126 protein-coding genes and 5 tRNA genes (2 of these 131 only partly in view) are annotated in these 108,724 nt (G+C 68.5%); 69 read left to right on the top strand and 62 right to left on the bottom strand.

Annotation, left to right across the window (positions count from 1 at the left end; all coding sequences use genetic code 11):
• Positions 1-1,231 carry the 3' portion of an alkyl sulfatase dimerization domain-containing protein gene (locus JL108_RS14570; protein ID WP_205198947.1) on the top strand. 494 nt of this gene lie to the left of the window's left edge, so 1,231 of the gene's 1,725 nt are visible here — the last part of the coding sequence; its start codon lies beyond the left edge, outside the window; the stop codon is at positions 1,229-1,231.
• Positions 1,224-2,786, top strand: a complete 1,563-nt coding sequence (locus JL108_RS14565) for an ABC transporter substrate-binding protein (protein ID WP_205198946.1) — start codon at positions 1,224-1,226, stop codon at positions 2,784-2,786. The genes JL108_RS14570 and JL108_RS14565 overlap by 8 nt, the downstream gene beginning before the upstream one ends.
• A gap of 6 nt (positions 2,787-2,792) precedes the next feature.
• Here JL108_RS14565 and JL108_RS14560 read toward each other — a convergent pair whose 3' ends face one another.
• Both JL108_RS14560 and JL108_RS14555 read right to left on the bottom strand, forming a co-directional pair.
• The gene (locus JL108_RS14560) at positions 2,793-3,647 is read right to left on the bottom strand and encodes an NAD-dependent epimerase/dehydratase family protein (protein ID WP_205198945.1); all 855 of its coding nucleotides are present in this window, start codon (positions 3,645-3,647) and stop codon (positions 2,793-2,795) included.
• Between the two features lie 29 nt (positions 3,648-3,676).
• Entirely contained in the window at positions 3,677-4,207 is a 531-nt protein-coding gene (locus JL108_RS14555) for a TetR/AcrR family transcriptional regulator (protein ID WP_205198944.1), read from the bottom strand.
• A gap of 59 nt (positions 4,208-4,266) precedes the next feature.
• On the opposite strand from JL108_RS14555, the gene JL108_RS14550 reads away from it, so the two are divergent.
• Positions 4,267-4,716, top strand: a complete 450-nt coding sequence (locus JL108_RS14550; RefSeq protein ID WP_205198943.1) for a PaaI family thioesterase — start codon at positions 4,267-4,269, stop codon at positions 4,714-4,716.
• A gap of 4 nt (positions 4,717-4,720) precedes the next feature.
• Here the strand turns inward: JL108_RS14550 and JL108_RS20530 are convergent, their stop codons facing one another.
• On the bottom strand, positions 4,721-5,815 hold the full coding sequence (locus JL108_RS20530; protein ID WP_205198942.1) for an N-acetylmuramoyl-L-alanine amidase: 1,095 nt from the start codon (positions 5,813-5,815) through the stop codon (positions 4,721-4,723).
• Between the two features lie 425 nt (positions 5,816-6,240).
• On the opposite strand from JL108_RS20530, the gene JL108_RS14540 reads away from it, so the two are divergent.
• The gene (locus JL108_RS14540) at positions 6,241-6,393 is read left to right on the top strand and encodes a hypothetical protein (RefSeq protein ID WP_205198941.1); all 153 of its coding nucleotides are present in this window, start codon (positions 6,241-6,243) and stop codon (positions 6,391-6,393) included.
• A gap of 6 nt (positions 6,394-6,399) precedes the next feature.
• Here the strand turns inward: JL108_RS14540 and JL108_RS14535 are convergent, their stop codons facing one another.
• Entirely contained in the window at positions 6,400-7,173 is a 774-nt protein-coding gene (locus JL108_RS14535) for a DeoR/GlpR family DNA-binding transcription regulator (protein WP_143913311.1), read from the bottom strand.
• 143 nt (positions 7,174-7,316) lie between these two features.
• Between JL108_RS14535 and JL108_RS14530 the strand changes: the two genes are divergently transcribed.
• The 10 genes from JL108_RS14530 (at position 7,317) to JL108_RS14485 (ending at position 15,535) form a co-directional block, all read left to right on the top strand.
• A complete protein-coding gene (locus JL108_RS14530) occupies positions 7,317-8,342 on the top strand; it encodes a zinc-binding dehydrogenase (RefSeq protein ID WP_205198940.1) in 1,026 nt (341 codons plus the stop codon).
• The gene (locus tag JL108_RS14525; RefSeq protein WP_205198939.1) at positions 8,339-8,803 is read left to right on the top strand and encodes a PTS sugar transporter subunit IIA; all 465 of its coding nucleotides are present in this window, start codon (positions 8,339-8,341) and stop codon (positions 8,801-8,803) included. The genes JL108_RS14530 and JL108_RS14525 overlap by 4 nt, the downstream gene beginning before the upstream one ends.
• Positions 8,804-8,842: 39 nt before the next feature.
• A complete protein-coding gene (locus tag JL108_RS14520) occupies positions 8,843-9,133 on the top strand; it encodes a PTS sugar transporter subunit IIB (protein ID WP_205198938.1) in 291 nt (96 codons plus the stop codon).
• An 11-nt stretch (positions 9,134-9,144) separates the two neighbouring features.
• Positions 9,145-10,518 carry a PTS galactitol transporter subunit IIC gene (locus tag JL108_RS14515; RefSeq protein ID WP_205198937.1) on the top strand — a complete coding sequence of 458 codons (1,374 nt, stop codon included), beginning with the start codon at positions 9,145-9,147 and terminating at the stop codon, positions 10,516-10,518.
• Positions 10,499-10,699 (top strand): hypothetical protein, encoded by a 201-nt coding sequence (locus JL108_RS14510; protein WP_205198936.1) that lies wholly within the window; start codon positions 10,499-10,501, stop codon positions 10,697-10,699. The genes JL108_RS14515 and JL108_RS14510 overlap by 20 nt, the downstream gene beginning before the upstream one ends.
• Positions 10,696-11,508 (top strand): rhamnulose-1-phosphate aldolase, encoded by an 813-nt coding sequence (rhaD, locus tag JL108_RS14505; RefSeq protein WP_205198935.1) that lies wholly within the window; start codon positions 10,696-10,698, stop codon positions 11,506-11,508. Before JL108_RS14510 ends, rhaD begins: the two co-directional genes overlap by 4 nt.
• Before the next feature lie 9 nt (positions 11,509-11,517).
• Positions 11,518-13,161 (top strand): dihydroxyacetone kinase subunit DhaK, encoded by a 1,644-nt coding sequence (locus JL108_RS14500; protein WP_205198934.1) that lies wholly within the window; start codon positions 11,518-11,520, stop codon positions 13,159-13,161.
• 47 nt (positions 13,162-13,208) lie between these two features.
• Entirely contained in the window at positions 13,209-13,787 is a 579-nt protein-coding gene (locus JL108_RS14495; RefSeq protein ID WP_205198933.1) for a DUF4232 domain-containing protein, read from the top strand.
• 475 nt (positions 13,788-14,262) lie between these two features.
• On the top strand, positions 14,263-15,057 hold the full coding sequence (locus JL108_RS14490) for a tyrosine-type recombinase/integrase (protein WP_205198932.1): 795 nt from the start codon (positions 14,263-14,265) through the stop codon (positions 15,055-15,057).
• Positions 15,058-15,100: 43 nt separating this feature from the next.
• Entirely contained in the window at positions 15,101-15,535 is a 435-nt protein-coding gene (locus JL108_RS14485; RefSeq protein WP_205198931.1) for a hypothetical protein, read from the top strand.
• Positions 15,536-15,662: 127 nt separating this feature from the next.
• Here JL108_RS14485 and JL108_RS14480 read toward each other — a convergent pair whose 3' ends face one another.
• Positions 15,663-16,277 (bottom strand): hypothetical protein, encoded by a 615-nt coding sequence (locus JL108_RS14480; RefSeq protein WP_205198930.1) that lies wholly within the window; start codon positions 16,275-16,277, stop codon positions 15,663-15,665.
• Positions 16,278-16,860: 583 nt separating this feature from the next.
• On the opposite strand from JL108_RS14480, the gene JL108_RS14475 reads away from it, so the two are divergent.
• The 4 genes from JL108_RS14475 (at position 16,861) to JL108_RS14460 (ending at position 19,548) form a co-directional block, all read left to right on the top strand.
• Positions 16,861-17,193 (top strand): hypothetical protein, encoded by a 333-nt coding sequence (locus JL108_RS14475; protein WP_205198929.1) that lies wholly within the window; start codon positions 16,861-16,863, stop codon positions 17,191-17,193.
• A gap of 40 nt (positions 17,194-17,233) precedes the next feature.
• On the top strand, positions 17,234-17,758 hold the full coding sequence (locus JL108_RS14470) for an HNH endonuclease (protein ID WP_205198928.1): 525 nt from the start codon (positions 17,234-17,236) through the stop codon (positions 17,756-17,758).
• A gap of 785 nt (positions 17,759-18,543) precedes the next feature.
• Positions 18,544-19,101 carry a hypothetical protein gene (locus tag JL108_RS14465; protein ID WP_205198927.1) on the top strand — a complete coding sequence of 186 codons (558 nt, stop codon included), beginning with the start codon at positions 18,544-18,546 and terminating at the stop codon, positions 19,099-19,101.
• Positions 19,102-19,548 (top strand): hypothetical protein, encoded by a 447-nt coding sequence (locus JL108_RS14460; protein ID WP_205198926.1) that lies wholly within the window; start codon positions 19,102-19,104, stop codon positions 19,546-19,548.
• A 252-nt stretch (positions 19,549-19,800) separates the two neighbouring features.
• On the opposite strand, the gene JL108_RS14455 is transcribed toward JL108_RS14460, so the two are convergent.
• The 23 genes from JL108_RS14455 to JL108_RS14345 all read right to left on the bottom strand — a co-directional run bounded on the left by JL108_RS14455 (position 19,801) and on the right by JL108_RS14345 (position 29,418).
• Positions 19,801-20,031 (bottom strand): hypothetical protein, encoded by a 231-nt coding sequence (locus JL108_RS14455; RefSeq protein WP_205198925.1) that lies wholly within the window; start codon positions 20,029-20,031, stop codon positions 19,801-19,803.
• Between the two features lie 19 nt (positions 20,032-20,050).
• Positions 20,051-20,263 (bottom strand): hypothetical protein, encoded by a 213-nt coding sequence (locus tag JL108_RS14450; protein ID WP_205198924.1) that lies wholly within the window; start codon positions 20,261-20,263, stop codon positions 20,051-20,053.
• Positions 20,263-20,427 carry a hypothetical protein gene (locus tag JL108_RS14445; RefSeq protein ID WP_205198923.1) on the bottom strand — a complete coding sequence of 55 codons (165 nt, stop codon included), beginning with the start codon at positions 20,425-20,427 and terminating at the stop codon, positions 20,263-20,265. The genes JL108_RS14450 and JL108_RS14445 overlap by 1 nt, the downstream gene beginning before the upstream one ends.
• Positions 20,424-20,813, bottom strand: coding sequence for a hypothetical protein (locus tag JL108_RS14440; protein WP_205198922.1), 390 nt, complete (start codon positions 20,811-20,813; stop codon positions 20,424-20,426). Before JL108_RS14440 ends, JL108_RS14445 begins: the two co-directional genes overlap by 4 nt.
• Positions 20,814-21,153: 340 nt before the next feature.
• Positions 21,154-21,348, bottom strand: a complete 195-nt coding sequence (locus JL108_RS14435; protein ID WP_205198921.1) for a hypothetical protein — start codon at positions 21,346-21,348, stop codon at positions 21,154-21,156.
• Positions 21,345-21,701 carry a hypothetical protein gene (locus JL108_RS14430; protein WP_205198920.1) on the bottom strand — a complete coding sequence of 119 codons (357 nt, stop codon included), beginning with the start codon at positions 21,699-21,701 and terminating at the stop codon, positions 21,345-21,347. Before JL108_RS14430 ends, JL108_RS14435 begins: the two co-directional genes overlap by 4 nt.
• Positions 21,698-21,994, bottom strand: coding sequence for a hypothetical protein (locus JL108_RS14425; RefSeq protein ID WP_205198919.1), 297 nt, complete (start codon positions 21,992-21,994; stop codon positions 21,698-21,700). Before JL108_RS14425 ends, JL108_RS14430 begins: the two co-directional genes overlap by 4 nt.
• The gene (locus JL108_RS14420) at positions 21,991-22,152 is read right to left on the bottom strand and encodes a hypothetical protein (RefSeq protein ID WP_205198918.1); all 162 of its coding nucleotides are present in this window, start codon (positions 22,150-22,152) and stop codon (positions 21,991-21,993) included. The genes JL108_RS14425 and JL108_RS14420 overlap by 4 nt, the downstream gene beginning before the upstream one ends.
• Before the next feature lie 152 nt (positions 22,153-22,304).
• Positions 22,305-22,490 carry a hypothetical protein gene (locus JL108_RS14415; RefSeq protein WP_205198917.1) on the bottom strand — a complete coding sequence of 62 codons (186 nt, stop codon included), beginning with the start codon at positions 22,488-22,490 and terminating at the stop codon, positions 22,305-22,307.
• Complete coding sequence (locus JL108_RS14410) at positions 22,487-22,903, bottom strand: helix-turn-helix domain-containing protein (RefSeq protein ID WP_205198916.1); 417 nt, start codon at positions 22,901-22,903, stop codon at positions 22,487-22,489. The genes JL108_RS14415 and JL108_RS14410 overlap by 4 nt, the downstream gene beginning before the upstream one ends.
• Positions 22,900-23,205, bottom strand: a complete 306-nt coding sequence (locus tag JL108_RS14405; protein ID WP_205198915.1) for a hypothetical protein — start codon at positions 23,203-23,205, stop codon at positions 22,900-22,902. Before JL108_RS14405 ends, JL108_RS14410 begins: the two co-directional genes overlap by 4 nt.
• A complete protein-coding gene (locus tag JL108_RS14400; protein ID WP_205198914.1) occupies positions 23,205-25,106 on the bottom strand; it encodes a DNA cytosine methyltransferase in 1,902 nt (633 codons plus the stop codon). Before JL108_RS14400 ends, JL108_RS14405 begins: the two co-directional genes overlap by 1 nt.
• Positions 25,103-25,309 carry a hypothetical protein gene (locus tag JL108_RS14395; protein WP_205198913.1) on the bottom strand — a complete coding sequence of 69 codons (207 nt, stop codon included), beginning with the start codon at positions 25,307-25,309 and terminating at the stop codon, positions 25,103-25,105. The genes JL108_RS14400 and JL108_RS14395 overlap by 4 nt, the downstream gene beginning before the upstream one ends.
• The gene (locus tag JL108_RS14390; protein ID WP_205198912.1) at positions 25,309-25,446 is read right to left on the bottom strand and encodes a hypothetical protein; all 138 of its coding nucleotides are present in this window, start codon (positions 25,444-25,446) and stop codon (positions 25,309-25,311) included. Before JL108_RS14390 ends, JL108_RS14395 begins: the two co-directional genes overlap by 1 nt.
• Positions 25,447-25,470: 24 nt before the next feature.
• Positions 25,471-25,911 carry a RusA family crossover junction endodeoxyribonuclease gene (locus JL108_RS14385; RefSeq protein ID WP_205198911.1) on the bottom strand — a complete coding sequence of 147 codons (441 nt, stop codon included), beginning with the start codon at positions 25,909-25,911 and terminating at the stop codon, positions 25,471-25,473.
• The gene (locus JL108_RS14380; RefSeq protein ID WP_205198910.1) at positions 25,908-26,132 is read right to left on the bottom strand and encodes a hypothetical protein; all 225 of its coding nucleotides are present in this window, start codon (positions 26,130-26,132) and stop codon (positions 25,908-25,910) included. Before JL108_RS14380 ends, JL108_RS14385 begins: the two co-directional genes overlap by 4 nt.
• Positions 26,129-26,452 carry a hypothetical protein gene (locus tag JL108_RS14375; RefSeq protein WP_205198909.1) on the bottom strand — a complete coding sequence of 108 codons (324 nt, stop codon included), beginning with the start codon at positions 26,450-26,452 and terminating at the stop codon, positions 26,129-26,131. Before JL108_RS14375 ends, JL108_RS14380 begins: the two co-directional genes overlap by 4 nt.
• Entirely contained in the window at positions 26,449-26,760 is a 312-nt protein-coding gene (locus tag JL108_RS14370; protein ID WP_205198908.1) for a hypothetical protein, read from the bottom strand. Before JL108_RS14370 ends, JL108_RS14375 begins: the two co-directional genes overlap by 4 nt.
• Entirely contained in the window at positions 26,760-27,077 is a 318-nt protein-coding gene (locus JL108_RS14365) for a hypothetical protein (protein ID WP_205198907.1), read from the bottom strand. The genes JL108_RS14370 and JL108_RS14365 overlap by 1 nt, the downstream gene beginning before the upstream one ends.
• The gene (locus JL108_RS14360) at positions 27,067-27,213 is read right to left on the bottom strand and encodes a hypothetical protein (protein WP_205198906.1); all 147 of its coding nucleotides are present in this window, start codon (positions 27,211-27,213) and stop codon (positions 27,067-27,069) included. Before JL108_RS14360 ends, JL108_RS14365 begins: the two co-directional genes overlap by 11 nt.
• Positions 27,214-27,293: 80 nt before the next feature.
• Positions 27,294-28,445, bottom strand: coding sequence for a hypothetical protein (locus tag JL108_RS14355; protein ID WP_205198905.1), 1,152 nt, complete (start codon positions 28,443-28,445; stop codon positions 27,294-27,296).
• Positions 28,445-29,227, bottom strand: coding sequence for a hypothetical protein (locus JL108_RS14350; protein WP_205198904.1), 783 nt, complete (start codon positions 29,225-29,227; stop codon positions 28,445-28,447). The genes JL108_RS14355 and JL108_RS14350 overlap by 1 nt, the downstream gene beginning before the upstream one ends.
• Positions 29,224-29,418 (bottom strand): helix-turn-helix domain-containing protein, encoded by a 195-nt coding sequence (locus JL108_RS14345; protein WP_205198903.1) that lies wholly within the window; start codon positions 29,416-29,418, stop codon positions 29,224-29,226. Before JL108_RS14345 ends, JL108_RS14350 begins: the two co-directional genes overlap by 4 nt.
• A 91-nt stretch (positions 29,419-29,509) precedes the next feature.
• On the opposite strand from JL108_RS14345, the gene JL108_RS20615 reads away from it, so the two are divergent.
• Entirely contained in the window at positions 29,510-29,809 is a 300-nt protein-coding gene (locus JL108_RS20615; protein WP_205198974.1) for a helix-turn-helix transcriptional regulator, read from the top strand.
• Here JL108_RS20615 and JL108_RS14335 read toward each other — a convergent pair.
• Positions 29,771-29,843, bottom strand: a tRNA-Lys gene (locus JL108_RS14335). The two genes, JL108_RS20615 and JL108_RS14335, sit on opposite strands and share 39 nt — an antisense overlap.
• Positions 29,844-29,901: 58 nt before the next feature.
• Complete coding sequence (locus JL108_RS14330; protein ID WP_307837277.1) at positions 29,902-30,768, bottom strand: alpha/beta hydrolase; 867 nt, start codon at positions 30,766-30,768, stop codon at positions 29,902-29,904.
• Positions 30,769-30,805: 37 nt separating this feature from the next.
• On the opposite strand from JL108_RS14330, the gene JL108_RS14325 reads away from it, so the two are divergent.
• The 3 genes from JL108_RS14325 (at position 30,806) to JL108_RS14315 (ending at position 34,368) form a co-directional block, all read left to right on the top strand.
• Complete coding sequence (locus tag JL108_RS14325) at positions 30,806-32,533, top strand: glycerol-3-phosphate dehydrogenase/oxidase (protein WP_205198901.1); 1,728 nt, start codon at positions 30,806-30,808, stop codon at positions 32,531-32,533.
• Positions 32,534-32,695: 162 nt separating this feature from the next.
• Entirely contained in the window at positions 32,696-33,232 is a 537-nt protein-coding gene (locus JL108_RS14320; RefSeq protein WP_205198900.1) for a nucleosidase, read from the top strand.
• A gap of 77 nt (positions 33,233-33,309) precedes the next feature.
• Positions 33,310-34,368 carry a hypothetical protein gene (locus JL108_RS14315; RefSeq protein WP_205198899.1) on the top strand — a complete coding sequence of 353 codons (1,059 nt, stop codon included), beginning with the start codon at positions 33,310-33,312 and terminating at the stop codon, positions 34,366-34,368.
• Positions 34,369-34,516: 148 nt separating this feature from the next.
• On the opposite strand, the gene JL108_RS19995 is transcribed toward JL108_RS14315, so the two are convergent.
• The 4 genes from JL108_RS19995 to JL108_RS14300 form a co-directional block, all read right to left on the bottom strand.
• Positions 34,517-34,648: a putative transporter small subunit gene (locus tag JL108_RS19995; protein WP_240191088.1), complete on the bottom strand. Its 132-nt coding sequence runs from the start codon at positions 34,646-34,648 to the stop codon at positions 34,517-34,519.
• Entirely contained in the window at positions 34,648-36,330 is a 1,683-nt protein-coding gene (locus JL108_RS14310) for a hypothetical protein (RefSeq protein ID WP_205198898.1), read from the bottom strand. The genes JL108_RS19995 and JL108_RS14310 overlap by 1 nt, the downstream gene beginning before the upstream one ends.
• Positions 36,331-36,793: 463 nt before the next feature.
• Complete coding sequence (locus tag JL108_RS14305; RefSeq protein ID WP_205198897.1) at positions 36,794-37,399, bottom strand: histidine phosphatase family protein; 606 nt, start codon at positions 37,397-37,399, stop codon at positions 36,794-36,796.
• 19 nt (positions 37,400-37,418) lie between these two features.
• Entirely contained in the window at positions 37,419-38,591 is a 1,173-nt protein-coding gene (locus JL108_RS14300; RefSeq protein ID WP_205198896.1) for a PEP/pyruvate-binding domain-containing protein, read from the bottom strand.
• Between the two features lie 56 nt (positions 38,592-38,647).
• Here JL108_RS14300 and JL108_RS14295 point away from each other — a divergent pair, with 56 nt between their 5' ends.
• Both JL108_RS14295 and JL108_RS14290 read left to right on the top strand, forming a co-directional pair.
• Complete coding sequence (locus tag JL108_RS14295; RefSeq protein WP_205198895.1) at positions 38,648-39,043, top strand: hypothetical protein; 396 nt, start codon at positions 38,648-38,650, stop codon at positions 39,041-39,043.
• 20 nt (positions 39,044-39,063) lie between these two features.
• Positions 39,064-39,678, top strand: a complete 615-nt coding sequence (locus JL108_RS14290; RefSeq protein ID WP_307837276.1) for a transcriptional regulator — start codon at positions 39,064-39,066, stop codon at positions 39,676-39,678.
• A 12-nt stretch (positions 39,679-39,690) separates the two neighbouring features.
• Here JL108_RS14290 and JL108_RS14285 read toward each other — a convergent pair whose 3' ends face one another.
• Entirely contained in the window at positions 39,691-40,455 is a 765-nt protein-coding gene (locus tag JL108_RS14285; RefSeq protein ID WP_205198893.1) for an SDR family oxidoreductase, read from the bottom strand.
• A 101-nt stretch (positions 40,456-40,556) separates the two neighbouring features.
• Here JL108_RS14285 and JL108_RS14280 point away from each other — a divergent pair, with 101 nt between their 5' ends.
• Positions 40,557-41,405, top strand: a complete 849-nt coding sequence (locus JL108_RS14280; protein WP_205198892.1) for a helix-turn-helix transcriptional regulator — start codon at positions 40,557-40,559, stop codon at positions 41,403-41,405.
• A gap of 27 nt (positions 41,406-41,432) precedes the next feature.
• Positions 41,433-41,969 carry a putative immunity protein gene (locus tag JL108_RS14275; protein WP_205198891.1) on the top strand — a complete coding sequence of 179 codons (537 nt, stop codon included), beginning with the start codon at positions 41,433-41,435 and terminating at the stop codon, positions 41,967-41,969.
• Here JL108_RS14275 and JL108_RS14270 read toward each other — a convergent pair.
• On the bottom strand, positions 41,932-42,525 hold the full coding sequence (locus JL108_RS14270) for an alpha/beta hydrolase (protein WP_205198890.1): 594 nt from the start codon (positions 42,523-42,525) through the stop codon (positions 41,932-41,934). The two genes, JL108_RS14275 and JL108_RS14270, sit on opposite strands and share 38 nt — an antisense overlap.
• 61 nt (positions 42,526-42,586) lie before the next feature.
• Here JL108_RS14270 and JL108_RS14265 point away from each other — a divergent pair, with 61 nt between their 5' ends.
• Positions 42,587-42,937, top strand: coding sequence for a MerR family transcriptional regulator (locus JL108_RS14265; RefSeq protein ID WP_205198889.1), 351 nt, complete (start codon positions 42,587-42,589; stop codon positions 42,935-42,937).
• A 9-nt stretch (positions 42,938-42,946) separates the two neighbouring features.
• On the opposite strand, the gene JL108_RS14260 is transcribed toward JL108_RS14265, so the two are convergent.
• Entirely contained in the window at positions 42,947-44,134 is a 1,188-nt protein-coding gene (locus JL108_RS14260) for an HNH endonuclease signature motif containing protein (protein ID WP_205198888.1), read from the bottom strand.
• 269 nt (positions 44,135-44,403) lie between these two features.
• On the opposite strand from JL108_RS14260, the gene JL108_RS14255 reads away from it, so the two are divergent.
• Positions 44,404-44,784 (top strand): hypothetical protein, encoded by a 381-nt coding sequence (locus JL108_RS14255; RefSeq protein WP_205198887.1) that lies wholly within the window; start codon positions 44,404-44,406, stop codon positions 44,782-44,784.
• 14 nt (positions 44,785-44,798) lie between these two features.
• Here JL108_RS14255 and JL108_RS14250 read toward each other — a convergent pair whose 3' ends face one another.
• Positions 44,799-45,473, bottom strand: coding sequence for a response regulator transcription factor (locus JL108_RS14250; RefSeq protein ID WP_205198886.1), 675 nt, complete (start codon positions 45,471-45,473; stop codon positions 44,799-44,801).
• The gene (locus JL108_RS20525) at positions 45,466-46,740 is read right to left on the bottom strand and encodes a sensor histidine kinase (protein ID WP_205198885.1); all 1,275 of its coding nucleotides are present in this window, start codon (positions 46,738-46,740) and stop codon (positions 45,466-45,468) included. Before JL108_RS20525 ends, JL108_RS14250 begins: the two co-directional genes overlap by 8 nt.
• Before the next feature lie 110 nt (positions 46,741-46,850).
• Here JL108_RS20525 and JL108_RS14240 point away from each other — a divergent pair, with 110 nt between their 5' ends.
• The 4 genes from JL108_RS14240 to JL108_RS20520 all read left to right on the top strand — a co-directional run bounded on the left by JL108_RS14240 (position 46,851) and on the right by JL108_RS20520 (position 53,025).
• On the top strand, positions 46,851-47,600 hold the full coding sequence (locus JL108_RS14240) for an ABC transporter ATP-binding protein (RefSeq protein WP_205198884.1): 750 nt from the start codon (positions 46,851-46,853) through the stop codon (positions 47,598-47,600).
• Positions 47,597-49,528: an FtsX-like permease family protein gene (locus JL108_RS14235; protein ID WP_205198883.1), complete on the top strand. Its 1,932-nt coding sequence runs from the start codon at positions 47,597-47,599 to the stop codon at positions 49,526-49,528. Before JL108_RS14240 ends, JL108_RS14235 begins: the two co-directional genes overlap by 4 nt.
• An 81-nt stretch (positions 49,529-49,609) precedes the next feature.
• Positions 49,610-50,374 carry an SDR family NAD(P)-dependent oxidoreductase gene (locus JL108_RS14230; protein WP_205198882.1) on the top strand — a complete coding sequence of 255 codons (765 nt, stop codon included), beginning with the start codon at positions 49,610-49,612 and terminating at the stop codon, positions 50,372-50,374.
• Between the two features lie 65 nt (positions 50,375-50,439).
• The gene (locus JL108_RS20520) at positions 50,440-53,025 is read left to right on the top strand and encodes a hypothetical protein (protein WP_205198881.1); all 2,586 of its coding nucleotides are present in this window, start codon (positions 50,440-50,442) and stop codon (positions 53,023-53,025) included.
• On the opposite strand, the gene JL108_RS14220 is transcribed toward JL108_RS20520, so the two are convergent.
• Positions 53,010-53,528, bottom strand: a complete 519-nt coding sequence (locus JL108_RS14220) for a hypothetical protein (RefSeq protein WP_205198880.1) — start codon at positions 53,526-53,528, stop codon at positions 53,010-53,012. The two genes, JL108_RS20520 and JL108_RS14220, sit on opposite strands and share 16 nt — an antisense overlap.
• Positions 53,529-53,742: 214 nt before the next feature.
• Between JL108_RS14220 and JL108_RS14215 the strand changes: the two genes are divergently transcribed.
• Positions 53,743-53,946 carry a hypothetical protein gene (locus JL108_RS14215; RefSeq protein WP_205198879.1) on the top strand — a complete coding sequence of 68 codons (204 nt, stop codon included), beginning with the start codon at positions 53,743-53,745 and terminating at the stop codon, positions 53,944-53,946.
• Between the two features lie 714 nt (positions 53,947-54,660).
• Here JL108_RS14215 and JL108_RS14210 read toward each other — a convergent pair.
• From JL108_RS14210 to orn, 4 genes are all read right to left on the bottom strand, one after another.
• Positions 54,661-55,773, bottom strand: a complete 1,113-nt coding sequence (locus JL108_RS14210) for a hypothetical protein (RefSeq protein WP_205198878.1) — start codon at positions 55,771-55,773, stop codon at positions 54,661-54,663.
• On the bottom strand, positions 55,770-57,533 hold the full coding sequence (locus JL108_RS14205) for a translation initiation factor IF-2 N-terminal domain-containing protein (protein ID WP_205198973.1): 1,764 nt from the start codon (positions 57,531-57,533) through the stop codon (positions 55,770-55,772). Before JL108_RS14205 ends, JL108_RS14210 begins: the two co-directional genes overlap by 4 nt.
• A 351-nt stretch (positions 57,534-57,884) precedes the next feature.
• Positions 57,885-57,960, bottom strand: a tRNA-His gene (locus JL108_RS14200).
• A 56-nt stretch (positions 57,961-58,016) separates the two neighbouring features.
• Entirely contained in the window at positions 58,017-58,634 is a 618-nt protein-coding gene (gene orn / locus JL108_RS14195; protein WP_205198877.1) for an oligoribonuclease, read from the bottom strand.
• Between the two features lie 86 nt (positions 58,635-58,720).
• Here orn and JL108_RS14190 point away from each other — a divergent pair, with 86 nt between their 5' ends.
• Together JL108_RS14190 and JL108_RS14185 are read left to right on the top strand one after the other, a co-directional pair.
• Entirely contained in the window at positions 58,721-59,479 is a 759-nt protein-coding gene (locus tag JL108_RS14190; RefSeq protein WP_205198876.1) for a thioredoxin domain-containing protein, read from the top strand.
• 103 nt (positions 59,480-59,582) lie between these two features.
• Positions 59,583-60,734 (top strand): glycoside hydrolase family 3 protein, encoded by a 1,152-nt coding sequence (locus JL108_RS14185; protein ID WP_205198875.1) that lies wholly within the window; start codon positions 59,583-59,585, stop codon positions 60,732-60,734.
• Between the two features lie 53 nt (positions 60,735-60,787).
• Here JL108_RS14185 and JL108_RS14180 read toward each other — a convergent pair whose 3' ends face one another.
• A complete protein-coding gene (locus tag JL108_RS14180) occupies positions 60,788-61,789 on the bottom strand; it encodes a hypothetical protein (protein WP_205198874.1) in 1,002 nt (333 codons plus the stop codon).
• A gap of 107 nt (positions 61,790-61,896) precedes the next feature.
• Between JL108_RS14180 and JL108_RS14175 the strand changes: the two genes are divergently transcribed.
• Together JL108_RS14175 and JL108_RS14170 are read left to right on the top strand one after the other, a co-directional pair.
• Positions 61,897-63,108: a sensor histidine kinase gene (locus JL108_RS14175; RefSeq protein ID WP_205198873.1), complete on the top strand. Its 1,212-nt coding sequence runs from the start codon at positions 61,897-61,899 to the stop codon at positions 63,106-63,108.
• Positions 63,105-63,767, top strand: a complete 663-nt coding sequence (locus JL108_RS14170) for a response regulator transcription factor (RefSeq protein ID WP_205198872.1) — start codon at positions 63,105-63,107, stop codon at positions 63,765-63,767. The genes JL108_RS14175 and JL108_RS14170 overlap by 4 nt, the downstream gene beginning before the upstream one ends.
• Positions 63,768-63,847: 80 nt before the next feature.
• Here JL108_RS14170 and JL108_RS14165 read toward each other — a convergent pair.
• Together JL108_RS14165 and JL108_RS14160 are read right to left on the bottom strand one after the other, a co-directional pair.
• Positions 63,848-63,921 (bottom strand) — tRNA-Arg (locus JL108_RS14165).
• A 142-nt stretch (positions 63,922-64,063) separates the two neighbouring features.
• Positions 64,064-64,648, bottom strand: a complete 585-nt coding sequence (locus JL108_RS14160) for a hypothetical protein (RefSeq protein WP_205198871.1) — start codon at positions 64,646-64,648, stop codon at positions 64,064-64,066.
• Positions 64,649-64,737: 89 nt separating this feature from the next.
• Here JL108_RS14160 and JL108_RS14155 point away from each other — a divergent pair, with 89 nt between their 5' ends.
• The 10 genes from JL108_RS14155 (at position 64,738) to secA (ending at position 77,632) form a co-directional block, all read left to right on the top strand.
• Positions 64,738-65,907, top strand: coding sequence for a PrsW family intramembrane metalloprotease (locus JL108_RS14155; protein ID WP_205198870.1), 1,170 nt, complete (start codon positions 64,738-64,740; stop codon positions 65,905-65,907).
• 38 nt (positions 65,908-65,945) lie between these two features.
• A complete protein-coding gene (gene ahcY, locus JL108_RS14150) occupies positions 65,946-67,376 on the top strand; it encodes an adenosylhomocysteinase (RefSeq protein ID WP_205198869.1) in 1,431 nt (476 codons plus the stop codon).
• Positions 67,377-67,378: 2 nt separating this feature from the next.
• Complete coding sequence (gene mtrA, locus JL108_RS14145; protein ID WP_205198868.1) at positions 67,379-68,095, top strand: MtrAB system response regulator MtrA; 717 nt, start codon at positions 67,379-67,381, stop codon at positions 68,093-68,095.
• A 3-nt stretch (positions 68,096-68,098) separates the two neighbouring features.
• Positions 68,099-69,637 (top strand): MtrAB system histidine kinase MtrB, encoded by a 1,539-nt coding sequence (mtrB, locus tag JL108_RS14140; RefSeq protein ID WP_205198867.1) that lies wholly within the window; start codon positions 68,099-68,101, stop codon positions 69,635-69,637.
• On the top strand, positions 69,634-71,307 hold the full coding sequence (locus tag JL108_RS14135; protein WP_205198866.1) for a GerMN domain-containing protein: 1,674 nt from the start codon (positions 69,634-69,636) through the stop codon (positions 71,305-71,307). Before mtrB ends, JL108_RS14135 begins: the two co-directional genes overlap by 4 nt.
• 194 nt (positions 71,308-71,501) lie before the next feature.
• A complete protein-coding gene (locus tag JL108_RS14130) occupies positions 71,502-72,194 on the top strand; it encodes a phosphoribosyltransferase family protein (RefSeq protein WP_205198865.1) in 693 nt (230 codons plus the stop codon).
• A 49-nt stretch (positions 72,195-72,243) separates the two neighbouring features.
• Positions 72,244-72,873 carry a ribosome hibernation-promoting factor, HPF/YfiA family gene (gene hpf, locus JL108_RS14125; RefSeq protein ID WP_205198864.1) on the top strand — a complete coding sequence of 210 codons (630 nt, stop codon included), beginning with the start codon at positions 72,244-72,246 and terminating at the stop codon, positions 72,871-72,873.
• A gap of 64 nt (positions 72,874-72,937) precedes the next feature.
• Complete coding sequence (locus JL108_RS14120; protein WP_246065147.1) at positions 72,938-73,621, top strand: response regulator transcription factor; 684 nt, start codon at positions 72,938-72,940, stop codon at positions 73,619-73,621.
• A 3-nt stretch (positions 73,622-73,624) separates the two neighbouring features.
• On the top strand, positions 73,625-74,872 hold the full coding sequence (locus JL108_RS14115) for a DNA glycosylase AlkZ-like family protein (protein ID WP_307837275.1): 1,248 nt from the start codon (positions 73,625-73,627) through the stop codon (positions 74,870-74,872).
• 21 nt (positions 74,873-74,893) lie between these two features.
• Positions 74,894-77,632 carry a preprotein translocase subunit SecA gene (secA, locus tag JL108_RS14110; protein WP_205198971.1) on the top strand — a complete coding sequence of 913 codons (2,739 nt, stop codon included), beginning with the start codon at positions 74,894-74,896 and terminating at the stop codon, positions 77,630-77,632.
• 283 nt (positions 77,633-77,915) lie between these two features.
• Here secA and JL108_RS14105 read toward each other — a convergent pair whose 3' ends face one another.
• Positions 77,916-78,365 (bottom strand): Rv3235 family protein, encoded by a 450-nt coding sequence (locus JL108_RS14105; protein WP_143913352.1) that lies wholly within the window; start codon positions 78,363-78,365, stop codon positions 77,916-77,918.
• Positions 78,362-78,922, bottom strand: coding sequence for a LysM peptidoglycan-binding domain-containing protein (locus JL108_RS14100; protein ID WP_205198863.1), 561 nt, complete (start codon positions 78,920-78,922; stop codon positions 78,362-78,364). Before JL108_RS14100 ends, JL108_RS14105 begins: the two co-directional genes overlap by 4 nt.
• An 85-nt stretch (positions 78,923-79,007) precedes the next feature.
• On the opposite strand from JL108_RS14100, the gene JL108_RS14095 reads away from it, so the two are divergent.
• Complete coding sequence (locus JL108_RS14095) at positions 79,008-79,493, top strand: hypothetical protein (RefSeq protein WP_205198862.1); 486 nt, start codon at positions 79,008-79,010, stop codon at positions 79,491-79,493.
• On the opposite strand, the gene JL108_RS14090 is transcribed toward JL108_RS14095, so the two are convergent.
• Entirely contained in the window at positions 79,453-79,689 is a 237-nt protein-coding gene (locus tag JL108_RS14090) for a helix-turn-helix domain-containing protein (RefSeq protein WP_143913355.1), read from the bottom strand. The genes JL108_RS14095 and JL108_RS14090 overlap by 41 nt on opposite strands.
• Before the next feature lie 91 nt (positions 79,690-79,780).
• On the opposite strand from JL108_RS14090, the gene JL108_RS14085 reads away from it, so the two are divergent.
• From JL108_RS14085 to JL108_RS14065, 5 genes are all read left to right on the top strand, one after another.
• Positions 79,781-80,407: a hypothetical protein gene (locus JL108_RS14085; protein ID WP_205198861.1), complete on the top strand. Its 627-nt coding sequence runs from the start codon at positions 79,781-79,783 to the stop codon at positions 80,405-80,407.
• Positions 80,404-81,519, top strand: coding sequence for a hypothetical protein (locus tag JL108_RS14080; RefSeq protein WP_205198860.1), 1,116 nt, complete (start codon positions 80,404-80,406; stop codon positions 81,517-81,519). Before JL108_RS14085 ends, JL108_RS14080 begins: the two co-directional genes overlap by 4 nt.
• A 43-nt stretch (positions 81,520-81,562) precedes the next feature.
• Complete coding sequence (locus tag JL108_RS14075) at positions 81,563-82,981, top strand: wax ester/triacylglycerol synthase family O-acyltransferase (RefSeq protein ID WP_205198859.1); 1,419 nt, start codon at positions 81,563-81,565, stop codon at positions 82,979-82,981.
• A complete protein-coding gene (locus JL108_RS14070; RefSeq protein ID WP_205198858.1) occupies positions 82,978-83,268 on the top strand; it encodes a hypothetical protein in 291 nt (96 codons plus the stop codon). Before JL108_RS14075 ends, JL108_RS14070 begins: the two co-directional genes overlap by 4 nt.
• A gap of 257 nt (positions 83,269-83,525) precedes the next feature.
• Positions 83,526-84,146: an alpha-ketoglutarate-dependent dioxygenase AlkB gene (locus tag JL108_RS14065; protein ID WP_205198857.1), complete on the top strand. Its 621-nt coding sequence runs from the start codon at positions 83,526-83,528 to the stop codon at positions 84,144-84,146.
• 150 nt (positions 84,147-84,296) lie between these two features.
• Here JL108_RS14065 and JL108_RS14060 read toward each other — a convergent pair whose 3' ends face one another.
• Both JL108_RS14060 and rpmB read right to left on the bottom strand, forming a co-directional pair.
• Entirely contained in the window at positions 84,297-85,709 is a 1,413-nt protein-coding gene (locus JL108_RS14060) for an amidase (RefSeq protein ID WP_205198856.1), read from the bottom strand.
• A gap of 76 nt (positions 85,710-85,785) precedes the next feature.
• A complete protein-coding gene (gene rpmB, locus JL108_RS14055; protein WP_087624033.1) occupies positions 85,786-85,971 on the bottom strand; it encodes a 50S ribosomal protein L28 in 186 nt (61 codons plus the stop codon).
• A 130-nt stretch (positions 85,972-86,101) separates the two neighbouring features.
• Here rpmB and JL108_RS14050 point away from each other — a divergent pair, with 130 nt between their 5' ends.
• The 4 genes from JL108_RS14050 to coaD all read left to right on the top strand — a co-directional run bounded on the left by JL108_RS14050 (position 86,102) and on the right by coaD (position 91,045).
• Positions 86,102-87,700, top strand: coding sequence for a DAK2 domain-containing protein (locus JL108_RS14050; protein ID WP_205198855.1), 1,599 nt, complete (start codon positions 86,102-86,104; stop codon positions 87,698-87,700).
• Entirely contained in the window at positions 87,700-89,847 is a 2,148-nt protein-coding gene (gene recG / locus JL108_RS14045) for an ATP-dependent DNA helicase RecG (protein WP_205198854.1), read from the top strand. Before JL108_RS14050 ends, recG begins: the two co-directional genes overlap by 1 nt.
• On the top strand, positions 89,844-90,398 hold the full coding sequence (rsmD, locus tag JL108_RS14040; protein WP_205198853.1) for a 16S rRNA (guanine(966)-N(2))-methyltransferase RsmD: 555 nt from the start codon (positions 89,844-89,846) through the stop codon (positions 90,396-90,398). The genes recG and rsmD overlap by 4 nt, the downstream gene beginning before the upstream one ends.
• A gap of 164 nt (positions 90,399-90,562) precedes the next feature.
• The gene (gene coaD / locus JL108_RS14035; protein ID WP_205198852.1) at positions 90,563-91,045 is read left to right on the top strand and encodes a pantetheine-phosphate adenylyltransferase; all 483 of its coding nucleotides are present in this window, start codon (positions 90,563-90,565) and stop codon (positions 91,043-91,045) included.
• Between the two features lie 36 nt (positions 91,046-91,081).
• On the opposite strand, the gene dinB is transcribed toward coaD, so the two are convergent.
• Complete coding sequence (gene dinB / locus JL108_RS14030) at positions 91,082-92,251, bottom strand: DNA polymerase IV (protein ID WP_205198851.1); 1,170 nt, start codon at positions 92,249-92,251, stop codon at positions 91,082-91,084.
• Between the two features lie 315 nt (positions 92,252-92,566).
• Here dinB and JL108_RS14025 point away from each other — a divergent pair, with 315 nt between their 5' ends.
• From JL108_RS14025 to mutM, 4 genes are read left to right on the top strand one after another with little or no spacing between them, the layout of a single operon-like run.
• Entirely contained in the window at positions 92,567-93,091 is a 525-nt protein-coding gene (locus JL108_RS14025; protein ID WP_143913367.1) for a DUF177 domain-containing protein, read from the top strand.
• A 2-nt stretch (positions 93,092-93,093) separates the two neighbouring features.
• Positions 93,094-93,279: a 50S ribosomal protein L32 gene (gene rpmF, locus JL108_RS14020; RefSeq protein WP_087623905.1), complete on the top strand. Its 186-nt coding sequence runs from the start codon at positions 93,094-93,096 to the stop codon at positions 93,277-93,279.
• Positions 93,280-93,289: 10 nt separating this feature from the next.
• The gene (gene rnc, locus JL108_RS14015; protein ID WP_307837274.1) at positions 93,290-93,988 is read left to right on the top strand and encodes a ribonuclease III; all 699 of its coding nucleotides are present in this window, start codon (positions 93,290-93,292) and stop codon (positions 93,986-93,988) included.
• Positions 93,972-94,823, top strand: a complete 852-nt coding sequence (gene mutM / locus JL108_RS14010) for a bifunctional DNA-formamidopyrimidine glycosylase/DNA-(apurinic or apyrimidinic site) lyase (protein WP_205198849.1) — start codon at positions 93,972-93,974, stop codon at positions 94,821-94,823. The genes rnc and mutM overlap by 17 nt, the downstream gene beginning before the upstream one ends.
• A 32-nt stretch (positions 94,824-94,855) precedes the next feature.
• Here mutM and JL108_RS14005 read toward each other — a convergent pair whose 3' ends face one another.
• A complete protein-coding gene (locus JL108_RS14005; protein ID WP_205198848.1) occupies positions 94,856-95,305 on the bottom strand; it encodes a hypothetical protein in 450 nt (149 codons plus the stop codon).
• 213 nt (positions 95,306-95,518) lie between these two features.
• On the opposite strand from JL108_RS14005, the gene JL108_RS14000 reads away from it, so the two are divergent.
• Positions 95,519-96,745: a deoxyguanosinetriphosphate triphosphohydrolase gene (locus JL108_RS14000; protein WP_205198847.1), complete on the top strand. Its 1,227-nt coding sequence runs from the start codon at positions 95,519-95,521 to the stop codon at positions 96,743-96,745.
• 180 nt (positions 96,746-96,925) lie between these two features.
• A complete protein-coding gene (dnaG, locus tag JL108_RS13995; protein WP_205198846.1) occupies positions 96,926-98,812 on the top strand; it encodes a DNA primase in 1,887 nt (628 codons plus the stop codon).
• Positions 98,813-99,049: 237 nt separating this feature from the next.
• Here dnaG and JL108_RS13990 read toward each other — a convergent pair.
• From JL108_RS13990 to JL108_RS13975, 4 genes are all read right to left on the bottom strand, one after another.
• Positions 99,050-99,125 (bottom strand) — tRNA-Asn (locus tag JL108_RS13990).
• A gap of 31 nt (positions 99,126-99,156) precedes the next feature.
• A complete protein-coding gene (locus tag JL108_RS13985; protein WP_205198845.1) occupies positions 99,157-99,738 on the bottom strand; it encodes a sigma factor in 582 nt (193 codons plus the stop codon).
• Between the two features lie 67 nt (positions 99,739-99,805).
• Complete coding sequence (locus JL108_RS13980) at positions 99,806-100,549, bottom strand: PIG-L deacetylase family protein (RefSeq protein WP_205198844.1); 744 nt, start codon at positions 100,547-100,549, stop codon at positions 99,806-99,808.
• Positions 100,550-100,614: 65 nt separating this feature from the next.
• Positions 100,615-100,688: transfer RNA gene (locus JL108_RS13975), tRNA-Met, on the bottom strand.
• Between the two features lie 99 nt (positions 100,689-100,787).
• Between JL108_RS13975 and JL108_RS13970 the strand changes: the two genes are divergently transcribed.
• Together JL108_RS13970 and JL108_RS13965 are read left to right on the top strand one after the other, a co-directional pair.
• A complete protein-coding gene (locus tag JL108_RS13970) occupies positions 100,788-100,970 on the top strand; it encodes a hypothetical protein (protein WP_143913374.1) in 183 nt (60 codons plus the stop codon).
• A gap of 3 nt (positions 100,971-100,973) precedes the next feature.
• On the top strand, positions 100,974-101,435 hold the full coding sequence (locus tag JL108_RS13965) for a hypothetical protein (RefSeq protein WP_205198843.1): 462 nt from the start codon (positions 100,974-100,976) through the stop codon (positions 101,433-101,435).
• Here the strand turns inward: JL108_RS13965 and JL108_RS13960 are convergent.
• Entirely contained in the window at positions 101,423-101,725 is a 303-nt protein-coding gene (locus JL108_RS13960) for a GNAT family N-acetyltransferase (protein ID WP_185973094.1), read from the bottom strand. The two genes, JL108_RS13965 and JL108_RS13960, sit on opposite strands and share 13 nt — an antisense overlap.
• A 98-nt stretch (positions 101,726-101,823) precedes the next feature.
• On the opposite strand from JL108_RS13960, the gene JL108_RS13955 reads away from it, so the two are divergent.
• Positions 101,824-102,342 (top strand): DUF3145 domain-containing protein, encoded by a 519-nt coding sequence (locus JL108_RS13955; RefSeq protein WP_143913377.1) that lies wholly within the window; start codon positions 101,824-101,826, stop codon positions 102,340-102,342.
• A gap of 69 nt (positions 102,343-102,411) precedes the next feature.
• On the opposite strand, the gene JL108_RS13950 is transcribed toward JL108_RS13955, so the two are convergent.
• Positions 102,412-102,936, bottom strand: coding sequence for a hypothetical protein (locus JL108_RS13950; protein ID WP_143913378.1), 525 nt, complete (start codon positions 102,934-102,936; stop codon positions 102,412-102,414).
• 92 nt (positions 102,937-103,028) lie between these two features.
• Between JL108_RS13950 and JL108_RS13945 the strand changes: the two genes are divergently transcribed.
• The gene (locus tag JL108_RS13945) at positions 103,029-103,994 is read left to right on the top strand and encodes an alpha/beta fold hydrolase (RefSeq protein WP_205198842.1); all 966 of its coding nucleotides are present in this window, start codon (positions 103,029-103,031) and stop codon (positions 103,992-103,994) included.
• On the opposite strand, the gene JL108_RS13940 is transcribed toward JL108_RS13945, so the two are convergent.
• The gene (locus tag JL108_RS13940) at positions 103,940-105,016 is read right to left on the bottom strand and encodes a phosphatase PAP2 family protein (RefSeq protein ID WP_240191087.1); all 1,077 of its coding nucleotides are present in this window, start codon (positions 105,014-105,016) and stop codon (positions 103,940-103,942) included. The genes JL108_RS13945 and JL108_RS13940 overlap by 55 nt on opposite strands.
• A 101-nt stretch (positions 105,017-105,117) precedes the next feature.
• Complete coding sequence (gene aceE / locus JL108_RS13935) at positions 105,118-107,862, bottom strand: pyruvate dehydrogenase (acetyl-transferring), homodimeric type (protein WP_205198841.1); 2,745 nt, start codon at positions 107,860-107,862, stop codon at positions 105,118-105,120.
• Between the two features lie 131 nt (positions 107,863-107,993).
• Here aceE and JL108_RS13930 point away from each other — a divergent pair, with 131 nt between their 5' ends.
• Positions 107,994-108,380, top strand: coding sequence for a DUF3052 domain-containing protein (locus JL108_RS13930; RefSeq protein WP_087623923.1), 387 nt, complete (start codon positions 107,994-107,996; stop codon positions 108,378-108,380).
• A 26-nt stretch (positions 108,381-108,406) separates the two neighbouring features.
• Positions 108,407-108,724, top strand: partial view of a peroxiredoxin gene (locus JL108_RS13925; protein ID WP_205198840.1) — the 5' portion only. The gene runs 144 nt beyond the window's last position; the window shows 318 of its 462 coding nt (coding positions 1-318); it begins with the start codon at positions 108,407-108,409; its stop codon lies beyond the right edge, outside the window.

The following is a 108,724-nucleotide window of genomic DNA, read 5'->3' as shown; positions in this document are numbered from 1 at the left end:
GGTGGGCGCCACCTATCCGGCGTTCACGCCGCGGGGCACGCTGCCGGTCACCCGGCCGGTCGACCACGGGGAGGAGCTGACGATCGCCGGGGTGCGGATGCAGTTCTTCACCGAGCAGTGGTCGGACTCCGATGACACGCTCACGCTCTGGCTGCCCGATCGGAAGGTCGTGCTCAACAACTTCCTCTGGCCGACGATCCCGAACTTCTACGCCCTGCGGGGCACCGGTTTCCGCGATCCGCGGTCGTGGCGTGACGGCATCCTGTTGATGCGGGACCTGCAGCCCGAGCATCTGCTCGGCACGCACACGCGCCCGATCAGCGGCGCCGAGGAGATCCGGGCGACCCTGGAGGGGTACGCCGACGCCATCTCCTATACCTATGACCAGTCCTTGCGCGGCATCCTGCAGGGTATGGGCCCCGATGAGCTCCGCGAGTTCGTGCAGCTGCCGGAGTATCTGGCGGCGCAGCGGCACAATAAGGACGGCTATGGCGAGACGCAGTACCAGCCGCCCTATGTCTATGAGCGGGTCTTCGGCTGGTTCGACGGACGTCCCGAGCACATCAACCCGCCCCCGCGCCGGCTGCAGGGCGAACGCATCGTCGAGGGATTCGGTGGTCCGGCCGCCGTACGCGAGGCCGTGCTCACGGCGATGGACGCGCGGGAGATGTCCTGGGCCGCGACCCTGGCCGGATTCCTCGTCGACCACGACCCCGAGGACGCCGAGGCGCGCGCGCTGAAGGCCCGCACGCTGCGGGCGCTCGGGCAGCGGGCCGGCGGCTCGATCGCGCGGCACTTCTATCTGAGCTATGCCCTCGAACTGGAGGACCGGGTGGAGATCCCGCCCGCCGTGCCGGCGACGGTCAGCTCGGTGCTGCGCGCACCCGCGAGCATGCACATCGACCACCTGCGGGTTCGGCTCGATCCCGGCAGGAGCGCCGACACCGTGCGCTTCGTCGTCATCGAGCTCACCGACGCGGACACTCGCGCCGGCTTGTACGTACGTCGCTCGGTCTGCGAGTTCGTGGCCGATGTCGACCGCCATCCCGATCGCCCCGATGCCACGGTGGCGATGCCTCGTCGGGTCTTCGCCGAGCTCATCGTGGGCGAGACCGACTGGGCCTCCGCGATCGCCGATGGACGAGCGGTCGTCGACGGCGACGGCGACGAGGTGGTCGAGTTCTTCGGGTTCTTCGACCCGCAGCAGGAGGTGCAGTATGCAGGTGTCTAAGCGGACCAGGGTGGCGGCCGTCGCCGCGCTGGGCGCCCTCGTGGTGAGTGCGTGCAGCGCCTCGGTCGTCCCCGACAGCGAGGACGCCGCCCCGCAGCACGGGGGATCGCTCGTGGTGGGACTCGAAGGCAGCTGGGTCTCGCTCGACCCGATGCGCGCGACGACGTACGTCAGCTTCAGTGTGCTACAGACGATCTACGACCCGCTCTTCGACCTGGACGAGAACGGCGACGTGGTGCCCAATCTCGCCACCGGGTACGAGATGAGCGATGACGGGCTGGTCTACACCGTGGATCTCGAACAGGGCATCTCCTTCCAGGACGGGACCCCGTTCGATGCCGATGCGGTCGTGACCAATTTCGACCGTGTCCGCGACCCGGCGAACGGCTGCTCCTGTCTCGGTGAGCTCGGTGTCCTCGACGCGGTCGAGGCGGTCGACGAGTCCACCGTGCGGTTCACGCTCAACCGTCCGCAGGCCGGCTTCCCGGTCATGGTGCTCGGCGGTGCTGCCGGCCTGATGGGATCGCCGCGTGCGATCGAGGAGACGGGCGGCGACCTGGCCAAGGATCCGGTGGGTACCGGTCCCTTCGTGCTCGACCAGGAGGTGCCGGACAACTCGGTGCGGGTCAAGGCCTGGGACGACTACCGCGATCCCGAGCGCCCTTACCTGGACTCGGTGGAGTTCCGGGTGATCGCCGACAGCGACTCGCGGTACTCGAGCCTGACCTCGACCGCGATCGATGTCGCCGACAATGTCTCGGTCACCTGGCTCAACGACGCCGAGCTGAACCCGTCCCTGGAGATCCGCCCCCAGGGCGCCTCGGGGTCGAACTTCGTGATGTTCCAGATGGGCGAGGACAGCCCCTTCCAGGACCCGCGGGCCCGCCAGGCGGCCTGCATGGCGCTCGATCCCGAGCTCATCGACGAGGCCCTGTACGGCGGTATCCGGCTGACCGGCCAGGAGTCCCCCTTCCCGACCGAGAGCCGGTGGGATCTCGGCGAGGTGGACGGCTATTCGAGCTACGACCCGGAGCAGGCCAAGGAGATCGTCGACGAGCTGGGTGGCATCTCCTTCGAGCTGAACTTCACCAACTCACCGGACAACGTCCGGGTCGGACAGGCGCTGGCGGCGCAGTGGGAGGTCGTCGGGATCGACGCGAAGATCCGGCCGATGGATCAGCCGACGCTGGTCGAGAACGCCTTCGGGCACAACTTCGATGCGATGTTCTACCGCTGGCGCGGCGCGATGGATCCCGATGGCAATGTCACCCGCTGGTTCCACAGCTCGCTGGCGACCCCGGACACGCCGAGCTCCAACTACAACCTGGTCAGCGACGAGGAGCTCGACCAGCTGATGACCTCGGCGGCCGAGACGACCGACCAGGACGAGCGCATGGACCGCTACCGGGCGGTGGCCGAGCGGCTCGCGGCGTTGACCCCCTACTGCTACGTCTGGGGCGCCGACTGGAACCGGATCATGCTCACCAATGTGCACGGGATCCCCGACCGGCCCGACAACATCATGATGCTCCGGGACGCCTACGTGGTCGAGTGATCCGCGTCAGCCGGCGCGGGTGAAGATCGGGTCCTCGACGAGGGGCGGGCGCACGGGGCTCCATCCGAGAGCCTCGCGGGTCCGCGCGGAGTCGGCGACCTGGTCGAGCAGCAGGGCATCGGCGAAGTCGGCACCCAGCCGGTCGCGGGCCGCGTCCGCGGTCTCGTGGGCGACCGTCTCGCCGAGCGCGGTGCCGAGCTCGCTCACCGTGGGGGAGCCGTCGTCGGTGCCGAGGTAGATCGCCCCCGTGGTACCGGCTTCCAGCGCGAGCCGGTACAGCTCGGCGAGGTCGTCGACGTGGACGGTGGTCCAGTGCTGCTCGCCTCCCGGGACGAGCAGCGCACCGTCATCGTCGCGGGGACCGTTCGCCAGCAGGGCGGGGATGCCCTGGCCGTGGCCGTAGACGATGCCGGGACGGATCACGATCCCGCGCGCGGCATCCTCGAGGAGCCGGTGTTCCAGGGGCACGCGCCAGCGGGTGAGGGCCGGCGGATCGTCCGCGGAGTCCTCGACGATGGCGGTGTTGTCGCCATAGGTCCAGATGCCTCCGGTGAGGACGAAGGGCTTGTCGGTGCCGGCGAAGGCCTCGACGGCGGCGTCGACGACCGATGTGTTGATCTGCGGGTCGGTGCCGTCACCGGCCGCGGCCGCGTGGACGCCGGCATCCACGCCTCGCAAGGTGGCAGCCAGCCAGGCGGCGTCGCGCAGATCGCCGATCACGCCGGTGGCGCCCTGTTCGTTGACCGCGGTCTCCGACTCCTGCGAGCGGACGATCGCGAGTACCTCGTGGTCGGCGTGACGCAGAGCGCGCAGCACCGCCGAGCCGATGAATCCCGTTCCTCCAGTGAGTAGCACACGCATACGGGGGTCAACGATCTCCCGGTGTGGCGCTATTCCGTCGCCATCAGGCGGCGCATCGCCGTCGCGACATCGCGCAGGGGAGCGGTGCTGTGTTCCAGCCGGGCCTGCATGATGGCTCCCTCGAAGGCGCTGACGAAGACGCTGGCGAGCAGCTCGGCATCCGTGACGCCGTCGAGGCGCAGGGCGGCTGCCAGATCCTCGCGCCAGGTGGCGAACACCTCCCGGGCGGCGGCGGTGCTGGCGGGGGAGCGCGGCCCGGCGAGGGCGGCGGCTGCGATCGGGCATCCGAGGGCGTAGTCGTGCTCGACGAGCGTGCGCTCCCACCAGTCGATCAGGGCCTCGACGTGACCGTGCTGGGCGACCCGGCGCACGTGCTCGCCGGCCGAACGGGTGGCGGCGGCGACCAGTTCGTCTTTGCCGGCGGGGAAATGCTGATAGATCGACTGGCGGGCGACACCGGACTCGCGCAGGACGTCGGCGATACCCGTGCCGTGCACCCCGTGGCGGCGCAGCAGATCGATGGTGCTGGACAGCAGGCGTTGGCGAGCCGGCGGGGCCATGGATCCTCCTCTAGACCGATCGGTCTATATTGAGCTCAGCCTAGCTGGGAGGACCATCCATGACCACCACCGATCCGCGCGAGATGTCCGGACTGGAGCTGCTGCGCTTTGCCACGGCGCTGCCGATGGACGAGCGCGCGCCGATCATCGGCGACCTGTTCAAGTTTTCGGTCGACGAGCTGGAGGAGGGGCGGGTGGTGTTCTCGCTGCCCTCCGATCCCGCCTTCGCGAATCCTCTGGGATCGCTGCACGGAGGCGCCTGCGCCACCCTGCTCGACTCGGTGATGGGGTGTGCGGTGCACACGACCTTGGAGGCGGGGGTCGGCTATGGGACCTTGGAGCTCAAGGTCAACTACATCCGCACGGTCCCGGTCGACGGTCAGACGCTGACGGGCACGGGGACCACCATTCACGTCGGCCGTCAGGTGGCGACGGCGGAAGGGCAGGTCGTGGACGCGAGCGGCCGGCTCGTGGCGCACGCGACCACGACCTGTTTGATCTACCGGTAGGCCGTCAGGAGAGCGCGCTGTCGATGTCGGCGCGCAGCCCGTCAGCGGCGTCGAGCCACTCCTGGCCGTACTGGCCCGGGCAGGCGGTGGCGAGCCAGTTGCGGTGACCGGAGACGCGGAACTCGGTCTGTCCGTTGAGGGTGAGGTTCTGCAGGGGCCGCAGGCCGTAGTCGTCGAGGCGCCAGCCGATCAGGCGGGTGGTGGCGTCGCGCAGCGCGTCCCACTCGGCGTTGCGGATATTCGAGGTCTCGAAGTTCCCCATCATCGCGACGCCGGTGGTGTTGTCGTTGACCTCGCGGACGCCGGCGTGGGCGCCGCGGACATGGCCGTCGAGACTGCCGGCGCGGCCCTCGAAGACCTGGCCGTATTTGTCGACGAGGAAGTTGTAGCCGAGATCGCACCAGCCGTTCGTGACGATGTGCATCGTCTGATACGAGCGGACGATGCCGGCAGACTCCTCCTTGGAGTAGGAGTTGGCACCAGCCGTGTGGTGGAGGACGACGCCCTGCATCGAGCCGGTCGTGGCGTCGCAGGATTCGGCGGGCGCGGCGCCCCATGCGCTGCGCGGGATGATGTCGGGCTGACCGGCGGCGTAGGCGGAGAACCCGGCGTCATCGGGGGATTCGCCCGGGTCGACGGTCACGACCCGCAGGCCCTCGGGCGCGGTGTCCGCCGAGTCGACGCGGACGGCGACGGCGTCGGCCTCGTCGCTGGACCAGATCGGCTCGGTCGAGCGAGGGGCATCCGCTCCCTCGGCTCCCTCGGTGCGCTCCAGTGCCTGCCACTCGCCCCATCCGGCGGCAGTCCGGACGCGCAGCTCGAGTGCCGGCGCGGGATCGGCATCGCCCTCCCAGGTCACCGCCGCCATGTGGAAGCCGGCCAGGTCGGTCTGCTCGATCTCGGTGGGCCCGCCTGCATAGGCCGTCATGCCGGAGTCCAGGTCGGTCTGCTCGACCTTCACCCGGTCGCCGAGGCGGGGATCGTCGAGAGCCTCGGCCGCGGGCGGCTCGTCGGCGGCGCTCGCAGGCGCGGCGGTGACGAAGGAGGCGGCGAGGGCCATCGCCGACGCGGCGACCGCGAAGGTCGGGCGGGAACGCACATATCGCATCCCTCCACTGCACAACGCCCGCGCCGTCTTGTCCACGCGAGGGTCGGCCCGATGCCGCGACACGCCTCCCGTCCCGGAGTGAATTCCTAGTGGTCCGGGGCCGTCCGCAGCCGAGGGGTGGCGAGACCATGTCGCCGCGGGCTTATCTGGTGAGAGAGTGTCGGCGATGAGCCAGTGCTCGTCGTCGGTGGTGGACAGGGCGGCTCTGAGGGGCGTAGCCGCGACGACTCACGGGCGGCGAACTCATACCCGACGAAAGTCAGCGATCGCGCTCTCCCGACGCACACCGAGAAGCTCAACGAGCCCGGCATCAGAGGTAGCAACGATCATGATCACAACCTATGCGAGACCACCGACATTTTCGGTGGCGTGCTTACCTTGTGCACGAGGGATGCCGGGAGGTTAGAGTCCGGCACATGATCGGAGCGGGAATCGGGGTCGGCGTCGCCCTCGGGGTGGCCCTCTGGCTCATCACGGACAGCGCCGTGTGGATCGGTGCCGGCATCGCCATCGGCATCGCGATGGGAGCCGGATTCGATCGGCGTTCCTCGAAGGACGACGAGGACTGAGGATCCTCAGAGGGGGACGACCGTGACGTTGACACCGTGGTCCTGGATGTCGCCGACGTGATCGGCGTCGACTCCCTCGTTCGTGATGACGACATCGACATCGCTCAACGGTGCGACGCGGGCGAACTCCTCGCGACCGAACTTGGAGGAGTCGGCGAGCACGACCGCCGAGCGGGCGGCCTGCATGAGCTTGGACTTGACGGCCGCCTCGGCGACATTGTGCGTCGTGATGCCGTGGCGGACGTTGACACCGTCGACGCTCAGGAAGACGGCGTCGAGGGTGAGCTTGTCGATCAGCTCCTCCGTCCACGGCCCGACGGCGGAGCGTGAATTGGCCACCACCTGACCTCCCAGCAGATGGACGCTGACGTGCGGGTGACCGGCCAGCATGCCGGCGACGACCAGCGAGTAGGTCACCACCGTCAGGTGGCGGTCGGGTCCGATCTGCTCGGCGAGCTTGATCGTGGACGTGCCCGCGTCGATGGCGATCGTGGAGTCCTCCTCGACCAGATCGAGGGCGGCGCGGGCGATGGCAGCCTTCTCGTCGGCGAAGAGATTCTGCCGTCCCGCATCGGTCACCGGCGCCGCGAAGGACGTCCGTTCGACGCGGACCGCTCCACCGTGGGTACGGCGCAGTAGGCCCCGGCGTTCCAGCTCGCTGAGGTCGCGGCGGATCGTCTCGGGGGTGACGTCGAAGGTGGTGGCGAGCTCGTGGACGGTCACGCGGTCGTGCTGCCGGACGGCAGCGGCGATCTCCCGGTGGCGCTCGGTGGCGTACATGGTCCACATCATGCCATATCGGAACCAAACACAGATCATGCTTGACTTGTTTCTGTCCGTACGTGTCTACTTGTGTCCGTTACGTTGTCACGTGCGTCACATTGCGGTCCACGACCGCAGCGCACCGAGTGAGGGTGAGGCGAATGAAACAAGCGGTCTACCACGGCATCGAGGATGTCCGGATCACCGAGGTCGAGATCCCGACGCCGGGCCCCGGCGAGGTCGTGGTGCAGAACAAGGTCACGCTGACCTGTGGCACCGACGTCAAGATGTTCATGCGCGGCTACCGGTACGACCCGCCGCACCTCATCGGACACGAGGCCGCCGGCATCGTCCACGCCGTCGGAGAGGGAGTGACCCGGTTCGCGATGGGCGACCGGGTCGTCGCGCACAACACCGCCCCGTGCCACCAGTGCTACTACTGCAAGAAGGGCAACCACTCCATGTGCGTGGACCTGCCCTCCAACCTCGGCGCCTATGCCGAGTACCAGCTCATCCCCGCCAATATCGTCCGCGAGACGATGTTCCAGCTGCCCGATGACATGCCCTACGAGCAGGCCGCGCTCACCGAGCCGCTCGCCTGTGCGGTCTACGGCACCGCGATGGTCCCGATCGAGCTCGGCGACACCGTCGTGGTCAACGGCTGTGGCCCCATCGGCCTGATGTTCGTCCGCCTCGCGCATCTGCGCGGAGCTCGCGTCATCGCCACCGATGTCAACGAGAAGCGCCTGCAGCTCGCCACCAAGCTCGGCGCACAGCACGTCGTCGCGATCACCGCGGACATCGACCAGGTGGCTGCCGTGCGCGCCTTCACCGAGGACGAGCGGGGCGTCGACATCGCCATCGAGGCGGCCGGCCTCCCGCAGGTCTGGGAGCTGGCCTTCGACATGGTGTGCCCCGGCGGCACCGTGCTGTTCTTCGGTGGCACCAAGAAGGACACGTCGGTGACGCTGGACTGCACGCGCTTCCACTACGACCAGATCACCGCCAAGGGCGTCTTCCACACCACGCCGATCCACGTGCGTGCGGCCTTCGAGCTGCTCAGCATGGGCGCCATCCGGCACGAGGACTTCGTCCAGAACTCCTACGAGCTCGACGATCTCGAGTCGGCGCTGCGCGAGCACGCACGCGGCGATGTCATCAAGAACGTCATCCGGTACGACGCATGAACGCGACCCGGCTGCTGCACCCGGACTTCGTCCGGACCGGTGTCGTCGCCTCCTCGGCCACCGACCTGCTGCGCTCGATGGCCGAGGAGCTGCGGGAGCGGGGGACCGTCAAGGACAGCTTCGCCGATGCGCTGCTGGCCCGCGAGGAGAAGTTCCCGACCGGCTTGCCGACCGCACCGATCGGCGTGGCCATCCCGCACACCGATGTCGAGCACGTCAACGAGTCCTTCGTCAGCGTCGCTCGGCTGGGCCGGCCCGTCGCCTTCCACCAGATGGGCGCCAATGAGCAGACCGTCGAGGTGTCCCTCGTCGTGATGCTCGCGCTGGCCGACAGCGCGGCGCAGCTTCCCATGCTCCAGTCGCTCATCGGCATGTTCTCCGATGCGGCGACCATGAACGCCCTCGTCGAGGCGGAGGGGAGCCGCGAGCTCCATGACGTCTTCGCCTCCACCATCTCCTGATCCGACATCTCCTGATCCGAAAGTACGAGGTTCCGACCTATGAAGACCATCATCGTGGCCTGCGGGGGAGGTATCGCCACCTCGCAGACCGTCGCCGTCAAGCTCGGCAATCTGCTCGATGACCGCGGCCTGCGCGGCCAGGTCGTCGTCGAGGCGATCAACATCAACTCGATCCCGAGCTATCTCGACACCGCCGATGCGTATGTGTCGATCGCCCAGTCCGGCGAGACCACCTACGACCTGCCGACGTTCAGCGGCATCCCCTTCCTCACCGGGATGGGCGCCGACGAGGAGTTCGACAAGATCCTGACCGCCCTCGGGCTGGCCTGAGGAGCGCCGCGATGGATGTCATTCGTTCGGTCTTCCAATGGCTGATCGACCTGGGAGCCCCGGTCTTCCTGGCGATCATCCTCACGCTCATCGGCATCGTCTTCCGCATGAAGATCACGCGGGCGATCTCCGCGGGTCTGACGCTCGGGGTGGCGCTCGCCGGCATCACGCTCGTCGTCGACTACATGCTGCAGAACGTCGGCGAGGCGTCGAAGGCCTTCGTGGAGAACACCGGCGTGAGCCTGACCGCCCTCGACATGGGGTGGCCGCCGGCGCTCGGCATGGCCTGGGGATGGCAGTTCGCCTTCCTCATGTTCCCGATCCAGATCGTCGTCAACCTGGTGATGCTGGCCTTGCGCTGGACCAGCTGCCTCAACGTCGATATGTGGAATGTCGGCAACAAGGTGCTCACGGCCTTCCTCGTCACCTATGTCTCCGACATGGTCTGGCTGGGCTTCACCGTGGCCGCCCTGCAGGCGGTCGCCGAGCTCAAGAACGCCGACGTGACGCGCTACCGGCTGCAGAAGCTCACCGGCATCCCGGGTGTCTCGATGCCGCACCCGATGTTCCTCACCGGCATCTGGCTCTACCCCTTCATCAAGGTGATGGACCGGCTGCTGCCCAGCACCTGGAATATCGACGCGCAGAAGCTCCGCGACAAGATCGGCGTCTTCGGTGAGAACCACGTCATGGGCTTCCTCATCGGCTGCGGTATCGGCGCCCTCGGCGGTTACGGGCCGAGTGCTGTGCTGACGCTGGGCATTCAGGCCGCGGCGGCGCTGACCCTGTTCCCGATGGTGGCCAAGCTGTTCACCACGGCACTGACACCGGTGAGCGAGGCGGCGACCAATTTCACCAAGCGGCGGTTCAACGACCGCGAGTTCACCATCGGGCTGGACTGGCCGATCATGGCCGGCCGCTCCGAGCACTGGCTGCTGATGATCCTCACGATCCCGGTGCTGCTGCTCTACGCGCTCATCCTGCCCGGGAACATGGTGCTGCCCTTCGGCGGTCTGATGAACATCTGCCTGGTGGTGCCGCTGTTCTTCTTCACGATGGGCAATTTCGTGAAGATGGCGATCGGCACGATCATCGGCATCCCGATGCAGCTGTACGTGGCGACCTTCTTCGCGCCGTACTTCACCTCACTGGCCGAGCGCACCGGAGGCGTGGAGCCGCCCGCGGGCCAGCAGCTGGCGTGGTTCGGCATGGACATCTCCGAGCTGCGCTACATCGTCGTCGACGCCGCCTCGGGCAGCCTGATCGGCATCGCGCTGGCCGTGGTGACCGCCGTGCTCGCCTTCTTCTACTTCCGCGGTATCAAGCGCGACGACCTGGTCTTCGAGGCAGAACTGGAGGGAACGAATGTCGCCCCGAACACGTGAGCTGAGCCTGCGAGTGGCCTTCGGCGCCGGTGTGCTGCTGAGCGTGGTGTTCCTGGTGGTCAGCGTGATCACCTGGAGCCTCCCGCTCGGCGCGTGCGCCCTGGTGCTGGCCATCCTGCTGACCAAGAACCTGGACGTTATCGGCGTCGACGTGGACCGTAGAAAGGGCACTTCCGCATGATGAACCCTCAGCTCGATCGATTCTTCGAGGCCGTCGTGGACCTGTGCGGCGATCTCTACCGACTCGGCTGGGCGGAGAATCACGCCGGCAATCTCAGCTACCGGTTGAGCGATGATGAGCGACGGCTCTTCGGGGAGGGCGACCAGCGCCGGACCGTGACGCTGGACGAGCCGCTGCCGGCCTTGGCGGGTGAGAGCTTCCTCGTCACCTCGGCCGGCAGCCCCTTCCGGCTGCTGGTCAAGGAGCCGCGCCGGCACACCGGAGTCATCGACATGGCCTCGGACGGTGGCTCCTATGACATCGTCTGGGGGCTGATCGGCGACCGGAGGCCGACCAGCGAGCTGCCCGCCCACCTGCGGGGTCACGCGGAACGTGGCGTGGTCGACCCGGAGAACCGGGTGGTGCTGCATTGCCACCCGACACATCTGGTCGCGATGACCCACGTGCACCCGCTCGACGAGGTCGCCTTCACGCGGGCACTCTGGGCGACCAACTCCGAGTCGATCCTGGCGATCCCCGAGGGGATCGGCCTGCTCCCGTGGATGGTGTGCGGCACGGACACGATCGGCATCGAGTCGGCGCGGAAGTTCCGTGAGGTGAGCGTCGTGGTCTGGCCCTATCACGGGGTGCTCGTCGGGGGGCGGTCCTTGCAGGCGGCGATGGGCATGGTCGAGAGTGTCGACAAGGCCGCCGAGACCTGGCTGCTCTCCCGAGGCCCCGAGCAGCACGCGATCGAGGAGGATCAGCTGCGCGAACTCGCCGAGGAGTTCGACATCCACCCACCCGCCCGCTTCCTCTCCCGTTCCTAAGGAGCCGACATGTCCACTCCGTTCTCCCCCGATGAGTCCCCGCACGTGGAGGCACTGCGCGGTCTCGCGCTGACCAGCGATGTCGTCGGCTACTCCGCCGATCCGGTGTTCGCCTGGAATCGCGACCGTGATCCGGCTCGCCGCGTGGTGCTCGCCAGCGGCGGCGGTGCCGGCCACGAGCCGATGCATGCGGGATTCCTCGGGCGGGGCGGTCTGGATGTGGCCGTGCCCGGGGAGGTGTTCACCTCGCCGCACAACGGGCAGATCGTCGCCGGGGTGCAGCAGGTCGCCCGATCCGGTGACGAGGTCCTGTTGATCGTCAAGAACTACACGGGCGATGTCATCAACTTCGCCATCGCGGCGGAGCGGCTGACCGCCGACGGCTGCCGGGTCGCCACGGTGCTCGTGGAGGACGATCTCGGCAGCGAGGGCGCCGCCGTCGGCCGTCGCGGCACCGGCGCGACGGTGGTGATCGAGAAGATCCTCGGTGCCGCCGCGGACGCCGGGGACGGACTGGAGGAGCTGCAGCGGCTGGGGGAGGCGGTGGCGGAACGGTCCCGGTCGCTGGCGGTGGCGCGCGCCTCCCACACGCGTCCGGGCGGGGGCGCGGGCTTCGAGGTGGGCGACGGTCTGCTCGAGTACGGCGTCGGCATCCATGGCGAGACCGCTGCCGAGACGATCGAGGATCCGGGGCTCGAGGCGCTGGTCGAGCGGATGGTGAACGAGCTGCTGGACGCTCTCGGGGAGGCCGAGCACGGCCATCTGGTGATGGTCAACGGACTCGGCGGCGTCAGCAATCTCGAGCTGGCGCACATCAGCGCTCGCGTCGCCGAGGTCATGGCCGACCGCGATGCTCCGGTGGCGAGCCTGGTGAGCGGGACGTTCATCTCGGCTCTGGACATGCGCGGCTTCTCGATCACGGTTACCGCGGTGGACGATCCCGGGTGGATCGATCACTGGCTGGCCCCGCATGCGACGGCGCTGCCGCGGCCGGTCGCGGCCGGTGTCGTCGAGCCGCATCAGGGTGCGACGGACGAGTCGGCCGGATCCCGCGAGTCCAGCGCGTGGCTGGACGATCTGGCCGAGCAGTTCGCGGCTTTGCGCGATCCGCTCAATGCACTCGATCAGCGCACGGGTGATGGGGACCTGGGAACCAATATCGCCCAGGGCCTTTCTCGCGCCGCGCGTCGGGGTGGCGGCGATCTGGGCAGCGAGCTGGCGTCGATGGCGGGCGCCTTCCTCGACGAGGTGGGCGGCTCCAGCGGACCGCTGTTCGGCCTCGTGCTGTCCGAGATCGCCCGTGCGGCCGGCGATGATGCCAGCCCGCGGGACCTCGGCCGCGGGCTGCGATCCGGGGTCGAGGCGGTCCGCCGGGTGGGCGGTGCGGAACCGGGCGATCGGACCATGATCGACGCCCTCGCCCCGGCCGCCGAGCGCGAGTCGCTCGATGCCGAGGCCGTCGCGGCGGCCGTGGAGGGTGCCGAGAGCACCCGGACGATGACGGCCCGTCGCGGCCGCGCCAGCTATCTCGGCGAACGTGTCCTCGGCACCCCCGATCCCGGTGCCGTCGCCGCCGCCCTGCTGCTGCGGAGCATCGCGGAACGGTCGGGAGCCGATCTCGGTGATCTCGACACCTCCGCTCTGCTCGACTGAGCGGGCTCGGCTCGCGGACCGCGGGCCCCGGTGGTAGTCCGGTAGACATGCGTGTCTATACGACCTGCGCCGTGCTGCTCGTCCTCCTCGTGAGCGGGTGCGGCGGCGACGGTGATGCCCCCGATCCGTCTGCGTCCTCCTCGGCACCCGGCCCGACGGCATCCTCGGCTCCGGAGTCCGACGAACCGTCGGCAGGTGACGAGGACCAGGCGGCGACCTGCGCTACCGGGGACCTCTCCGTCGCCGTGACGCCCGAGTCCGGTGGGGGAGCCGCGGGGACCCAGTACAGCGATGTCACGCTCACCAACACCGGCGGCGAACCGTGCGCGATGACCGGCTGGCCGGGGGTCTCCTATGTCACCGGGGACGATGGCGAGCAGGTCGGTGCCCCGGCCGACCGCGAAGGCGACCCGGCGGTCATCACGCTGCAGCCTGAGGGGACCGCCACGGCCCGCCTCGCCGAGACGAATGCCGGCGACTACGGCGACGTGTGCCGCACCACCGACGTGCGCGGGCTGCGCGTCTACCCGCCGAATCAGCAGGATGCGGTGTTCGTGGAACGGCCCGGGGAGGCGTGCGCGTTCACCGAGATCCACCAGCTGACGATCGATCCCGTCACGGGGTGATCGTCGCCGGCCGCCGGTCGCCATCGACTGACGATGGTCGGGTGGTCGATGGTGCACCGCGGTCCGGTCGCCACCTTCGCGGTGGCCGGGCAACCATTGCGTTCGCCGGGTCGTTGAGGGCGCACCGGCAACGGGCATGGACGGATAGCGGTGTGCAGCGAACCTTCCATCGTGGCCCTCGACCGGCTCACTGGCCGAGAATTCAGAGAAGCCCCGACCGTGGTCGGGGCTTCTCTGAGGTGGTACACCCCCAGGGACTCGAACCCTGAACCCGCTGTTTTGGAGCTTTACCCCGAGCTGGCGATGGCATCATGAGCGCCGTCACCTGCTGTGAACGCTGCGGAATGCCGACTACCCGAGACCGGTGGTCGCCCGCGCTGTGGATGCACGACCACACCGGCCTGCAGGCTTGCCGCGTCAGCGACATCGAGCACCGGATGAGTAAGCAGTGAAACGCAGCTCTAGCTTGCTTGCCATGAGCTACATCACACGTTGGGAGTCCTATCAACGCGGCGCGAACATCAGCCGCCAGACCATCGAGCTTCGCCGCTACCACATCGACCGTATCGAGCCAGATACCGAGTGCTCAGTGCTGGAGCTGTCACTCGATGACCTGCTCCTCGTCGTCGGCAACCCAGACTGGTCACCAGCCACTCGCCGCTCATACCGTGCGACGCTGCGAGCGTTCTTCTCGTGGGCAGTCGCGGGCGGTCTCGTGAGCGAGTCCCCGGCGCACAAGCTGCCGCCGGTGAGGGTGCCGCGCGGGATGCCTCGCCCTGCGACAGATGCCGAGTATGCGGCCGCGATGATGGCAGCCGATGAGCGGCAGATGCTCGAGCTACGGCTCGGGAACGACTGCGGGCTGCGGCGCGCGGAGATCGCACGAGTGAGGCCCGAGGACGTGACGGGCGATCTGACGGGATGGTCTCTGAGGGTGACCGGTAAGGGCGGTCACGTGCGGGTGGTGCCGATGCCGGACGATCTGGCGCAGCTGGTGCTTGCTGCGGGGCCGGGATGGGTGTTCCCGAGTCCGCATCGCGCCACGCACCTGACGCCGGCGCATCTCGGCAAGATCGTCTCGCGGCTGTTCCCTGATGGGGTGGCGACCCACGTGCTACGGCACCGGGCGGGGGCGCGAGCGTATGCGGGTACGCGGGACCTGCGCGCGGTCCAGGAGTTCCTCGGCCATGCGAAGCCGGAGACGACAGCGATCTATACCCAGGTGCCGGCGGCGTCGATCAGGGCAGTGATGCAGGCGGCAGCCGCGTGAAACGCCTGCGGAGCAGGTGGATAGGAAGGTAGGGTGCGGGGCCATGAGGCAACGTTGGGCGTCGCTGGACATCAAGCAGAAGGTGGCCGTGATCGTCGGTCTCGTGGCCGTGCTCGGGGTGGTCGGCCTGGTCCTCCCGGACACGGAGGACCCGGCCGACGCCGACACCCCCTCGTCGGGCGGACCGGCCGACGCTGGCCCGGGCCTGGCCGAGCAGGTCGAAGCCGCATTCGCTGAGTCCTACGACTGGCCCGACGATCCGGCGTGGTCGAATCTCGTGGGCTTCGATGACTGGGATGCGCCGCGGGTCACCGTCGTGACGGATCTCGCGGACAAGACCGAGAACGAGGAGACCGCGATGGGCTACTGCAGGGCGGTCACCTCGGTGTCCTCCAGCGTCGATGCCCGCTTCACTGGCGTGTACGTGACGGCCGGCGAGGGCGGCGCGTTCCTCGCAGAGTGCGATGCGGCGAGCTGATGGGCTGGTTCCGTGGCCGGTGTCAGGTGTGCCGGATCAAGACGCAGTACCGCAAGATGGACCGCAGCGGTGGACTGCGGTGGATCTGTCATGAGTGCAAGCGCGGCCTGGCGATCAGCTCGCATCGTCAGTAGAACGACTGAACATCGACGCGGAGCGAAGACACGAGCTGGTCCGCGATATCCTCGAATGCTTCGCCGGGCGTGAGCGCCGTGTCCTCCGGATGATTCCTGCGTGGGAGCATGGAGTAACTCATGATGACGTAGGCATATTTCAAGGTGGCCTCTTTGGCGTCACCTGCGGCTTCGGCGGCCTCGGCCTCGGCCAGCTGACGGTTAGCTTCTGCAACAGCCTCCTCGATCGCGTCTAGGTAACGTTGCAATGCGTCTCGGGTAGCTGGTGACCCGAACGTCGCAACATACCCGGGCGCTTCGGTTAGCGCGTCTACAAGACGTTCATGGACCGGAAGTTGTCTTACCCCTTCGTCGTCCATCCAGGGGCTTGTGCGACGCGCAGTAACCCGCTCGATCTCCGTGACTGCGGAGACGAGCCGCAAAAAAGGCTGGACGGCGATCTCCCTGCGAGCGTCTGCCAGCGCATAGTCCCTGTTCTCACGACGTTCTTTCGTCGCAGCCTCGTTCTGTTTCTTGATGGTCGTGACTGTTACGTACGCCGTGACGATTGAACCCACGATCGCGACGGACGTGGGAAGTGCCGCCACCGCGACCGTGTTCCAATCCATACCGTGATTAGACCATCCGTCGCGCCGCCGAGTCAGTATCGCTTGATATCGCTTGCGGCGACCCACAGACCGGGGACCTGTAGCCGCCGGTCGCCAACCTCAAGGTGGACGTGCTGGCCGCGCCAGCGATCGGCGTCGCCGTCGAGCCATGTCTCGCCGTCGCGCTCGAAGACGACGTGGAAGGTGACGGGGATGTGTCGCGGCGGGTGGGGATGCCGTTGGCGTGTTTCTTGCCGGTCAGGGGGTCGGTAAACGGCCAGGACGCGTTGGTACCTGTGCGTCGGGTGTTTCCACCGGCGCCTGGTACTCGTCTCCCTTGGCCGTGATCTCGCCCGTCGGCAGTCCTGCGTGGCTGGGGGTGTGGGGCTCCGGGGTCTGCTGGGCGATGGCGACGAGGGTGATCGAAGCAAATGTAAGAGGCAAGCCACCACTCGGGTCTCCTTCCAGGGCTGGTGAATCGGTGGTGAATAAGCTTGGCCCACTCGCCGCATGCGCATGCCGCGGTCTCAGCCGAGCCTTTGCCAGCCCGGCGCATTTCCGGAAAACCTCCACTGTCCAGCGCGTGTGCCCTTACGCTTTCGTCATGACGATGTACCGAATCGATTTCGATCATCACACCTCGATTCATCCTCGTGAGTACGGTTCCGCGCATGACGCTGCGGAGGCGGGGATCCTCCTAGGTCGCGGCCCAGGCGTGGTCGTCGAGTTGCCCGGCGGTGGTGTAGCGGCGAGCTTCGATAAGACAGTTAGCCTCGACGGCCCCCGCATAGATCCGTTCTGCGAGGAGTGCGACATGCGTGTGCCGACTGAGTGGGTGACGCTTTCTGACGGGGACGAAAGCGGGGGCCAGGCTAGGTTCCCAGAGCATCCGATCTCAAGGATCTGCGAGGCGAAGCACATTATCGAGCTGGGATGACGGGCGTCGCCGAACCAAGAACCGACTGGAGAGTGTTCTGATGGCAGATGAGCGTCCCACAATTCCTAAGCCGATAGAACGCCAGGTCAAGGTAGAGGCGGGTCATCGTTGCGCGATACCGACCTGCCGAGGCACCTCAGCACTGGAGATTGCGCACATCATCCCTTGGAGCAAGGTCAGGTCCCACACCTTTGAGAACTTGATTTTGCTGTGCGCTGTCTGTCATACCCGCTACGACAACGGCGAGATCGATCGGCTCGCGATGAAGCAGTACAAGGCGAACCTCGCGGTTCTCTCCAACCGTTACGGTGAGTACGAACGTCGTGTGCTCGAAATCTTCGCGGGCCACGACCGCACCGATGACATTGTCTTGACGCTGCCCGCTGGTAGGGACCTCGACCTCTGGTACCTGTTGGCGGACGGCATCCTGAGGAAAACATCGTTCCCCGGTTTCGATGATCGGGGAATGCAGCGCGTTGGCGACTCGGGCACGGAAGACTATGTACTCACACAGCCAGGGAGGGTGCTCGTCCGGTCGATCCGCGAGGCTGGCTCCATCGAGTGAGGCGACATGGCGCTGCATTGATGCTATTCGCCTGGTCGAGCTGATGGTCGGGTAGCCGCGAGGCAACGCACGAAACCGCCCCTCACCCAGTTCGGGTGAGGGGCGTCGTCCTCGTCCTTATCGTGTTGGCTTGGAGGCCGTGGGCTGACGGTGCCAGCGATCGAGTTGTGTCGTCGGGTCTCATTCCGCTCCTGACTCTGTTGATTGGTCAGGTCGGCAGTTCGGCTGCTTCGGAATCGTCCAACGAGCAGGCGTTGCAGCGCCGCCGGCTCGAGCTCGAGCACGAGGAGCGACGAGACGAGGCTGCCGCAATACGAGCTGAGCAACAGCGGCGCGAGGACCGAGAACGACGACAGGTTGAGGAGTCGCAAGCGGTGGTGTTGGAGGCGCTTGAGGCGACTTCTGCCCTTGCGCCGGCCCCCGCTCTGAGTCTTGCTAGTCCGACTGGTGGCATTCCTGGGGCCGAGATGGGGCGAGCGAGGGTGGCGTTGTTGAGGCTGGACCACGCGTCTCGAGGCCTTGCCGACCGAGAGCAGCTCGTGCGCGATGTCTACATGGTGCTCAACGCAATGGAGGTGGCGCTGGAGGCGCGGAGCCGGGGCACAGTCTTCTTGAAGCATTGAATGCATTCGAGCGCTATACCGTTGAGGAGACTACGAGAGTCAACCAAACAGGAGACGGCGACGACCGGGCTTGAGTGGATTTCGCCAGTTGGCTGATTGCGCCGCAACGCAAGGTGTTTCAGAGGTAGTCTCTTTTCCATCACTCGCAGGGATTGGAGCAGGATGGATTGGTCAGCGGTAATTCCGGAGGCGGTCGGAGCCTTCTTAGGTGCGAGTCTGGCGGGCGTTATCGCGTGGAGGATCGCCAGGTCACAGATTGCGGCTGAGAAGACCCGCACAATCGAGAACGAGCGACGAGCTGCTTTCGGCGCGTTTCTTGGTGCCGTCCATGCTTTCAATGACGTGATCCGCACTGATGAAGGCGACATGGAGCAGCTGCGGGCGGCACATCTTGAGATCGTGCGGGCACAGCAGGTTTGGTCAATGTACCTGCTCCCTTCCGATGGTGACCTGGGAGACTGGGTGTTTTCGATCGTCTCTCGCCTTGCGGACCTGGCGATGGAGGTCTTCCGGCGAAACGAGCATCCGGTCGACCGGCTGTTGGACTTTTTCTCAGATGGCTCTGAGTCGCTAGAGTTAGTCAACGGAATATTCACGTACGGGGTCGATCTGCATCGGGAGGGTGGCGACGTTTCGGGGGCGCGGGATTGGTTCATGAAGAAGTCGGCCGTGGCTATCGAGGATCTGAAGCCGAGCAGGCTGAAGAAAACAGGCTCATGAATGGATTTCTGTGATGAAGCGGGTGTCGGCGTGCTAGCCCTCGGGGGCGTTGTTCTAGGTGCGGTGATTGCGGGGATTTTTTCGCTGCTGAACAACCGTGCCGCAGATCGAAGATCGAACGAGCAGTGGAGAAAGAACCGTGTGCTCGAGTTTGCTCAGAGGGTAGCTGCGCTAGGCAGCGAGGGGCATGCCGCAGCTCTAACTGGTCAGATTTCGACCTATGAGTTGGGAGAGTCCCAGCTCGGCACGCTCCCCGCATCCTGGGAAGGGGACATGCAAGCAGCAATCTCTGGACTGCGAATGCTCGCGTCGCCGGAGATTGCGGCCTCCGCAGAGGTCTATCGGAGCGCGGTGGAGAACATCGTGACTGACCCGAGTCACGCTCATATGTCGACGCTGCCGGAGCTGCGAGACGAGTTTCTGGATGAGGTCTCGAAGAGCCTCTAAGCAGCGAGGCCGTGCCCTCTTCCTGCCTCGGCGGCTGGGAGCGTTCATGGCTGGTCTTTCCGGTCGATGTGGGTGAGTACGGATAGTCCTCGACGCTGACGACCCACGTGTGGCCGCCGAGCAGCCACCGCTCGTCAAGGGTCATCGTGTCAATCATGGTCGCTGTCGGGCTGGCCTCTGGGCGCATGCCGGGATAGACGAGCACGGGGGTGTCGGCTGGGAGATCGGGCCTTGGGCCGATTCCGGTGGCGCTCAACGCTCGTCACCCCGATCCGCGGCGACGAGGAAGCGGCCGACGCGCTCGCGCCAGCCGTAGCCGTTCAGGTAGCCGGCTCGGGGCGAGCTCTCCTCGGCATAGGTGTCCCTGAGCTGATCAAGCTCGTTCCTCGGCACAGCCGCCCGATCATCGGCCAGGACGTGAACCTCGCGGACGGAGTCCACCTCCTCGACCCAGCAGGCGATTCCCTGGCCGTAGGCGCTCAACCGTAGTACCCGATCACCCTCACTCCAGTAGGTGCCCAGTGCCCCCGTTCACCTCGACCGGACGTGCCTCCTCCCGCGACGACGGGATCAGGGACAGGTCCGGACCGTCGGGCTCTGAGCCCTGGTCGACAGGCCCCCATTCGCCCTCGGTGACCGTGCGAGCCGCGACGGTCGAGCCGGGGACGAACTGCTGCATCTCCTCAGCGTCGGCGGAATTCTCGCTGACGCACATCAGGCCATCGCCGTAATCGAGCGCGTACTCGATGTGGCATCGGCGGCAGCGAGCGCCGCGGCGAGCCCGTCACGGACACGCTCGCCTTCCCGTCCTTCGAGGTCGGCAACGCGCCATGCGTGCTTGAACGCTTCGATCTGCTTGGGTGTAGGTGTCGTGCTCATCGGCCCTCCTCGGCGGCCAGGGAGCGCAGCCACTCAGCGAACAGCGCACGCGCACGGTGTGTGGTGAGGCTGCCCACTGCGGCGACAACCCCTATGCGGTCTCCGACCGGGTGCGCTTGGAAGAATTCGCGCTCTGCGTCAGTTACTTCGCGGGAGGGTGTCTCCGTGATCCGGTTGATCTTCTCGAGCTCCTCGGCAGCGGCCAGCAGCGGCGAAGACACCGGCGGGGTGGGCTCGCCGGGGAGCTGGACGGCGGCCGCGGCGCGGTCGACGAGCGACTGCAGGAAATCACGGGGTCGCGCCAGGTCGGCGGGGATGCTGTCGAACCGGTCCTCCTCGAGTTCGATGTTCCGGTCGAGGTAGCCGATCTGGATACGGACGTGCATGGTGGTCTCCTTCGGTTTGGGTGGGGCAACGGGGATCCCGGGCGGCGGAGGCACTTCTATGCGCACCTGGTAGCGCGGGCCGGGCTCGCCACAACGAGCACACCGGGACCTGGACGGTCGGTCCCTGTCCGGCGCGTGGCCGAACCACCGGCAGATGAGGTTCACGGCAGATCTCCGAGCGCTTCGCGGAGCGCGGAGCGGAACCACTCTTTGCCGTCGGCAGCCTCGTCGCTCACCCCGCAGCGTTCACAGGTGCATGGGATCGGGGCACCGCGGAAGGCACAGTCGTCGCCGCTGCCGTCACAGAGACCGTCCGCGCACCATCCGCAGACCGGGCCGCTCATGAGGACGCCCCGGTAAGGGTGCTGATCAGCCAGTGCGCGGCGACTTGCTCCGCGACGGTCGGGGACCATCCCTCGCGTTCGAGGCGCTGCCTCATGCCCCGTGCCGACTCCTCGAGCACGGCGAACATCTCCTGCATCTTCGCCAGATCGGAAGCGAGCTGGACCTCAGGCTGGTCTTGCTTCTTGGTCACGACGACCGCCGATCGGGCACGGGCAGGCCGAGATCGCGGCGCGCGTCGTCGGCGACCGCCCGGATATGGCCGAGGTCGTCGTCGAGCGTGCGGAGCACGCGGGCGTTCTTCGTCGGGATCGTGATAGAGACCGAGCTGTAGAGCCCGGACAGGATCGTGTCGATGTCGTACTCGGCAAGGATGTTGAACGGCAGCACGAAGTCGTCGATGATGACCCGACCGCGCTGGTGGTCGATGGCGATGTTCTCGACCGCGAACGGGCGATGCTCGGAGGACGACGGCGGGGCGGGGATCGCCTCGAACACGACATCCCGGCGGGCGCGGCGTCGGTGGAACCAGTCGAGCGCGCTCACTGGTCTGCGCCTTCGTCATCGCCGCCCGAGCTGGCCGGCGCGGGCAGTGCATACAGGTGCCACACGAACCCATCCGGCCCCGGCGATGTCGCCAGATGCTCAGCGCCAGAGGGGATCTGCTCGCCCGCCTGGAACGCGGTCACGAGCGTCGCGACCGGCTCGGTCTCGTCGCACTCCTCGATCCACACGAGCAGGGCCCAGTTCGCGCGCTCGGTGTGGAGCACGCGGCCGGCGACCTGGATCTCGTGCTCGTGGCCGTCGATGGGGATCGACAGCTTGGTGACCGTCTTCACCGCAGTTCTCCTTCGAACGAGTAGATGGACGCTTCGAGGCCTTCGAGGATCAGGCCGGCGCCGGTGCGCGCGAGGGTTTCCATCACGCGCAGCAGGTCGGCGTCGGACGGGACTTCGACGCTGAGTGAGACTCGGCGGGGCTCGCGGTCTTCGCTCATCGGTCGACTCCCAGTACTCGGGCGGCTTCCTCGACCTGGTCCCAGGCGGTTCGGTCGCCGCCGTGGCGGTCGGGGTGCGCGGCGGCGCGGGCGGTCGTCAGCCGGCGTGCGGAAGATCGTCAGGTCATCCAACGGACGGATCGTGTACGTGATCATCGGATCAGTACCCAGAGGACGGCCAGCGCGACGGTAGCCACCAGCCAATGCAGAACCGGCAAATCTCGGCTGATGCCTGCCCGCTGAGCCGCGAGTAGCATCGTCATATTCGCCAGAGTGAACGCGCCCGACCCAACGATCAGCACGATCAGCACGTCGGGGAGGCGGTCAAGGATGGTCATCGGATTTCTCCTTCGTAGGGTTCTTCATCAGGCCCGAGCAGCCCAGGCCACTCGAGGAAGTCAGCCGGGATCGTCAGCCGGTACACATCGGCACGGCCGCGGACACGCTGCGCCGAGGTCCGCTCGATCAGACCCATATCCACCAGCCGGCGACGATTGCGGCGAATCGTTCGCGGATCGCAACGCAGGACCCGCGCCACCCGCTCATCGCCCGGCCGGACCTCGGTGCCGTCCTGGTCGGCGTAGGTTCCGAGCGTCATCGCGAGCATCCGCAGTGGCGTCGGCAGTGGGGCGCGTCGCAGCATCCGCTCCCACGTGAACCTGTCCACCACGACGTTCCCCGCGGGGGTGACTTCTCCGGTGGTCTTCGGCACGGCGGTCAGGTGTCCTCTGCTGCGAGCGGTGGCGGTCATACGGGCGTACCCTCGGGTCTCTCGCGCCAGCCGATCGTGAACGGCCCGAGCACGGCCGAGTTGGCCTCGGCCAACACCCGGGCGACCCGGACGGCCGCCTTCAGCTGGACACCCTCACGGACGAGCAGCACGAGCCCGGCGATCACCCGGACCTCATCGGTCGAGTAGACGAGACGGTGGCCGGTGCCGGCGCGGTCGTTGAGAGCGTGGACGTATCCCGCGGCGGTCCAGTAGTAGAGCTGGCTGTGGCTCGCCCCGGTCGCGTCGAGGACGTCGCCCGCAGCGATCGCGTGAGATCGCATCAGGCCGCCCCTGCCCAGGCCTCGAAGACCACCATCGTGAGGTCACGGGGCGACGGCGGCGTGACGGCGTTGCCGGCCATGCGAACCCGCTGCCGGCGCGTGCCGCGCCACCGATACCGGGCGGGAAACGCCATCCCCGCGGCGATCTCGTGCGGCTCGAACATGCGAAAGAGGCAGTCGTCGACCAGCGCCTCGGCGGCCTCGATGTCACCGGGCGTGATGAGCGACTGATGGCCCGACGTGGTGAAGGTACGCAGCGGCTCACGCACAGGGGTGGACATCTCGGCGCCGCCGTTGTTGTTCCGCATCACCAGGGCGTGCTTGTCGATCGTGGTGACGGTGCCGAGCGGTTCGCTGGTCGGCTTGGCATGCGTGCTGCCGGAGTAGTACGGAGTCACGAGACCGTATGCGTCGCGGGTGGTAAGCGAACGTAGCGCCTCGTCGGTGGGGCGGGCGTCGTCGTTCCAGGTGCCCCCGGCAGGGGTGACGAGGCCGTGGTGGTTGCCACCGGCAGTGACCGTGCTCATCGGGTCAGCGACAGGCCGGGCGTCCGAGGAGCCGCCACGGAGCTCCGCGACGAACGGCTGGACGAGAGCCTTGCCGGTGTCGTTGGCCGTGAGCGTCGACATGGGCTCGTCGATGCCACGGGTGCGGTACTCGAACCGACGATCGAGCATGAACGGGAGCGTCGTCAGCGACATGTTGCCGCCGTTGGCCGTCATCGTCCGCAGCGGCTCGTCCGGCGTGGTCGTGTGCCGTCCCGGCGCGCCGCCTTCGATGCCGTAGTGGCGGGTGATCAACGCTGTCTCCGAGCGGGTCGTCTGCGTCCGCATGGGCTCGTCGACCGACCGCGCCGTCTTCCCGTCGCGACCCTCCACCGGAACCGCGAGCGCCTTCGCCTCGGTGGTGTGCAGCGTCGTCAGGACCTCCTCGGTAGGCCGGACGCGGTAGTAGCCATCGGGGCGGCCGTGGGCAGGGTGCTTCGGGTTGGCGGCGTCGTAGGTGTTGCCGGCCGCCTCGACGACGGTGGGACGCCAGTAGCGGGCGATCCCCGCGGCGATCCGGCGGCGGGTCTTCTCCGCCAGCGGCTTCGCCCGATCCCCGATCCGGGTGCCCTTGATGGTCCAGTCGATCGCGGTCGCGGCGGGCAGCCACGCCGGCTCCACCTCGGTCCCGCACGAGCCGTGGACGTAGACGTACTGGGCGCGGTAGCGACCGACCGTGCGGCCGGGCTTGAACGCCTGAGCCGCCTCGATCACCTCGTCGCAGCGGGTGCAATAGGCGCGCGGGCGCAGTGCCTTGTCGAGGTCGGGGGCGCGGACGTCCTCGCGCCAGGCCACGATGTAGAGCCGATCGCGGGACTGGGGCGCCGGGTCGCCGCCGAGGTGCGCGTGCATGCTGTTGAGCGAGACCACGCGGAATCGATATCCGAGCTTGCGGAGATCCTGCCGCCACACGTGCCAGGCGAGCCGGTACTTGGCCTGCATCGCGATGTCGACGACGTTCTCGACGATCACGTACTCGTAGCGGTGGTGCTCGGTGAACCGCAGCACGTCGAACATCAGCAACCGCGAGCGGGTCGCAGCGTCGTCCGACAGCGGGTCCTCGAACAACCCTTCCTCGATCGCGGGAAGCTGCTTGCCGTTGCCCTGAGACCACTTCGTACATTCCGGCGACGCCCACAGCATCGTCGTGCGGGGGAAGAACCGCGGATCTTCTAGGTGGAGGTCGACGCAGGCGTGGTCGGTGTCGGGATGGTTCTCGTTGTGCGTCTCGACGGCCAGCTTCCAGTGGTTCGCGGTCATCTTCACCGTCACACCGCCGAGGTGGACCATGCCGACCGTCGCGCCCCCGGCACCGGCGAACAGATCGGTGACGGTGAACTCAGATGAGGCTTTCATGCTGGCGTGGGGAACAAAGAGCGTCGGCCGAGATCCGGCAGCGTCAACGGCGACAGCTCATCTAGCATCCGCGCGGTGGCCTCGGCGCACGCGCTCGTCGTCCGCGCCGTCGCCGCCAGGTCAGCGTCCTCGGCCACCTGCTCCACCGCGCTGTTAAACACCGCGGCGTCCGTGACGGCCCACGACTCCACCACGTCACGCATCAGCTCACGCAGATGCGCGATGTAGGGGTCGCGACCCACACGCCGCAGGCGCGGCACCCGATGATCCCGATGCGGCTCGTGGGGGAGTGGCCGTCGAACAGTGCGACGAGCTCGTCGATGCGAGCGAGAGGCTTCATGGATGGTCCTTCCGGACAGGGTGGCTATTCGGTGGTGGGGAGGGGCGCGACGCGGATCGCGGCACCCTCGGTGCGGCCGTCCGGCGCGTACCGCTTGCGGACGTTCAGGACGGCGGCCTGCGCGTCGTCGCGCCAGATGCCGGCGTCCGTGAGCGCATCACCGACAGCTCGGACGAGCTTGTCGGCGTCCGGCTTGGCGTCGCAGTAGACCGGCGGCGCGTCGCCACGGAGCTGGTCAGCGAACCGGCCGGTGCGGTAGTGCCGCTTCGGCCGCTTGAGGAAGAACGTGACGGTGAGCCGAACCGGCCCGTCGAGTGGTTCGCCCTGGTAGTGCTCGCGGGCGGTCTGGACGATCGCGGCGCGCCAGCGCCGCAGGGCGGCGGGGGCGTCGTCGATGAGACGACCCCGCGCGATCTTCTTGGAGCCCTGCGACACCGGCGTGCCGTAGACGACGAACTCGATCACGCGATCTTCTTGAGCGTGTTCAGGACGACAGCGGACAGACGCGCGATTCCGGTGCCGAGGTGGTCGATCATCTGCTTCATGCCGTCAGCGAGTTCGACGTCGTCGATCTTGTCGTCGGTCATCGCCTTCAGGAGAGTGACCTCAATGGCGCTGAGACTCTTCGACCTCTCCAACTGTTCGATCTGCTCGGCGACCTGAGACTTGGTATCCGCGGCGTTCACAGCTCGGGCTCGTCTTCCTCATCGACGTCCTCGAGCGGCAACGGCGTGCGCCCCGTCCGCTGAGTGATCGCCTTCTCCACCAGATCCCGCACACGAGGATCGGTGTCCTGGATCGGGCTCATCGGCTCGAACTTCCGCAGCCGCACGTGCGGCTGGACCAGCCCGGTGTCCGTGTTGGTGACGATCTTCGGGACGTCGTAGACCACGATCGCCGCGCGCAGCTGAGTCGGGTCTTTCAGCAGCTCGTCGTGCTCGTCATCGAGGCCGTTGAAGTCCTCATTGGCGGGCAGGGCGGCGGACAGCTTCACGGTGTTGCTCATCGGGTATGCCTTTCGGGTTGGGGTGTCTCGTACTCGAACAGGGTTGGAGGGGGCTCCGGCGGCCGCTTGTTCTTCCGGCCCCGGCGGTCGGAGAATCGACAGGTGGCGTGGTGCGGCATGTAGACGACCCACTCGTCCGGCGGCTTCTCGTTCTTGTGGAGGACGCGGCCGACGAGCTCACGGAGGTCGCTCATGGTCGCGGCGACGTTGCCGTCCTCGTCGGGCACGGCGTCGACGGGGATACGCCGGCCGGTGTCGAGATTGGTGACGAACTTGATGGGGTTGCGGCACTTCTTGCAGGCGGCCATCACTCACCGCCACGCAGCGGCGTCACCGAGTCGATGTGCGTGACGTCCTTGAGTAACACCATCCGGAAGACATGTCCGCACTCGACGCACGTGATCATCGCAGCCAGATGGCTGAGACTGGCCAGCGAAAGTTCAAGGTGCTCTTGGCAGGTGAGCAGGTCGTATCGGAAGCCGCAGCACACGTGATGCGCGACGACCCGATGGGTTGCGGGCACCTCGCAGCGATTACCGTCCTCGGCTTCGTGCTCGCAGATCGGCTCCCAGTCGAGATGCTCGATCCGCTCGAGACTGCCGCTGGTGATCGCCTCAGTAGTCATCGGGATCACCGCACTCGCACTCGTGTGGACGCTCGGCCGTCCGGTCGTCGGTGCCGAGCGCGAGCAGCAGCGCCACGATCACCGCGGCCGCGAACCCGAGGAAGACGCCGAGCAGCAGATAGACCAGCGCGCTCATCGACGGTCACCCGCCCGCCCAGCCGATCGTCACCGCGAGAGACGCGAGCACGGCCAGCAGCAGCCACGTAGCCAGCGGCGTCATCCCTCATCACCACCGGACTGCTGCTCCCGGTGAGCCTCGGCCGCCTTGAGCACGTTCTCGAGGTCCTCGCGCGACTCACACGGCACGAGCGTGTCGATCACATGCGACGCCTCGCGCTTCGTCATCTCCTTCGATGACGGCACTTCGCGGCCGATGATCTGCTGCACGATCCACAGCCGTTCGGCGCGATCCTTGACCCCGAGGCCGTTGAACTTCGCCACGAGCGAGGTCACCTGCGGATTCGTGGCCTTCGGTTCGGCGGGCGGCTCGTCCTCGTCGGGAGCGGGCTCGTCGACCTCGACCTCCGGCTCAGGCTCGGGGTCGGGTGGCGGCGCGGCAGCTTCGCCACTACCAGCACCGCCACCCCTCGGCTCAGGGGCCGGCGGTGGCTCCGGAGCCGGCGGCTCGGCGGGGGCAGCCGAGACGTTCTGGGGAGGCTTCGGGGCCTCAGGCGCGGGCGGCTCGACGGCCGCCGCAGCCTTCTTCTTCGCACGGCTCACGGTCTTCTTGGGCGTCACAGCAGACGCCTCGCCACCCTCGACAACAGGCGCCTGACCGGGCACCACCATCACGTCGTCGAACTCTTCGGTCGCGGCGAGACCGTGGATCACATCGGGGAAGATCATCCGGCACAGCTCGGCCGTCGCGCGGGCGAGCAGCATCTGTCGGGGGTACGCCTGCCAGTTGAACTTGCCGCTCAGCTTCGCCCGCTTCGCGTCATCGAGCGTCCACGTGACCGCCGACCAGATGTCCGAACCCTTGCGGCGACCAGTCACCGTGACCTTGGCCGACGTCGACTCGGGGATGCCGATGTCATGGCCGTGCTGCAGCACCAGCGCACGCATCGCCTCCGCGCTCATACCGACGCGACCCTCGACGTTGTGCAGCTGTGTGAGAGCGTTCATCGGCCCGAGCCCGACCTCACGGCCGTACAGCACCCGCGCAGCCGTCGCTGGCACGTTGCCGCGGATATCCTTCGGCACCATGTCGGACTGCGCGATGACTCCCGACAGCTCCCCGACCTCGGCCAGGACCGACGTCCACGAATCAGTGGCCGCATCCCGCAGATCCCGCCGGGTCACCAGCTCGTCGTCCACCCGCACGATCTCGTGCGACGGCTGCTCCTCATAGCGTTCGATCTCGCTCATCAGGCCACCGCCTCGAAGTCATCGAGCTGCAACGCCGCACCGAGTGCCGGCTGCTCCTTCACCTGATCCATCCACCACGCCGTCGCCTGCAGATACTGGAACTGCCGCCAGAGCTGGTCACGGTCCTCGATCACCGGCACCAAACGCACAGCGTCCGGCATGATGTGAGCGATATAGAGCGCCGAGATCTCCGGCATCGGCTGCTCCGACTCCGGCCCGTCCGGCTGCCAGATGTCACAGCGGGCATACGCCTCAAGCTGCAACGCCGCGTCGTCGTACACACCCTTGCCGGTCTTGAGGTCCAACATCACGGACTCGTCACCGATCCGCCCGATCCGTGCGATCGAGTCGAGCGTCCCGGCGTACGCCCGCGTCGTGCTCCCACAGGGCGCCTCGGTCGCGGTGACGGTGACGTCCCACTCGTCGAGGAACCGGGCATAGGCCTCGACCGGGCCGCGCAGCTCATCGGAGACCTCGACCTCCTGGCCGTGCGACAGCCTTTCGCCGAGATCGTGAATCTGGGTTCCGCGCAGCGCGGCCGCCTTCGTGGTGCTCCAGCGGGCATCCTGCAGCTCCTTGAGCCGCTTCGACGGCGGCAGGTCAGCGAGCTCCTCCCACCGGTCGACAGCGGACTCCGCAGTGACGTTGGCAGCCCAGTTCACGAGCGCCGGCTTGGGGAGCGCGTTGAGGATGCTGGTGACGCCGCGGACCTTCTGGCCGTCGATCGTGTAGCCGTGACCGCGCCCGTAATTGCGGCGCTTGAGCCGGGGCTGGGCGCTCATGCCTTGCCCGCCATTTCAACGCGGGCCCGTTCGACAGCGGCGCGTTCGAGTAGATAGGAGCCGGTGCGACCGGGGAGCTTCTGCGCGGTCGGCAGGCTTCCGTTGCTGATCCGGTGTTGCACGGCCCGTGTGCTGATGCTGAGGATCGTCGCTGCCTCGGCGACGGTCACAAGGTCGGGTGGATTGCTCATGGCGGCTAAGTTACGCGATAACGTAACTTAGACACAATCGTGCCGCGCCGACTTTCTTGCGCAACTACGAAATCTGTCGTAACTTCGACACATGACCACTTCCCTGCATGAACGCGTACCCGAGTGGACCCGGGGCGACCGACTGCGCAAGGCGCGGTCCGTCACGGGCCTGACCGTCAGAGAGTTCGCCGACGAGATCGGCATCTCGCCCAAGTCGGTCAACAACTATGAAGGCGATCACGTGGAGCCGCGGAAGGTCGTCATGAACGCGTGGGCGCTGCGCACGGGCGTGCCGGTGCAGTGGTTGGAAACAGGAACGGCCCCGGTCGATGGACCAGGGCCGGACGGAGAGTACACCCCCAGGGACTCGAACCCTGAACCCGCTGATTAAGAGTCAGCTGCTCTGCCAATTGAGCTAGGGGTGCAGTGCGCTGTGCGCGAGATAGAACATTACCGCATCGCGCCAACGCCATGCCAATCGGGTCAGCCGGTGTGAGCCTCTAGCCAGGCGAGGAGGTCGCGGGTCACCTCGTCGCGATTGGTCTCGTTCAGGATCTCGTGTCGCGCCTCGGGATAGACGATGACGGTGACATCGGTGAGCCCGGCCTCCCGGTAGCGCGAGGCGAGCAGCTCGATGAGGTCTCCGCCGCCGGCCAGCGGGTCGTCCGAGCCCGAGGCGAGGAGCAGCGGCAGGTCCGGCCGGATACGTCCGAGCACCTCGGGATCGGCGAGGCGCGGCCCGCCCGCGAAGAGCGCGGGCACCGTCGTCTCGGGGAGGTCGAAGCCGCACAGCGGGTCCGCCACGTACAGGTCGACCTCCGCGTCGTCGCGGCTCAGCCACTCATAGCCCGTGCGGTGCTCGAAGGCGGCGTTGAAGACGCTGAGGTCGGCGGCCGGGGCGTCGGCCATCCCGGCCGCGATCACGTCGATCGCGGTGGAACCGGACAGGATGACCCCGTCGTACAGGTCCGAGCGTTCGACGAGCACGTGCTGGCCGGCGAAGGACCCCATCGAATGCCCGAAGAGGAAGACCGGGAGACCCGGATACTCCGCGCGGATACCTTCGCCGAGCTGGACCACATCGCGCCACAGCCCTTCGAATCCCGCCTCGCCGAAGTCCCCGGGCACGTCCGCGATCGTGCGTCCGTGTCCGCGGTGATCGGAGCCGACCACATGGAAGCCGGCGGCAGTGAGCGCCTCGGCGAAGCGACCGTATCGGGCCACGTGCTCGGCGAGGCCGTGCGAGATCTGCACCACGCCGCGTGGCCGCTCGGCATCGGAGTTCCAGGTGGTGGTGGCGACCCGCAGGCCGTCCTGGTCGGAGAGGTAGCTGGAGGTCAACGGGCTCACACCGACAAAGTAGCCGATTCCTGGTTCACTGGAAGGCATGCGATCGGTTGCCTTGTCCCCTCAGCAGCGACGTGATGCGATCCAGGCGATGGCCGGCGAGCCGCTCGACGTCCTGGTCATCGGCGGAGGGGTCGTGGGCGGCGGTGCGGCACTCGATGCCGCCACCCGTGGACTCAGCGTCGGACTCGTCGAGGCGCGCGATTTCGCTTCCGGCACCTCGAGCCGTTCCAGCAAGCTCATCCACGGCGGCCTGCGCTACCTGGAGATGCTCGACTTCCGGCTCGTCGCCGAGGCGCTGGCCGAGCGCGGTCTGCTCATCGAGCGGCTCGCCCCCCACCTCGTCAAGCCGGTGCCCTTCATCTACCCGCTCACCCATCACGTGTGGGAACGGGTGTACGCGGGCACCGGCGTGCTCATGTACGACTCGATGGCCGCCCTGTCGGGCCGGTCGCGCGGCGTGCCGCACCATACCCATCTGACCCGCCGCGGGGCCCGCAAGCGTATGCCCGCCCTGCGCAAGGACGCCCTCGTCGGCGCCCTGCACTACTACGACGGCCAGGTCGACGACGCCCGGCACACCATGTTCCTGTCGCGCACTGCGGCGGCCTATGGGGCGCACGTCGCCAGCCGCACGCGCGTCGTCGACTTGATGCGCGAGGGCGACCGGGTCGTCGGCGCCCACATCAAGGACCTTGAGAGCGGCGATGTCCACGAGGTACGAGCCAAGCAGGTCATCAACGCGACCGGCGTGTGGACCGACGAGACCCAGGGCATGGCGGGGGAGCGAGGCCAGTTCCACGTGCGCGCCAGCAAGGGCATCCACCTCGTCGTGCCCCGCGACCGCATCCGGGGCGAGTCCGGTCTGATCCTGCGCACCGAGACCTCGGTGCTCTTCGTCATCCCGTGGGGACGGCACTGGATCATCGGCACCACCGACACGGACTGGGATCTCAGCAAGGATCACCCGGCGGCCAGTGCCAAGGACATCGACTACCTGCTCGAGCACGTCAACCGGGTGTTGGTCGAGCCGCTGACCCACGACGATGTCGAGGGCGTGTACGCGGGTCTGCGTCCGCTGCTGGCCGGCGAGTCCGATGCCACGAGCAAGCTCTCGCGGGAGCATGCGGTCTCGACCGCGACCAAGGGTCTCGTCGTCATCGCCGGCGGCAAGTACACGACCTATCGCGTCATGGCGAAGGACGCCGTCGACGCCGCGGTGGACGCCATGGCGGTCCAGCTGGATCGCAAGGTGCCCGCCAGCTGCACCGAGGACGTGCCGCTGCTCGGAGCGGACGGCTACGAGGCGATGTGGAACCAGCGCACGGCGCTGGCCGCCCGTCACGGTATCGGCGTCGGACGCATCGAGCACCTGCTGAACCGCTACGGATCGCTGTCGCTGGAGGTACTCGATCTCATCGCCGAACGCCCCGATCTCGGCGAGGCGCTGACCGGCGGTGACGACTACCTGCGTGCCGAGGTCGTCTACGGGGTCACGCACGAGGGTGCCCGGCACCTGGACGACATCATCGCGCGTCGCACCCGGCTGTCGATCGAGACCTTCGATCGTGGCACCGGGGTGGCCGAGGAGGTTGCCGAGCTGATGGGCGAGGAGCTCGGCTGGAGCGATGAGCAGCGCGAACGCGAGGTCCACCATTACGTCAAGCGGGTCGAGGCCGAGCGGGAGAGCCAGACGATGCCCGATGACGAGACCGCCGACGCCGCGCGCAAGGGAGCCCCGGACGTCGTCCCGGTCGTCGAGCGCTGATCTGAGGAGTAAACGGCTGTCGCCGCGGCGCTGCGTGTCCAGCCCGCGAGTGGTGCACATTCGCCCCGCTTCGGCCGTTTCGAGGGCGAATTCGCACCACTCGCGGATAGGCGGCGGGTAGGTGAGCGGACCGGTGGAGTCGAGAAAGGCTAGCGTGTCGGGGTGACGACTCTCGTGGTGGCCGCGCTCGCCTCCGAGGCGGCCTATGTCCCGGCAGGCATCCCGCTCGCGATCACCGGTATCGGCAAGGTGGAGGCGGCATCGGCGACGGCGCTCGCGATCTCCCGGCATGCGCCGTCCCGCATCGTCAACATCGGCACCGCGGGAGCGCTGCGCTCCGGGCTACGCGGCATCCATCTCCCGTCCCTCGCGGTCAACCACGATCTCGACGCGCCCTCGATCCGTGCCCTCGGTGCCGAGGCGATCGACGAGATCGCGATCGAGGACGGTGACGGCACCGTCCTCGCGACGGGTGATCGCTTCGTCTCCGATCCGATGGTGAGGGATGTCCTCGCGCAGCGGGCGTCGCTCGTGGACATGGAAGGATTCGCCGTCGCGCGGACCGCGGCAGTGATGGACGTCCCGGTGCGACTCGTCAAGGTCGTCAGCGACGCCGCCGATGAGAGCGCCCTGGAGTGGCCGCAGGTCGTGGACCGCTGCGCCCGGCAGCTCGGCGACTGGCTGCGCACGAATCTCTGAGACGTCGACCCAGCCCCGAAAAGCGACGGTCTAGTCCGGTAACGTGGGTGACTCGATTTCGCGACGAAGGAGCATCGGTGTCATCCTCAGCTCGACGTGTCCTGGCCGCCTCGGCGGCACTCTCCCTGTCGATCGGCCTTGCGGCCTGCGGGGATGGCGACGGCGATCCGGATGAGGATCTTCCCGTTGCCGAGGCCGATCTCGCGGGGGTCAGCAATGTCGTCCGTGGCGTGCAGACCGAACCGATCGAGGCCGACGACGACACGAGGGTGCAGGCCCCGGGGTTCGCGGTCGATATCACCGCCAGCACGATGGTCCGGACCCTCAACGTCGATGCCTACGAGGACATCACCGGCGACCGGCCGGAGGCCGAGGAGGGAGAGGAATCGCCCGAGGAGGTGCGGGCGGCCGACGGGTATGTCTTCGTCGTCGCGGACTACGAGACCTCAGATCCCCAGTGGCAGCCGCAGGACGTCGCGCCGGACAGCGAAGGCCGTCTCGTGGTCGACGGTGCCGTGGTGACGAGCGTCCTCGACAGCGAGGAGTCGGTACGCCAGAGCGGCACCATCGTGGTGAGCGTTCCCGAGGATCACGACTCCGAGTCGGCGGTGCTCGAGGTGGAGACCGATGGCGCCGTGCAGACGGTGAGCCTCGTCGACGGCACCCGGGTGGAGACCGATGTCCCGCAGGCCTATCCCGGTCCCGTGGAGGTCGAGGTGGCCGATGCCGAGCGGCTGGACGCCACCTTCGATCACTGGATCGGCGGGGAGACCGCTGTCCAGGGCGAGGTCGTCGGCGCTATTGCCACGCCGTACCTGCCCCGTGAGCACGGAGGGGACGGCTGGGCCGCGCCGGATCAGCGCTTCGTGTCGGTCGACGTGGACTGGAGCCTCAACGAGAGCGTGACCTACGACCGCACCACCATGCGCTTGGAAGCACCCGACGGCACCACGTTCCAGTTGGTCAACAAGCCGAGGACGCTCGTCGACGTCTTCGGCGATCCGGCCGTGTTCCAGGTGCCCGCCGATCTCGACGAGCTGACGGTGGTCATCGACCCCGCCTATCAGAACGGCGTGGTCAGCGATGCGCCCACGCTGGAGTTCGACACGATCACCGCCACGCTGCGGATCGGCTGAGGGTGACGCCCCCGGAGCGGTGACCTACGCACGTCTCGCTGCGGTTGAGAGGTGCGTAGGTCACCGCCCAACCGAGGGAGAGGTGCGTAAGTCACCGCCCAACCGAGGGAGAGGTGCGTAAGTCACCGCCCGGGGTGGAGCCGCGGGATCAGATGAGGTCGTGGCCGGAGCGTCGCGCCTCGCGCCATTCGGCGAAGAACGCGCGACCGATGACACCCATCACCACGAGCACGACGATGGGCCAGACCAGGACATAGACGGTGAGAGCGAGCGTGGTCATCACGCCTCCTTCGCGGGTTCGGGGGTGGGGTCGAGACGGGGGTCGTCCCCGTCATCGAAGTTGCCGGTGCGATCGCGGATCAGCGCGAAGTCGAAGCGCTCGGTCTGCCCCACCGACATCGCCCAGCAGACGACGGTGCTGACGGCGTAGGCGACGAGCGACGCGCTGAGCGTGGCGTAGTCGTGCAGGAAGCCGATGACGAACGGCGCCGACACGAGCGCGGCCACCACGCCGACGATCTTGCCGACCCGGATGCCGAAGAAGCCGAAGGACATCAGGCCCAGCACGACGCCGATGCCGATGACCGAGAGCACGTCGACGAGCAGTCCGATCCCGCCGGACATCGGGATCCACCCGAAGCGCACCGGGAGGAACAGGGCGAGCGCGGCGATGACGGCGGTCGTGAACGCCTTGTTCGTGACCTTGTCCCAGTAGAAGCTCGCGAGCACCGGGAACACCAGAGCGCCCCACAGCGCTCCGACGAAGACCAGTAGATCGAGGATGTTCAGCTGCAAGCTGGCGAACGCGACCGCCGCTGCCGTGGCGACCACCATCGTGATGCGCCCGACGAGCAGCATCGTCTTCGGATTCGCCTTCTCCTTGCCGGCGACGTTCTGGCCGTAGACATCGGCCATCATGATCGACGACAGCGCGGCGAGATCGGAATCGGCGGTCGAGGAGAGCGCGCCGATGATCATGATGAAGAACACCGCCAGGAGGATCGCCGGCAGATAGGTCGCGGCCATCTCGGGAATGAGGTTGTTGATGTCGCCGCCGGTGGGCTCGAAGCCGAGGTAGAGGGCGAGCACGCCGAGCATGCCGACGCCGATGACCATCGCGCCGTAGCCGATCGTGGCGGTGATGAAGGTGGGTTTGATGAGGTCCTCGCGCACGGCGAACAGGCGCTGAGCGATGGTCTGGTTGCCGATCGCGTAGGCGAGCACCGCGGCGATGTAGGGGGCTCCCTGCCCGAGGAAGGCCTCACTGGAGAAGAAATTGCCCTGCTGCGGGGTCAGGTTGGCCGCGCCGGTCTCGAAGGCCGCGGGGAAGCCCGCGGCGAAGAAGATGAAGGGCACGATGATGGCCACGGCACCGAGCATCGCCATCACCTGGACGAAGTCGGTGAGCACCGAGGCGCGGAAGCCCGACCAGAGCGAGTACAGCAGCACGCCGCCGGCGACCGCGACCACACCCTGGATGAAGGTGAAGGGAGAGAGCATCGCGATGAGCACGCCGCCGGCGATGAAGTTCGACATCAGGCTGATGACGCTGCCGACGACATTGGATCCCGCGAGCATGAGCTGGCTCGAGCGGCCGTGCCGGGCGTGCATGACCTCGGCGAGGGTGTGCGCCTTCGGAGCGACGGAGCGGATGCGCTTGCCGAAGGGGTAGATGAACAGGATCATCAGGGCGCCCCACAGGCCGTAGTGGATGGGTCCTGAGATGCCGTAGGTGTACCCCGAGGCCGCCGATGCGTACATCGACGAGGCCCAGATCCACGTGGCGGTCATGCTGGCCGCGGAGATCCCGAAGCCGATCTTGTTGCCAGCGGTCATGTAGCCGTCGGCATTCTCCTGCTTCTTGCCGATACGGGTCGAGATGTAGAACGTCCCTCCGTAGAAGAACACCAGCAATCCAACGATGATCACGGCGCTGAACTGCACCGAGTCGAGGTTATTCACGCGCCACCTCCTTATTCGACGAAGTCATGGAATCCGCACGGACGCAGACATGCGTGGTCGCCGGCGCCGTGCCGTGCACGTCCGGCCACGCGGGGGCGTCTCCGCGGGCTCTCAGAAGTCGACGCGCTGATGCCCTCGGTCGATGGACCACATCCCTTCCTGCGTTCGCCTCACCGTCGTGCCGATCGCCGGCCCGTGGGCAGGCTGGAGCAGGGCATGTGGGCATGCCCTCGATCGATCAGCCGGACATGGGCGGCAGCGCTGGCGCCCTCCGTCCGGGGCCCTGGCTCGACGGCGCCGGATGGCGCGGAGCGGGCCGTGCGCGCGTCGTGGCGAGTGTCCTCGCTCGGCGCGTCCCGACAGTGCCGCGGGCTCATGCCCGCGGACGGTCCATGACATTAACACAGTCGCTCGGGGGCTTGTGACGGGCGTCTCGAAGGGGTCCTCCGGAGGCCGAGCCCGCTCAGGGGCGGAGGGTGGCGGCGAAGCCCGTCCAGCGCAGGTCCGTCGGCAGATGCGCCAGGTCGTTGAAGGTGACGAGGGCCGGCGGGAGGCCGGGACGGTATTCGATGGTGGTGAGAGCGGTGTTGGCACTGTCGAGGCCGAGCCAGCGCGCCGGCGGAGCGTCGAGGGCGTGGCGCACCAGCCAGGCGATCGGGTAGGCGTGGGTGATGAGCAGCTCGTGCGTGTCGGCGTCCTGGGGCTCCGGGCTGGCCGCGAAGCGCGCGACCAGGCCCGCCGCCATCCGGGCACCCGCCTCGGCCTCCTCCCGCTGGTAGCCGTCGAAGAAGGGGATCCAGGGGTCCGGCGTCTCGTCCGGGCTGGGGACGTAGGGGACGTGGTCGATGAGCTCGGTGGCTTCGGCGACCGGTGTCGCCGCGGGCAGTCGGCGCGCGATCTCACGCGCGCTGGCCGCCGCGCGGGGCAGCGGCGAATGCCACACGGCATCGAGCGGAAGATCGGCGAGGCGCTCGCCGAGCAGCCCGGCCTGGTGCCGGCCTGTGTCGGTCAACTCGCCGAAGGGGTCGGCATCGCCGTGGCGGGCGAGATACAGGTGACGGGTGGGCACGTGTGGCCTTTCGTGAGTGTCAGCGATCTTGGACGATGGCGCCGGTCGTGCCGTCCACGGTGACCGGCACACCGTCCTTCAGCCGGCGGGTGGCCTCGGGGACACCGAGCACGGCAGGCACGCCCAGCTCGCGCGCGACGATGGCCGCGTGCGAGAGCACGCCGCCGGTCTCGGTGATGACTGCCGTGACCATCCGCAGCAGCGGCGTCCACGCGGGTGTCGTGAAGGAGCAGACGAGGACATCGCCGTGTCGCACCCGGGCGAAATCGTCGGGACCGCCGACGATCCGTGCGGGACCCGTCGCCGTGCCGTGGCTGCCGGGGGTGCCGGACCCGAGCGGGGAGCCGGGATGGGACGGCGGAGGGCTGGCCGTGATCGGCCGGGCCTGGAGGATCCAGAGGCGGTCGTCGGCCACGGCCCATTCGATGTCCTGCGGCGCGCCGAGGAGCTCGGCGATCTCGCGTCCGAGCTCGGCGAGGCGGCGAGCTGTCGGGTCGCCGATGGCGGGTCGGAGACGGTCGTCGGTGGGCACGTCGCGGGTGACCAGCCGCTGGCCGTCCCGGTCGACTCGGGTGTGCTTGTCGGCGATGGTCCGGTCGAGCGAGCCGTCGGACTCGACGTAGAACGCGTCCGGGGTGACGGTGCCGCCGACGATGCTGGAACCGAGTCCCCACGCTGCCTCGATCGTGGTGGCGGCGGTGGGATCCTCCGGAGTGAACATCACCCCGGAGGCGTCGGCATCGACGAGCCGTTGGACGAGCACGCCCATCGCCGGCGTCTCCGCTGCCTCCACCCTCGGTGAGTCCTCGCGGTAGGCGGCGGCGATGGGGGAGTGCAGGGAGTCCCAACAGGCTCGGACGGCGACGGCGACCTCGTCGATCCCCTGGACGGCGAGGAAGGTCTCGTGCTGGCCGGCGGCGGACCGGGTGGCGGTGTCCTCGTCGGTGGCCGAGGAGCGGACGGCCAGCGGTCGATCGCCGAGCTCCCGGAGCCTCCTTTCGAACTGGTCGCGAGTGTCCGTCGACGCGAACAGGGAGGGTGCGTCGACGCTGCTTGCGGCGGCTGCGCGGTAGGCGTCGGTGGTGAGAGCGATGCCGTCCGGCACGGGGAGGCCGGCGCGCAGTAGCCGGCCGAGCGTGCCTGCCTTGCCGCCCGAGCTCTCGGGTGTGGCATCGATCAGCGCCACGAACATGTGAATCCTTCAACAATATATTGACAATGTTTCGTTGATTCTGCAGGATCGACCCCATGGCACGCAACCACCACGCCGACGGCACCGCCGAAGCCGACCGAGCGCAGGCGCTCCGCGAGCAGGAGGCGCGGGAACGCCTGGTGCGTCTCGGTGCGGATCGGCTCGAGTCCCCGCCGTGGCGACCGCCGCCGGTGCCGGCCTCGGCCGTCGACCTCGCGAATTTCGCTCTGTGGCGCTCGGGCGACCTGGCGGAGGAGGAGCTGCTCAGCGCACTTGCCCTCCTGCCCGCCGCGAGGGCCGAGGTGGAAGGGCTCGAATCCGGCCTGCTGTTCATCGCACGCAGCGCCGGGCTCACCTGGGCGCAGATCGCCGAGGCCATGGGCTTCAACTCGCCGCAGGCCTGCCAGCAGCACTACCACCGGCTGGCGGCGCGCCGCGACGGCGCCGGATGAGTCACCCGTCGCCTCCGGACGTGCTCGTGCTCCACGCGGTTCGAGTGCTGGGCTTCGCCGAGGACACCGCGCTGGCGCGGCGCTTCGGCCTCGACCCGGACGAGACCACCGAGCTGCTGCTCGACGCCGAGGCGCGCGGGTGGGTACGCCACGGCGAGTTCGCCGGACACCGAGGCTGGTCGCTGACCGAGGCGGGTAAAGAGCGGAACGAGCGGCTGCTCGCGGCCGAGCTCATCGAGGCGGGAGCCGTCGAGCAGGTGCGGGACGTCTACCGCGCGTTCCTGCCGTGGAACGAGCGTCTCCAGCGAGCCTGCACGAACTGGCAGCTGAAGCCGATGTCAGGCGGCCGCTTCGAGCCCAATGATCACGCCGATCCCGCCTGGGATGACAGCGTCCTCGACGATCTCGGCGAGATCGAGGGCGCCCTCGTTGACCTGGATCACCGGCTGGCCGGCGTGCTCGCGCGGTTCGCGGGCTACCACCGGCGCTTCGGTGAGGCGTTGCAGCGAGTCCGGGACGGCGACCGTGCCTGGATCGACCGTTCCGATATCGACTCGTGTCACCGGGTGTGGTTCGAGCTGCACGAGGACCTGGTCGCCACGCTCGGCATCGACCGTGCCGCCGAGTCCTCCTGAATCAGGCGCGTGTCAGCTGGTGTGCCGATCGCGGCGATTGAGGGCGGCGACCACATCGTCGTAGTCGCCGCGAGCCTCGCCGTAGCGCAGGAACTTCACCCTCTCGACCTGGATCTCGCGTGCCTCGGGCTGGGCCTCGATCAGCGTCATGACCTCGTCGGCGAAGTCGTCGAGGGGCATGGCGGACTCGTTCTCGCGGTGCCCGGGCATCAAGTCGGTGCGGACCGCGGGCGGGACGAGTTCGACGACCTGGACGGTCGTGTCGACGAGCTGGAGACGTAACGACTCGCTGAGCTGGTGGATGGCCGCCTTGGTGGCGTTGTAGCTCGGCGTGGCTCGCAGGGGTGCGAAGGCGAGGCCGGAGGAGACGGTCATGATCGTCGCCGTCGGCCGGGTGCGGAGGTGCTCGATGAAGGCGCCGATGAGACGGATGGTGCCGAGCAGGTTCGTGGTGACCGTCTCCTCGGCGGTGGCCATGAATCCGGCGGGATCAGTCCAATCCTCGACCCGCATCACCCCGGCCATCGTGACGAGGACGTTCAGGTCCGGGTGCGCCTCGATCACCTCTGCGGAGGCGCGCCGGATGGCCGCCGGATCGGTGACGTCGATCTCGACGGTGCGGAGACCCGGGTGGGTCGCGCTGATCTCGTCGAGCCTCCCCCTGCGCCGGCCGCCGATGATGACGGTGTTGCCTTTCTCGTGCAGTCGCAGCGCGAGGGCCAGACCGATGCCGCTGGTGGCGCCGGGGATGAAGACGGTGTTCCCTGAGATGTCCATGTCTGAAGTCTTCGCTCTGCGGCCGCGCTGTTCCAGGGAGCGTTATGCGGGGGATCGCCGATCCCTGGTTCGGCGACCGGCGCTGCGGCGATACTGCTGAGGTGGACCGTGATGCTCTCGCCGCCTTCCTCCTGCGCCGCCGTGCCGCCCTCCAGCCCGCCGATGTCGGACTGAGCGCGGGTCCGCGACGGCGGACCGCGGGGTTGCGACGTGAGGAGGTCGCGCATCTTGCGGCGATGTCGACCGACTACTACACGCGGCTGGAGCAGCGGCGTGGCCCCCAGCCGAGTACGCAGATGCTCGCATCGGTCGCGCGGGCCCTCCGCCTGACAGCGGATGAGCGTGACTACTTGTACCGCGTCGCGGGCCATGACGCCCCCGATCGAGCCGCGCGTACCGATCACATCGCGCCAGGATTGCTGCGGGTGCTCGACCGTTTGACGGACACGCCGGCGCTGATCCTCTCCGCGCTCGGCGAGACCCTCGTCCAGAACGGTCCGGCACGGGCCTTGTTCGGCGACACGAGCCGGCTGACCGGATTCGAGCGCAGCAACATCTACCGCTGGTTCGCGAACCCCGACCAGGAGCGGCAGCGGTATCCCGCACACGACCACGACCGGCAGAGCCGTGCTCAGGTGGCATCGCTGAGGGTGGCCTACGGCAGGCTCGGGGCCGAGTCGCGCGCTGGAGAGCTGGTGCGCGAGCTGAGCCGCCGCAGCCCGGAGTTCGCCCGGCTGTGGGATGAGCACGAGGTCAGGCGCCGCTTCGACGACCACAAGGTGCTGGTCCATCCCGAGCTGGGGGAGATCGAGGTGGACTGTCAGGCCCTCTTCACCGAGGACGAGTCCCAGGTGCTCCTCGTCCTCACCGCGGCGCCGCGCACCGAGGCCGCGAGCAAGCTCGATCTCCTCGCGGTGCTCGGCACTCAGCGCCTCGTCGCGGAGGGGTAGGGGAGCGGTCCGTGGAAGGATGCGTGGGTGTCCTCCGCTCAGACCCTCAGTGACGCAGACCGACGGATCGCCGCTCGGTGGGCGGCGGAGTGCGCCGAGCGCGTTCTGCCGCTGTTCACCGCGGAGGCACCCGACGATGAGCGCATCCCCGATGCCATCGCCCGCACGCGCGCATTCGCCCGCGGCGAGAGCACGGCCGCCGAGGAGATCCGTCAGCGGATGATCGCCGTCAAGGCCGCCAGCGCCGCGACGTCCCCGGCTGGCGCGGCGGCGGCCCGGGCAGCGGCGCAGGCTTCCGCGGTGGCGCACATGGGGGCTCATGCGCTGGGTGCGGCGGCCTATGCGGCCAAGGCCGTCTCCCTCGCCTCTCCCGGGCAGCCCGAGGCGATGCGCGACGAGGTCCGCTGGCAGCTCGGTCGGCTGACGGAGGCCGAGCGCATGGTGCTGCGACAGCTGCCGGCGGTGGGACAGGCTTCGGGCGGACCGCTCGGTCCAGGGCTGCTGACCAGAGGCGTCCTCGGCGAGGTCATCCGCGCGATCCAGGCGGACGTGGGGTGGTCATGACGGCGTCGTAAGCCGAGGGGAGCGCGGTGATCCCGTCGGCGGCGAGGAAGTGTCCCGCGCCGGGCACGACCTGTGCTGAGGTGCCTAGGAGGCCGGCCAGCTGGTCGGTGAGGGCGGGCGGCACGAGCGGGTCGTCATCGGACCGGATGACGGTGAGATGACCGATGTGGCCGCTGAGGCCTGTCACATCGCATCCGTCACCGATGAAGGCATCGAGCTCGGGAAGTCCGGGCAGCCGGTCGACGAAGCCCGAGACGAGCACGAGGGTGCCCAGACACCAGGGAGCGGGCAGGGAACGCAGATACCGCAGCGTCGTCAGGCAGCCGAGACTGTGCGCGATGATGATCGACTGCTCGTCCGGGACTCCCAGGGTCTCGCGCACGGTCCGCTCCCATCGGTGGGGATCTGGGGCGAGCGGATCGGGGAGTGCGGGGATCGTCGTCGGTATGCCGTCCGCGCGGAGTTGTGCTGCGAGCCAGGCGAACCAGTGGTCGTGGGGGGTGGCTCCGTAGCCGTGGAAGATGGCGGCGCGCTGGCGTGTTGTCTCGGAGGTCATGTCACGGGACGGTAGGAGTTCACGCCGGCGTGAAGGTCAAGTCGAGCAGGAGGAGCGGACGATGCGGATCGGCGAACTCGCCGCACTGACGGGAGTGAGCGCACGAGCGCTGCGCCACTACGAGGATCGAGGGTTGCTGCTCCCCGCTCGCACGAGTGGCGGCTACCGCGACTATGCCGACGAGGACGTGACTCGCGTCGCGCAGATCACCGCGATGATCGCGGCGGGTGTGGGAACCGCGACCATGAAGCGTTACCTCGACTGCGTACGCGTGGGGGATCACGGCGCGTCACTGGAGATGTGTCCGGACCTGCGGGCGGAGCTCGATTCGTTGGCGTATCGGCTGGAAGTCAAGCAGGCCGAGCTCCGCGAGACGCAGCAGCGGTTGAGCGAGCTCACGTCCGCCGGCTGATGCGCCAGGTCAGCTGGCGTGGGCGAGCTGTCGTCGTCGGTGGCGTGGGTCGGCTCCGGGGAGGAGGCGGCCTTGGCGGTCGGTGAATTCGTGGGTCGTGGGGTCGATGACCAAGCTCCCAGCGTGGACCGCTCTATGGCATCTCGGACATAGTCCGATCAGGTTGGCCAGGTCGGTGGGTCCACCGCGGGACCACCAGATGATGTGATGGATATGCACCACGGGTGCCCGGCATCCAGGCGAGGCGCATTGGTGTCCTTGTCGGGCGAGGACCGCAGTCCGTTGCCTGGGCGTCGCCAACCGGCTAGACCTGCCGACGTCCAGGACTCCGTCCTTACCCCCGACCGCGACTGGGGTGATGTCGGCTTCGCAGATCATCTCCTGCAGCTGGCGGATGCCGATGGTCCCGAACCCCACCAACTCACCGGACCCGCTGTCGTTCATCAACGTCGACGCGTCGATCGTCAGGGCCAGGTGCGGACGCACCCCCTTATCGCGCGGTAGCCCGCTCTCCAACACCGAGTCCAGGAGACGTTCCAGCCCGTCGACCCGCCGTTGGGCACTCGTGCGAGGATCATCGGCGCCCTGGGGCGCGGACAGCGACTGCAACAACGTGGTGAGTTTCGCGCCGGTGGTGGAGTTGAGGAACCCGTTGATGTGAACACCGTCGGGGACGGGGTTGACCTGGATATCCTCACGGGCCATGTCATCGATCCACGCCTGATCCAGTTCATCGGGATACACCGCATCCCGCAACGCACGGACCACCTGACGCAATGCGGCAGGCTCGGCCGACGCGGCGACGTCGAGAAGTTGAGGAAGCAGGTCACGGGTGTGCCCCGGTCCGACATGCGTCACCGCATACGACAGGTGCTTCACATGCTCCAACGACACCTCGCCAGCCGAGGCGAGTTTCGCGGCCTCGGGGATCTGACGCAACGTCACACCGGACCTAACCAGTTCATTAGCGCGACGACTACTCACCCGCAACTGATCACGCAACCATGCCTTGACGGAGCTATACCCCTCGACCTCGTGCTCGAGGGTCTCGGACATCTCAGCGGTCAGTTGAGCCTGGGCCGCGTCCACCGCATTCCGCACCTCTTCGAGCGCCCGTAGCGCATCCGTCGAGGGCGCGAACGCCTCCAACAACGCTGCGGTGTCCCGCAGCCGCTGCGCCAGATCCCCCGAACTCATACACCTATAGTATCGAACAAGCGTTCGAACATCAAGAGATGGTGAGACCTTTTCCGGCGGACTGCCGGGGGTACGGAAGATGTGACTCCAGGGTCGCCCCAGCAACCGCAGAAACACATCTCCCGTCCAGTCAGTGACGGATGGTGATGCGAGGCGCGCACACGTCGTGACGTACCTCCGTGCCGCCGCCGGTGGTGGAGCTAGGTCTACCTCCAAGACTCCGGGTCGGGGGATGCCGTCGGTGCTCGATCCGGACTGGAATGGAAGGCATGAAGACACTCTCTCGCAGCAGCGCCATCGGACTGGCCCTCGTCGTCGCGATCACCTTGACGGGGTGCTCGTCCGGCGGCCATTCGGAACAGGAGTCCTTCGGGTTCGACGGCGAGACGCTCAATGTCGTCCACGACAACTCGTATATGCCCATCAATGTTGCGAGAGGTGCCGGTGACGGGGAGGTGACCGTCGAGGTGACGACGCAGACACTCGGACAAAGCCCCGAGACACCTGCCTGGTCCCTCACCGACGGCGTGCTGAACCTCGGCACGCCATGCGGGGGCAGCATCGTCGGCTACTGCGAGGCCAGTTATTCGATCCAGGTCCCGGACGGCACCGAGGTGCTCGTCAACGGACAGCCGGCCTCGCTCGGCTGAGAAGCCGGACGATGTCACGCGCTCTGCCCGCGCAGATAGGCCAGGACCGCCGCCACGCGGCGGTTCTGGTCGTCATTCGGGGGCAGATCGAGCTTCATCATGATGTTGCCGATGTGCTTGACGACGGCGGCCTCGGAGACGAACAACAGTCGGGCGATCGCGGCATTGGAGTGCCCCTCGGCCATGACCGCCAGCACCTCGCGCTCGCGCGGTGTGAGCCGTTCGAGCGGGTCACGGCGACGCGCGATCAGCTGGTTGATGACCGCCGGATCGACCGCCGTGCCACCCGCGTGGACGCGGCGCAGCGTCGCGGCGAAGTCCTTCACATCGCTGACGCGGTCCTTCAGCAGATAGCCGATGCCCGCGCCGCCGGAGCTGTCGAGCAGCTCGGCGACATAGCTCTGCTCGACGTACTGGCTCAGCACCACGACCGGCAGCGTCGGGTCCTCCTCGCGCAGGCGCACCGCCGCGGTGAGTCCCTCGCTCTGGAACTCAGGCGGCATCCGTACGTCGGTGACCACCAGGTCCGGGGCCGTGGCATGGACCGCGTCGACGAGGTCGCCGGGGGCGCCCACAGCCGCGACGACGACGAAGTCGTTGCGCTCGAGCAGCACCTGGAGCCCCTCGCGCAGCAGCGTGTTGTCCTCGGCGATCGCCACTCTGAGCGCCTCGGGGCCGGCCTCACTCATCGGGGTTCTCCTCGGGGATGGCCAGTGTGATGGTCACGGTCGTCGGGCCGCCGAGAGGCGAGTCGACGACGAGTGTGCCGTCGAACGCGGCGATACGGTCGGCGATGCCGGCGAGTCCGCCGTCGTCGTGGTGGGCTGATCCGGCGCCACCGCCGCCGTCGTCCCGCACGCTGACGCGCACCGATCCGTCCGGCATCGCCTCCAGGAGGACCTCCGCGTGATCGGCGCCGCTGTGCTTGACCACATTGGTGAGCAGCTCTGCCGCGCAGAAGTACAGGCTCGTCTCGACATCGGCGGGCAGCCGGTGTGGAAGACGGTCCTCGACGGCGATGGGCAGTGTGAGGGTGTCGGCGAGCTCCCCGACGGCGGCACCGAGGCCGTGATCGACGAGGACCTGCGGATGGATGTTGCGCACGAACCGGCGCATCGCCTCCAGCGTCCGGCGCGTCTGATCCTGAGCGCGGACCACGTCCTCGCGACCCGGGGCCCCGGCGGGCATGTCGGCAAGTGCGAGCCCGAGCGTCATGCTCACCGACATCAGCTGCGGCTGGACGCCGTCGTGCAGGTCGCGCTCGATGCGGCGGCGCTCGACGTCGAAGGCCCGTACGAGACGTGTGCGCGACCGTGCGGTCATCGCGAGGTCGAGCTGCAGGCGCTGCTCGGGGCGGGTCAGCACCTGTGCGACCAATGAGGCGTGCCACCGAGCGATGCTCGGTGACGCCAGCACGAAGGTCGTCAGCAGCGCCAGTCCGACGAGGGCCGCCAGCAGCGACTCGGGCAGCGTGTCGATCGTGAAGGGACCGATGACGATCTGGTCGCCGGTCGTGACGAGGAAGGGCCCGGCCACGGTCACCGCCGAGCCGACCACGACCAGGAAGCCCAGTACGGCGGCGGCACCGCCGAGGGTCAGCATGACCGCGGCGTACGCCATCGGACGGATGAGGGTGCGAGGCTCGGTGAGCCGGACGACGGGGACGCCGGGCACCGGACGGTTCAGCACGGCGGCCGAGCCGTGCCAGTCGGCGGTCGCGAGAGCGCCGGCGACCAGCGGGAGTCCCGCGCCGAGCAGCGCCAGGCCGGCGACGACGAGGACACCGACCCCTCCCGTCCCACGATCGCCGTCGGCCAGCGCGACCGCGATCGGCGTTCCCAGCGCGGCCACCACGGCCATGGCGACGAGGGTTCGCACACCGACGGCAGACACGTAGAACGTCCCGCGCCACCGGCCGATGGCCGGCGGCGACTCCCGCTCAGGTGTCGCTGTCACCCCGTCATCGTAGGATCGCGACGACACCCGGCGCGGTAGGGCCAGCTCTACCGTCGATCGATGATCCGGCCCCACTGCGCGCGGGGCCGCCCCCGCGATGTGCTGGATGCATGAACACATCCGCCCCGCCCAGCACCGTGCTGCACCTCCACGAGGTGACCCGCACCTATCAGTCCGGCTCCACGACGCTCACCGCCCTGGATCGCATCACCCTCGGCTGTCGGCGTGGTTCCTGGACGGCGGTCATGGGGCCGTCCGGATCGGGCAAGTCGACGCTGTTGAACTGCGCCGCCGGGCTCGACAGCCCCGACACGGGGCAGGTGCATCTCGACGGCCGCGATATCGCCGGCCTCGGCGACGATGTCCTCACCCGGATGCGGCGGACCGATATCGGCTTCGTCTTCCAGCAGTTCAATCTCGTGGCGGCGCTGACGGCGACGCAGAACGTCATGCTGCCGTTGCGCCTGGCCGGCCGCAAGGATGCCGGCGCGGTGGCCGTCGAGGCGCTCAGCACGCTGGGGCTGGGGAGCCACCTGGATCACAAGCCGCGGGAGCTCTCGGGCGGCCAGCAGCAGCGAGTCGCCATCGCCCGGGCGCTCGCGACGGAGCCGAGCATCCTCTTCGCCGACGAGCCCACCGGTGCTCTCGACAGCGCCTCGGCCGGCACGGTCCTGGACGTGCTGCGCGAGCTGGTCGACGAGCGAGCGCAGACCATCGTGATGGTCACCCACGATCCGGCGGCGGCGGCCCGCGCCGATCATGTGGCCTTCCTGCGCGACGGCCGGCTCGTCACGACCTTGAGCGGGGCGGACACGAGCCAGATCGCCGCGACCCTCGCCGACCTGGAGACTCTGCGATGATCCCGCTCGCTCTGCGCACCTTCGCCGACCGGTGGCAGCTCTTCGTCGGCACGGTCCTGGCGGTCACGGCAGGTGTCGCCATCGTGCACGCGGGCATGACGATCATCCTCGGCGTCGAGAACGCCGTCCCGCCGGACGGGTCGACCCCGGCGGAGGCCGAGGCCTTCCAGCAGGCGGCCAGCGGCGCCAGCACGCTCACCGGCATGACGGTGATGCTGGGCGCCTTCCTGACGATCTTCGTCGTCGGCTCCACCTTCAACTTCGCCGTCGACCAGCGCCGCGGCGATCTGGCGATCCTGCGTCTCGGGGGAGTCACCTCGCGTCAGGTGCGCCGGTTGTTGCTGGCCGAGGCACTCCTCACCGCCGTCATCGGAGCCGCCGTCGGTGGCCTGCTCGGCGTGGCGCTGACCGGTGTGCAGAGCAGGATCCTCGCCTCGCTCGGCACCTTCCCGGAGGAGCTGGCGACGCCCATCCGCCCGGCGATCCTGGTGCTCGACCTCGTGGTCGCGGGCGTGGTCTGTCTCGCCGGTGCCTGGGGCGGGGCGCGCCGGGCGACGGCGATCAGCCCCTTGGACGCGCTGCGCCGGACTCACGACACCCAGCGCGTGATGACCGTGCGGCGCTGGATCGTGGCCGCGGTCGCCGTCGCGCTCACCGCCGTGCAGACCTACTTCTCGGCGACGACGGGCGGCATGCTGATCCCGCTGCTGCTCGGTCTGGGCATCGTGATCACCGCGTCGGTCGCGATGAGCCGGCTGTCGCCTTTGCTCGTGCCGGCCGTGGCGCTGGTGCTCATGCCGTGGGCTCGTCGTTCACCGGTCGCGGACCTCGCCGTCGCGAACCTGCGCGACGCCATCCGCCGCACCGCGTCGTGCGCGGCGCCGATGATCGTGCTGGTCAGCCTCGTGATGGGTCTCCAGGGGATCCTCGACACTCAGACGGAGGCGTCGGCGACCGAGGCGACGCAGCTCCTGGACGCCGATCTGGTCGCCCAGGGTGAGGACCTCGACCTGGAGGCGGTCGACGCCATCGACGGGATCGCGCTCGCGGCCCCCGAGACCGTCGTGCCGCTCGCGATCCGCCTGACCTCGGGTGGCATGACCACGAACGGTCCCGGCACGGTCGTCGCGGTCGATCCCGCGGCCTTCGGTGCCACGCACCTCCAGCGGCCCGACAGCGGAGATGTCGCGGAGTTCGGACCGGACGGCGTCGTCTTCGGTCCGGGCCTGGACAGCACGATGATCCGCGGCCACTACGACGAGATCGTGCTCGATGTTGATGGCGAGACGGTGTCGCTCCGTGAGGCGGCGCGGATGGGAGAGACCCTGGCCGGCAGCGACGGCTTCTATATCGACCGCGCGATCCTGCCGCCCGAGGTGCTCGACCGGGCGACCACCGTTCTCGTCCAGTTGGAGCCCGGCGCGGACGCCGGGGTCGTCGGGCAGCGGCTCGCCGAGGCGGGAGCGACGAACGTGCTGACGCCCGCTGAGCTCTCCGCGGAGGAGGACAGCGTGTCCGCACGCGAGAACCGTGCCGTGATGGCCGCCATCGTGGGCCTCGGCAGCGTCTACGCGCTCATCAGCGTGCTGAGCACCCTCGCCATCGCGATCGGACAGCGCCGCGTGGAGCTGGCCACGCTCCGTCTCACGGGCCTGACCCGTCGGCAGGTGCAGCGCACCACGGTCGTCGAGGCGCTCGCCGCCACCGGCATCGGCCTCCTCCTCGGAGCCGTCGCCGCGGTCCTCGCACTGGTCGGGCTCTGGGCCGCGACGCAGCGCGTCTACGGCACTCCGGTGATCGCCATCCCGTGGACGCTCCTCGGTGCCATCACCGTGCTGACGACGGTGCTCACCGTGGCCACGGCGATGCTGGCCACACGAGGCGCCATGCGGATCCCGCCCGTCCAGGCGCTGGGCACCCGGGAATGAGGTGTTCGTTCGGATCGAACACCCGCCGAACGCCTTCAGGATGAGACCGGCAAAGCGCCGGGTGCCTACCGAGGAGCAGACATGGGACGTTTCGATGGCCGCACGGCAGTGGTAACGGGTGGGACGAGCGGGATCGGTCGGGCGATCGCGATCCTCCTCGGCGAGCAGGGGGTGCGCGTGTACATCGCCGGCCGAGACGAGGAGCGCGGAACATCGGTGGCACACGAGGTGACGTCGCGTGGTGGAGACGGCCGTTTCGTCCGCACCGACGTGGCAGACGATGCCCAGGTGGCATCGCTCGCGGCGACAGCCGCCGCGGACGGTCCGATCGACTATTGGTTCTCCAATGCCGGTGTCGAGGGGCCGATCGGGCCCATGGAGACGTGGGACGACGTAGCGCTGCGGAGTGTGCTCGATGTCAATCTCAAGGGAGTGCTCTCGGGGCTGCGTCATGCATCGCGACACCTGGCCCAGGGCGGCGCGATCGTCAACACCGCCTCCTTCGTCGGCACCGCGCTGCCGGTGCCGATCGCCGTGCCCTATGCCGCCGCCAAGGCGGGGGTCGTGGCGGCGGGCCGCAGCGCCGCGCCGCTGTTGGCCGAGGTGGGGATCGCCGTCTACACGCTCTGCCCGTGGGTGATCGACACGCCGATGGTCGACCGGCTTACCGGCGGAGCTCCGGACGACAAGGCCGGGTTCGCCGCCGGTTTCGCGCCCAGCGGCCGGCTCACCTCGGTCGAGGAGGTGGCGAGTGTCGCCCTCGACCTCCTCGACGGTCGCCTGTCGGCGCGCAGTGGGGATGCGTACCTCGTCGATGCCGGACCGGCGGTGACGCTGGTCGAGTAGGTCCGCGGGCCCGGGGCGAGCAGTAGGATCGGCGGAACCTCATCAGCACGAAGCGGAGCGCGGCTGTGCCACACCACCTCACCCCGGCAGAGGCTGCGCCGCGCCTGCTGCACGGCCGCGATGCTGAGCTCTCCGAGATCTCCGAGCTCGTGCTCTCCCATCCGCTCGTCAGCCTCACCGGGCCCGGCGGTGTCGGCAAGTCCAGCCTCGCCGATGTCGTCGCCGGCGGGGTGGAGGAGGCCTTCGTCGACGGGGTGGTGATGGTCCGGCTCGCGGAGGTCCGGCCCGGCGCGGTGCTGGACGCGATGTCCGCCGCTGTCGAGCTGCCTCGCACCGGCGGTGGGGATCGCATCACGGCCTTGGTCCGGTGGCTCAGGCCTCGACGGATGCTGCTGGTCATCGACAACTGCGAGCACGTGCTCGATGAAGTGGCGGCGATCCTCGTCCCGCTCCTCGACGATGCCGCAGGTGGGAGCGAGCGTCGCGCTCACGTCCTCGCCACGAGCCGTCGTCTGCTGGGGCTGGTCGGCGAGCAGGCGTTCCACGTCGCGCCGCTCGCCCTGCCCGCAGCGGGCGACCCTCCGGAGGGGATCGCCGGCTCCGCGAGCGCCGTGCTCTTCGTCGAGCGCGCCCGTGACCGGGACCGAGGGTTCGTCGTCCCGGAGGGACAGTGGTCGTCCCTCGGCGAGCTCTGCCGACGACTCGACGGGCTGCCGTTGGCCCTCGAGCTCGCCGCGGGCAAGGCCAGCGCTCTCGGCATCCCGCGCCTGCTGGCCCGCCTGGAGAAGGACCTCGATGTGGTGAGCCGGTCCTCCGAGGGCACGAGCCGCTTGCGCAGCGTCGAGGCGGTCTACGACTGGAGCGAGCAGCTGCTGTCCGAGCGTGAGCGCACCCTGTTGCGACGGCTATCGGTGTTCACGGGCAGTTTCAGCATCGAGGCGGTCGACGCCGTGCTGGGGACGTCCGGGACCCTCGGCGAGTGGGACGACGCCCTGACTGCCTTAGTCGAGTCGTCGCTGGTCGTGCGCGACCACCACCACGACCGGTACCGCCTCCTGGAGACCGTCCGCCAACTCGCCGGCGAGCGTTGGGAGGAGGGGGATGCGTCGGACGAGGTACGTCGTCGCCATGCATCGCACTACCTCACCGTCGCGATCCGTGCGGGGGACGGGTTCAAGGACGGCCCCGAGCGCGAATGGCTCGAAGGGCTCGGCCCCGATGAGCCCAATCTGCGCGCTGCCCTCGACCACGCGCTGCATCGTGACGGCACCGACCGGGAGCTCGCGGTCCAGGGCCTCGCGGCCGCCGCGAATCTGCCGCTGTACTGGTGGACGCGCAGCCAGCATCGCGAGGGCTTCGACCGATTGCGTTCCGCGCTGGAGACGGCAGGCGACGCCGCCCCGACGGAGCTGCGGGCCGCGGGCCTGTTCGGCATGGCCTTCCTCTGGGCGCACGACGGCGACGACTGGCCGACCGCGGCGATCTATCTGCGGGAGGGCATCGATCTCCTCGGCGGTGCCGTGGCGGAGCCGGGGGAGACGCCCATCCTCGGCTACCTCCTGTGTCTCCTCGGCGAGGCGCATGCCGTCGGCGGAGACACCCGCGAGGCGGTGGAGCTCACCCGACGAGGACGCGATCTGATCGCCCGGTATCGGGACCCGTGGGGGTTGGCCTTCGCCGAATGGAATGTCGGCTTCGCCGCGCAGTGTGCGGGGGATCTGGAGGGGGCGGAGCGGCACTACCGCGAGATGATCCACATCCAGTCCGCGTACGGCAGTCGGCTGGAGTTGATGATCGGCCACAACAGCCTCGGTGAGCTCGCTGAGCGTCGAGGCGACCACGAGGCGGCCCGTGAGCACTATGTCCGGGGACTCGATCTGCGACGCAATCTGGGAGCGATCCGGCTGGGGTACGCGCACGGGTCTCTGCCCTTGTCGCTGCTCGCGCTGGCCAGGGTCTCGCGCGCCCTCGGCGATGACGCCGCCGCTCGCGCCTATGCGAGCGAGAGCCAGGCCGCGGCGACGCAGATGCAGGACGGGCCGACGGCCGACGCATGCGCCCGGGAGCTGATGCTGCTCAGCGCAGGACCCGTGCGTGCCGAGCTGCGGCGTCAGGGAGCCGGCTGGGTCGTCGGAATCGGGGGAGAGTCGACGGTGCTCGCCGACTCCAAGGGATTACGGCATCTGCACCGTCTGGTGACGCGCCCTGAGACCCCGATCTCCGCGACCGTCCTGGCGGGCCTGGCGGATGGCGCGGGGCGGCTGGGTGGCGATGCCGGGACGGTGCTGGACCGTCGCGCGGTGGCCGAGTACCGGGCGAGGCTCGAGGCACTCGATGCCGAGATCGACGAGGCCGCGCAGGACGGTCACGAGACGCGATTGCGCGTGGCCCAGGACGAGCGGGACGCGTTGATCGCCGAGCTGGGGCGCGGCACAGGGCTGGGCGGGCGGCTGCGGGTGGACAAGTCCGACGCCGAGCGGGCGCGGATCAATGTGACGCGCACCGTGCGTGAGGCGATCGAGCGGATCGGTGCCGACTGTCCCAGGCTGGCCGAGCACCTTCGCGCTTCGGTCAAGACCGGCACCTGGTGTGCCTACCACCCGACGGTCGCGGTCAGCTGGAACGATGACGGGGGTCAGGAGGCGCCGTAGGCGTCCGCGGCCTGCCAGAACTCCTCGGATGGTGTGGCGACGGTCTGCTGGTCAAAGAAGGACCCGTCGGTGAAGCTCAGCCGGAGGTGACCGCGGGCGGTGCGTTTGCCGGTGTCGGCGATCGAGGTGATGTCCTCACGGGGGATGCGGGCGACGAGGTCCGGCGAGGTCTTCTTCGCGCCGAGCCCGAAGCGCCAGAGCGTCACCGAGCCTTCAGCGAGGGCCAGGACGAGCGGCTCGCTACCGCGCGGCAGCGAACCGGCGACGGTGCCCTCCTCGCCGCCGATGTGCCGATTCTCGACGAACCGATCGATGAGGTGATGGGCGCCCTTCTGTGCGAGATCGACGACATCGCGGGGTGCCTTCGACGGCCGGTCGGGCTCGGAAGCGGACGCGATCACCACGACATGAGCCAGGTACTGATCGTCACCGAGCTGCTCGCGCAGCACCGGGGAGTGGTCGGGGCCGGCGAGCGCCCCCTTGACCTTGTCGAACAATCCCATCGTTGTGCCCGCCTCTCTACGGATGACTCGCCTCGGATGAGGTTAGCAATGTCCGGCGGCAGTGGCGCCCTCTCCACGGACGGTCCTGATCTGGCCGAGGGAGATCGGATCAGAAACCCGTAGAACTACGGGGTGATAGTTCTTCCGGGCGGTGTGAGGATGAGCTCGCCGTGATCACCCTGATCACCCTCAACCACGCTGCAAGGAGACAACAATGAAGTCGAAATTCGTGGGAGTGCTCGCACCTCTCTTCGTCATCGGGGGCCTGTCGTTCGCGGGAGGGACCGTGACCTCCGCTGCCGGACCGGCGACGTCCACGGGCGGTGCCACGGTCCATGCGGCGGTATACAGCTGCGGCCCCAGCTGCTACACCGATGACCCCACCTGGAAGCCCGGTCAGAAGCGCTCCCAGTACTGACCCGCTCGACGCGACGCCGGCTTCAGGGCCCCTCGGTCGCAACGCGGTGACCCCGTCAGCATGGCGCTGGCGGGGTCTTGCCGTTCCAGGTTCGCCTCTACCGTTGTAGAGGGTTCGACAACTTTCCCCGGGAGGGAAACACTGGCTACACGATTGAATCACGGGGTTTGTCGCGAGTGCCGGAAGCCGATGGGGCACGTTCAAGGGCCTGTCGTTCGGAGAATCGAGGCGGCTCAATTTTACCCGGCGATCGAGAGGCCGATCGCTTAACAGGGACTACCTCCTAGGTGCCGGTATCGAGGAGCTGACCGACTGCTACGGAATTCACGGGCGATAGCTTTCGCGCACGTTCGTCGCCGAAACGTCACGCGGCGTCGTGCGGGACTAGGCGTTCACGAGGAGGCTGAGGCGCACAAGCTCTAACGGGACGGAATCTCGATACGGGTGATTGCCCGGCGCATGGAACTGGTCGAAAGACCGTCCGTACGGCGCTGGTCCGTGCTGATGCCGTGTCCACGGCTGAATGGTCGCCACTTCGGCCCTGGCATGGACCAGGAAGACTCGTTCGGTGGCGTTCTTGCCGCCCAAGACGGGCCCCGCACCCCGGCGTGGAAGCTTCAGCATGCGTGCCTTGCCCTCTCGCGCAGGGCATCGGGATTCGCAGGATGCGCGGCCTCGCTCGCCACGCCTCTCATCGTTTGTCTTTCAAGCGATTCAGCCGAGGGCACGTTGAACTTGCGATAGCCACATTCGCACCACTTCTCTATCACTGTGATTGAAATGTCGCATATGGGAAAGCCGATTCCGGACGGGTACCACATCCTGCTTAAACTTCATCCAGAAGATGCGTGGCTGCTCAAGATTCGCGAACTTCGCCGAGGTCACCACGTCAATTAGCTCTCCGAGAGTCAGCCATTCAATCGGATCGCGCAATCCTTTGACTGACTTAATTGCTACAGAGCCATCGTTTTGCGCCCGGCCTAAAACTCTTTCATTGAGATCTTGATTAAAAATACTTCCTCGCCACTTGGGTCCGAGATCCGATATTGCCTTCGAACGAAGAGAGCGACGAATAATACGCTCAATAGCCCATAGGTCTTCCGATATGGCAGCCAACTCCGCCTGGGGCCTAATCTGGCAGGAAAGTGTTGATGCGAGTTGCGCCTTCAGCTCCGAGAATAGAAGCGGCGTGGATAACCGATATGCCGTGCCTTCGTGATATTGGACAAGGCCGGCTCCGCGAAGTGCCTCGATCTCCCGAGCGTCGAGAATGTCGAACATAGTTGTGGCATCGAGTTGCGCGTCAAATAGTGCTCGATCGAGCGATGCGAGGACTCCCACGCCAAGCTCCGCTAGCGCAGAAGCGTACACATCCGACAGCAACTCGCCCGCGCGGACCGCTGGATACGCCGATCCGGGATCATTGCCCACGGTACTCATAAGCTCTAGGAAGAAGGGAGAGGCGTCCTGGATCAACGAACTGCCTGGCACGGGCGCAAAGGCAACGCGCGGCGCCCGCGACCAAAGACAGACCTCAATCCCGCGCTCGAGAAGCTCAGTAACAGTCGACCGCAACTCCCCTAGTGAGGGGCCAGCCTGGTGCTCGAGTGCGTATCTCTCGAGACCGGTCACATGCACACGTGTGTCGTCGTAGTTCGTCCTGAGATTCTCAAAACGAACTACGGTAGAGTTTTCGGCGTCCAGGATGAGGTCCGTCAAACCGTCATACACCGCGCCATGTTGAACAAACAACAGATTGAAACGTCGCAAACGTCCATGAAGCGCGGCTTTTACTATCGTTGCCTGCGCTCGTAGTTCGTCATTCATAGGAGCTGAAGTACGGGTGTAAGTTCGAAATGGTGATCGCGGCGCTCCACTAGGCCAAGATTTAGTAGATGTCCAAGCGCGGACGGCAGCTCATTCGCGTATGTTGCAAAGTCCTCGGGACTCGACTCCAGTACCTCAAGAAGAAAAGCTTCGTCCGGATAATATCTACGTACGTGATCTAACATCTCTTGCATGTGCCCAGCTATCACGAGTCGCCAGTCCTCCAATGTGCGCAGCACGTCGGTTCTGTCCATCTGTCGATGGAAGACCTCTATGGGGAGACTGTGTACGACGTTCGAGGCCAAGTGTCGATACAGGAAGGCGTGCCCTCCGGTCGCTTCATAGAGGGCCTCAAGCGCACTTTCCGTAATGGCGATTCCCATTCGACGCCCGACCGACCGCGCTAACTCATCAGCCTCGTGGCGCTCAAACGGCGAAACGAAGTTCGATTTCGCCCAAGAAAAGAGTGGGTTTGGCCGTCCGTATAGGCGGCCACTTTCTGTGATCGCACTTGTGAGACCGGATAGTACGAACGTGAAGTTCGAGTTCTCTTGTACTAAGCTTCGCAAAATTCCTAGAAATTGAGCGACTGGAGCCATTTCTCCCTCGCGGATATCGATCCGATCGGACGGCGTTAGGTACTCAATCTCATCGAGCATTAGAACCAGTTTTACACCGCTCTTGTTATTGCTCCGAAGAATTCTTTGAAGGGATCGCTTGAAGTCAGCCATTGTGGCATCGGCGGATAGGTCGCCCAGCTCCTTCGTTCGTAACCCGCGTGAGCGAAACTCGTCCAAAATGTCGGATCTAAGGTCTCGCAAAAGCTCCGGGATCGGGTCGTCAGGTGGGGATGGAAGGCTCTCGAGGTCGCGTAGCACCACGATAGTGGTCGGACTCTCCAGCATCTCCGACAATTGCGTCAGAACGCTGGTCTTTCCAGCCTTGCGAAGTCCGTATAGTCCGGTGACCCGCTGGTTTTGAATGTCGTCTTTCAGTGATTGCAGCAGCTTGCGCCTGCCGAAAAACCTTTCTCCGCGGACAGGGGTGGTTTCGTAGAAGAGGTCTCGCGAAAAGGTGTAATCGCGAAGGAGCGATACGAAGCTTACTGGATCATCTGGGTCCGCAAGGATGAGTGGGATGGTCAGAAACCCGCCGGTCGACCAATCGTCCACCTTCTCTCTCAGCCGCGGGTCAGGAGCCCAGAAGAATATTATGTCCGGTGTCACCTCTCGCGGAAGTTCAGCGCGGGCCTTCTGCGCCGCTTTGAATGTACGGATCTGCAGGTCTTTATGCCGACTGTAGAAAAACATCACTTCGCGCGTGAGGCCGAAGGCTGCCTCGATGGCGCCGCTGAATCGAACCAACGCCACATGACTGTCGTCGAATGACGGAACTTTGCACGGGCCGGCAAAAAATATCTGTGATCCGAGGCGCGCCAAGGCCTGCTGATGGTGCTCGGCGACCGGGAACTCACGTATGAGCTTTCCGACGTTTCGCAAGACGTCTTCATGTGACGGTGGTCTGACAGCTCCAGCGTTCCATCCGAGCACCCTGGAGGATGACGCACCTTTAAGGCGGTCTCCCACATCCCCGTATGCGAGGAGGACGCGGTCCGCGACATCGTCGCGGACCGTCGCGCTGGCACTTTGTGCGAACTCGCCAAGTTCCGCGAGCTTCTTAAGAACATCTGCCGATGGGACACCCAGTTGCTTCGCGAGCTCATGGACCCGAACACTCACTGCTTCTCCTCCCAGCCGCATGGTCACCTTCTCACGTCGGCTTGAGAATAGTCGGGCTTTCGGGATTTCGGGCTGTTTCGGCACAGCTTCATGTGACGAGCGCCCCCGCTACTTGGCCATCTCACAGCCTTGGTCGTGGCTAGCTGTCGGCACAGGCATCGCCGCGAACCGCCCTGACGGGGTTTGTCGCTGTCGAGCCCTGCAGCCGCGAACGCGCCATTCCGCCGCATACAATGGCTGACAGAAAGCCCCGGTGGACCTCTGATTTCGGTCACGTCGCCGGGGCTCAGTCATTTCTGCAGCAGGGGGCACGGCATCGCTGGCTTCTCCGAAAACGATGAACCCCAGCGTCTGCACGCTGGGGTTCATATCTGGGGTGGACGACGGGACTTGAACCCGCGACCACCGGCACCACAAGCCGGGGCTCTACCAACTGAGCTACGCCCACCATCGCTGCCTGCGCCAGAGGCGTGAACAGCGAGAGCAATCCTAGCGCAGAGTGCCTCAGGCGGTCTCGGAGGGGGTGGCCTTCTCGGTGATCTCCGCGGCGATGGCGCGGGCCGACTCCGAGTCGATCCCCGGGGAGGGCGTGAAGACGGCCTGGCGGTAGTAGCGCAGCTCGTCGATGCTCTCGCGGATATCGGCGAGAGCACGGTGGTTGCCGCCCTTCTCCGGGGCCGCGAAATAGGCCCGCGGGAACCAGTGGCGAGCCAGCTCCTTGATGCTCGACACGTCGACCACTCGGTAGTGCAGATGCTCCTCCAGCTCGTGCATGTCCCGGGCGATGAAGCCGCGGTCCGTGCCGATCGAGTTACCGGCCAGCGGCGCCTTGCGCGGCTCGGGGATGTACGCGCGCACGTACTCCAGGACCTGCTCCTCGGCCTCGCGCAGTGAGATGCCGGCATCGAGCTCGGTCAGCAGGCCCGACGTGGTGTGCATCTGCGTGACGACCTCGTTCATCTGCTCCAATGCCTCCTGAGGAGGCTTGATCACAAGATCCACGCCCTCCCCGAGCACCTCGAGGTCATAGTCGGTCACCAGGGCCGCCACCTCGATGAGAGCATCGTGCTCCAGCGATAGGCCGGTCATCTCACAGTCGATCCACACCAGTCGTTCGTTCACCCGGACACCTTACGTCGGATGATCATCCGATCGCCTCGGAGTGACTCGCTAGGCTTTCGGCGGACTTGTCGACTGAGGAGCCGAGAGTGACGAACGACCGCAAGAACCGCGCCGCACGTGCCGAACAGATGCGCAAGGAGCGTGAGAAGGCCGAACGCCGTCAGCGCAACATCATCTCCGTGGCGATCGTCGCCGTGGTCGTGGTGCTCGTCGGCATCGGCGGCTGGGCGATCATGAACGAGCGCGACAAGAACGAGCGCCAGACCGAGGTCGTCCAACCGGCCAACACCACCGACGACTACGGCATCGTGTACCAGCCCGCGGACGGCTCCGAGCCCCCCGAGGACGCGCCGGTCGTGCAGCTGTACGAGGACTTCCTCTGCCCCGCGTGCGGCCAGTTCGAGGCCGCCAACGGCCAGCAGATCCGCCAGCTCGCCGACAGCGGCGACATCCAGCTCGTCTACCAGCCCTACTCCTTCCTCGACCAGATGGGCGGCAGCACCAACGAGTACTCGCTGCGCGCCACCAATATCGCGATGTGCGCGCTCGACGAGGGCGGTCTCGAGGACTTCAACGCCGCCCACGACGCGCTGTTCGCCAACCAGCCCGGCGAAGGCGGCGCCGGTCCCTCGGATGCCGAGATCACCGGATGGCTCGAGGATGCCGGCGTGACCGTCGACGAGTCCTGCGTCCGCACGCAGAACTTCGGCGAGTGGGTCAAGGAGGCGCAGTCCTTCGGCCAGTCCGAGCACGGTGTGAGCGGTACGCCGACCATCCTCATCGACGGCGAGCCCCTCGAGGACCGCAGCATGGCGGGCATCCTCGCGGCCATCGGCAACGACTGAGCGCACTCGTCGCCTCGCATCCGACGGCGCCCCGGCTCGCCGAGCCGGGGCGCCGTCGCGCGCGGCGGTGGTGCTCAGCTGAGGCTCTGGCATGCTCGATGACATGGGGACACGCAGGTTCGTGGCGGCACTCGTCGTGCCGCTGGTGACCCTCCTGCCGCTCACCGCCTGCGATCCCGGCTCGTCCCCGGAGGCGGAGGACGAGCCGGCTCCCAGCAGCGCGCCGGAACCGTGCGGGGAGGACTACCTGGAGGGGCTGAGCGATCGCGACCGGCTCGCGCAGCTGCTGATGGTGGGCGTCCGCGGAACCGAGGACGCGGTCAGGGTGGTCAGCGACCACCATGTCGGTGGCGTCTTCATCGGCGGCTGGACCGATGTCTCCTTCCTCGACGACGAGCGCATCGGTGAGATGCAGGCCGCCAGCGACGTCCCGGTCATGGTCGCGATCGACGAGGAGGGCGGTCGCGTGTCCCGCGTCGCCGACCTGTTCGGTGCCATCCCTTCGGCTCGCGAGAGCGCGCGGACGATGGACCCCGACGAGGTGCGAGCCCTCGGTCGAGAGCGTGGCGAACAACTGGCCGGTCTCGGCATCACCGTCGACTTCGCTCCCGTCGTCGACGTCTCCGGACAGCCGGACGGGGGAGTGATCGGCGATCGCTCCTATAGCGACGATCCGGAGACTGTCACGACCTACGCCACGGCCTTCGCCGAAGGCCTCGACGATGCCGGTGTGCTCCCGGTGATCAAACACTTCCCCGGCCACGGGCGCGCGAGCGGCGACTCACACAGCGGGCTCGCCACCACGCCGCCGCTGGAGTCCCTGCGCGAGGACGAGTTCCTGCCCTACCAGCAGATGGTCGGCGCGCTGCCGCTCGGCGTCATGACGGGACATCTCGAGGTCCCCGGCCTGAGCCCGGCGGGGGAGCCCGCGAGTCTCAGTCCTCAGGTCATCGACGTGCTCCGCTCGGGCGACGGCGGACGATGGACCGGACACGACGGCGTGGTCTTCACCGACGATCTGAGCGGCATGAAGGCCATCACCGACCGCCACCCGGTGCCCGAGGCCGTCGAGCTCGCTCTCGCCGCGGGCAACGACATCGCCCTCTGGCTGTCCACGGACGAGGTGCCCGAGGTGCTCGACCATCTGGAGGCCGCCCTGGACGCCGGAGACCTCGATGCCGAGCAGGTCGACCGCTCGGTGCTCCGGGTCGCCCAGGCCAAAGGCGTCATCGACTGCGATCCGAGCGGCTCCTGACGCCGCGTACGCCAGCACCATGACGGTGCGGCGCCAGGCGGGCGACTCGACGGTCATCGGGCTTCGCCCGGTCCCCTGATCTCACCGCGGCGATCACGCGCCCTCGCCCAGTCGGCGAACAGGTGGGCGCCGGTGACCAGCAGCATCGCGCCCGCGATGGCCGCCACGGCGAAGACGGCGACCAGCCTGGCCGGTGCCTGGTCCTGCGCCACCGGTCCGGTGAGAGCGGAGGTCAGCAGCATCCACGCGCCCCAGCAGCCGACCGCCGACGACCCGATCCACGCGGCGGCCAGCGGGACCCAAGCAGCGAGCCGCCGGACACTCCGGAAGACGAGCACGAAGGCTCCCGCGAAGGCCAGCACCACGAGCCCGGCGTTCACGCCGTGGACGACGAGTGTCTGCGCATCGGTGGCGGCCTCCAGCCGGAACCAATGGGCCCCGCTCGCCCACCCAGCGTGGGTGAGGAAGGACAGCAGGCCGACCACCGCGGCGCCGATCACGGACAGCCTCGCGGCGGGGGAGGGCGCCGGCAGCTGCCGGACCGTTCCGCGCCACAGATAGCCCCATCGGCGCACGGCGTGCAGCACGAGCAGCGTCCCGAGTCCGAGCGCCTGGAGGCAGAAGCCGCCATAGACGACGGTGAAGACCCACGGCTCGAGGAAGTCCGGCGCGGCCGAGGCCTCCGACGACCCGACCAGGGACTGCAGCGGGAAGGCCACGACGATGGGAGCCAGCAGACCGGTCGCGACCCATAGGGGGCCGGCGATCAGCCAGGCGGGGATGCGGTGGCCCCACGGCCGGGCCAGCGCGAAGGCGAGGATGACGGCGGTGACGTCCATGAGGACGGTCAGTCCGTTCGCTGCGCGCATCGTGCCCTCGTGTCCCAGCAGCGCGCTGTCGGCCGGGATGCCGATGTGGCTGCCGAAGATCCAGGCAGTCTTGAGGACGAGGTACGGCAGGCAGGCGAGGACGGTCAGGACCAGTGCGCCCTCGCGTAGCGCGGTGATGCGAGCGGACGGTGGCCGCTCGGTGGATTCGGTCATCAGTGTGTTCATGCGGCCAGCCTCCTCGGAGCGAGCCCGTCCGGGCATCGTCCGCGAGTCGCGTGAGGGTCATCCTCGAGAGCGACTTCCGCGACCGGCGCGTCTCCTACGATGACCAGATGGACGAATCCCGTGGCGTCGCCTCGCTGGAGGCGTGGACCCGGCCACGGCCGTGGATCGCCGACGGCCTGCTCGCGGTCGTGCTGGCCGGTGTGCTGCTGCCCGCGAGCGTCGACGTCGTCGTCTCGTCCGAATGGCCGCCCGCCGTTCGCGCCGTGGCCATCGGGACTCTGGGTCTCGTGCATCTGTCCGTAGCGCTGCGCCGCCTCCTGCCGCGCGGCGCTTTCCTGGCCGCCTGCGGGGCGATGCTGGCACTCGTCGCCGTCCCGGACGCCGACGGGACCGCGATCCGGGCCGCGTACGGCACGGCCGTCCCGCTCGTGCTCGTCCCGAGCTCCCTCGTATTCTGCGTGCTGATGTACTCCGTCGCAGCCGCGCGGCCGGCCGTCGACGCTCTGCGCGCCCTCGCGATCGGAGCTGTAGGGGCGGTGCTGACGACGGCGCGGCTGTGGAGTGTCGAGGTGGCGTCGCTGGTCGAACTCGGGGCGGTCGTGTGGCGTTCGCTGGTGCTGCTGACGGTCGTCGCCGTCGTCGCGGTGCCCTGGCAGCTCGGACGTCTACGGTATCTGCGCGGCCAGTATCAGGCGGCGCTGGCCGACCGGGCACGTCAGGAGGAGCGGCAGCGCATCGCCCGCGAGCTGCACGACGTCGTCTCGCATTCGCTCGCGGTGATGGTCAGCCAGGCGGAGGGCGCCCGGATGATGATGGCCCGGGACCGGGAGGTCGTAGCGCCCGCGCTGGAGCGCATCGCGACCACCGGACAGGATGCGATGCGCGGCATGCGCGGGCTCCTGGACGCGCTCGATCCCGATACGGGTGAGCGCGCTCCGCAGCCGTCTCTCGCCGATCTCGGCGCATTGATCGAGAACGCGCGAGGCGCCGGGCTGGTCACGCACTATGCCGGTGAGCCGCCCCCGGAGGTCGAGCCGTCGGTCGGCTTGGTCGCCTACCGAGTCGTGCAAGAGGCGCTGACCAATGTGCTCAAGCACGTCGGCGCCGGGGCGGAGGTCGAGGTGGACCTCGTCGAGGCGGCCGGTGCGCTGGAGGTCCGGGTCCGCGACGACGGCGGACCGGGACTCGCTCCGGCGCCTGGGCGCGGACTCACCGGCATGCGTGAACGCGTCGAGGCCCTCGACGGCGATCTCGAGGCCGCGGCGGGGGAGAGGGGATTCGTCGTCATCGCACGCATCCCGACGAGGAGGGGAACATGAGTCCGATTCGTGTGATGGTCGTCGACGATCAAGATCTCGTTCGCGACGGGATCGCCATGATCATCGATTCCCAGGACGACCTGCGCGTCGTGGCACAGGCGACCGACGGCCACGATGCCGTCGAGACCGTGCGGCGCGTCCGGTGCGACGTGGTGCTGATGGACGTTCGCATGCCCGGGCTCGACGGCATCGGCGCCACCGAGCAGATCCGCGCGCTGCCCGACGGGCCCAGGGTGATCGTGCTGACGACCTTCGATCTCGACGAGCATGTCTTCTCGGCCCTGCGGGCCGGCGCCAGCGGCTTCCTGGTCAAGAGCTCACGCGCCGAGCAGGTGGCCGAAGCGGTGAGGGTCGTCCACCGTGGCGACTCGGTCATGGCGCCGAGCTCGACGCGGCGGCTGATCGATCACGTGCTGCCCTCGCTGCCGGGCTCGAGCGCCTCGCTCCCCGAACTCGCCCGGCTCACCGAGCGGGAGCGTGAGGTGCTCCTCGAGGTGGCCACCGGCGCCTCGAACGCCGAGATCGGTGCCCGGCTCTACCTCTCGGAGGCGACGGTCAAGACCCATGTCGGGCGCCTGCTCACCAAGCTCGGAGTGCGCGACCGGGTCCAGCTCGTCGTCCTGGCCTACGAACATGGCCTCGTTCGCCCGGACCGCTGATCCTCCGGCCCGGCCCGTCAGCGGGCGATGGGTGCGCAAAGGACCCTCATGGACGACAGGCGGACGCTACGGCCACTGAGCGCCCCCGGCAGGACTCGAACCTGCGACCTAGAGATTAGAAGGCTCTTGCTCTATCCAGCTGAGCTACGGAGGCCAGGCGATAACAGCGTAGCGCCGCCCCGCCTCCGGTCGACGACGCCCTGTCCCGATGACGCCGTGATGAGGGCGGCACCGCACTCGGCCGCGGTCGATGGCGCGGATCGGCCGTCGAGGCGCGAGCGCTCCCGCCTGGCGGTTCATGACCAGGCGCCGCCGATGACGAACCGTCCGCTGCCGGCGATCGGGGCGAGATTCGCCTGGACGCCGATCTCCAGGTCGCCGAACTGCGCGGACGGCGAGGAGAACACGATCCGCTCGGTCTGCTCGGGCGGTGCTTGCTTCACCTCTGCTGTGAAATCGGCGACGAGATCGGGCGAGGATCCGAGCTGATCGACGATGCTCCGCAACTGCCCGTCCAGCACCTCGGGCTCCACCGTCGCGCCGCGTATGCCGACGGTGAAGTTGTCGCCGTCGGCACCTCGGAACCGCGAGAAGGAGATGAGCGGCGCCTCGACCCGGAGCTGCTCGTCATCGGAGAATCTCAGGACGATCGTCCGCGGCTCGTCGGTGCGGTAGATCCCCGCCGAGCTCTCCGCGACGATGCCGAAGGCGGCGTCACTCGGCGGGCCACTCAGATCCCAGGTCTCCACATCTCCGTCGATCTGGCGAGCGATCGGCTCGGGTCGGTCCGGCTCGTCACCCCCGCGTTGCGTCACCGTCACACATCCGAGCAGGCACGTGAGCGAGACGAGGACCAACAGCGCCGCGGCCCGCTTGACCATGGTCATCACCCCCTGCCATCGTCCGTCTGGTGGCACTGATCGGCACGCTCGAGCCACCGGTGTCTCCCTCACACCCTAGGGTGGAGCGCGTGAGTGTCTACCCTCCCGTGACGGCGCCGCGTTCGCGCTATCGACCTCAGCGCGGACGTCTCGTCCTGGTGGTGCTCACCTGGATCACCGCCGTGCTCGGCGCGGTGGCGGCGGTGTTCTTCGCCGCGCAGGCCGGCGACGTCCCCGGAGCCACGCTCGCCGTCGTCTTCGCGCTCTTCCCGCTTCCCCTCGTTCTGTGGGCGTACTGGTGGCTCGACCGGGTCGAGCCCGAGCCCTTCCGCTACAAGGGCGCCGCCTTCGTCTGGGGTGCCGTCGTCGCGGTCGCCATCTCGCTGGCATTGGAGTCCGCCGCCTCGATCTGGCTGGACGTCTCCGACGAGGTGCTCACCGCGGTCGTCGCCCCGATCGTCGAGGAGAGCGCCAAGGGTGCGTTCCTCGTGCTGACCCTGCTGCGTGCGCGCCGGATCATCGACGGCGTGCTCGACGGTCTCATCGTGTCCGGCCTCGTCGCGATCGGCTTCGCCGCCGTCGAGAACCTCGGGTACTACGCCGTGAGCTATCTGGGGATCGGCGACGGCCCGCAGCAGCTCGCCGGGCCGGGTGGAGCCACGGCCACCTTCGTCGTGCGGGGGCTCTTCAGCCCCTTCGCGCATCCGCTGTTCACCTCGGCGATCGGTATCGCGATGGGCCTCGCCGTCGGTCGCCGCAGCCGGACCGTCCGCATCCTGCTGATGATCGGCGGCCTGCTGGCCAGCATCCTGCTGCACGCGCTGTGGAACGGATCGCTCGTCATCGGCGGCGGAGTCGGTTTCCTGCTCGTCTACCTCGTGCTCGCGGCCCTGCTGGTGGGCCTCGGCGTGCTCGCGATCGTGTTGCGGCAGGGCCAGCTGACCACGCTGTGGAAGTCGCTCTCCTACGCCGCGTCCTATCGCGGTTGGCTGCACCCGGCCGAAGTGCCCTTCCTGGTCAGCTTCAGCAGGCGCCGCGCGGCGCGCACCTACGCCAAGATCCACCGTGGCAAGCCCGGCGCGAAGACGGTCCAGGAGTATCAGCGGCTCGCCACGCGTCTCGGCTTCCTGCACGATCAGGTGATGCGGGGCAAGGCCCCGGCCGACGGCGTCGACCGGGTCTACGCGGTACTCGACGCGATGGACGCGATCCGCCCGCAGGTGCTGCTTCCCCCGGCTCTGCCCCCAGGCATGCGCTGATTGTTCTTCTGTGGGGCCCTCTCGTTACGATGGCCATCATGGATTACCGCGTTGCAGACCTGTCACTGGCCGACTACGGCCGCGCTGAGATCACCCTCGCCGAGAACGAGATGCCGGGCCTGATGGCCATGCGCGAGCGGTACGGCGCGAGCAAGCCGCTGGCCGGTGCGCGGATCGCCGGATCGCTGCACATGACGATCCAGACCGCGGTGCTCATCGAGACCCTCGTCGAGCTCGGCGCCGAGGTGCGCTGGGCCAGCTGCAATATCTTCTCCACGCAGGATCACGCCGCCGCCGCGGTCGTCGTCGGCAAGGACGGCACCCCCGAGGATCCCCAGGGCGTCCCGGTCTTCGCCTGGAAGGGCGAGACCCTCGCCGAGTACTGGGACCTCGCCGAGCAGATCCTCGTGTGGCCCGGCGACGAGCTGCCCAACATGATCCTCGACGACGGCGGCGACGCCACGCTCCTGCTGCACAAGGGCGTCGAGTTCGAGAAGGCCGGCAGCGTCCCCTCGCCGGACACCACCGACAACGCGGAGTTCAAGGAGGTCCTGCGGGTCCTCGGTCGCTCCCTCGAGGCCGACCCGGGCCGCTGGACCAAGATCGCCGCGAGCATCCAGGGGGTCACCGAGGAGACCACCACCGGCGTGCTGCGCCTGTATGAGCGTTTCAAGGACGGCACTCTGCTCTTCCCGGCCATCAACGTCAACGACTCGGTCACCAAGAGCAAGTTCGACAACAAGTACGGCTGCCGCCACTCGCTCATCGACGGCATCAACCGCGCCACCGATGTCCTCATCGGCGGCAAGGTCGCGGTCGTCTGCGGCTACGGTGATGTCGGCAAGGGCTGCGCCGAGTCGCTGCGCGGCCAGGGCGCCCGGGTCATCGTCACCGAGATCGACCCGATCTGCGCGCTGCAGGCCGCCATGGACGGCTACCAGGTCGCCACGCTCGAGTCGGTCGTCGACATCGCCGACATCTTCGTCACCACGACGGGCAACTTCGACGTCATCCGCGTCGAGCACTTCGAGAAGATGAAGCACCAGGCGATCGTCGGCAACATCGGCCACTTCGACAACGAGATCGACATGGCCGGCCTGGAGAAGGTCGACGGCATCGTCAAGAGCGAGGTCAAGCCCCAGGTGCACACCTGGACGTTCCCCGACGGCCGCGTGATCATCGTGCTGTCCGAGGGGCGCCTGCTCAACCTCGGCAACGCCACGGGTCACCCGTCCTTCGTGATGAGCAACTCCTTCACCAACCAGGTGCTGGCGCAGATCGAGCTGTTCACCAAGGCCGATCAGTACGAGCTGGGCGTCCACGTGCTGCCCAAGCACCTCGACGAGGAGGTCGCCCGCCTGCACCTCGCCGCCCTCGGCGTCGAGCTCACCGAGCTGAGCAAGGAGCAGGCCGATTACCTCGGCGTCGACGTGGCCGGTCCGTACAAGTCGGACCACTACCGCTACTGACGATGGCCACCTCGAGCGGGAGCTTCCGCCGGTCCAAGCGCGACCGGGTCCTCATCGTCGACGACGACCCCGCCCTGGCTGAGATGCTGGGCATCGTCCTCGACGGTGAGGGCCTCCGCTCGGAGGTCGTCTCGAGCGGCACCGAGGTCCTGACGGCTTTCGAGCGATTCCGTCCGGACCTCGTGCTGCTCGATCTCATGCTCCCGGGCATGGACGGCATGCGTGTGTGCCAGCAGATCCGGCAGACCTCCGAGGTGCCGATCATCATGCTGACGGCCAAGGCCGACACACCCGATGTCGTCGCCGGACTCGAGGCGGGGGCCGACGACTACATCACCAAGCCCTTCCGCAATGTCGAGCTGGTCGCGCGCATCCGTGCCCGGCTCCGGCGCATCGGTCCGGCCACTCAGCCCATCGAGTTCGGCGACATCCGCGTCGACCCCGTGTCCCACCAGGCCACGCGGGCCGGCAAGCTCCTGCCGCTCACCCCCTTGGAGTTCGACCTGCTGGCCTGCCTGCTGAGCGATCCGTCGCAGGTGTTCACGCGCGAGGTGCTGCTCGAACGGGTGTGGGGCTACCACCACCCCGGCGATACCAAGCTCGTCAATGTCCACATGACCCGGTTGCGTTCCAAGATCGAGGACGATGCGGACAACCCCCGCATCATCCGGACGGTCCGCGGCGTCGGCTACCAGGCGATCGACCCGACCGAGGGATAGGGCGTGGCTCCCCGCCCGCGGATCCTGGGGCTCTGGCGGCGATCGATCCGCTTCCGTGTCGTCGTCAGCACCTTGGTTCTCACCTCGGCGATCGTGATCCTCACCGGTTGGGCGCTGCTCGGCGCGATCGCCGAGGGCCTCGCCGAGAGCCGTAAGGACATCGCGGTCGCGGAGGCGCGGGCCGGCTTCGATCTCGCGCAGTCCGAGCTCGACGCCTCCGTCGACGCCGATGTCACGGCGCAATCGCAGACCCTCACCCAACTGGTCGACGGGCTGGCCGCGACCCGGGGCGAGAGCCGTACCTACGAGCTGGTGCTCGAAGGACCCCTCACGGCGGACGAACAGGATGCCCCGGTCAGGACATCGGGGGCCATCGCGCTGAGCGATCTCCCCGCCTCGCTCGTCGAGCGTGTCCGTTCCGCCCCCGGGATGGCCTGGCAGTACGAGGAGCTGCCGCTGTTGGGCCAGGGCCCGACGCCCACCGTCGTGGTGGGCAGCCAGCTCGCCGTCCCTGGATCCGGCGACAGCTATGCGCTGTTCTACGTCTTCTCGATGCGCGAGCAGCAGCAGACCCTCGGCCTGGTCGGGCGGGCATTGCTCGCGGGCGGCAGCGTCATGGTGCTCATGGTCGGCTTCGTGGCGTGGCTCGTCGCCCGCCAGGTGGTCGACCCGCTGCGGCTCGCGCGACGCACGGCCGAGCGATTCGCCGCCGGGCATCTCGAACAGCGCATGCACGTGCACGGCAAGGACGACATCGCCCGCCTGACCAAGTCCTTCAACCAGATGGCCGAGAGCCTGCAGAGCCAGATCCGTCGCCTGGAGAATCTCTCGCGGGTCCAGCAGCGGTTCGTCTCCGATGTCTCGCACGAGCTGCGGACACCGCTCACCACCGTGCAGATGGCCGGCGACATCCTCTACAGCGGACGCTGGCGCTTCGACGCCCAGAGCCGGCGATCCGCTGAGCTCCTGCACGCGGAGCTGGAACGATTCGAGTCCCTGCTCTCGGACCTGCTCGATCTCAGCCGCTTCGACGCCGGAGCCGCGCAACTGGAGCTGAGCCGGGTGGACCTCAGCGACTTCGCCTGGACGGCGTCGCAGGACGAGAGCTTCGCCCGGGCCGGGATAGCGGTGGCGCCACGAGGCCACGAGGTGCCCGCCATCGTCCCGGCCGACCCGCGACGCGTGGATCGCATCGTGCGCAACCTCACGGCGAACGCGGCCAAGTACAGCGGTGCCGACCGGGTCGACATCATCGTGGCGCAGAACGACGATGTCGTCTCCCTCTCGGTCCGCGACAACGGCGTCGGCCTGGACCCTGAGGGGGTGCGCCGGGTCTTCGACCGCTTCTGGCGTGCCGATCCGGCCCGCACCCAGGGCGGGACCGGTCTGGGGCTGGCGATCGCCCGCGAGGACGCCGCACTGCACGGAGGGGTCCTCGACGTGTGGTCACAGCCCGGTGAAGGGGCGGAGTTCATCCTCACGCTGCCCAAGGAGGGCTGTGTCGTCCGGGAGGCGGCGCTGACGTCGGTGTTCGACCGATGAGCCGGCGTCTTCTCGTGGCCGTGCTGCTGGGGATGGTCATCACCGCCGGCTGCGCGGGCATCCCCAGGACCGGACCGGTGCACGAGGTGGAGGGTGATCAGGGGCTCGGCGAGAGCACCGCCCGCTACATCCCGGCCGGCCCGGCGCCCGGAGGGACGCCCGAGCAGATCGTCAGCGGCTACCTGGAGGCGATGCTCGCCTACCCGGTCAGCTACGCGACCGCGAGCGAGTTCCTGACCAGCGAGGCGGCCGATGGGTGGCGGCCGTCCGAGCGGACCGTCGTCTACAGCGAGCCGCGCCTCTCGGAGTCCCGCGCGGGAACGGAGGGCACCGCCGTGGTGGCGTCGAGCTGGAAGAGCGTCGCCGACCTCGACCGGCGGGGGCACTTCGCGGCAGGGGAGGGCCGCGCCGATTTCGAGTGGCATCTCATCCTCGAGGACGGTCAATGGCGCATCACCGACCCGCCCTCGGGGACGCTGGTGACGCAACGCCACTTCGAGGACTACTTCCGGCCCTTCGACATCTACTTCCTGGACGGGTCCGGCACCCGCGTCGTGCCTGACCCGGTGTTCCGCGTGGTGGGCGATCAGCTGGCGACCGGCCTGCTGACCAGCTTGGCGCAGGGCCCTGACGACACGATCGCCGCCGAGGTCCAGTCGAGGGTCCCCGGGGTGGAACGTACACGCCGGTCCGTGCCGATCGACTCCGACAGGGTCGCCGAGGTGGAGTTCACGATCGGACTGCGCGACCTGTCGACGGAGGAGCGCGCACAGCTGGGTGCCCAACTGGCGTGGACGTTGAGCGGGGCTCCGCGAGTCGGCGCGGTGCGCATCGTCGGCTCTGACGGTGCCTTGGCGATCGGCGGAGAGGTGCGTCAGTCAACGAGCGGCTTCAGCGATTACGCCCCGGCAGCGGGCGATCCGCGGGTCGCGGTGGTCACGGACGGCCGGCTGCGACGTGTGGACGCCGACTCCCAGCGCGCGATCGCGGGCGTCAGTGATATCGGTGACGCGGTCGCGGTCGCCGCCACGAGCGAGCTCGGCGCGGTCGTCGATCCGGGGCGGACGACCATGCGGATCCTCGGCGCGGGCGACCCCCGGACGATCGCCAGCGAGGAAGGCTTCCTGTCGCCGGTGATCGACCGTGACGGTCGCGTCTGGGCCGCGGATGCCGCCGGCGTCCGGCTCGTGACCGACGACGAGGTCGAGGACGTCGCGGCCCCCGACTGGCCGCCGGACACGACCTCCTTCGCGGTATCTCCCGATGGGGCCCGCTATGCGGTGACGGTCGGTACCGGCGGCGATGCCCGGGTGCTGGTCGGTGCCGTCGTCGAGGAGGAGGGCACGAGGCTGGGGGCGCCGGAGCCCGTGGCAATGGCCGGGGTCTCGCAGATGCGGTCGATCCAGTGGGTCACCGGCACGCGCCTGGCGATGCTCGCCGACGGCGCCGCGGGCGAACAGGTGTACTCGGTGCGCATCGACGGCTCGGGGCTCACGCCCTCGCTGCCCGGGTTGCCGACGCTGCTGCCGCGGATCGAGCCGGTGGCGCTCGCGACCTCCACCGACAGCGATCCGCGGGTGTATGTCCTCGACGAGGGGGGCGATGTGCGGGTACTGACGCCTCGCGGCTGGACGAAGGTGCCCGTCGAGGAGGTCGTCGCCATCGGCTGACCGTCCCGACCCGTCTCCCGATCCCCTGGGCGGTGAGTAGGCGTCCGTTCGCGGTCACTGGCGGTGGGCGAGCGTCCGTTCGCTGGTAGGGAATGGACGCTGACGCACCGCCTCGGCCGGTCCGCGCGCGAGCTTTCGTGGGTTGTCCACAGGGACGGGTCGACAGCGCGCCGAGGTGCTCGGATGATGACCAGATGCGCGTGGGGTGGGGTGCGGCGCTCGCCGATCTGGTGATCGGCGCCGACTGCCCCGGCTGCGGGCGGGTGACGCTCGGCCTGTGCCCGTCCTGTCGCCGTCTGCTCCGCCCGCAACCCGCCGTGGTCCCTCTCGAGCCCGACACCCTGACCGTGGTCGCCTCCGCTGCCTACAGCGGCACCGCCGAGCGCGTCGTGCGGCGCTGGAAGGACATCGGTCACACGCAGACCGCGAGCTGGGCCGCGCACGCGCTCGCCGCGTCGGTCGCCTTCCACGGCGCGCCGGAGCCCTTGCTCGTGCCGGTCCCGGCCACGCGGCGCTCGCGACGGCGACGTGGAGGCTGGCTCGTCGCCGAGCTGGCGGCCGAGGCAACCGCCGTGCTCGCCGGTGTCGGGGTCCGAGCGGAGGTCGCGCCGCTGGCCCGGCTGGTCCGCCAGCCGGCCGACCAGCGCCGGCTCGGGGTCGTCGAGCGTGCCCGCAACACGCGGGGAGCGTTCGCGGCGCGCCCGGCCCCTCGCGGGCGGGAGGTGCTCGTGGTCGACGATGTCGTCACGACGGGGTCGACCCTTCGCGCGGTCGCCGCCGCGCTCGAGCGCGCGGGAGCCGACGTGGCGGGTGCGGCCGTCGTGGTGGCGACCCCGCCGCCGCATCCGCATCGTGTCCCACTGGTGGACGAGCCCGCGGGCGGCTAACGTCGAGACAGGGCGAAGATGCTCGTCCGGTCCGAACGAGGAGGCTCCCATGGAAATCGTCGTCAAGGGTCGTAACAGCGAGATCTCGGATCGTTTCCGAGACCACGTGGCCGAGAAGCTCCACAGGATCGAGAAGTTCGACCCTCGGCAACGCATCACCCGCACCGAGGTCGTGGTGACGCACGAGAAGAACCCCCGTGACCCGGCGACGGCGGCCAAGGTCGAGATCTCCGTTCACTCGCGCGGACCCATCGTCCGCGCGGAGGCCGTCTCCGGCGACCAGCACTCCGCACTCGACATGGCGATGGATCGCCTCGCACGCCAGGTGCGCAAGGCGGTGGACCGCCAGCGAGTCCACCGCGGCCAGCAGCGGCCGACCTCGCTGTCCGAGGCCACGGCCGACATCCCCGACTCGCTGCTCGACGAGCTCAGCGGGACCGACACCGCGGGCGACGGCGACCCCAGCCCCATCGAGGTCCAGGGCGATGGACCGCTCGTGGTGCGCGAGAAGACCCACGACACCGCGCCCATGACGCTCGACCAGGCGCTCTACGAGATGGAACTCGTCGGTCACGACTTCTACCTGTTCATGGAGAAGGACTCGATGCAGCCCTCGGTGGTCTACCGACGCCGCGGCTACGACTACGGCGTCATCCACCTCGACGTCAACGAAAGCTGATGTGGGCGGGGGCCGAACGCGCGTCGGCCCCCGCACCGCCCTGATGAAATGGCATGATGCGACTGTGAGCCAACCCACTGATGAGACGCCCTCGCGCTCGGATGCCATCCGGGTGCTGCTCGTCGACGACCAAGAACTGTTCCGTCGCGGAGTGACGATGGTTCTCAGCTCCGATGTGGATCTGGAGATCGAGGACGTCGACGACGGCGACGCCGCGCTCGAGCGGATCGCCGAGGAGCCCTTCGACGTCGTGCTGCTCGATGTCCGCATGCCGGGCCGCAGCGGCGTGGAGATCTGCGGGGCCATCAAGCAGATCGCGCCGTCGACCGGCATCATCATGCTCACCGCGAGCGACGAGGAGGCCGACCTCTACGAGTCGGTCAAGGCGGGTGCCTCGGGATACCTGCTGAAGGACGGGTCGACCTATGAGCAGGTCGGAGAGGCCGTCCGCGTGGTGGCCAACGGCCAGTCGCTCATCAGCCCGAGCATGGCCACCAAGCTGCTCGAGGAGTTCGTGCACATGTCGCGCGGTGCCGCCCCGGCCACCACGCTCACGCCGCGTGAGCTGGAGGTGCTGCGCCTCGTCGCCCACGGCAAGAGCAATCGCGATATCGCCCAAGAACTGTTCATCAGCGAGAACACCGTCAAGAACCACATCCGCAATATCCTGGAGAAGCTCCAGATGAAGTCGCGGATGGAGGCCGCGATGTTCGCGGTGCGCAGCAAACTCATCGACGACGTCCTCTGACGCGTGGCTCCCCGTCCGCTGCCGACGGCGCAGGCGCGGAGGATCGCGCTGGCCGCCCAGGGCTTCACCGCCCCGCGCCCGTCCGGGCCGGTGACGATGCGGCACCTGTCCGAGACGGTCCGCCGACTCGGTTTCTTCCAGATCGACTCCGTCAACGTCCTGCAGCGCGCGCACTTCATGCCCCTGTACTCCCGTAGGGGCCCCTACGACGTGGAACTGCTCGCTCGGGCCGCCGAACGGCGACCCCGCCGGGTCTTCGAGTACTGGGCCCACGTCGCGACCTATGTCGATATCGGGCTCTTTCCCGCGATGCGCCACCGCATGGTCGAGCGGCGCGGGATGTGGGGATCGATGTCGAGGGTGGCCGAGGAGCGCCCCGAACTGGTCGATCAGGTCCTGCGCGTCGTCGGCGAGAACGGTCCGATCACCGCGCGTGAGACCGAGGCACTGCTGCACGGCGCCGTCGAGCGGGACCGATCGCACTGGGGCTGGAACTGGTCGGAGACCAAGAAGGCGCTGGAGTATCTGTTCTTCATCGGCGAGATCAGCGCCGCTCGCCGCAACTCGGCCTTCGAACGGGTCTACGACCTGACCGAGCGGATCATCCCGGCCGATGTCTACGCCCGTCCCGCCCTCGATCACGCGGACGCGCATCGTGAACTGGTCGAGCACGCTGCCCGCGCGCTCGGGGTCGCGACGGAACCCTGTCTACGGGACTATTTCCGGACCGCTCCGGCGCCGACGCAGCGAGCGGTGGCGGAGCTGGTCGAGGACGGCACCCTCTCGCCGATCGCGGTGCAGGGGTGGGACCGCCCCGCCTATCTGCACGCCGAGGCCCGTCGGCCACGGCGCGTCGAGGCACGTGCCCTCCTCAGCCCCTTCGATCCGCTGGTCTTCGAACGCACCCGGGCCGAGCAGATCTTCGACTTCCGCTATCGCATCGAGATCTACGTGCCCGAGGCCAAACGGCGGTACGGCTACTACGTCCTGCCGTTCCTGCTGGGCGATCGTATCGCCGGACGCGTCGACCTGAAGGCCGACCGCGCGGCCGGCTTCCTCGACGTGATCGGTGCGTGGGCCGAGCCGGACGCGCCCGCCGATGTCGCCCTCCAGCTGGCCGAGGAACTGCGCACACTGTCCGCCTGGCTCGGTCTGGACGACATCCGCGCGCCCCGGCGCGGCGACCTCGCCGGAGCCCTCACATCGGAGCTTCGTGGCGAAAGCGTTGGGCTCACCACCGTCAACCTCTAGGATGGCCAGGTGCCGAAGATCATCGACAAGATCCTCCGCGCGGGCGAAGGCAAGATCGTCCGCCGCCTGGAGGCCATCGCCCAGCAGGTCAACGCGATCGAGGACGACTTCTCCGCGATGACCGACGACGAGCTCCGTGCGATGACCGCGGAGTTCCGCGAGCGGCTCGATGACGGTGAGACGCTCGACGACCTGCTGCCCGAGGCCTTCGCCACAGTGCGGGAGGCCTCCTCGCGGGTGCTGGGGCAACGTCACTTCGATGTCCAGGTCATGGGCGGTGCCGCGCTTCATCTCGGCAACATCGCCGAGATGAAGACCGGTGAGGGCAAGACCCTCGTCGCGACCCTTCCGTCCTATCTCAACGCGCTGTCCGGCGATGGCGTCCACGTCGTCACGGTCAACGACTATCTGGCGCGGTTCCAAGCGGAGTGGATGGGCCGCATCTACCAGTTCCTCGGGCTCACGGTCGGCGTGATCGTCGCCGGGCAGACGCCCAAGGAGCGCAAGGAGCAGTACGCCGCCGACATCACCTACGGCACCAACAACGAGTTCGGCTTCGACTACCTGCGCGACAACATGGCCGACTCGCTGGAGAACTGCGTCCAGCGGGGCCACAACTTCGCGATTGTGGACGAGGTCGACTCGATCCTCATCGACGAGGCGCGCACGCCGCTCATCATCTCCGGTCCCACCGAGGACGAGGTCAAGTGGTACGCCGAGTTCGCCCGTCTGGTCGACGGCATGCGCATCGACGAGCACTACGAGGTCGACGAGAAGAAGCGCACCGTCTCGGTGGGGGAGAAGGCCATCGACGTCGTCGAGGACAAGCTCGGCATCGACAACCTCTACGACGCCGTCAACACCCCGCTCATCAGCTTCCTGAACAACGCCATCAAGGCCAAGGAGCTGTTCCGCCGCGACAAGGACTACGTCGTCATCGAGGGTGAGGTGCTCATCGTCGACGAGCACACCGGCCGCCTGCTCGCCGGGCGCCGCTACAACGAGGGTCTGCACCAGGCCATCGAGGCCAAGGAGAACGTGCGGATCCGCGAGGAGTACCAGACCCTCGCCTCCATCACGTTGCAGAACTACTTCCGGCTCTACGACAAGCTGTCGGGCATGACCGGTACCGCCATGACGGAGGCGGCCGAGTTCGACAAGACCTATGAGCTCGGGGTCGTGCCGATCCGCACCAACAAGCCGGTACGGCGTGACGACCTCGCCGACCTGGTGTATCGCACCGAGGAGGCCAAGTTCAACGCGGTGGCCGAGGACATCGCCGAGCGCCACGCCGCCGGGCAGCCTGTGCTCATCGGCACCACCAGCGTGGCCAAGAGCGAGCGGGTCGGCGCATTGCTCACCAAGCTCAACATCCCGCACAAGGTACTGAACGCCAAGCACCACGAGAGCGAGGCCGCGGTCGTGGCTCAGGCGGGCCATCGCGGCGCGGTGACCGTGGCCACGAACATGGCCGGCCGTGGTACCGACATCATGCTGGGCGGCAACCCCGAGTTCCTCGCCGACCAGGCGCTGCGCAAGAAGGGCCTCGATCCGCTGGAGGACTCCGAGGCGTACGAGGCCGAGTGGCCGGCGATGGTCGAGCACTTCGAGGCCGAGGTCGCCAAGGAGAAGGATGCGGTGCGCGAGGCGGGTGGACTGGCCGTCATCGGCACCGAGCGTCACGAGTCCCGCCGCATCGACAACCAGCTGCGTGGCCGTTCCGGGCGTCAGGGCGACCCCGGCTCGACGCGCTTCTACCTCTCGCTCGAGGACGACCTGATGCGGCTGTTCAAGGCCGACTGGGTCAACTGGATCCTGCAGACCATGAAGATCCCCGACGACGTGCCGATCGAGAACAAGCGCGTCACCGGGGCGATCGCCTCGGCCCAGGCACAGGTCGAGTCGCAGAACTTCGAGACCCGCAAGAACATCCTCAAGTACGACGATGTCATGAGCCGCCAGCGCGAGGTCGTCTATGCCGAGCGCCGCCGGGTGCTCGATGGCGAGGACCTGCAGGCGTGGATCAGCCAGATGGTCAGCGATGTGACGGCCGCGTACGTCGACGGCGCCACCGAGGGGCCGGTCGATGACTGGGATCTCGATCAGCTCACGACGGCTCTCAAGACCCTGTACCCGGTGTCCATCGATCCGCACCGGCTGGCCGAGGAGAGCGGCGGAGCCGAGAAGCTGGACCGGGAAGCTCTCAAGGCGCGGGTGGCCGAGGATGCTCAGCGGGCCTACGCCGAGCGTGAGGCCGAGCTCGGTGAGAAGGTCATGCGCGAGCTCGAGCGGCGTGTCGTGCTCAGCGTGCTCGATCGCAAGTGGCGCGAGCATCTCTACGAGATGGACTACCTGCGCGAGGGTATCGGCTTGCGTGCCTATTCTCAGCGCGATCCGCTCATCGAGTACCAGCGCGAGGGCTTCGACCTGTTCAACGCCATGATGGACGGCATCGCCGAGGAGTCGGTGGGCTATCTGTTCAATGTCGATGTGCAGGTGGAGGCGCCGACCTCCGATTCCGAGCAGATGGCCCTGCAGGCCAAGGGCCTCGGCGTCCAGTCGGCGGCTCCCGCACAGTTGCAGTACTCGGCACCGGCCGAGGACGGCAGCGAGGTCGCGACCCGCGGTGGTACGCCGGCCGAGGCCGAGGCAGCCGCTGACGACGAGGACGCTGAGGAGAAGTCCCGCCAGGCCAAGCAGAAGGCCAAGGCCCGGCAGAAGTCCAAGCAGCAGCGGCAGTCGCGCAAGCGCAACCGCTGACCCCCGTCGGGCGGTGACTTACGCACCCCTCGTTTTGCTGGGCGGTGACTTACGCACCTCTCGTGGGCCCGGTCGGTGGGTTACGCACGTCTCGCGCGTCGGGAGGGGTGCCTATGTCACCGCTCGTGATGAGCGACTGTCTCCTCCGCTGGGCGGTGACTTACGCACGTCTCGTGGGCGCGGTCGGTGGGTTACGCACGTCTCGCGCGTCGGGAGGGGTGCGTAACCCACCGCTTCAGGGTGGCGAGAGGTGCGTAAGTCACCGCCCAGGGGTGGACGCAGCCTAGGCCCAGGTGAGGGCCGTGCAGCGCCAGATCGGCCCGTGCGGGGCGTCGCGATCGAGGTCCAGTCGGAGCGCCAGCGCGGTGGAGCGCCCGCCGTGCACCAGCCTGACCGCGATCTCCGCCGCTCGCCGATGGATCATCTCGACGTGGACGGACGCCACCCGCACGCGGTGCCGGCTGGGTGCCGCCCGCCGGCCGCGGAGGTGCAGTAGCAGCTGGTCGTAGACATCGGCGGCGAGCCACGGTCCCAGCTGGCGTGCGGGTCGATGTCCGTGCAGCACCTCGGCGACCGCCTGAGCGAATCGGGCGGCGCGCTGCCGCAGTTCTCCGCTGTCTCCCCGTTCCACGACGACCGGCAGGACCGGGGGCGCCGGAGGGATGGGGAGAGCGATCTGATCCTGTTCGAGCGGCTGGGGCCGCAGGTGCAGGGCGGTGGCCGTCAGCATCATCGGACCTCCGGGGCTCGCAGGACCTGTCCCGGCAGGATGACCCCTGGGTCATCGCCGATCGTCTGCCGGTTCTCCTCGTGCCAGCGATCGACCGATTCGCCGATGACCGCCATGTCCGCATCGGCGGGCAGATGGGCCGCGGCGATCGCCCAGAGGGTGTCGCCGGACGCCACCACGTGCTCCACTGCGGGCACGGAGGTCGGTGCATTCGTGACGGCCGGTGCCTCCGTGACCACGGCCCGGTTCGGCAGTGGCGCGCCGTCGAGCGGATGACCGCTCGCGACTGCCGTCGTGGCGACGCCTGTGCCGATGGCGAGGGTGAGCAGCCATGTGGGTGCCAGCCGCCGCGCGGTCGGCAGATGGACCACGGCGACGACGCCGACCAGTCCGATCCACGCGAGCAGCGCGCTGCCGAGAAGTGCTGCTGCCCAGGTCACGACGCCGGTCAGGTCGCCGTCGTGGATGGCCGTTGTGAGCCTGGACCACCACACGGGCCAGTGCGGGAGCCCCGCTGCGGTGGTGAGAAGTGCGCCGAGCGTGAGCCATGGACGCCTCATGTCGATCCCCCGATCACTGATGATGTCGTTTGGTGACATTTGATGACGCAAGGGTGCGTTCTGTCAAGGGCGCTACCCTGAGCCCATGCGATGGGACCGTCTGTTCGGCGATGTGGAGGAGTCGGCCGCCGATGTCATGGCCGACGAGCGGGACACGCTCGCCGAGGAGCTCGGTGCCGAGGCGTGGGCCGAGATGTCGTGGACCGATCTGCTGGCGGGAGATGTCGTGCTCACCGTCCAGGGCGGGGGAGAGGCCCGGGGCGCCGTGCTGTGGTCCGCGCCCGATCTCGTGGTGCTGTCAGCCGATGGCCGCGAGGTGGCGATCGCGCGCGACGCCGTCATGACCGCCGTCGTCTCGCAACGCGGCGCCGCGACGGTGCGAAGGGTCGGCTGGCCGGCGGTCTTCCGGGCCGCGCAGGAGGATGCCGAGGATGTTCAGGTGGTGCGACGCGACGGCGGCCTGGTGTCCGGGCCGGTCGTGGCCGTCGTCGCCGACGCCGTGGTGCTCGCCGAGGGCGGTCGCCGCAAGATCATTCCCTGGACGGCGCTCGCGTCGGTGCGTCGTCACTGACCTGCTCGGCGGTGCGCTGATACTGGCGGGCGATGTAGCGCTCGAGCTCCGCGTCCTCGATGCGCCAGACCCCGCGACCGCCGATCTGGATGCCGCGCAGTTCCCCGCTGGAGAGCAGCGACCGGACCTGGCGGACGCTGACATTGAGGACCTCGGCCACGTCGGGGATCGACAGGAAGCGCTGCTGCGAGGGCATGGCCGCATTGTCGCACGCGAACGCCCTTCCCACGTCCAGGGTGTGGATAGTCGATCTGGACTAATCCGTCCTTCTCGGTTAGGAAGGTGCCATGAGCAGTCGGGGGACGCCGCAGCCGGCGCGGCGCGTGATGATCCGGAGATGGCGGTCGCCTCGCCTGGTGGCCGGCGTGGCGCTCGTCGCGGTGGCGACGGCGATCGGCGGGTGGACGGCGATCGCCGCGGACGACGGTGAGCGCTACTGGGTGGTGCGCGAAGAAGTTCGCGCCGGAGACCCGGTGGACCCCGGGCAGCTGACCACCACCAGTGCGCGACTCGACGGCGCCGCGGCGGCGACGATCGTGCGCGCGGACGCCGCGGTGGACGAGTCGGCGGTCTGGGCGCACGACCTCCCCGAGGGCGCGCTCGTGTCCACCGGCTCCTGGGCTCCCTCGGCCGAGGCCGGGCACGAACTCCCGTTCCCCGTCGCCGACGGCGCCTTTCCGGCGGACCTCGGCCGTGGCGATCGGGTGGACGTCTGGGCCGGACCCGGACCGCAGCAAGGGCAGGCGGCGGGGGAGGCGCAGCGGGTCATAGCGTCCGTTCCCGTGCGCGCCGTCACGCCATCGGCGACGGGCGGCAGCACCACCGTGGTCGTCGACCTCGGGGATCAGACGCCCTCGGCTCAGGTCGTCGCGGCATTGAGCTCGCATCATGTGACGGTGGTGCGGCGATCGTGATCGCGACCGCCGTCGCCGCGGGAGGGGCGTCCTGGGAGGGCGAGGTGCTCGACGAGGTCGAACGATCCAGCGCGCTCACCCTCGTCCGCCGCTGCGTGGACGCCGCCGATCTCCTCGCGATAGCGAGCACGGGCCGGGTCCAGGTGGCCCTCGTTGACCCCGCCCTCGGGGGCCTGGATCTCGATGTCGTGAGCCGCGTCCGCTCCGGTGGCGTGCGGATCGTGGCCGTGGGCACCCCGGCTCCCGAGCTGGGCCTCGTCGGCGCCGTTCAGGTCGGGGACGTCGAGGCCGCCGCGCAGGAGGACGACCTGCCGCGGCCGGAGGCGCCGCGGTCGGGGCGGATCATCGCCGTCTGGGGGCCGACGGGTGCGCCGGGACGCACCAGCGTCGCACTCGCGATGGCGGCCAGCCTCGCCCGCGAGGCGCCGACCGTGCTGGTGGACGCGGACACGCACGGCGGCGCGGTCGGGCAGGCGCTGGGCCTGCTCGACGATGTCTCGGGCATCGTCGCCGCGTGCCGTGCCGCCAACGGCGGGAAGGAGATGCCCGGCTCGGCGATCTTGCGGGTGGGCGACGGCCTGGACGTCATGACGGGCGTTCCCCGGCCGGAGGACATGTGGCATCTGGTACGGCCGGCCGCGCTCACCGCCGTGCTCGACTCGCTCGCCGCGGCCCACCGGTGGGTGGTCGTCGACGCCGGGTTCGGACATGAGCCGCCGTTGGGGACCGGCCCGGCCCGCGATCAAGCCGCGATGACGGTCCTGGAGGCGGCCGACGAGGTGGTAGTGGTGGGCCGACCCGAGCCGCTCGGCCTCGCCCGCCTCGTCCGCATCCTCGGCGCGGGCGCGCCCTGGCGGGTCGAACCGCATGTGGTCGTCAATCTGTGCCGGACCTCGCTCGGCTGGAGCGAGACCGAGATCGCGGCGACGGTCCAGGAGATCTCCGGGCACCAGGTGGAGGCGTTCCTCCCCCATGACGCATCGGCGCACGATCTCGCCGCGATCAGCGGGCGCCTGACCCGGGAGGTCGCCCCGACCTCCTCCTGGGTCTCGCGACTCGATCATTTCACCGGACGTTTTCTCCGTGAGCCGGCGGCGACGCTCCGATCGTGACACCGTCGGTGGTATCTTCACTGCCACCCGACCAGGAAGTGATATGCAACGACTCAGCCCGCTCGATGCATTGTTCTTGCATCGCGACTCGCCGGACGCACCGCGGCAGATCGCCTCGCTCGTCCTGCTGGAGCCGGGCCAGCGTCCGCTCGACTACGACTCCCTGGTGCGGATCATCACCGACCGTCTCGACCTGGTGCCGCGGTACCGGCAGCTGCCCCGCCACGTCCCCGGCGGTGTCGGCCTTCCGGTCTGGGTGGACGACGAGCATTTCGACATCACCCTCCATGTCCGCCGGTCGGCCCTGCCGCGGCCGGGGACTATGGACGCCTTGCACGAGCTTGTCGGACGGCTCATCGCCCGCCGCCTCGACCACGACCGGCCGCTGTGGGAGCTGTATCTCATCGAGGGTCTCGAGGACGGCAAGTCGGCGCTGCTGTTCAAGGCGCATCAAGCGCTCGTCGACGGGTCCCACACGGTCGACCTCGCCCAGGTGCTCCTGGAGGAGACCGATGAGATCCGCGATCTTCCGCATGACGAGTGGGCTCCGCGTCCATCGCCGGCGGGTACCAAGCTGACGCTGTCCTCGCTGCTCGGTCAGGTCGAGCATCCGCGGGAGCTGATCGCCAACGCGACCTATCGCACCGAGCAGGTGTTGTCGGCGCTCCCTGTGCCGGCCGGCGACGCCGGGATGACCGGCCCACTCGCGGCGCCGCTCAGCCGGCATCGGCGCTTCGCGACGGCCTCGGCGTCCCTGGACGATCTGCGGCGTGTCCGCGACGAGCACGGCGGCACGGTCAACGACGTCATCCTCGCGGTCGTCGCGGGCGGCCTCCGTGGTTGGCTGCTCACCCGGGCCGAGCCGGTGTCGGCCGCCACGAGCTTCCGCGCGCTCGTCCCGATGTCGGTCAAGCTCAAGGGAGCCGAGGACGATTCGCTGCCCACCTCCCTCGGCTCGCGGGTGCGCGGCAATCTGCTGTCCCTGCCGGTGGGGGAGACGAACGCTGTGGTGCGCCTGCACCAGGTGTCCTACGCGCTGAAGGGGCACCGCGAGACCGGTGATGCGGTCTCGGCGCAGACGCTGGCCGATCTCCCCGGTTTCGCGACATCGACCTTCCACGCGGTGGGCGCGCGCGTCGCCGAGCACGAGGCATCGCGGCAGTACCAGCTGGTCGTCACCAATGTGCCCGGACCGCAGGAGTCGGTCTACATGGCCGGCCAGCGACTGGCGCAGGTGTTCCCGGCGATCCCGCTGACCGGGCGGCGGACGGTCGCGATCGGCATCACCACCTACCGTGGGCGCGCCTATGTCGGGATCGTCGCGGATCGTGAGGCGGTGCCCGATGTCGACGTGCTCGCCCAGTGCATCGAGGAGGCGGTCGACGAGCTCGTCGAGACCGTCTCGTCACGGCGGCGCGCCCCGCGTGGACGTCAACGACCGGAACGGAAGGCTGGCGGATGAGGATCTACATCGGTACCGATGCCGCGGGGCTCGAGGGCCTGCGCTCCGGGTCTCTGGAGGGGGCTCCGGTGCTGGCTGAGTCCGACGACGAAGAGCACGAGTACGAGGCGATGCTCGCGGCCGCCGAGGACGGCCCCGTCGTGGTGGTCGCCGAGATCGATCATGGCGAGCAGCCGGTCACCGCGCGGGAAGTGGTCTCCTTCCACACCGATATCGACGGCTCCGGCAATCTCGCCTGGTTCGCCCCCGAGGAGATCGACACGGTGCTGGAGCACCTGTCCCGCTGAGCCCTGGAGCCCGAGGCGGGTGACGTAAGCTCACCGGCTTGCGTTGCCCCGCCTCGCTTCGCTCACAGTCACTCGCTGGCGCTCGCTCCTTGGCGGGCGGGTCATTAGCTCGCCAGTGAGGGCGCCCCGCGCCCGAACGTGAGTGGCCCGAGGAACGAGGGTCACGAGGCGTGGTGAGTTTGCAGGCTTGCGTTGCCCCGCCTTGCTTTGCTTTCGGAGGCCTAGAACATATGTTCGATAGGGCGTACGCTGGCGGCATGTGGTTCCAGGGATCGCTGCTCGACGGAGCTCCTGAGGTGTCCGTCGGTGAGCTCGGGTCGTCGGTGGAGCGAGTCGAGCTCGCTCACGGGGCTTGGGTCGATCTGCGTTACGGCTGGCTCGCCGGGGCCGATGAACTCTTCGAGACCCTCCAGCGGGTCGTGCCGTGGAGGGCCGAACGGCGCGAGATGTACGAGCGTGTCGTGGACGTGCCGCGGCTGCTGTGCCACTACCGCGAGGGCGACGAACTGCCCGATCCGGCGCTGGTCACGTGCCGAGACGCGCTGAGCGACCACTATGCGACTGAGCTCGCGGAGTCCTTCGCGACCGCCGGCCTGTGTTACTACCGGGACGGCCGGGACTCGGTCGCCTGGCACGGAGATCGCATCGGGCGCGGCGCCCATGAGGACACGATGGTCGCCATCCTCTCGCTGGGCGAGCATCGCCGGCTCAGTCTCCGGCCGGCCGGGGGAGGGCCGCAGATCGGATACACGCTCGGCCACGGCGACCTCATCGTCATGGGCGGCTCGTGCCAGCGCACCTGGGAGCATGCCGTGCTCAAGACCGCGAGCGCCGGCCCGCGCATCAGCGTCCAGTACCGCCCCCGTGGCGTGCTCTGACGCGTATCGGGAGTGCCTGGCTCGGGTGGCGGTAGGCCATCAACCTCACTGAGCGCTGATGACGTTGACGAGCTACCGCCGCTGCAGGGGAAAGGTTGATGAGATACCGCCACGGGCGCAACCGCTCGCGACGGCCCGGGGGCGTGTGCCTCAGTCCTGGATGCGGGCGAAGGGCTCGGCGGCCTCGAGCTCGTAGGCGAGTTCGAGCAGGGTGCGCTCGTCGGCGTGATCGGCCGAGAAGTGGATGCCGATGGGCAGCCCCTCCGAGCTCTGGGCGAGCGGCAGGCTGATCGCGGGTCCGCCGGAGGCGTTGTTCAGCGGCGTGAACGCCACATAGTGCACCAGCCGGTCGAAGATCTGCTCGAAGTCCCCGGCCGGGTCCAGATAGCCGATACGCGGCGTGGTGTGTGCGAGGGTGGGCGAGCAGATCACGTCGACCTGGTTGAAGGCCCGGTGATAGCGCTTCGCGCTGCGCGAGAGGGCGGCGATCGCTCCCGGTGTGCGCCAGGCATTGCGCAGGAAACCGCGGGCCAGGCCGCTGGTGAACGGATCGAGCTCGGCCGGCTCGAAGGCGGTGCCGAACATCTTCTTGCCGTTTCTGGAGATCGCGAAGGCGAGCATGCTCCAGTAGTGCGTGAAATGCCCGATGAACGAGCGGTCCACCGGCAACGGCACGGGGATCACGTCGTGACCGAGATCGGTCAGCAGTTCGACGGTCTCGTCGAGTGCCCGAGCGGTGTCGACATCGAGGCGGTTGCCGGTGATCGGGGTGTCGATGAGTCCGACGCGCAGGCGGCGCTCGGACGGCCCCTCGACGAGACCGAGGAAGGGCATGCGCGTCGTCGGGCGGTGCCGTTCCGCGGCGGCCAGGAAATGCGCGGTGTCGCGTACCGTGCGGGTCACCACGCCATTGGAGATCAGATCGACGGGCATGCCCTGTGCCTGGGCCGCCTTGACGAGACGGTCGCGCGTCGGCTTCAGGCCCACGAGACCGCAGGCGGCGGCCGGGATGCGGATCGAGCCCCCGCCGTCGTTCGCATGAGCGATCGGCACGGCACCGCTCGCGACGAGCACCGCCGATCCGCCGGAGGAAGCGCCGCACGAGTACTCCGGGTTCCAGGGATTGCGGGTCGGCGGTCCGTCGTCGAACTCGGTGGTCGCGGTCAGGCCGAAGGCGGGCAGTGTCGACGCGCCCAGCACATTGACCCCGGTGGAGAGGAACTGCTCGGTGAACGGCTCGTTCGCCAGCTCCGCGCGCCGGGGAGTGGCGGCCGATCCATGCCGCGTGGGGATGCCGGCGAAGGCGGTGTTGTTCTTGATGTACGTCGGGACGCCCGCGAAGGGGGCATCCGCGCGCCATGGGGCGTCGACGGCACGCTTGACACCGCGATCGCGGTCGTCGAAGGCGACCGGGTGAAGCTCGGTGAGCGCATCGACCCGCGCACTGGCGGCCTCGGCCGCCTCGCGCGGGCTCAGGTCCCCCGCCCGAAGGGCGGCGGCGAGACCGACGGCGTCGAGATCGCCGAGGACATCGTCGGTGAAGGCGTGGATACGGTCAGGCATGTGCCCGACGATAGATCAGAAACGGCGATCGCGAGGTGCGATCGCCGTTTCTCGTCTCACCGGGAGACCGGAGGGGTCAGCGGGTGACCTTGCCAGCCTTGATGCAGCCGGTGCAGGCGTTCAGACGCGTGGGCGTTCCGTCGACGACGGCGCGCACGCGCTGGATGTTCGGGTCGAAACGACGCTTCGTGCGCCGGTGCGAGTGCGAGACGTTGTGGCCGAACCCGGGGCCCTTACCGCACACATCACAGACCGCTGCCACAGCGACCACTCCTGAATCTCGTTGATGACTGTCGAAAAATCGGCGCCTGCTCGACACGACGTCGGCAGACAACCTCTCTAGGATAGCCGACGGTGCACACCGGACGCGAATCGCCCGCTAACCTCGGTGCATGCCGCTCTCGCTCGACCCGCCGCGCCTGCGCCACTGGGCCGACGTGTGCGCCCAGTCGGTCGCGTCGGTGCGCTCGGAGATCGATGCCCTCAACGTCTTCCCTGTGCCCGACAGCGACACCGGGACCAATGTCTATCTGACGCTCCAGGCGGGCTGCGATGCGCTCGACGCGTCGGCCGACGACGTCTCCGCCGAGGAGGCGGCGCGCGCCTATGCGCGGGCGGTGCTGGTGGGCGCCCGCGGCAACAGCGGTGTGATCGTCGCGGAACTGCTGCGCGCCTGTCTGGAGTCCCTGACCCAGCACGAGACGGTGACGCCGCGCGGGCTCGCGGCGGCCTTCGATGCGGCCACCACGGCGGCATACGCGGCGGTCGGCGATCCGCAGGAGGGCACGATCCTCACCGTCGCGCGGGCGGCGGCCGACGGCGCCGAGCGCTCGGCCGAGTCCGGTTGCAGCCCTCGCCAGGTCATCGAGGTCGCGGCCGATGCCGCGCGCGAGGCGCTTGCGGCCACCCCGGGGCAGATGGAGCTTCTCGCGCGCGCAGGAGTCGTCGACGCCGGTGGCCGCGCCCTCGTCGTGATCCTGGACGCCACCGCCCAGGTCGTCTCCGGCCGGACGCCCGTTCCCGCTCCGACCTCCGCGCCAGCGCCCGCCGTCCAGCCCGCCGCGCTCGACCATGCGGACGGCGAGGGCCCGAGCTATGAGGTCATGTATCTCCTGGACGCCTCCTCCGAGGCCGTCGACGTGCTGCGCGAGACACTCGCCCCGCTCGGAGACTCCCTGGTGATCGTCGGGGACGAGGGGCTGTGGAATGTCCACGTCCACGTCGATGATGTCGGGGCGGCGATCGAGGCCGGCATCATGGCCGGGCGTCCCCACCGCATCCAGGTGACCCATTTCGGCGAGCAGTCGCACCGGGTCGACGACTCGGCTCACCGGCGCGTCATCGTCAGCGCCGTCACCGGCGCGGGTCTCGCGGAGTTGACCCGCGCGGCCGGTGCCGTCGCCGTCGAGTTCAGCGCCGGGCGTCCGCTCACCACCGCACAGATGTCACAGGCCCTGCATATCCTCGACGCCGAGGAGGTCATCGTCTTGCCGAACCGCAGCGGTCACGTCCGGCCCTTCGAGGCCGCCGCCAAGGAGCTCCGCGACACCGGCGCGCGAGTCGCCGTCCTGCCCACCCACGCCCAGGTCCAGGCCCTCGCCGCGCTGGCGGTGCACGATCCCGGCCGTGACTTCGATGACGACGTCGTCGCCATGTCGGCGGCCGCGGCGCATGCCAAGCACGGGGCGGTGACCATCGCCAACGAGTCCGGCATCACGATGGCCGGCCCGTGTCAGGTCGGTGACGTCCTGGGGGTCGTGGGAGGCGACTTCGCGGTGATCGGTCAGGATCAGCTGGCGGTGGCCCGCGAGGTGCTCACCCGCTTGGACTCGTCCGGCGCCGACATGGTCACCCTCGTCGTCGGCGAGGGCTGCCCCGATGAGCTCGTCTCCGGGCTCGAGGAGCACCTCGCGGCCGAGCAGCCACACGTCGACGTCATCGTCCACGACGGCGGCCAGGAAAAGTACACCCTCTTCATCGCGGTGGAGTGATGGTCGATCTCGATACCCGGCTGGGGCCCGTCGTCGGCAAGGCCTCGGCGGACAAGCTGTCCAAGACCTTCGGCATGGAGACCGTGGGCGATCTGCTCACGCACTATCCCCGCCGTTATGTCGACCTCGAGCAGATCGACTCCTTCGCCGACCTCGAGGTCGGGCAGTACGTCACCTTCGTCGCCGAGGTCGTGGACGTCAAGAACATCCCCTTCGGGCCAGGCGGCCGCAAGACCCGCACGCAGGTCCGCATCACCGACGGACGCCAGCACCTGAACGCGACCTTCTTCAACCAGCGCTGGATCGCCAAGCGCACCGAGGCCGGCTCGCGCCAGCTCTTCGCCGGGGTCGTGGGGGAGTACCGAGGACAGCCGCAGCTGACTCACCCGGTCATGCGGGAGATCAGCGGTGACATCGCGAGCTTCCAGCGCGGCATCATCCCGCTGTACCCGGCCACCTCCTCGATCGCCTCGTGGGAGCTGGAACGCACCATCGACACGGTGCTCGCGGTGCTCGACCCGCCCCCCGATCCGCTGCCTTCGGATCTGGTCGCCGCCAAGGGCTGGCCCGACTACGCCACGGCCTTGCAGTGGATCCACCAGCCGCAGAGCGCATCGCAATGGCGGCAGGCGCAGCAGCGGCTGCGCTTCGACGAGGCCTTCGTGCTGCAGACGATCTTCGCGCGTCGGCGCCGTGCCTTCGATATCGAGACCGCGATCGCGCGGCCCTGGCAGGCCGGCGGGCTGGCGGAGCGCTTCATCGAGAGGCTGCCCTTCGAGCTGACGGCGGGGCAACGCGAGGTGCAGGCCGAGATCCGCGACGACCTCGCCCGCCCGCATCCGATGCACCGGCTGCTGCAGGGCGAGGTCGGGTCCGGCAAGACCGTGCTGTCGCTCATCGCGATGCTCCAGGTGGTCGATGCCGGGGCCCAGGCCGCGCTGCTGGCGCCCACGGAGGTGCTCGCCACGCAGCACTTCCACAGCATCACCGAGCAGCTCGGCGATCTCGCCAAGGGCGGCATGCTCGGCGGCGCTGAGGGGGCCACGCGGGTCCGCCTGCTGACCGGCTCGATGGGCGCCAAGGCGCGCAAGGAGACGATGCTGGACATCGTGTCCGGCGAGGCCGGCATCGTCATCGGCACCCATGCCCTGTTGCAGGAGGGGGTCGACTTCGCCGAGCTGGGGCTGCTCGTGGTCGACGAGCAGCACCGCTTCGGGGTCGAGCAGCGGGCCGCGCTGGTGGACCGTTCGGCGGTGACGCCCCACGTGCTCGTCATGACCGCCACACCGATCCCGCGCACCGTGGCCATGACCGTCTTCGGTGACCTCGAGACATCCACGTTGCGGGAGCTGCCGCGGGGACGTCAGCCGATCCAGACCACCGTCATCGCCCTCGCCGAGCACCCGACCTGGCTCGACCGGGCGTGGACCCGCATCCGGGAGGAAGTCGAGAAGGGACGACAGGCCTATGTCGTCACCACCCGGATCGGCGATGGCGAGAGCGATGCCGAGCCCGATCCGTCGGCCGACGAGCCGCGGACGGCATCGCTGGTCGAGGTCTTCGAGGCGTTGGGCGCGGGCCCGCTGTCCGGGTTGCGGCTCGCGATGCTGCACGGACGCATGGCTACCGACGAGAAGGACACGCAGATGACCGCCTTCGCGGCGGGCGAGGTCGATGTCCTGGTCGCCACCACCGTCATCGAGGTCGGCGTCAACGTCCCCAATGCCACCGTGATGGTGGTGCTCGACGCCGATCGCTTCGGGCTCTCCCAGCTGCACCAGCTGCGAGGGCGCATCGGTCGAGGCGAACACGCCGGGCTGTGCCTCCTCGTCACCGGAGCCCAGGGCGACACGCTCGCGCGCGAGCGGCTCGATGCGGTGGCCTCCACCACCGACGGCTTCCAGATCGCGCAGCACGATATCGACCTGCGGCGCGAGGGCGATGTGCTCGGTGCCCGCCAGTCCGGAGGACGTTCGAGCCTCAAACTGCTCTCGGTGGTCAAGCACGAGAAGGACATCGCGGAGGCGCGCGATCACGCCGACCGCGTGGTCGCGCAGGACCCGGAGCTCGCCGAGCTGCCGGCCCTGCGCCGCGCGGTGGAGGAGCTCGAGACGACCCAGCAGGCCGACTATCTGGAGCGCACGTGACACGGATCATCGCCGGAGCATGGGGCGGTCGCCGGCTCGCCACCCCCGAGGGGCAGAACACGCGTCCCACCACCGATCGCGTCCGCGAGGCGATGTTCTCCTCGATCGCCTCGGAGCTGGGCGGATGGGACGGCGTCCGGGTGCTGGACCTGTTCGCCGGTTCGGGGGCGCTGGCCCTCGAAGCGCTCTCCCGCGGGGCGGCATCGGCCGATCTGGTCGAGTCGCATGCCAAGACGGCCGGCATCGTCAGCCGCAATGCGCGCGAGCTCGGGGCGCGGACGGCGCGGGTGCACCGGATGACCGCTGAACGCTTCGTCGCCACGGCACCCGCCGAGCCCTACGACCTGGTCTTCCTCGATCCGCCCTATGCCCTGGCTGCCGAGGCGCTGCGCGAGATCGTCGCCTCCCTCGCGATCGGCACCTGGCGCACCGAGGACTCCCTCGTGGTCGTCGAGCGCTCATCGCGTGATGTCCCCTGGGAGTGGCCCGAGGGGTGGGTCGCCCTGCGAGACAAGACCTATGGCGAGACCCGGCTTTGGTACGGTCGCTGACATGAGCGAGCGCCAGCGAGCGACCAATGGCATCACCTCATGCCGCCGTCGTCCTATCATGTTCCTCCCCGAGGCGGTGGCGGCATGAGCGAGCGCCAGCGAGCGAGCATCCAGGATGTCATGCGGGCATCTGCGTATCGTGGGTCTTTTGTGCAGGTGCGGGCATGACGAAGGTGGTCTGTCCCGGCTCCTTCGACCCCGTGACCAATGGTCACCTCGACATCTTCCGCCGCGCCTCCGCGCTCTTCGACGAGGTGGTCATCGCGGTCCTCGTCAACGAGTCCAAGAAGGGCCTCTTCGACCTCGATCGGCGCGTCGAGCTGCTGCGGGAGGCCGTCGCCGACCTGGACAATGTCGTGGTCGACACCTTCGGCGGCTTGCTGGTGGACTACTGCACCGACCACGGCATCACCGCGATCATCAAGGGTCTGCGAGCGTCGACCGATTTCGACTACGAGCTGCCGATGGCGCACATGAACCACCACCTGACCGAGGTGGAGACGGTCTTCCTGGCGACCGCCGCCGAGAACTCCTTCGTGTCCTCGAGTCTGGTCAAGGAGGTCGCCAAGCACGGCGGCGATGTCGCCGAGCTGGTCCCGCCTCATGTGCTGGTGGCGCTCACCGAGGCTCAGAACTTCCACCGGTGAGGGAGGCTGCCGCGCGCACCCCACCGGCGGAACCTCTTACTCCCGCACGTGAACCGCGCGGCGGAGCGCGGCCGAGCCGAAGCGCTCGTGCACGGCGTCCACGGCGGCGTCCAGTCGGCCGGGATCTCGGTCCTCGAAGGGGAGCGTCAGCTGCTCTCCGTGATCGTCGAGACCGCTGAGCGCGATGCCGACCAGCGTGAGTCCTTCACGCGCGATGTCCGCCGCGCGCGTCAGCAGCAGACGCCGCGCCGCGGTGAGCAGCTCGCTCGTCTCGTGGGTGGGCACGGACAGCGTCGTGGCGCTGGTCGATCGGCGGAAGTCCCCGAAGCGGAGGCGCAGCGTGACGGTCCGAGCGGTGCGCCGCGCCCGTCGCAGCCGGCGTGCGACGCGGTCGACGAGCTCGAGGAGGGCGGCATCGACATCGGGCAGGGATCGGGTCGCGCGCCCGAGGGCCTGCTGCGCCCCGATCGACCGCCGGCTGACATGAGGATCGACCCGTCGCGTGTCGCGGCCATGCGCGAGGTCCAGCAGATGGCGGGCGGCCGCGGGGCCGACGACGGCCTCCACGGCGGACGGGTCCGCGTGGGCGAGGTCGGCGACCGTCGACCAGCCGGCACGGTGCAGCGCTCCGCTCGTCACCCGGCCCACGCCCCACAGCCGCTCGACGGGCAAGGCGTGCAGGAAGCGCCGCTCCTCCGCGGCCGGCACCACGAGGAGGCCGTGCGGCTTGGAGAGCGCGCTGGCGACCTTGGCCAGGTACTTGGTACGGGCGATCCCGACCGAGATCGGCAGACCCACCTCGTCCTGGACGCGGGAGCGGAGCGTACCGGCGATCGTGAGCGGGTGACCGGTCAGGCGGCGCAGCCCGCTGACATCGAGGAAGGCCTCGTCGATCGACAGCGCCTCGACCACGGGGGTGATGTCGTGGAAGATCGCGAAGACCGCCGCGCTCGCCTCGCTGTACGCCGCGAAGCGGGGAGGACGCACGATGAGGTCCGGGCACAGGCGTCGCGCCTGGCGTCCCGGCATGGTGGTGCGGATGCCGAGGGCCTTGGCCTCGTAGCTCGCCGCGAGCACCACGCCGCCTCCGACGACGACGGGCCGTCCCCGCAGTGCGGGCTCGTCCCGTTGCTCCACCGAGGCGTAGAAGGCATCGAGATCGGCGTGGAGGATGCCGATATCGTCGTCGGGGAGCGCCGGAGACATGGCTCCATGGTGGAGCGAACCACCGACAGTTCGGCCGTTGCCAGCCGACCCCAGGGCGGTGAGTTAGGCACCCCTCGCGCCCGTGAGCGGTGAGATACGCACGTCTCCTTCTCGTGGGCGGTGGGATACGCACCTCTCCTGACGTCCGAGAGGTGCGTATCCCACCGCCGTGCCCGGCGAGTGGTGCGTGACTCACCGCTCGGGGCGGAGGGTTCTGCGCGCCGCACGAGCCGATTGGTGGTCGTGAGGGCCCGCGCGGTACGATGGTCGTCGGCCTGTTCGCAGGCCGTGTTCCGTTGTGCTCTCGATGAAGGAATGTCCGTGTCTTCGGGTCCCTTGGTGTTCGACACCCAGGCGCTGGGGCGTCGCCCCGGCACCGAGAAGACGTACACCCGCACCATCGAGGCGCCGACGGGTCTCGGCCTGGACGTGTTCGGTGTCCCCGAGGGGTCGCCCATCGAGCTCGAGCTTCGTCTCGAAGCAGTGATGGACGGTGTCTTGGCCACCGGCACGGCATCCGCTCACGCGGTCGGCGAGTGCGTGCGGTGCCTGGACGATGTCGAGGAGGACCTCGATGTCGACTTCCAGGAGCTGTACCTCTACGACGATCCGGGAGAGGACGAGCTGGCCCTCGAGGGAGACCTGCTCGACCTCGAGCCCGTGCTGACCGACGCGGTGGTGCTCGCACTGCCGCACAACCCGTTGTGTGATCCGGAGTGTCCGGGATTGTGCCCCGAATGTGGGGCGCGCCTCGCGGACGATCCCGATCACACACACGGCGAGGCGATCGACCCCCGGTGGGCGACGCTGACCCGACTGACCGAGCAAACTGAGGAGTAATCGTGGCTGTCCCGAAGCGGAAGATGTCGCGCAGCAACACCCGTCACCGCCGTTCGGCCTGGAAGGCCAGCATCGTGCGGACGGTCGAGTGCGCCAACCCGGCGTGCAACGCCCGGGTGGTCCCGCACCGCGCCTGCGCCGAGTGCGGCCAGTACGGCGCGCGTGGCGAGCGTCGTCAGGTGCTCTGAACTGGTCCACGTGACCGATTCGCTGCGTGAGGTCCTCGGAGTCCCCGACCTGGCCCCCGAGCTCCTGCAGCATGCCCTGACACATCGCTCGTACGCGTACGAGAACGGCAACGTCCCCAACAACGAGCGCCTGGAGTTCCTGGGCGACTCGGTGTTGGGGTTCGTCGTCACCGAGATGATCTTCCGGCGCCATCCCGACCTGCCAGAGGGTCAGCTGGCCAAGCTGCGCGCCGCGGTGGTGAGCGCCAAGGCACTTGCCGAGGTGGCGCGCACGCTCGGTCTCGGTGAGCATCTGCTGCTCGGTAGGGGCGAGGAGACCACGGGCGGGCGCGACAAGCCGTCCATCCTCTCCGACACGATGGAAGCCGTCATCGGGGCGATCTTCCTGGCCTTCGGTATCGAGCGTGTCGCCGAGGTCGTCCGTACGATCTTCGAGCCCGTCATCGCCGATGCCGCGGCCCTCGGTGCCGGCCTGGACTGGAAGACCTCGTTGCAGGAGGTCGCCGCCGACCACGGGCTCGGTGTGCCGGTCTATGAGCTCGAGGGCACCGGCCCGGACCACGACAAGAAGTTCACCGCCAGTGTCGTGATGACCGATCGCGTCTATCACGGCGGCGAGGGGCGATCGAAGAAGGAAGCCGAGCAGATGGTCGCCGAGATCGCCTGGCGCGCTATCAGCGCCGAGATGAGCGATGCCGGAGCTTCCTGAGGTCGAGGTCGTGCGCCGTGGGCTCGACGATCACGTCGTCGGTCGCACGATCACCGGGGTGGAGGTGCTGGACACCCGCTCGGTCCGCCGGCACGGTCCCGGTCCTCATGACTTCATCGCCCGCCTGCGCGAGCAGCGGGTGACCGCCGCCCGGCGCCGCGGCAAGTACCTGTGGCTGCCCCTGGACGATGACGACGCCCTGCTGGCCCATCTGGGCATGAGCGGCCAGATGCTGATCTCCCCGCCGGACGCCCCGGCTCCCCGTCACCTGCGCGTGCGTGTCTCACTCGACGACGGCAATGAGCTGCGCTTCGTGGATCAGCGGATCTTCGGGGGACTGCTGGTGAGTCCCGGGGGAGCCGAGCTGCCCGACGAGATCGAGCACATCGCCCGCGATCCGCTCGATCCGCTCTTCGACGCCGCGGAGTTCGGTCGCCGGCTGAGGCGGCGCGAGACCGGCGTCAAGCGGGCGCTGCTCGATCAGACGCTCGTATCGGGGGTCGGCAATATCTACGCCGACGAGGCGCTGTGGCGCACTCCCTTGCACTATGCCCGCAACACCCGTCACCTGCGCACGCGCGAGATCGACGGCCTGCTGGGTCACCTGCGCGATGTCATGGGCGACGCGCTGGACCAGGGCGGCACATCTTTCGATGCCCTCTATGTGAACATCAACGGTCAATCAGGGTATTTCGACCGATCGCTCCATGCCTACGGCCGCGAGGGCGAGCCCTGCGACCGGTGCGGCACACCGATGCGCCGTGACTCGTTCATGAACCGGTCGAGCTACTGGTGCCCGCGTTGCCAGCCCCGCCCCCGTAACGGCCGCTGGTGACCTCGGCGAGGGACTGACGGCTGCGGTGGGTCTTATTCGGGCTCGGTGTGGGCGAGATAGGCGCGATGCCCGTCGATCAGCAGCTGACGGGCCCGCGTGTGGTCGGGGGCTCCGGCCAGGGAGATGGGCGAGGTGCGCGACAGCCACAGCGCCTCGATCTCGATATACCGGCCGTCGTGCAGCTGGGCGATAGCGGCCACGCGCGGTCGGCTGTTCGGCGGCGGGATCAGGATCTGCCGGACGTCGTGCCAGGCGAGGGAGTTCGTCTTGCCGACGGCACCGCACCAGATGAAGCGGTCGGGCAGGATCTCCAGGCGCGTCCGGTAGCCCATCCAGAGATTGACGCCGGCACCGATGAACAGCAGCACCGGGGCGAACAGGAAGATCAGCATCCACGGCGCCACCACGAACGCCAGGACGACGAACACCACGATTGCCACGATCCCCATCGCGGCCAGCGCCCAGCCGACGACGATGCTCACTCGTCCCGTTCCACGTATCACGCGAGCCGACGTTACCGTGCCCGCTGCATCGACGCGCGGGGCACCGAGTGGTGCAATCCTGACTGCGAGTGGTGCATATTCGCCCTCGAAAGACCCGGATGAGGGCGAGTTTGCACCACTCGCGGAGCCGCGCCGGCGAGAACGTGAGCTCACGGCATCGCCTCGGGGGAACCTCGCGATAGGCTCGGCGCGATGAGCGAGCGGTACGGTCCCGAGGCGCGGGCGCGGTTCGTGGCCGAGGCCCCGAAGCGCCCCGGCCGCACGCCCTTCGAGCGCGACCGGGCGCGTATCCTCCACTCGTCCGCCCTGCGCCGGCTGTCGGCCAAGACCCAGGTCCTGGGCGCGGGGGTCGACGACTTTGTGCGCAATCGGCTGACCCACTCGCTCGAGGTGGCGCAGGTGGCACGTGAGCTCGGCAAGGCGCTCGGCTGCGATCCGGACATCGTCGACTCCGCGGCGCTCTCGCACGACCTCGGTCATCCGCCCTTCGGCCACAACGGCGAGAAGGCGCTCGACACGGCGGCGCGGGGGATCGGCGGCTTCGAGGGCAATGCCCAGACGCTGCGGTTGCTGACGCGGCTGGAGGCCAAGACCTTCGCGGCGGACGGACGCAGCGTGGGCCTGAACCTGACCCGAGCGACCCTCGGCGCCTGCGTGAAGTATCCGTGGCGCCGTGGCGAGGCGCCCGGCGGCGGACCGAAGTTCGGGCTCTACGACGACGATATCGAGGTCTTCACCTGGATCCGGTCGGATGCCGAGCCCTTCCGACGCCCCATCGAGGCGCAGGTCATGGATCTGTCCGATGACATCGCCTATTCGGTGCACGATGTCGAGGACGGCGTGGTGGGGGGATGGTTCGATCTCGTCGAAGGCCTGGATCTTCCGCGCGTCTTCGCGGTCGCGCGCGACTGGTACGACCCAGAAGCCGATGACGACCGGCTGGGAGCCGCGCTCGAACGGCTGCAGGGGATGCCGGAGTGGCCGTCGGCCCGTTTCGACGGCGGGCGGGCCTCGCGAGCGGTCATCAAGAGCCTGACGAGCGCGCTCATCGGCCGCTTCGCGGTGGCGGCGCAGCGCGCGACGACGGCGCGATGGGGCGACGGCCCGCTGGTGCGCTTCGAGGCCGACCTGGAGCTGCCGCAGGAGACGGTCGACGAGATCCTCGTGCTGAAGGCGATCGCCGCCCACCACGTGATGTTGAGCGCCGATCGCACCGCGCTGCTGGCGGAGCAACGTGAGCTGCTGGAGGCACTCGTCGCCGAGCTCGCGTGCACCGGGGACAAGCACCTCGACGCCGATCTCATCGGCGACTTCCGGTCCGCGGATGACGATGCCGGCCGGTTGCGCGTGGTGATCGACCAGGTCGCGAGCTTGACCGACCTGTCGGCTGTGGGTTGGGCCGATCGGCTGCTTTCGTGACGGCTTAGTGTCCTGCGTCGGAGGTTCGTTGCCGAGAGGCGTCGTCTGAGTGGATGCTCCGCAAGGCGGCGGAGCGAAGGCAGGCTCGGACGCCTTTCGAGCGACGCCAACGTCGCGGAGCGACGCTCAGGCGGCGAAAGGCGGTGACGAACCTTCGGCGCAGGACACTAGTATCGGGGCATGGCGCTCATCAAGGACGAGGACATTCAGCTCGTCCGCGAGCGGGTGCGCATCGATGAGGTCATCGAGCAGTACGTCACCCTGCGCAATGCCGGCGGAGGAGCCCGCAAGGGCCTCTGCCCGTTCCACGACGAGAAGACCCCGTCGTTCAATGTGCGTCCCGCTCAGGGGTTCTACTACTGCTTCGGCTGCGGCGCGGGCGGTGACGCGATCAAGTTCCTGCGCGAGATCGAGGGGCTCTCCTTCGCCGAGGCCGTCGAACGGCTCGCGGGCCGGTACGGCGTCCAGCTGCGATATGACGAGGGCACGCCGGTCGGGCCGCGTCGCGACCCAGGCCAGCGCCAGCGCCTGCTGGAGGCGCACCGGCTGGCGGGAGAGTTCTACCACGAGGCGCTCATGCAGTCCTCCGAGGCGCAACCGGGCCGGCAGTTCGTGACCGATCGGGGCTTCGATCGCGCCGCGGCGGAGATGTTCGCGATGGGGTGGGCCCCGCGCGGGGGAGAGGCCCTCGTGGGACACCTCAAGGGCAAGGGGTTCAGCGACGAGGACCTCATCGTCGGCGGCCTCGCGGCCCGCGGTCAGCGAGGCCTCTACGACAAGTTCCGCGGTCGGCTGCTGTGGCCCATCAGGGAGATCAGCGGCGAGGTGATCGGCTTCGGGGCCCGGCGGATGCTCGACGACGACCGCATCGAGGCCAAGTACCTCAATACGTCCGAGACACCGATCTACAAGAAGAGCCAGGTGCTCTACGGCATCGACCTCGCCCGGCGGCAGATCTCCTCGCGCAGCCAGGCGGTCATCGTCGAGGGGTATACCGATGTCATGGCCTGCCACCAGGCTGGCGTCACCACCGCCGTGGCGACCTGTGGAACCGCCTTCGGCGAGGACCACGCCCGGGTGCTGCGACGCCTGCTGCTCGATCACGATGCCTTCCACGGCGAGATCGTCTTCACCTTCGACGGCGATGAGGCCGGGCAACGGGCCGCGATGAAGGCATTCTCGGGCGATGAGCAGTTCGCGGGCCAGACCTATGTGGCCGTCGAGCCGCGCGGTATGGATCCGTGCGATCTGCGCCTCGCCGATGGTGACGCGGCGGTCCGCGAGCTGGTCGCCTCGCGGGTGCCGCTCTATCGCTTCGTGCTCGACAACATCCTCACCCGTTACGACCTCGACCGCGGCGACCAGCGCATCGACGCCATCCGCGAGTCGGTCCAGCTGGCATCGGCGATCCGCGACAAGTCGAAGGTCGACGAGTTCCTGCGCGAGATCGCCAGCAGGGTGGGGGCCGATGTCGACCAGGTGCGTCAGGAGTTCCGGTCTGCGAAACCCGCCCCGGCCGCCGGCCGCAAGGCCCCGCCGTCGGCAGCGCCCGAGCCGCAGGCGGCCCCCGCCCAACCGGCGGGGCCGAGCTTCGGGGCGCCGCAGTTCGCCGACGAGCGCGAGGCGCTGAAGGCGATCGTGCAGTTCCCGCACATCGCCAAGGAGCTCACCGACGATATCGGCGAGAACGACTTCACCCATCCGGTGGCGCAACAGCTATGGCGCCAGATCGAGGCTCGCGGCCTGCCCGACGGCCCGGATGCCGGGTGGTTGCCGGGTCTGGCCGACAGCCTCGACGACAGCCTGGGCCGGGTCCTGGGCGTTGCTGCCGCCGAACCGCTGCATTCCTCGGAGCGTTCCACACAGGCGGTGGTCGCCGCCGTGCTGGCGCGTCTGCAGGAGCTGACGGTCGCGCGGCGGATCGTGGAGGTCAAGTCCAAGCTGCAGCGCACCAACCCGCTCGAGGAGTCCGAGCAGTACAACCGGATGTTCGGAGAACTGGTGGCGCTCGAGCAGCAGCGCCGGGACTTCCGCGAGCGCATCATCGGCGCGATGGAGCAGGCCTGACCGAGCGTCCCGGCCCACGAAGGATGTGTTTCCGCGGTTGCTGTGACGACCACAGAATCACATCGTCAGTCCCCGGCCCACGAAGGATGTGTTTCCGCGGTTGCCGGGGCAACCACAGAAGCACATCGTTCGTCAGCGCGGCGGGAGTGGGGGCCGTCGCCGTCAGCCGGGAGAGTGTCTCGACCGGGGCGGAACAGCGAAAGGCAGTCCGTCGCCTGCGACTGACTGCCTTCGTGGTGGCTCCCCCGGTTGGACTCGAACCAACAACCCTCCGGTTAACAGCCGAATGCTCTGCCAATTGAGCTACAGGGGACGGGCTCCCTGAGGAGCGACCGGTGACGACTCTAGCAGTCCGGCCCAGGGGACCCAACCACCGGGGCGGCCCACTCGCGACGGAGATGTTGGAGGGCCCGGGTCTCGCGTCGCCGGACCTCGGCGATGCTGAGCCCGAGACGTGCCGCGACCTCGGCCCGGGTGCTCGGGACGGTGCCGTCGTCGAGGCCGAAGCGATCCCTCAGGAGACGCGCGTCGAGCTCGCTCAGCGTGTCGAGCGCGTCATGGAGCGCGTCGGGATCGGTGGTCGCCGGCTCGGGGACATCGCCGAGCGGAAGCAGCAGAGGCCGTGGCGGCTGGCGCATCGCCCCGTCGATCCAGGACCAGGCGAAGCTGACCAGTCGAGTGCCGCGGGCTGGATCGAAGCGGTCCACCGCCCGGATGAGGGCGGCCGTGCCGTCCTGGACGGCGTCGTCGAAGTGCTCGGGCTCCACACGGCGGCGCAGGGCGTGGAGCACCACCCAGCGGAGTCCGGCCTCGATCAGCGCCTCGCGTGCGCGCGGATCGCCGCCCCGGCAGCGGAGGAGGAGCTCCCGCTCCTGCTCGGCGGACAGCGTAGGCGCTTCGAGAGCGCGGCGAGCATAGGGCGACATGTGCACACCGTGCCCGCCATCGAACGATCTGTCATCCGTCCCTGGCCGCCCCTGTGGACGGCGGGCGTCACTCTCCGAAGCTGAGGCCGAACACCTCGAAGACGGCGGCATGGCGCACGCCGAGGCGCCGGCCCGCGTCGCGGGACATGCCCTCGAGGAACTCGGCCGGATCGAACTGCTCCCAACCGAGCCCTTCGATATAGGCCCGATGGGCCGCCAGCGACGCGACCCCGGCATCGAAGGTGTCCGTGGTATCCACTCCGTGCTCGGACCGTGGGGAGCCCGCGGCCCAGACCTCGCGTACCCCGCCCCACGGCTCGAGACCCTCCTCGGTCAGCTGCTCCGTGTGGATCCAGCGATTCCCGGCGTCCTGGCAGGCGTGCAGCGCGGCTTGCCCGACGGCCATGTGGTCGACCTGGTTCGGCGCCGAGCCTCCCCAGGAGTCGCGGAAGTTGTTGGTGATGACGATGTCGGGGCGATGACGCCGGATCTCCCGGGCGATCGCGGCACGCAGCGGGATGCCGAACTCGACGACACCGTCGCGCCAATGCAGGAAGTCGACCGCCTCGACTCCGACGATCGCCGCGGAGTCCCGCTGCTCGGCCTCCCGGACGGGCCCACACTCCTCGGGAGGCAGCGAGTCGATGCCGGCCTCGCCGCTGGTCACCATGCAGTAGACGACGGACTTGCCCTGCCCCGTCCAGCGTGCGACCGCCGCCGCGGCACCGAACTCGACATCGTCGGGGTGGGCGACGACCACGAGCGCGGACGTCCAGTCTTCGGTCAAAGGGGTCAACGCGTCATCGCTCATGGGATCCACGCTACGGGGGAGGGAAGGCTCCCGCGAGGCCACCGATCACGTGGCGACCGACGGAGTAGGGAGTGCGGGGCTCGAACCCGCGACCCAAGGATTATGAGTCCTCTGCTCTAACCGGCTGAGCTAACTCCCCGTGACGAGAACTATCCGGCCGTCTCGCCGCGGCCTGGGGTTTAGTATGGCCCACGGGACGGCGCGCGCGGGATCGGGGCGCACCGTTTAGGCTTCGCTCGTGGGCTGGGGATGGCGCGCCAAGGGCGACCTGCGGACGAAGATCGAGGCGAGTCTGCCCGACGCCATCGAGGCCCTGCGCGATATCGCGCTGAACTCCCCGGACGAACGCGCCCAGGAGCGGGCCCGCGAGTCTCTCGCGAAGTTCGGCATCCCCGTCCAGTCCGAGAGAAAGGCCGACTAGCCGATGCTAGGATCGCGCCCCGCGGTGCTCTTCGATCTCGACGGCACCCTCTGCGACACGCGCTCGATCGAGCATCTCGTCGCCGGTGACGAGCCCGACTACCGGGCTTTCCACACCGCCTCGGCCGGCTGCCCCGCCGATGCCGTCGTGGCGGAGGCCGCCCGCCGGGCGCATCGAGAAGGGCGTGCCGTCGTCATCGTGTCCTCACGGGAGTTCATCTGGCGCGATCTCACGATGGACTGGCTCGTATCCCAGCAGATCCCCTATGACGGCCTCTACCTGCGGTACTCGAGCGACTTCCGGCCGGCGGCGGTCGTGAAGGCCGAGCTGCTGGGCCACGTCCGCGAGGACGGGTTCGAACCGGTCGAGGCCTGGGAGAACCACGATGCGATCCTCGAGCTCTGGCGCGAGAGCGGCATCCCCGAGGTGCACGATGCCCGCGTCGAGTCCTCTCAGAGCCCGTAGCGGCGCCGCTTGTCGGCCGGCACGAGCGCCACGAGCTCGGGGTCTCCGACCATCACCTGCGGGATGAACGGACAGGACGGGATCACCGAACCGCCCGCGGTGGCGATCTGCTCCAGCGTCTCGAGCACGAGCGTATGGCCCAGCCCGCGTCCACCGAAGCGGTCGAAGATGCGCGTATGAGGCAGCTCCCACACATCGCCTCGCCGGTCGTAGTCGACGTAGCCGGCCAGCTCGTCGTCCTCCCAGAGCTCGAAGCGCGAGGCCTCCGGGACGTGTCGTACAACGCTCATCGAGGGGTCCTGTCTTGTCGCATCGCGGGGCATGGGTCACAATGAAGGTGGTACGAACCCGTAGGACGCTGGGGAAGGCGACCCTAGGGAGGTACCGCATGAAGTCGATATCGTCAGACGCCCCGATCACCCGGGGTGTCCTTTTCGTGCATTCTGCGCCATCGGCGATGTGCCCGCACGTCGAGTGGGCCGCGGCGAATGTGCTGGGCGATCGAGTCGACCTCGCGTGGTCCGCTCAACCCGCCGATCCCGGCACCTATCGCGCCGAGCTGTCCTGGCAGGCCGCTGTCGGCACCGGGGCGGCCCTCGCCTCGGCGCTGCGCGGTTGGGACCTGCTGCGCTACGAGGTCACCGAGGAGCCCACGGCGGGCAGCGAGGGGGCGCGCTACTCCTTCACGCCCGAGCTGGGCATCTTCCACGCCGTCGTCGGCGTCCACGGCGATCTCATGATCCCCGAGGACCGTATCCGGGCCATGCGCGCGAAGGCCGCGGCCGGCGAGGTCTCCATGGACGAGGCGCTCGACGGACTGCTCGGAGCGGCGTGGGACGCCGCGCTGGAGCCCTTCCGCCACGCGGGTGACGGTGCGCCGGTGCGCTGGCTCCACCAGGTGATCTGATCAGCCAGCAGCCCAACGGCGGTTGATCACGCACCGCCCATGAGGAGTCGGAGCGGGCAGGGCTGAGGATCAGCCGATCCGGACGGTGACCTCGGGGGTCGTCTCCTCGCCACCGGCCACGATCATCCGGAAGTGCCGTTCGCCGGTGCGGGACGTGTAGACGACGGTCTCGAAGCGACCGTCGGCTTCGACGGTCGTGGTCACCGGGAAGTCCTCCCAGGGGCCGTCGCCGTCCTGCACCTGGACCTGCAACGTGGTGCCCTCGTCGACCCCGGGCATGAGGCCGTTCAGACCGAAACGCTGGCCCGGGGGAACCTGGTCGCGCTCGGCGAAGAGCTGCGGTTCGGGAGCGGCGGGCTCCTCGTCGTCGGAGTCGTCCGGCTCCTCAGCCGGCGTCTCCTCCTCCGTGGGGGTCGGACTGGGCTCGGCCGTCAACGGCGGGAGGTCGGCACCGGTGATGCCGGTCGCCGTGAACACGGTGGCCCCGAGCAGGCCGAAGGCGATGCCGATGGCCGCGCCGACGACCGCCATCCAGGTGATGGCGCGCACGGCGGGCTGCTTGACCTCGTGGAGGTCGATCTGGTCATCGTCCACGGGCATGATTCTACGGTGCGGAGCCCGACCGGCACGCCCTCGCCCGCGCGTTCCGTGCGTCGCGTCGCGCGGCTCGGCATTACGATGGCCAGATGGCTGCGCGCACGGTCCAGGAGGATCCGGACGTCCACTGCGAGGTGATCCACGGGTATCGCCGCGTCTATCGGCGTCGCGGGACCGGTCCGGTACTGCTCCTCCTGCACGGTCTCGGCTGCGATTCCAGCACCTGGACGCCGGTCATCGACCGCCTGGCCGAGTACTTCACCGTCATCGCCCCGGACCTGCTCGGGCACGGCGATTCCGACAAGCCCGATGCCGACTACTCGCTCGGCGGCTATGCCAACGGGATGCGCGACCTGTTGACCGTCCTCGGCATCGACAAGGTGACTGTCGTCGGGCACAGCTTCGGGGGAGGGGTGGCCATGCAGTTCGCCTATCAGTTCCCCGAGCGCACCGAGCGGGTCGTCCTGGTGGCCCCCGGTGGACTGGGACGCGATGTCACGCCGCTCATCCGGATGCTGACCCTCCCGGGCTCCGGCGCGGCGCTCTCGGTGGCGACGGCGCGTCCGTGGCGGCGTCCGGTGGCCGACGCCATGCGGACCTTGTCGCGCCTACCGGGGCCGCTGTTCCGCGACCTGGGTGAGGTGGCCGACATCTACGTCAAGCTCGCCGATCCGGGGCAGCGCAAGGCCGTCCTGCGGCTGAGCAGCACCGTGATGGACTGGCGCGGGCAGTACGTGACGATGACCGATCGTGCCTATCTCGCCCGGCTCATGCCGGTGCTGGTCGTCTGGGGCGCGCAGGATCACGTGATCCCGGCCGAGCACGCCGAGAACGCTCCCGCCCTCGTCAACTCCGAGGTGCGGGTCTTCGAGGACTCGGGGCACTTCCCGCATCGCGACGAACCCGACCGGTTCAGCGACCTCGTCATCGAGTTCTGCGCCTCCAAGCCCCCAGCGCAGTATCACCGGGGGCGTTGGCGTGCGCTGCTGCGTCGAGGCGATCAGTTCGCCTTGGACACGGTGCCCCGCGAATCGTCCGGGTCCGCCGTCAGCTGAATCTTGTGGTGGCGTTGTCGCCAGAACCCGTTGCCGGTGACCCAGCCGCCGATCGCGACCGACAGCCAGCCGATGAGGATGCCGCCGACATCGTCGGCGAGGTAGTGCCAGCCGAAGTAGATCGTGGCGAGCACCGTGAGCGCGAAGTAGACCCAGCCGATCGCCTGCACGAAGCGGCTCTGGTCGGTGCGCTGGAAGAACAGCGCCGCGGTGAAGGTGACCGACACGTGCAGCGAGGCGAAGCCCGCGATGCCGTAGATGAACGGCCCCGTCGGATCCTCCTTGAAGGCCGAGGCGTTGCGGAACAATCCCTGTTGGAGCGCGGTGACCCCCGATTCCTCTAGATCGGTGAAGAACTGCGGCTGGAAGAAGGCAGGCCCGAGCGACGGCCAGATGTAGTAGCTGACCGTGCCGAGGATCCAGTTGAGCGCGAGCGCCGTCGCGTACCAGGCGCCGAGGGAGACATCGCGGTTCAGCACCAGGAACGCGCCCAAGGTGATCGGGATCAGCATCAGGTACGTCAGGTAGATGAACGAGAGGACCTGCGCGTTGAAGCCGGTGCCGAGCAGCTGGTGCAGCAACTCGCCCGGCTGGTGGCCGAAGGTCACCCAGTAGTCCCATTCGGCGAACATGCGGTCGTAGAGCACGCCCTCGCGCAGCACCGGCAGATAGCTCTTGAGATTGCGGTAGCTGACGTAGCAGACGTAGAAGACGAGGAGCCCGGAGGCGATGTGGATGACCCGGCTCCACGTCCACTCGTACCGGACCACATCGGCGATACCGGGGAAGATCTTCTTGATGCCGCGGCGCTTGATGGCCATCGGGATGACGCCGACAGCGAAGAAGCCCAGCGCCATGAGGGGAAGGCGCACATAGGCCGGTCCGAGGAAGCCCTCGGGGTCCCGCAGCGGGACGCCCAGGCGGCTGGACATGATGAGTGTGAAGATGCCGACGACGAGGGCCAGCGCGGCACCGAAGGTATAGGGCCAGCGACGCAAGAAGTCCCAGGTTCGTCCGAGCATGGGGAACAGTCTAGGGGGACTGTTCCAGAGCAGCTCCGGCGCGATACACACGACGACGGGCCGCGGCGATGTGCCGCGGCCCGTCGTCGGGATGATGCCGGTCAGGCGTCGGCGCCCTCCTGGGGGACACCGGCCATGGCGCTCGGGTCGTCGAGCTGGAAGCGCTCGTACGCCTCCCGCGCGATCTTGGCGTCGAGATCGCCCGTGGCGGCGAGCTCGGCGAGCACGGCCACCACGATCGACTCGGCGTCGATCTGGAAGAAGCGGCGGGCCGCGGCACGCGTGTCGGCGAAGCCGAAGCCGTCGGCACCGAGCGACTGCCAGGGTCCGGGGACCCAGCGGGCGATCTGGTCCTGGACCGAGCGCATGTAGTCGCTGACACCGACCGAGACGATCTCGGGCTCCTCGGACAGGGCCCGGGTGATGTACGGGACTTCGCGCTCCTCGCCGAGATGGTTGAAGTTGCGCACCTCGGTCTCGTGGCCGTCACGGGCGAGCTGGTTCCAGGACGTGACCGACCAGACATCGGCCGCCACGTCGTACTCCTCGGCGAGGATCTCCTGGGCCTGCAGCGCCCACGGCACCGAGACACCCGAGGCGAGGATGCGGGCGCGGGTCTGCCCAGCCTCGGCCTTGCGGTAACGGTAGGCGCCCTGGAGCAGTCCCTCGACATCGAGGTCCTCCGGCTCGGCCGGCTGCTGCAGCGGCTCGTTGTAGACCGTCAGATAGTAGATGACGTTCTCCGCCTCGGGACCGTACATCCGGCGCAGGCCGTCCTCGACGATGTGGCTGATCTCGAAGGCGTAGGCCGGGTCGTAGTGCACGATCGCCGGGTTGGTGCTCGCCAGCAGCGGAGAGTGACCGTCCGCGTGTTGCAGGCCCTCGCCGGTCAGCGTGGTGCGACCCGCGGTGGCGCCCACGAGGAAGCCCCGCGACATCTGATCGGCCATCGCCCAGATCGAATCACCGGTGCGCTGGAAGCCGAACATCGAGTAGAACATGTAGACCGGGATCATCGGCTCGCCGTGGGTCGCGTAGGCGCTGCCGGCGGCGATCGCCGAACCCATCGCTCCGGCCTCGCTGATGCCCTCGTGCAGCAGCTGACCGGTCTCGGACTCCTTGTAGGCGAGCAGCAGCTTGCGGTCGACCGACTGATAGGTCTGCCCCTGCGGACTGTAGATCTTGTTCGAGGGGAACATCGAGTCCATACCGAAGGTGCGGTACTCGTCCGGCGCGATCGGCACGATGCGCGGCCCGACGTTCTTGTCCTTCATCAAGTCGCGGAGCAACCGCACGAAGGCCATCGTGGTGGCGATCTGCTGCTTACCCGAGCCCTTCTTGAGCTCGCCGTAGAACCCCTTGTCCGGCAGCTTCAGCTCGCTGCCGCGGACCACGCGCTTGGGCAGCGAGCCCCCGAGCTGCTTGCGGCGCTCGAGCATGTACTGGATGTCGTCGCTGTCCTTGCCCGGGTGGTAGAAGGGCGCGATATCGCTGGAGTCGATCTGCTCGTCCGTGACCGGGATGTGCAGCCGATCGCGGAAGTTCTTCAGATCGTCCTTGGTCAGCTTCTTCATCTGGTGGGTCGCATTGCGCGCCTGGAAGGACTCCAGCAGCCAGCCCTTGACGGTGTGCGCCAGGATCACGGTCGGCTGACCGGTGTGCTTGCGGGCCGCGTCGAAGGCCGCGTAGACCTTGCGGTAGTCGTGTCCGCCGCGGGGCAGCTTCTCGATGTCCTCGTCGGTGAGGTGCTCGACCATCTTCAGCAGCTGCGGGTCGGCGCCGAAGAAGTGCTCGCGGTTGTAGGCACCCGACTCGACCGACAGCGTCTGGAACTCGCCATCGGGGGTGCGGTTCATCTGGTTGACGAGCACACCGTCGGTGTCCTGGGCCAGGAGATCGTCCCACTGGCGTCCCCAGACGACCTTGATGACATTCCAGCCGGCGCCGAGGAACATCGACTCCAGCTCCTGGATGACCTTGCCGTTGCCGCGAACCGGGCCGTCGAGCTGCTGCAGATTGCAGTTGACGACGAAGGTGAGATTGTCGAGCTGCTCGCGCGCGGCGACGCCGATGGCGCCGAGGGACTCGACCTCGCCCATCTCGCCGTCGCCGAGGAAGGTCCAGACGTGCTGCTCGCTGGTGTCCTTGATGCCCCGGTTCTGCAGGTAGCGGTTGAACCGCGCCTGGTAGATCGAGTTGATCGCGGCGAGGCCCATCGAGACGGTGGGGAACTCCCAGTAGTTCGGCATGAGCCGCGGGTGCGGATACGACGAGAGGCCGTTGCCGAAGCCGTGAGAGTGCTCCTGCCGGAACCGGTCGAGCTGATCCTCGTCCAGGCGCCCCTCGAGGAAGGAGCGGGCGTAGATGCCGGGTGCGGCGTGGCCCTGGTAGAAGATCTGGTCGCCGCCGCCGGGATGGTCCTTGCCGCGGAAGAAGTGGTTGAAGCCGACCTCGTACAGGCTGGCCGCGGACTGATAGGTGGCGATGTGACCGCCGACGCCGAGGCCCGGACGGTTGGCGCGCGACACCATCACGGCGGCGTTCCATCGGATATAGGAACGGATACGTCGTTCGATGTCCTCGTCGCCGGGGAAGTCGGGCTCGCGCTCGGGCGGGATCGTGTTGATGTAGTCGGTGCTGCGGAGGGCGGGCACGCCCACGTTCTTCTCGCGAGCGCGCTCCAGCAGACGCAACATCACGTAGCGAGCGCGCTCACGTCCACGGTCGTCGACCATCGCATCGAGCGAGTCGACCCATTCACGGGTCTCCTCCGAATCGATGTCGGGCAGCTGGGTCGGCATACCCTCGTGGATGATGGGCGGACGTTCAGAGCCGGATTGCGGCATGGAAAGCTCCCTTGGGTGTCGGGTGGACTTCTCCATCATTCCACTTCGTCTCCGCTAGTGTGAGACCGGCAGCACTCTCGGAGTACCTACTTTTCGGTAGGTTTTCCGCCATCAACCACGAGGAGGAACGGGTGGACGCCGGCAAGATGGGATTCGCCCCCGACACGGTGATTCAAGAGCTCGGGTGGGATGAGGACGTCGACGACGACCTCCGCGGCGCGATCGCGAAGCACACGGGCAACGAACTGGTCGACGGTGATGTCGGCGAGGTCGTCGACGGGGTGATCCTGTGGTGGCGCGACGGCGACGGAGATCTCGCCGAGGGCCTCATGGACGCCCTGCAGGACGTCGCCGAGGGCGGCTTCGTCTGGTTGCTGACCCCCAAGGTGGGGCGGGAGGGTCATGTGAGCGGCGCCGACGTCGGCGAGGCCGCTCCGATCGCGGGGCTGTCGGTCACGACGACCTCCCCGGCGGGAGAGGACTGGGCCGTCACCAAGCTCTCCACACACCGGCGCTGAAGCGAGGGGCCGCTACGCTCGTCGTCATGACGATCGAGATCGGCCAGCAGGCCCCGGACTTCACTCTCAAGAACCAGCACGGCGAGGACGTGTCCCTCGCCGACCTGCGCGGCACGCCGGTCGCGCTCGTCTTCTATCCCTTCGCCTTCAGCGGCATCTGCACGGGGGAGCTGTGCGAGCTGCGGGACAATCTCGCGGTCTTCTCCGATGCGGGCGTCGAACTGCTCGCCGTGTCGTGCGATCACATGTTCTCCCTGCGTGCCTACGCCGAACAGGACGGCTACCAGTTCTCGTTGCTGAGCGACTTCTGGCCGCACGGCGAGGTCGCGAGGTCCTATGGGATC

It is taken from the genome of Aeromicrobium sp. YIM 150415 (assembly GCF_016918125.1).
GTDB classification, from domain to species: domain Bacteria; phylum Actinomycetota; class Actinomycetes; order Propionibacteriales; family Nocardioidaceae; genus Aeromicrobium; species Aeromicrobium piscarium.
Note: the sequence above shows the minus strand (reverse complement) of the source record. Positions and strands in the feature narration are given on the sequence as shown.

Excerpts from the sequence above, each read along its gene's own strand:
- JL108_RS14560 (WP_205198945.1), bottom strand. The coding sequence starts at position 3,647 with ATGCGTGTGCTACTCACTGGAGGAACGGGATTCATCGGCTCGGCGGTG.
- JL108_RS14555 (WP_205198944.1), bottom strand. The coding sequence starts at position 4,207 with ATGGCCCCGCCGGCTCGCCAACGCCTGCTGTCCAGCACCATCGATCTG.
- JL108_RS14550 (WP_205198943.1), top strand. The coding sequence starts at position 4,267 with ATGACCACCACCGATCCGCGCGAGATGTCCGGACTGGAGCTGCTGCGC.
- JL108_RS14540 (WP_205198941.1), top strand. The coding sequence starts at position 6,241 with ATGATCGGAGCGGGAATCGGGGTCGGCGTCGCCCTCGGGGTGGCCCTC.
- JL108_RS14535 (WP_143913311.1), bottom strand. The coding sequence starts at position 7,173 with ATGTACGCCACCGAGCGCCACCGGGAGATCGCCGCTGCCGTCCGGCAG.
- JL108_RS14530 (WP_205198940.1), top strand. The coding sequence starts at position 7,317 with ATGAAACAAGCGGTCTACCACGGCATCGAGGATGTCCGGATCACCGAG.
- JL108_RS14525 (WP_205198939.1), top strand. The coding sequence starts at position 8,339 with ATGAACGCGACCCGGCTGCTGCACCCGGACTTCGTCCGGACCGGTGTC.
- JL108_RS14520 (WP_205198938.1), top strand. The coding sequence starts at position 8,843 with ATGAAGACCATCATCGTGGCCTGCGGGGGAGGTATCGCCACCTCGCAG.
- JL108_RS14515 (WP_205198937.1), top strand. The coding sequence starts at position 9,145 with ATGGATGTCATTCGTTCGGTCTTCCAATGGCTGATCGACCTGGGAGCC.
- JL108_RS14510 (WP_205198936.1), top strand. The coding sequence starts at position 10,499 with ATGTCGCCCCGAACACGTGAGCTGAGCCTGCGAGTGGCCTTCGGCGCC.
- rhaD (WP_205198935.1), top strand. The coding sequence starts at position 10,696 with ATGATGAACCCTCAGCTCGATCGATTCTTCGAGGCCGTCGTGGACCTG.
- JL108_RS14500 (WP_205198934.1), top strand. The coding sequence starts at position 11,518 with ATGTCCACTCCGTTCTCCCCCGATGAGTCCCCGCACGTGGAGGCACTG.
- JL108_RS14495 (WP_205198933.1), top strand. The coding sequence starts at position 13,209 with ATGCGTGTCTATACGACCTGCGCCGTGCTGCTCGTCCTCCTCGTGAGC.
- JL108_RS14490 (WP_205198932.1), top strand. The coding sequence starts at position 14,263 with ATGAGCTACATCACACGTTGGGAGTCCTATCAACGCGGCGCGAACATC.
- JL108_RS14485 (WP_205198931.1), top strand. The coding sequence starts at position 15,101 with ATGAGGCAACGTTGGGCGTCGCTGGACATCAAGCAGAAGGTGGCCGTG.
- JL108_RS14480 (WP_205198930.1), bottom strand. The coding sequence starts at position 16,277 with ATGGATTGGAACACGGTCGCGGTGGCGGCACTTCCCACGTCCGTCGCG.
- JL108_RS14475 (WP_205198929.1), top strand. The coding sequence starts at position 16,861 with ATGACGATGTACCGAATCGATTTCGATCATCACACCTCGATTCATCCT.
- JL108_RS14470 (WP_205198928.1), top strand. The coding sequence starts at position 17,234 with ATGGCAGATGAGCGTCCCACAATTCCTAAGCCGATAGAACGCCAGGTC.
- JL108_RS14465 (WP_205198927.1), top strand. The coding sequence starts at position 18,544 with ATGGATTGGTCAGCGGTAATTCCGGAGGCGGTCGGAGCCTTCTTAGGT.
- JL108_RS14460 (WP_205198926.1), top strand. The coding sequence starts at position 19,102 with ATGGATTTCTGTGATGAAGCGGGTGTCGGCGTGCTAGCCCTCGGGGGC.
- JL108_RS14450 (WP_205198924.1), bottom strand. The coding sequence starts at position 20,263 with ATGTGCGTCAGCGAGAATTCCGCCGACGCTGAGGAGATGCAGCAGTTC.
- JL108_RS14445 (WP_205198923.1), bottom strand. The coding sequence starts at position 20,427 with ATGAGCACGACACCTACACCCAAGCAGATCGAAGCGTTCAAGCACGCA.
- JL108_RS14440 (WP_205198922.1), bottom strand. The coding sequence starts at position 20,813 with ATGCACGTCCGTATCCAGATCGGCTACCTCGACCGGAACATCGAACTC.
- JL108_RS14420 (WP_205198918.1), bottom strand. The coding sequence starts at position 22,152 with ATGAGCGAAGACCGCGAGCCCCGCCGAGTCTCACTCAGCGTCGAAGTC.
- JL108_RS14415 (WP_205198917.1), bottom strand. The coding sequence starts at position 22,490 with ATGACCATCCTTGACCGCCTCCCCGACGTGCTGATCGTGCTGATCGTT.
- JL108_RS14410 (WP_205198916.1), bottom strand. The coding sequence starts at position 22,903 with ATGACCGCCACCGCTCGCAGCAGAGGACACCTGACCGCCGTGCCGAAG.
- JL108_RS14405 (WP_205198915.1), bottom strand. The coding sequence starts at position 23,205 with ATGCGATCTCACGCGATCGCTGCGGGCGACGTCCTCGACGCGACCGGG.
- JL108_RS14400 (WP_205198914.1), bottom strand. The coding sequence starts at position 25,106 with ATGAAAGCCTCATCTGAGTTCACCGTCACCGATCTGTTCGCCGGTGCC.
- JL108_RS14395 (WP_205198913.1), bottom strand. The coding sequence starts at position 25,309 with ATGCGTGACGTGGTGGAGTCGTGGGCCGTCACGGACGCCGCGGTGTTT.
- JL108_RS14390 (WP_205198912.1), bottom strand. The coding sequence starts at position 25,446 with ATGAAGCCTCTCGCTCGCATCGACGAGCTCGTCGCACTGTTCGACGGC.
- JL108_RS14375 (WP_205198909.1), bottom strand. The coding sequence starts at position 26,452 with ATGAGCAACACCGTGAAGCTGTCCGCCGCCCTGCCCGCCAATGAGGAC.
- JL108_RS14370 (WP_205198908.1), bottom strand. The coding sequence starts at position 26,760 with ATGGCCGCCTGCAAGAAGTGCCGCAACCCCATCAAGTTCGTCACCAAT.
- JL108_RS14365 (WP_205198907.1), bottom strand. The coding sequence starts at position 27,077 with ATGACTACTGAGGCGATCACCAGCGGCAGTCTCGAGCGGATCGAGCAT.
- JL108_RS14360 (WP_205198906.1), bottom strand. The coding sequence starts at position 27,213 with ATGAGCGCGCTGGTCTATCTGCTGCTCGGCGTCTTCCTCGGGTTCGCG.
- JL108_RS14355 (WP_205198905.1), bottom strand. The coding sequence starts at position 28,445 with ATGAGCGAGATCGAACGCTATGAGGAGCAGCCGTCGCACGAGATCGTG.
- JL108_RS14350 (WP_205198904.1), bottom strand. The coding sequence starts at position 29,227 with ATGAGCGCCCAGCCCCGGCTCAAGCGCCGCAATTACGGGCGCGGTCAC.
- JL108_RS14345 (WP_205198903.1), bottom strand. The coding sequence starts at position 29,418 with ATGAGCAATCCACCCGACCTTGTGACCGTCGCCGAGGCAGCGACGATC.
- JL108_RS20615 (WP_205198974.1), top strand. The coding sequence starts at position 29,510 with ATGACCACTTCCCTGCATGAACGCGTACCCGAGTGGACCCGGGGCGAC.
- JL108_RS14325 (WP_205198901.1), top strand. The coding sequence starts at position 30,806 with ATGCGATCGGTTGCCTTGTCCCCTCAGCAGCGACGTGATGCGATCCAG.
- JL108_RS19995 (WP_240191088.1), bottom strand. The coding sequence starts at position 34,648 with ATGACCACGCTCGCTCTCACCGTCTATGTCCTGGTCTGGCCCATCGTC.
- JL108_RS14300 (WP_205198896.1), bottom strand. The coding sequence starts at position 38,591 with ATGTTCGTGGCGCTGATCGATGCCACACCCGAGAGCTCGGGCGGCAAG.
- JL108_RS14295 (WP_205198895.1), top strand. The coding sequence starts at position 38,648 with ATGGCACGCAACCACCACGCCGACGGCACCGCCGAAGCCGACCGAGCG.
- JL108_RS14285 (WP_205198893.1), bottom strand. The coding sequence starts at position 40,455 with ATGGACATCTCAGGGAACACCGTCTTCATCCCCGGCGCCACCAGCGGC.
- JL108_RS14270 (WP_205198890.1), bottom strand. The coding sequence starts at position 42,525 with ATGACCTCCGAGACAACACGCCAGCGCGCCGCCATCTTCCACGGCTAC.
- JL108_RS14265 (WP_205198889.1), top strand. The coding sequence starts at position 42,587 with ATGCGGATCGGCGAACTCGCCGCACTGACGGGAGTGAGCGCACGAGCG.
- JL108_RS14260 (WP_205198888.1), bottom strand. The coding sequence starts at position 44,134 with ATGAGTTCGGGGGATCTGGCGCAGCGGCTGCGGGACACCGCAGCGTTG.
- JL108_RS14255 (WP_205198887.1), top strand. The coding sequence starts at position 44,404 with ATGAAGACACTCTCTCGCAGCAGCGCCATCGGACTGGCCCTCGTCGTC.
- JL108_RS14250 (WP_205198886.1), bottom strand. The coding sequence starts at position 45,473 with ATGAGTGAGGCCGGCCCCGAGGCGCTCAGAGTGGCGATCGCCGAGGAC.
- JL108_RS14240 (WP_205198884.1), top strand. The coding sequence starts at position 46,851 with ATGAACACATCCGCCCCGCCCAGCACCGTGCTGCACCTCCACGAGGTG.
- JL108_RS14235 (WP_205198883.1), top strand. The coding sequence starts at position 47,597 with ATGATCCCGCTCGCTCTGCGCACCTTCGCCGACCGGTGGCAGCTCTTC.
- JL108_RS14230 (WP_205198882.1), top strand. The coding sequence starts at position 49,610 with ATGGGACGTTTCGATGGCCGCACGGCAGTGGTAACGGGTGGGACGAGC.
- JL108_RS14220 (WP_205198880.1), bottom strand. The coding sequence starts at position 53,528 with ATGGGATTGTTCGACAAGGTCAAGGGGGCGCTCGCCGGCCCCGACCAC.
- JL108_RS14215 (WP_205198879.1), top strand. The coding sequence starts at position 53,743 with ATGAAGTCGAAATTCGTGGGAGTGCTCGCACCTCTCTTCGTCATCGGG.
- JL108_RS14210 (WP_205198878.1), bottom strand. The coding sequence starts at position 55,773 with ATGAATGACGAACTACGAGCGCAGGCAACGATAGTAAAAGCCGCGCTT.
- JL108_RS14205 (WP_205198973.1), bottom strand. The coding sequence starts at position 57,533 with ATGCGGCTGGGAGGAGAAGCAGTGAGTGTTCGGGTCCATGAGCTCGCG.
- JL108_RS14185 (WP_205198875.1), top strand. The coding sequence starts at position 59,583 with ATGGGGACACGCAGGTTCGTGGCGGCACTCGTCGTGCCGCTGGTGACC.
- JL108_RS14180 (WP_205198874.1), bottom strand. The coding sequence starts at position 61,789 with ATGAACACACTGATGACCGAATCCACCGAGCGGCCACCGTCCGCTCGC.
- JL108_RS14175 (WP_205198873.1), top strand. The coding sequence starts at position 61,897 with ATGGACGAATCCCGTGGCGTCGCCTCGCTGGAGGCGTGGACCCGGCCA.
- JL108_RS14170 (WP_205198872.1), top strand. The coding sequence starts at position 63,105 with ATGAGTCCGATTCGTGTGATGGTCGTCGACGATCAAGATCTCGTTCGC.
- JL108_RS14160 (WP_205198871.1), bottom strand. The coding sequence starts at position 64,648 with ATGGTCAAGCGGGCCGCGGCGCTGTTGGTCCTCGTCTCGCTCACGTGC.
- ahcY (WP_205198869.1), top strand. The coding sequence starts at position 65,946 with ATGGATTACCGCGTTGCAGACCTGTCACTGGCCGACTACGGCCGCGCT.
- mtrA (WP_205198868.1), top strand. The coding sequence starts at position 67,379 with ATGGCCACCTCGAGCGGGAGCTTCCGCCGGTCCAAGCGCGACCGGGTC.
- JL108_RS14135 (WP_205198866.1), top strand. The coding sequence starts at position 69,634 with ATGAGCCGGCGTCTTCTCGTGGCCGTGCTGCTGGGGATGGTCATCACC.
- JL108_RS14130 (WP_205198865.1), top strand. The coding sequence starts at position 71,502 with ATGCGCGTGGGGTGGGGTGCGGCGCTCGCCGATCTGGTGATCGGCGCC.
- hpf (WP_205198864.1), top strand. The coding sequence starts at position 72,244 with ATGGAAATCGTCGTCAAGGGTCGTAACAGCGAGATCTCGGATCGTTTC.
- JL108_RS14105 (WP_143913352.1), bottom strand. The coding sequence starts at position 78,365 with ATGATGCTGACGGCCACCGCCCTGCACCTGCGGCCCCAGCCGCTCGAA.
- JL108_RS14100 (WP_205198863.1), bottom strand. The coding sequence starts at position 78,922 with ATGAGGCGTCCATGGCTCACGCTCGGCGCACTTCTCACCACCGCAGCG.
- JL108_RS14095 (WP_205198862.1), top strand. The coding sequence starts at position 79,008 with ATGCGATGGGACCGTCTGTTCGGCGATGTGGAGGAGTCGGCCGCCGAT.
- JL108_RS14090 (WP_143913355.1), bottom strand. The coding sequence starts at position 79,689 with ATGCCCTCGCAGCAGCGCTTCCTGTCGATCCCCGACGTGGCCGAGGTC.
- JL108_RS14085 (WP_205198861.1), top strand. The coding sequence starts at position 79,781 with ATGAGCAGTCGGGGGACGCCGCAGCCGGCGCGGCGCGTGATGATCCGG.
- JL108_RS14075 (WP_205198859.1), top strand. The coding sequence starts at position 81,563 with ATGCAACGACTCAGCCCGCTCGATGCATTGTTCTTGCATCGCGACTCG.
- JL108_RS14070 (WP_205198858.1), top strand. The coding sequence starts at position 82,978 with ATGAGGATCTACATCGGTACCGATGCCGCGGGGCTCGAGGGCCTGCGC.
- JL108_RS14065 (WP_205198857.1), top strand. The coding sequence starts at position 83,526 with ATGTGGTTCCAGGGATCGCTGCTCGACGGAGCTCCTGAGGTGTCCGTC.
- JL108_RS14060 (WP_205198856.1), bottom strand. The coding sequence starts at position 85,709 with ATGCCTGACCGTATCCACGCCTTCACCGACGATGTCCTCGGCGATCTC.
- JL108_RS14050 (WP_205198855.1), top strand. The coding sequence starts at position 86,102 with ATGCCGCTCTCGCTCGACCCGCCGCGCCTGCGCCACTGGGCCGACGTG.
- recG (WP_205198854.1), top strand. The coding sequence starts at position 87,700 with ATGGTCGATCTCGATACCCGGCTGGGGCCCGTCGTCGGCAAGGCCTCG.
- coaD (WP_205198852.1), top strand. The coding sequence starts at position 90,563 with ATGACGAAGGTGGTCTGTCCCGGCTCCTTCGACCCCGTGACCAATGGT.
- dinB (WP_205198851.1), bottom strand. The coding sequence starts at position 92,251 with ATGTCTCCGGCGCTCCCCGACGACGATATCGGCATCCTCCACGCCGAT.
- JL108_RS14025 (WP_143913367.1), top strand. The coding sequence starts at position 92,567 with ATGTCCGTGTCTTCGGGTCCCTTGGTGTTCGACACCCAGGCGCTGGGG.
- mutM (WP_205198849.1), top strand. The coding sequence starts at position 93,972 with ATGCCGGAGCTTCCTGAGGTCGAGGTCGTGCGCCGTGGGCTCGACGAT.
- JL108_RS14000 (WP_205198847.1), top strand. The coding sequence starts at position 95,519 with ATGAGCGAGCGGTACGGTCCCGAGGCGCGGGCGCGGTTCGTGGCCGAG.
- dnaG (WP_205198846.1), top strand. The coding sequence starts at position 96,926 with ATGGCGCTCATCAAGGACGAGGACATTCAGCTCGTCCGCGAGCGGGTG.
- JL108_RS13985 (WP_205198845.1), bottom strand. The coding sequence starts at position 99,738 with ATGTCGCCCTATGCTCGCCGCGCTCTCGAAGCGCCTACGCTGTCCGCC.
- JL108_RS13980 (WP_205198844.1), bottom strand. The coding sequence starts at position 100,549 with ATGAGCGATGACGCGTTGACCCCTTTGACCGAAGACTGGACGTCCGCG.
- JL108_RS13965 (WP_205198843.1), top strand. The coding sequence starts at position 100,974 with ATGCTAGGATCGCGCCCCGCGGTGCTCTTCGATCTCGACGGCACCCTC.
- JL108_RS13960 (WP_185973094.1), bottom strand. The coding sequence starts at position 101,725 with ATGAGCGTTGTACGACACGTCCCGGAGGCCTCGCGCTTCGAGCTCTGG.
- JL108_RS13955 (WP_143913377.1), top strand. The coding sequence starts at position 101,824 with ATGAAGTCGATATCGTCAGACGCCCCGATCACCCGGGGTGTCCTTTTC.
- JL108_RS13945 (WP_205198842.1), top strand. The coding sequence starts at position 103,029 with ATGGCTGCGCGCACGGTCCAGGAGGATCCGGACGTCCACTGCGAGGTG.
- JL108_RS13940 (WP_240191087.1), bottom strand. The coding sequence starts at position 105,016 with ATGCTCGGACGAACCTGGGACTTCTTGCGTCGCTGGCCCTATACCTTC.
- aceE (WP_205198841.1), bottom strand. The coding sequence starts at position 107,862 with ATGCCGCAATCCGGCTCTGAACGTCCGCCCATCATCCACGAGGGTATG.